General features: G+C 57.0%; 109 protein-coding genes and 1 riboswitch (1 of these 110 running past the window's edge). Of the genes, 54 read left to right on the top strand and 55 right to left on the bottom strand.

The annotated features are described in order from the left end of the window. The 12 genes from ACR0JE_RS10345 to ACR0JE_RS10290 all read right to left on the bottom strand — a co-directional run. A protein-coding gene (locus ACR0JE_RS10345) for a GMC family oxidoreductase (RefSeq protein WP_480864099.1) crosses the window boundary here: on the bottom strand, positions 1–224 show its start. Its footprint begins 1,369 nt before the window's first position; only the first 224 of its 1,593 coding nucleotides appear in the window; the start codon lies at positions 222–224; the stop codon falls past the left edge of the window. A 17-nt stretch (positions 225–241) separates the two neighbouring features. Then, the gene (locus tag ACR0JE_RS10340; protein ID WP_480864098.1) at positions 242–1,000 is read right to left on the bottom strand and encodes a 3-ketoacyl-ACP reductase; all 759 of its coding nucleotides are present in this window, start codon (positions 998–1,000) and stop codon (positions 242–244) included. Beyond that, positions 997–2,487 carry a GMC oxidoreductase gene (locus tag ACR0JE_RS10335; protein WP_480864097.1) on the bottom strand — a complete coding sequence of 497 codons (1,491 nt, stop codon included), beginning with the start codon at positions 2,485–2,487 and terminating at the stop codon, positions 997–999. Before ACR0JE_RS10335 ends, ACR0JE_RS10340 begins: the two co-directional genes overlap by 4 nt. Then, entirely contained in the window at positions 2,484–3,596 is a 1,113-nt protein-coding gene (locus ACR0JE_RS10330; RefSeq protein WP_480864096.1) for an ABC transporter ATP-binding protein, read from the bottom strand. Before ACR0JE_RS10330 ends, ACR0JE_RS10335 begins: the two co-directional genes overlap by 4 nt. Before the next feature lie 6 nt (positions 3,597–3,602). Then, the gene (locus ACR0JE_RS10325) at positions 3,603–4,484 is read right to left on the bottom strand and encodes a carbohydrate ABC transporter permease (RefSeq protein ID WP_480544723.1); all 882 of its coding nucleotides are present in this window, start codon (positions 4,482–4,484) and stop codon (positions 3,603–3,605) included. Beyond that, positions 4,484–5,377: a carbohydrate ABC transporter permease gene (locus tag ACR0JE_RS10320; RefSeq protein ID WP_480544722.1), complete on the bottom strand. Its 894-nt coding sequence runs from the start codon at positions 5,375–5,377 to the stop codon at positions 4,484–4,486. Before ACR0JE_RS10320 ends, ACR0JE_RS10325 begins: the two co-directional genes overlap by 1 nt. 98 nt (positions 5,378–5,475) lie before the next feature. Beyond that, positions 5,476–6,717, bottom strand: a complete 1,242-nt coding sequence (locus tag ACR0JE_RS10315; protein WP_353010272.1) for an ABC transporter substrate-binding protein — start codon at positions 6,715–6,717, stop codon at positions 5,476–5,478. A 65-nt stretch (positions 6,718–6,782) separates the two neighbouring features. Beyond that, positions 6,783–8,306 (bottom strand): aldehyde dehydrogenase family protein, encoded by a 1,524-nt coding sequence (locus ACR0JE_RS10310; RefSeq protein ID WP_480864095.1) that lies wholly within the window; start codon positions 8,304–8,306, stop codon positions 6,783–6,785. Between the two features lie 5 nt (positions 8,307–8,311). After that, positions 8,312–9,079 carry an enoyl-CoA hydratase/isomerase family protein gene (locus ACR0JE_RS10305; RefSeq protein WP_480864094.1) on the bottom strand — a complete coding sequence of 256 codons (768 nt, stop codon included), beginning with the start codon at positions 9,077–9,079 and terminating at the stop codon, positions 8,312–8,314. Then, a complete protein-coding gene (locus tag ACR0JE_RS10300; RefSeq protein ID WP_480864093.1) occupies positions 9,076–10,647 on the bottom strand; it encodes an acyl CoA:acetate/3-ketoacid CoA transferase in 1,572 nt (523 codons plus the stop codon). The genes ACR0JE_RS10305 and ACR0JE_RS10300 overlap by 4 nt, the downstream gene beginning before the upstream one ends. Further along, positions 10,647–11,648: a Gfo/Idh/MocA family protein gene (locus tag ACR0JE_RS10295; RefSeq protein ID WP_480864092.1), complete on the bottom strand. Its 1,002-nt coding sequence runs from the start codon at positions 11,646–11,648 to the stop codon at positions 10,647–10,649. Before ACR0JE_RS10295 ends, ACR0JE_RS10300 begins: the two co-directional genes overlap by 1 nt. 133 nt (positions 11,649–11,781) lie before the next feature. Further along, a complete protein-coding gene (locus ACR0JE_RS10290; protein WP_480864158.1) occupies positions 11,782–12,906 on the bottom strand; it encodes an ROK family transcriptional regulator in 1,125 nt (374 codons plus the stop codon). Between the two features lie 254 nt (positions 12,907–13,160). Here ACR0JE_RS10290 and ACR0JE_RS10285 point away from each other — a divergent pair, with 254 nt between their 5' ends. The 4 genes from ACR0JE_RS10285 to ACR0JE_RS10270 all read left to right on the top strand — a co-directional run bounded on the left by ACR0JE_RS10285 (position 13,161) and on the right by ACR0JE_RS10270 (position 16,774). Then, entirely contained in the window at positions 13,161–14,177 is a 1,017-nt protein-coding gene (locus ACR0JE_RS10285; protein ID WP_480864091.1) for a substrate-binding domain-containing protein, read from the top strand. 112 nt (positions 14,178–14,289) lie between these two features. Continuing rightward, positions 14,290–15,363 carry an ABC transporter permease gene (locus ACR0JE_RS10280; protein ID WP_480864090.1) on the top strand — a complete coding sequence of 358 codons (1,074 nt, stop codon included), beginning with the start codon at positions 14,290–14,292 and terminating at the stop codon, positions 15,361–15,363. Next, complete coding sequence (locus tag ACR0JE_RS10275; protein ID WP_480864157.1) at positions 15,363–16,139, top strand: ATP-binding cassette domain-containing protein; 777 nt, start codon at positions 15,363–15,365, stop codon at positions 16,137–16,139. The genes ACR0JE_RS10280 and ACR0JE_RS10275 overlap by 1 nt, the downstream gene beginning before the upstream one ends. Further along, a complete protein-coding gene (locus ACR0JE_RS10270; RefSeq protein WP_480864089.1) occupies positions 16,136–16,774 on the top strand; it encodes a nucleoside/nucleotide kinase family protein in 639 nt (212 codons plus the stop codon). The genes ACR0JE_RS10275 and ACR0JE_RS10270 overlap by 4 nt, the downstream gene beginning before the upstream one ends. A gap of 12 nt (positions 16,775–16,786) precedes the next feature. Here the strand turns inward: ACR0JE_RS10270 and ACR0JE_RS10265 are convergent, their stop codons facing one another. Continuing rightward, entirely contained in the window at positions 16,787–17,572 is a 786-nt protein-coding gene (locus ACR0JE_RS10265; protein WP_480864088.1) for an ABC transporter permease subunit, read from the bottom strand. A 143-nt stretch (positions 17,573–17,715) separates the two neighbouring features. Between ACR0JE_RS10265 and ACR0JE_RS10260 the strand changes: the two genes are divergently transcribed. The 3 genes from ACR0JE_RS10260 to ACR0JE_RS10250 all read left to right on the top strand — a co-directional run bounded on the left by ACR0JE_RS10260 (position 17,716) and on the right by ACR0JE_RS10250 (position 19,483). Next, positions 17,716–18,225 carry an antitoxin Xre/MbcA/ParS toxin-binding domain-containing protein gene (locus ACR0JE_RS10260; protein ID WP_480864087.1) on the top strand — a complete coding sequence of 170 codons (510 nt, stop codon included), beginning with the start codon at positions 17,716–17,718 and terminating at the stop codon, positions 18,223–18,225. Then, entirely contained in the window at positions 18,222–18,911 is a 690-nt protein-coding gene (locus ACR0JE_RS10255) for an RES family NAD+ phosphorylase (RefSeq protein ID WP_480864086.1), read from the top strand. Before ACR0JE_RS10260 ends, ACR0JE_RS10255 begins: the two co-directional genes overlap by 4 nt. Before the next feature lie 107 nt (positions 18,912–19,018). Then, positions 19,019–19,483 carry a hypothetical protein gene (locus ACR0JE_RS10250; protein WP_480549554.1) on the top strand — a complete coding sequence of 155 codons (465 nt, stop codon included), beginning with the start codon at positions 19,019–19,021 and terminating at the stop codon, positions 19,481–19,483. Positions 19,484–19,492: 9 nt separating this feature from the next. Here the strand turns inward: ACR0JE_RS10250 and ACR0JE_RS10245 are convergent, their stop codons facing one another. The 5 genes from ACR0JE_RS10245 to ACR0JE_RS10225 are packed head-to-tail and all read right to left on the bottom strand — an operon-like array spanning position 19,493 to position 27,662. Next, positions 19,493–20,563, bottom strand: coding sequence for a polyprenyl synthetase family protein (locus tag ACR0JE_RS10245; RefSeq protein WP_480549556.1), 1,071 nt, complete (start codon positions 20,561–20,563; stop codon positions 19,493–19,495). A 4-nt stretch (positions 20,564–20,567) separates the two neighbouring features. After that, positions 20,568–22,691, bottom strand: coding sequence for a hydroxysqualene dehydroxylase (locus tag ACR0JE_RS10240; RefSeq protein WP_480864085.1), 2,124 nt, complete (start codon positions 22,689–22,691; stop codon positions 20,568–20,570). Next, complete coding sequence (locus ACR0JE_RS10235) at positions 22,684–23,514, bottom strand: DUF3237 domain-containing protein (RefSeq protein ID WP_480864084.1); 831 nt, start codon at positions 23,512–23,514, stop codon at positions 22,684–22,686. The genes ACR0JE_RS10240 and ACR0JE_RS10235 overlap by 8 nt, the downstream gene beginning before the upstream one ends. Positions 23,515–23,527: 13 nt before the next feature. After that, on the bottom strand, positions 23,528–24,406 hold the full coding sequence (locus tag ACR0JE_RS10230) for an encapsulin (protein WP_480864083.1): 879 nt from the start codon (positions 24,404–24,406) through the stop codon (positions 23,528–23,530). A gap of 25 nt (positions 24,407–24,431) precedes the next feature. After that, on the bottom strand, positions 24,432–27,662 hold the full coding sequence (locus ACR0JE_RS10225) for an adenylate/guanylate cyclase domain-containing protein (protein WP_480864082.1): 3,231 nt from the start codon (positions 27,660–27,662) through the stop codon (positions 24,432–24,434). Between the two features lie 402 nt (positions 27,663–28,064). Here ACR0JE_RS10225 and ACR0JE_RS10220 point away from each other — a divergent pair, with 402 nt between their 5' ends. The 3 genes from ACR0JE_RS10220 to ACR0JE_RS10210 are packed head-to-tail and all read left to right on the top strand — an operon-like array spanning position 28,065 to position 31,811. Next, positions 28,065–29,588 (top strand): DUF4153 domain-containing protein, encoded by a 1,524-nt coding sequence (locus ACR0JE_RS10220; RefSeq protein ID WP_480544706.1) that lies wholly within the window; start codon positions 28,065–28,067, stop codon positions 29,586–29,588. Positions 29,589–29,601: 13 nt separating this feature from the next. Continuing rightward, a complete protein-coding gene (locus ACR0JE_RS10215; protein ID WP_480864081.1) occupies positions 29,602–30,294 on the top strand; it encodes a response regulator transcription factor in 693 nt (230 codons plus the stop codon). After that, the gene (locus ACR0JE_RS10210; RefSeq protein ID WP_480549570.1) at positions 30,279–31,811 is read left to right on the top strand and encodes a sensor histidine kinase; all 1,533 of its coding nucleotides are present in this window, start codon (positions 30,279–30,281) and stop codon (positions 31,809–31,811) included. Before ACR0JE_RS10215 ends, ACR0JE_RS10210 begins: the two co-directional genes overlap by 16 nt. 31 nt (positions 31,812–31,842) lie before the next feature. On the opposite strand, the gene ACR0JE_RS10205 is transcribed toward ACR0JE_RS10210, so the two are convergent. Genes ACR0JE_RS10205 through ACR0JE_RS10185 form a run of 5 tightly spaced genes read right to left on the bottom strand, consistent with a single transcriptional unit; the run spans position 31,843 to position 36,698 of the window. After that, the gene (locus ACR0JE_RS10205; protein ID WP_480864080.1) at positions 31,843–33,306 is read right to left on the bottom strand and encodes an aldehyde dehydrogenase; all 1,464 of its coding nucleotides are present in this window, start codon (positions 33,304–33,306) and stop codon (positions 31,843–31,845) included. A gap of 14 nt (positions 33,307–33,320) precedes the next feature. Then, on the bottom strand, positions 33,321–34,358 hold the full coding sequence (locus ACR0JE_RS10200; RefSeq protein WP_480864079.1) for an LLM class flavin-dependent oxidoreductase: 1,038 nt from the start codon (positions 34,356–34,358) through the stop codon (positions 33,321–33,323). A gap of 6 nt (positions 34,359–34,364) precedes the next feature. After that, the gene (locus tag ACR0JE_RS10195) at positions 34,365–35,300 is read right to left on the bottom strand and encodes a flavin reductase (RefSeq protein ID WP_480864078.1); all 936 of its coding nucleotides are present in this window, start codon (positions 35,298–35,300) and stop codon (positions 34,365–34,367) included. After that, a complete protein-coding gene (locus tag ACR0JE_RS10190) occupies positions 35,297–36,124 on the bottom strand; it encodes an alpha/beta fold hydrolase (protein ID WP_480544700.1) in 828 nt (275 codons plus the stop codon). Before ACR0JE_RS10190 ends, ACR0JE_RS10195 begins: the two co-directional genes overlap by 4 nt. Continuing rightward, on the bottom strand, positions 36,096–36,698 hold the full coding sequence (locus tag ACR0JE_RS10185; protein WP_480544699.1) for an amino acid synthesis family protein: 603 nt from the start codon (positions 36,696–36,698) through the stop codon (positions 36,096–36,098). Before ACR0JE_RS10185 ends, ACR0JE_RS10190 begins: the two co-directional genes overlap by 29 nt. Before the next feature lie 103 nt (positions 36,699–36,801). On the opposite strand from ACR0JE_RS10185, the gene ACR0JE_RS10180 reads away from it, so the two are divergent. Continuing rightward, complete coding sequence (locus tag ACR0JE_RS10180) at positions 36,802–37,479, top strand: GntR family transcriptional regulator (protein WP_480544698.1); 678 nt, start codon at positions 36,802–36,804, stop codon at positions 37,477–37,479. A 43-nt stretch (positions 37,480–37,522) separates the two neighbouring features. Here the strand turns inward: ACR0JE_RS10180 and glnT are convergent, their stop codons facing one another. The 5 genes from glnT to ACR0JE_RS10155 form a co-directional block, all read right to left on the bottom strand. After that, the gene (gene glnT / locus ACR0JE_RS10175; RefSeq protein ID WP_480864077.1) at positions 37,523–38,851 is read right to left on the bottom strand and encodes a type III glutamate--ammonia ligase; all 1,329 of its coding nucleotides are present in this window, start codon (positions 38,849–38,851) and stop codon (positions 37,523–37,525) included. Between the two features lie 77 nt (positions 38,852–38,928). After that, positions 38,929–40,266, bottom strand: coding sequence for an FMN-binding glutamate synthase family protein (locus ACR0JE_RS10170; protein ID WP_480864076.1), 1,338 nt, complete (start codon positions 40,264–40,266; stop codon positions 38,929–38,931). 10 nt (positions 40,267–40,276) lie between these two features. Then, entirely contained in the window at positions 40,277–40,954 is a 678-nt protein-coding gene (locus tag ACR0JE_RS10165) for a protein GlxC (RefSeq protein WP_480864075.1), read from the bottom strand. Between the two features lies 1 nt (position 40,955). Beyond that, complete coding sequence (locus tag ACR0JE_RS10160) at positions 40,956–41,852, bottom strand: class II glutamine amidotransferase (RefSeq protein WP_480544694.1); 897 nt, start codon at positions 41,850–41,852, stop codon at positions 40,956–40,958. Positions 41,853–42,001: 149 nt separating this feature from the next. Beyond that, positions 42,002–42,646 (bottom strand): helix-turn-helix domain-containing protein, encoded by a 645-nt coding sequence (locus tag ACR0JE_RS10155; protein WP_480864074.1) that lies wholly within the window; start codon positions 42,644–42,646, stop codon positions 42,002–42,004. Positions 42,647–42,811: 165 nt separating this feature from the next. Here ACR0JE_RS10155 and ACR0JE_RS10150 point away from each other — a divergent pair, with 165 nt between their 5' ends. Beyond that, entirely contained in the window at positions 42,812–43,846 is a 1,035-nt protein-coding gene (locus ACR0JE_RS10150; protein ID WP_480864073.1) for a GlxA family transcriptional regulator, read from the top strand. 7 nt (positions 43,847–43,853) lie between these two features. On the opposite strand, the gene ACR0JE_RS10145 is transcribed toward ACR0JE_RS10150, so the two are convergent. The 5 genes from ACR0JE_RS10145 to ACR0JE_RS10125 all read right to left on the bottom strand — a co-directional run bounded on the left by ACR0JE_RS10145 (position 43,854) and on the right by ACR0JE_RS10125 (position 49,915). Further along, positions 43,854–44,426: a sarcosine oxidase subunit gamma gene (locus tag ACR0JE_RS10145; RefSeq protein WP_480864072.1), complete on the bottom strand. Its 573-nt coding sequence runs from the start codon at positions 44,424–44,426 to the stop codon at positions 43,854–43,856. After that, positions 44,419–47,379 (bottom strand): sarcosine oxidase subunit alpha family protein, encoded by a 2,961-nt coding sequence (locus ACR0JE_RS10140; protein ID WP_480864071.1) that lies wholly within the window; start codon positions 47,377–47,379, stop codon positions 44,419–44,421. Before ACR0JE_RS10140 ends, ACR0JE_RS10145 begins: the two co-directional genes overlap by 8 nt. Further along, on the bottom strand, positions 47,376–47,663 hold the full coding sequence (locus tag ACR0JE_RS10135; protein ID WP_480827211.1) for a sarcosine oxidase subunit delta: 288 nt from the start codon (positions 47,661–47,663) through the stop codon (positions 47,376–47,378). Before ACR0JE_RS10135 ends, ACR0JE_RS10140 begins: the two co-directional genes overlap by 4 nt. Positions 47,664–47,675: 12 nt before the next feature. Continuing rightward, on the bottom strand, positions 47,676–48,926 hold the full coding sequence (locus ACR0JE_RS10130) for a sarcosine oxidase subunit beta family protein (protein ID WP_480864070.1): 1,251 nt from the start codon (positions 48,924–48,926) through the stop codon (positions 47,676–47,678). 116 nt (positions 48,927–49,042) lie between these two features. Continuing rightward, the gene (locus tag ACR0JE_RS10125) at positions 49,043–49,915 is read right to left on the bottom strand and encodes a LysR family transcriptional regulator (protein ID WP_480544687.1); all 873 of its coding nucleotides are present in this window, start codon (positions 49,913–49,915) and stop codon (positions 49,043–49,045) included. A gap of 99 nt (positions 49,916–50,014) precedes the next feature. Here ACR0JE_RS10125 and ACR0JE_RS10120 point away from each other — a divergent pair, with 99 nt between their 5' ends. From ACR0JE_RS10120 to ACR0JE_RS10100, 5 genes are read left to right on the top strand one after another with little or no spacing between them, the layout of a single operon-like run. After that, positions 50,015–51,460 (top strand): aldehyde dehydrogenase family protein, encoded by a 1,446-nt coding sequence (locus tag ACR0JE_RS10120; RefSeq protein WP_480864069.1) that lies wholly within the window; start codon positions 50,015–50,017, stop codon positions 51,458–51,460. Continuing rightward, positions 51,460–52,434: a membrane dipeptidase gene (locus ACR0JE_RS10115; RefSeq protein ID WP_480864156.1), complete on the top strand. Its 975-nt coding sequence runs from the start codon at positions 51,460–51,462 to the stop codon at positions 52,432–52,434. Before ACR0JE_RS10120 ends, ACR0JE_RS10115 begins: the two co-directional genes overlap by 1 nt. Before the next feature lie 4 nt (positions 52,435–52,438). Continuing rightward, a complete protein-coding gene (locus ACR0JE_RS10110) occupies positions 52,439–54,127 on the top strand; it encodes a hypothetical protein (RefSeq protein ID WP_480864068.1) in 1,689 nt (562 codons plus the stop codon). After that, positions 54,124–54,753, top strand: coding sequence for a DUF3726 domain-containing protein (locus ACR0JE_RS10105; protein WP_480827215.1), 630 nt, complete (start codon positions 54,124–54,126; stop codon positions 54,751–54,753). The genes ACR0JE_RS10110 and ACR0JE_RS10105 overlap by 4 nt, the downstream gene beginning before the upstream one ends. 12 nt (positions 54,754–54,765) lie before the next feature. Continuing rightward, positions 54,766–55,776 (top strand): Ldh family oxidoreductase, encoded by a 1,011-nt coding sequence (locus ACR0JE_RS10100; RefSeq protein WP_480864067.1) that lies wholly within the window; start codon positions 54,766–54,768, stop codon positions 55,774–55,776. A 42-nt stretch (positions 55,777–55,818) separates the two neighbouring features. On the opposite strand, the gene ACR0JE_RS10095 is transcribed toward ACR0JE_RS10100, so the two are convergent. Further along, entirely contained in the window at positions 55,819–56,430 is a 612-nt protein-coding gene (locus tag ACR0JE_RS10095; protein WP_480549610.1) for a TetR/AcrR family transcriptional regulator, read from the bottom strand. A 188-nt stretch (positions 56,431–56,618) separates the two neighbouring features. Here ACR0JE_RS10095 and ACR0JE_RS10090 point away from each other — a divergent pair, with 188 nt between their 5' ends. The 4 genes from ACR0JE_RS10090 to ACR0JE_RS10075 all read left to right on the top strand — a co-directional run bounded on the left by ACR0JE_RS10090 (position 56,619) and on the right by ACR0JE_RS10075 (position 59,958). Then, positions 56,619–57,563, top strand: a complete 945-nt coding sequence (locus ACR0JE_RS10090) for a homocysteine S-methyltransferase family protein (RefSeq protein ID WP_480864066.1) — start codon at positions 56,619–56,621, stop codon at positions 57,561–57,563. Between the two features lie 35 nt (positions 57,564–57,598). Continuing rightward, positions 57,599–58,264 carry a hypothetical protein gene (locus ACR0JE_RS10085; RefSeq protein WP_480864065.1) on the top strand — a complete coding sequence of 222 codons (666 nt, stop codon included), beginning with the start codon at positions 57,599–57,601 and terminating at the stop codon, positions 58,262–58,264. 70 nt (positions 58,265–58,334) lie between these two features. Beyond that, positions 58,335–58,928, top strand: coding sequence for a GNAT family N-acetyltransferase (locus ACR0JE_RS10080; RefSeq protein WP_480544679.1), 594 nt, complete (start codon positions 58,335–58,337; stop codon positions 58,926–58,928). A gap of 211 nt (positions 58,929–59,139) precedes the next feature. Further along, the gene (locus ACR0JE_RS10075) at positions 59,140–59,958 is read left to right on the top strand and encodes a sulfotransferase domain-containing protein (protein WP_480864064.1); all 819 of its coding nucleotides are present in this window, start codon (positions 59,140–59,142) and stop codon (positions 59,956–59,958) included. Here the strand turns inward: ACR0JE_RS10075 and ACR0JE_RS10070 are convergent. Then, on the bottom strand, positions 59,949–60,842 hold the full coding sequence (locus ACR0JE_RS10070; RefSeq protein ID WP_480864063.1) for a LysR family transcriptional regulator: 894 nt from the start codon (positions 60,840–60,842) through the stop codon (positions 59,949–59,951). The genes ACR0JE_RS10075 and ACR0JE_RS10070 overlap by 10 nt on opposite strands. Before the next feature lie 78 nt (positions 60,843–60,920). On the opposite strand from ACR0JE_RS10070, the gene ACR0JE_RS10065 reads away from it, so the two are divergent. From ACR0JE_RS10065 to ACR0JE_RS10045, 5 genes are all read left to right on the top strand, one after another. After that, a complete protein-coding gene (locus tag ACR0JE_RS10065) occupies positions 60,921–62,042 on the top strand; it encodes an ABC transporter ATP-binding protein (RefSeq protein ID WP_480549620.1) in 1,122 nt (373 codons plus the stop codon). Continuing rightward, on the top strand, positions 62,042–62,962 hold the full coding sequence (locus ACR0JE_RS10060) for a carbohydrate ABC transporter permease (protein WP_480864062.1): 921 nt from the start codon (positions 62,042–62,044) through the stop codon (positions 62,960–62,962). Before ACR0JE_RS10065 ends, ACR0JE_RS10060 begins: the two co-directional genes overlap by 1 nt. Next, positions 62,955–63,890 carry a carbohydrate ABC transporter permease gene (locus tag ACR0JE_RS10055; RefSeq protein WP_480864061.1) on the top strand — a complete coding sequence of 312 codons (936 nt, stop codon included), beginning with the start codon at positions 62,955–62,957 and terminating at the stop codon, positions 63,888–63,890. The genes ACR0JE_RS10060 and ACR0JE_RS10055 overlap by 8 nt, the downstream gene beginning before the upstream one ends. Before the next feature lie 102 nt (positions 63,891–63,992). Further along, the gene (locus ACR0JE_RS10050) at positions 63,993–65,252 is read left to right on the top strand and encodes an extracellular solute-binding protein (RefSeq protein ID WP_480864060.1); all 1,260 of its coding nucleotides are present in this window, start codon (positions 63,993–63,995) and stop codon (positions 65,250–65,252) included. Positions 65,253–65,322: 70 nt separating this feature from the next. Then, the gene (locus ACR0JE_RS10045; RefSeq protein WP_480864059.1) at positions 65,323–66,147 is read left to right on the top strand and encodes a metallophosphoesterase; all 825 of its coding nucleotides are present in this window, start codon (positions 65,323–65,325) and stop codon (positions 66,145–66,147) included. Between the two features lie 43 nt (positions 66,148–66,190). Here the strand turns inward: ACR0JE_RS10045 and nagA are convergent, their stop codons facing one another. The 4 genes from nagA to ACR0JE_RS10025 are packed head-to-tail and all read right to left on the bottom strand — an operon-like array spanning position 66,191 to position 69,988. Continuing rightward, a complete protein-coding gene (nagA, locus tag ACR0JE_RS10040; protein ID WP_480864058.1) occupies positions 66,191–67,321 on the bottom strand; it encodes an N-acetylglucosamine-6-phosphate deacetylase in 1,131 nt (376 codons plus the stop codon). Continuing rightward, positions 67,318–68,346 (bottom strand): SIS domain-containing protein, encoded by a 1,029-nt coding sequence (locus ACR0JE_RS10035; RefSeq protein WP_480864057.1) that lies wholly within the window; start codon positions 68,344–68,346, stop codon positions 67,318–67,320. The genes nagA and ACR0JE_RS10035 overlap by 4 nt, the downstream gene beginning before the upstream one ends. Before the next feature lie 12 nt (positions 68,347–68,358). Continuing rightward, on the bottom strand, positions 68,359–69,114 hold the full coding sequence (locus ACR0JE_RS10030; protein WP_170535234.1) for a GntR family transcriptional regulator: 756 nt from the start codon (positions 69,112–69,114) through the stop codon (positions 68,359–68,361). Further along, a complete protein-coding gene (locus ACR0JE_RS10025) occupies positions 69,101–69,988 on the bottom strand; it encodes a glucosamine kinase nucleotide-binding domain-containing protein (protein ID WP_480864056.1) in 888 nt (295 codons plus the stop codon). Before ACR0JE_RS10025 ends, ACR0JE_RS10030 begins: the two co-directional genes overlap by 14 nt. Positions 69,989–70,147: 159 nt before the next feature. On the opposite strand from ACR0JE_RS10025, the gene ACR0JE_RS10020 reads away from it, so the two are divergent. From ACR0JE_RS10020 to ACR0JE_RS09995, 6 genes are all read left to right on the top strand, one after another. After that, a complete protein-coding gene (locus ACR0JE_RS10020; protein ID WP_480864055.1) occupies positions 70,148–71,071 on the top strand; it encodes an N-acetylmuramic acid 6-phosphate etherase in 924 nt (307 codons plus the stop codon). Beyond that, positions 71,068–72,321: an ABC transporter substrate-binding protein gene (locus tag ACR0JE_RS10015; RefSeq protein ID WP_480864054.1), complete on the top strand. Its 1,254-nt coding sequence runs from the start codon at positions 71,068–71,070 to the stop codon at positions 72,319–72,321. Before ACR0JE_RS10020 ends, ACR0JE_RS10015 begins: the two co-directional genes overlap by 4 nt. A gap of 68 nt (positions 72,322–72,389) precedes the next feature. Then, positions 72,390–73,304: a carbohydrate ABC transporter permease gene (locus ACR0JE_RS10010; RefSeq protein WP_480827223.1), complete on the top strand. Its 915-nt coding sequence runs from the start codon at positions 72,390–72,392 to the stop codon at positions 73,302–73,304. 10 nt (positions 73,305–73,314) lie between these two features. After that, entirely contained in the window at positions 73,315–74,154 is an 840-nt protein-coding gene (locus tag ACR0JE_RS10005; protein ID WP_170393445.1) for a carbohydrate ABC transporter permease, read from the top strand. After that, complete coding sequence (locus tag ACR0JE_RS10000; protein WP_480549636.1) at positions 74,151–75,185, top strand: Gfo/Idh/MocA family protein; 1,035 nt, start codon at positions 74,151–74,153, stop codon at positions 75,183–75,185. The genes ACR0JE_RS10005 and ACR0JE_RS10000 overlap by 4 nt, the downstream gene beginning before the upstream one ends. Continuing rightward, positions 75,182–76,177, top strand: a complete 996-nt coding sequence (locus ACR0JE_RS09995) for an ABC transporter ATP-binding protein (protein ID WP_480864053.1) — start codon at positions 75,182–75,184, stop codon at positions 76,175–76,177. Before ACR0JE_RS10000 ends, ACR0JE_RS09995 begins: the two co-directional genes overlap by 4 nt. Before the next feature lie 17 nt (positions 76,178–76,194). Here ACR0JE_RS09995 and xylA read toward each other — a convergent pair whose 3' ends face one another. From xylA to xylF, 4 genes are all read right to left on the bottom strand, one after another. Further along, positions 76,195–77,502 (bottom strand): xylose isomerase, encoded by a 1,308-nt coding sequence (gene xylA, locus ACR0JE_RS09990; protein WP_480864052.1) that lies wholly within the window; start codon positions 77,500–77,502, stop codon positions 76,195–76,197. A 10-nt stretch (positions 77,503–77,512) separates the two neighbouring features. Then, the gene (locus ACR0JE_RS09985; RefSeq protein WP_480864051.1) at positions 77,513–78,316 is read right to left on the bottom strand and encodes an ATP-binding cassette domain-containing protein; all 804 of its coding nucleotides are present in this window, start codon (positions 78,314–78,316) and stop codon (positions 77,513–77,515) included. Continuing rightward, positions 78,316–79,614 (bottom strand): sugar ABC transporter permease, encoded by a 1,299-nt coding sequence (locus ACR0JE_RS09980; protein WP_480864050.1) that lies wholly within the window; start codon positions 79,612–79,614, stop codon positions 78,316–78,318. Before ACR0JE_RS09980 ends, ACR0JE_RS09985 begins: the two co-directional genes overlap by 1 nt. Before the next feature lie 62 nt (positions 79,615–79,676). Then, complete coding sequence (xylF, locus tag ACR0JE_RS09975; RefSeq protein ID WP_353009964.1) at positions 79,677–80,696, bottom strand: D-xylose ABC transporter substrate-binding protein; 1,020 nt, start codon at positions 80,694–80,696, stop codon at positions 79,677–79,679. A gap of 153 nt (positions 80,697–80,849) precedes the next feature. On the opposite strand from xylF, the gene ACR0JE_RS09970 reads away from it, so the two are divergent. Together ACR0JE_RS09970 and ACR0JE_RS09965 are read left to right on the top strand one after the other, a co-directional pair. Further along, entirely contained in the window at positions 80,850–82,067 is a 1,218-nt protein-coding gene (locus ACR0JE_RS09970) for an ROK family protein (protein ID WP_480864049.1), read from the top strand. Beyond that, the gene (locus tag ACR0JE_RS09965) at positions 82,057–83,568 is read left to right on the top strand and encodes a CRTAC1 family protein (protein ID WP_480864048.1); all 1,512 of its coding nucleotides are present in this window, start codon (positions 82,057–82,059) and stop codon (positions 83,566–83,568) included. Before ACR0JE_RS09970 ends, ACR0JE_RS09965 begins: the two co-directional genes overlap by 11 nt. On the opposite strand, the gene ACR0JE_RS09960 is transcribed toward ACR0JE_RS09965, so the two are convergent. Genes ACR0JE_RS09960 through xylB form a run of 3 tightly spaced genes read right to left on the bottom strand, consistent with a single transcriptional unit; the run spans position 83,569 to position 87,253 of the window. After that, positions 83,569–84,870 carry a cytochrome-c peroxidase gene (locus ACR0JE_RS09960; protein ID WP_480864047.1) on the bottom strand — a complete coding sequence of 434 codons (1,302 nt, stop codon included), beginning with the start codon at positions 84,868–84,870 and terminating at the stop codon, positions 83,569–83,571. Beyond that, positions 84,867–85,787 (bottom strand): aldose epimerase family protein, encoded by a 921-nt coding sequence (locus ACR0JE_RS09955; protein WP_480864046.1) that lies wholly within the window; start codon positions 85,785–85,787, stop codon positions 84,867–84,869. The genes ACR0JE_RS09960 and ACR0JE_RS09955 overlap by 4 nt, the downstream gene beginning before the upstream one ends. Before the next feature lie 8 nt (positions 85,788–85,795). Beyond that, positions 85,796–87,253 carry a xylulokinase gene (xylB, locus tag ACR0JE_RS09950; protein ID WP_480864045.1) on the bottom strand — a complete coding sequence of 486 codons (1,458 nt, stop codon included), beginning with the start codon at positions 87,251–87,253 and terminating at the stop codon, positions 85,796–85,798. Positions 87,254–87,482: 229 nt separating this feature from the next. Between xylB and ACR0JE_RS09945 the strand changes: the two genes are divergently transcribed. From ACR0JE_RS09945 to ACR0JE_RS09930, 4 genes are all read left to right on the top strand, one after another. Further along, positions 87,483–88,280 (top strand): IclR family transcriptional regulator, encoded by a 798-nt coding sequence (locus ACR0JE_RS09945; RefSeq protein ID WP_480544651.1) that lies wholly within the window; start codon positions 87,483–87,485, stop codon positions 88,278–88,280. Positions 88,281–88,347: 67 nt separating this feature from the next. Next, positions 88,348–89,748 (top strand): selenium-binding protein SBP56-related protein, encoded by a 1,401-nt coding sequence (locus ACR0JE_RS09940; protein ID WP_480499126.1) that lies wholly within the window; start codon positions 88,348–88,350, stop codon positions 89,746–89,748. A 6-nt stretch (positions 89,749–89,754) separates the two neighbouring features. Next, positions 89,755–90,432, top strand: coding sequence for a hypothetical protein (locus ACR0JE_RS09935; RefSeq protein ID WP_480544649.1), 678 nt, complete (start codon positions 89,755–89,757; stop codon positions 90,430–90,432). A gap of 157 nt (positions 90,433–90,589) precedes the next feature. Next, complete coding sequence (locus ACR0JE_RS09930) at positions 90,590–91,723, top strand: CobW family GTP-binding protein (protein ID WP_480864044.1); 1,134 nt, start codon at positions 90,590–90,592, stop codon at positions 91,721–91,723. 101 nt (positions 91,724–91,824) lie between these two features. Here the strand turns inward: ACR0JE_RS09930 and ACR0JE_RS09925 are convergent, their stop codons facing one another. After that, positions 91,825–92,238 (bottom strand): CHAP domain-containing protein, encoded by a 414-nt coding sequence (locus tag ACR0JE_RS09925; RefSeq protein WP_353009934.1) that lies wholly within the window; start codon positions 92,236–92,238, stop codon positions 91,825–91,827. Positions 92,239–92,563: 325 nt separating this feature from the next. After that, entirely contained in the window at positions 92,564–93,421 is an 858-nt protein-coding gene (locus tag ACR0JE_RS09920; protein ID WP_480864155.1) for a MurR/RpiR family transcriptional regulator, read from the bottom strand. Positions 93,422–93,576: 155 nt separating this feature from the next. Between ACR0JE_RS09920 and ACR0JE_RS09915 the strand changes: the two genes are divergently transcribed. From ACR0JE_RS09915 to ACR0JE_RS09885, 7 genes are read left to right on the top strand one after another with little or no spacing between them, the layout of a single operon-like run. After that, positions 93,577–94,347 (top strand): N-formylglutamate amidohydrolase, encoded by a 771-nt coding sequence (locus ACR0JE_RS09915; RefSeq protein ID WP_480864043.1) that lies wholly within the window; start codon positions 93,577–93,579, stop codon positions 94,345–94,347. Next, positions 94,344–94,913 (top strand): TRAP transporter small permease subunit, encoded by a 570-nt coding sequence (locus tag ACR0JE_RS09910; RefSeq protein ID WP_480864042.1) that lies wholly within the window; start codon positions 94,344–94,346, stop codon positions 94,911–94,913. Before ACR0JE_RS09915 ends, ACR0JE_RS09910 begins: the two co-directional genes overlap by 4 nt. After that, positions 94,910–96,235: a TRAP transporter large permease gene (locus tag ACR0JE_RS09905; protein WP_480864041.1), complete on the top strand. Its 1,326-nt coding sequence runs from the start codon at positions 94,910–94,912 to the stop codon at positions 96,233–96,235. Before ACR0JE_RS09910 ends, ACR0JE_RS09905 begins: the two co-directional genes overlap by 4 nt. A 53-nt stretch (positions 96,236–96,288) precedes the next feature. After that, on the top strand, positions 96,289–97,320 hold the full coding sequence (locus tag ACR0JE_RS09900; protein WP_480864040.1) for a TRAP transporter substrate-binding protein: 1,032 nt from the start codon (positions 96,289–96,291) through the stop codon (positions 97,318–97,320). A gap of 57 nt (positions 97,321–97,377) precedes the next feature. Continuing rightward, positions 97,378–98,739: a glutamine synthetase family protein gene (locus tag ACR0JE_RS09895; protein WP_480864039.1), complete on the top strand. Its 1,362-nt coding sequence runs from the start codon at positions 97,378–97,380 to the stop codon at positions 98,737–98,739. Positions 98,740–98,742: 3 nt separating this feature from the next. Then, entirely contained in the window at positions 98,743–100,122 is a 1,380-nt protein-coding gene (locus ACR0JE_RS09890) for an aldehyde dehydrogenase family protein (protein WP_480864038.1), read from the top strand. Next, positions 100,119–101,264, top strand: a complete 1,146-nt coding sequence (locus ACR0JE_RS09885; RefSeq protein ID WP_480864037.1) for an iron-containing alcohol dehydrogenase — start codon at positions 100,119–100,121, stop codon at positions 101,262–101,264. The genes ACR0JE_RS09890 and ACR0JE_RS09885 overlap by 4 nt, the downstream gene beginning before the upstream one ends. A 30-nt stretch (positions 101,265–101,294) precedes the next feature. Here ACR0JE_RS09885 and ACR0JE_RS09880 read toward each other — a convergent pair whose 3' ends face one another. Continuing rightward, positions 101,295–101,744 carry a MarR family winged helix-turn-helix transcriptional regulator gene (locus ACR0JE_RS09880; protein WP_480864154.1) on the bottom strand — a complete coding sequence of 150 codons (450 nt, stop codon included), beginning with the start codon at positions 101,742–101,744 and terminating at the stop codon, positions 101,295–101,297. Between the two features lie 62 nt (positions 101,745–101,806). Here ACR0JE_RS09880 and ACR0JE_RS09875 point away from each other — a divergent pair, with 62 nt between their 5' ends. After that, on the top strand, positions 101,807–103,276 hold the full coding sequence (locus ACR0JE_RS09875; protein ID WP_480864036.1) for a multicopper oxidase domain-containing protein: 1,470 nt from the start codon (positions 101,807–101,809) through the stop codon (positions 103,274–103,276). Between the two features lie 47 nt (positions 103,277–103,323). Here the strand turns inward: ACR0JE_RS09875 and ACR0JE_RS09870 are convergent, their stop codons facing one another. Together ACR0JE_RS09870 and ACR0JE_RS09865 are read right to left on the bottom strand one after the other, a co-directional pair. Next, positions 103,324–104,403, bottom strand: a complete 1,080-nt coding sequence (locus ACR0JE_RS09870; RefSeq protein ID WP_480864035.1) for an FAD-binding oxidoreductase — start codon at positions 104,401–104,403, stop codon at positions 103,324–103,326. Positions 104,404–104,408: 5 nt separating this feature from the next. Further along, positions 104,409–105,632, bottom strand: a complete 1,224-nt coding sequence (locus ACR0JE_RS09865) for an aromatic ring-hydroxylating oxygenase subunit alpha (protein WP_480864034.1) — start codon at positions 105,630–105,632, stop codon at positions 104,409–104,411. Between the two features lie 112 nt (positions 105,633–105,744). After that, positions 105,745–105,948, bottom strand: a riboswitch (cobalamin riboswitch). 221 nt (positions 105,949–106,169) lie between these two features. Between ACR0JE_RS09865 and ACR0JE_RS09860 the strand changes: the two genes are divergently transcribed. Both ACR0JE_RS09860 and ACR0JE_RS09855 read left to right on the top strand, forming a co-directional pair. Next, positions 106,170–107,297 (top strand): aminotransferase, encoded by a 1,128-nt coding sequence (locus ACR0JE_RS09860; protein ID WP_480864033.1) that lies wholly within the window; start codon positions 106,170–106,172, stop codon positions 107,295–107,297. Between the two features lie 183 nt (positions 107,298–107,480). Next, positions 107,481–108,644, top strand: coding sequence for a helix-turn-helix domain-containing protein (locus ACR0JE_RS09855; RefSeq protein WP_480864032.1), 1,164 nt, complete (start codon positions 107,481–107,483; stop codon positions 108,642–108,644). Between the two features lie 68 nt (positions 108,645–108,712). On the opposite strand, the gene ACR0JE_RS09850 is transcribed toward ACR0JE_RS09855, so the two are convergent. Continuing rightward, the gene (locus ACR0JE_RS09850) at positions 108,713–109,564 is read right to left on the bottom strand and encodes a MipA/OmpV family protein (protein WP_480864031.1); all 852 of its coding nucleotides are present in this window, start codon (positions 109,562–109,564) and stop codon (positions 108,713–108,715) included. A gap of 287 nt (positions 109,565–109,851) precedes the next feature. Between ACR0JE_RS09850 and ACR0JE_RS09845 the strand changes: the two genes are divergently transcribed. Continuing rightward, on the top strand, positions 109,852–110,424 hold the full coding sequence (locus ACR0JE_RS09845) for a hypothetical protein (RefSeq protein ID WP_480864030.1): 573 nt from the start codon (positions 109,852–109,854) through the stop codon (positions 110,422–110,424). A 37-nt stretch (positions 110,425–110,461) separates the two neighbouring features. Here ACR0JE_RS09845 and ACR0JE_RS09840 read toward each other — a convergent pair whose 3' ends face one another. Continuing rightward, positions 110,462–110,902, bottom strand: a complete 441-nt coding sequence (locus tag ACR0JE_RS09840) for a hypothetical protein (RefSeq protein ID WP_480864029.1) — start codon at positions 110,900–110,902, stop codon at positions 110,462–110,464. Positions 110,903–111,022: 120 nt separating this feature from the next. Between ACR0JE_RS09840 and ACR0JE_RS09835 the strand changes: the two genes are divergently transcribed. Further along, positions 111,023–111,793, top strand: a complete 771-nt coding sequence (locus ACR0JE_RS09835; protein ID WP_480864028.1) for a helix-turn-helix domain-containing protein — start codon at positions 111,023–111,025, stop codon at positions 111,791–111,793. A gap of 25 nt (positions 111,794–111,818) precedes the next feature. On the opposite strand, the gene ACR0JE_RS09830 is transcribed toward ACR0JE_RS09835, so the two are convergent. Further along, positions 111,819–112,487: a winged helix-turn-helix transcriptional regulator gene (locus ACR0JE_RS09830; RefSeq protein ID WP_480864027.1), complete on the bottom strand. Its 669-nt coding sequence runs from the start codon at positions 112,485–112,487 to the stop codon at positions 111,819–111,821. Between the two features lie 83 nt (positions 112,488–112,570). Between ACR0JE_RS09830 and ACR0JE_RS09825 the strand changes: the two genes are divergently transcribed. The 4 genes from ACR0JE_RS09825 to ACR0JE_RS09810 all read left to right on the top strand — a co-directional run bounded on the left by ACR0JE_RS09825 (position 112,571) and on the right by ACR0JE_RS09810 (position 114,916). Then, positions 112,571–113,677 (top strand): NmrA family NAD(P)-binding protein, encoded by a 1,107-nt coding sequence (locus ACR0JE_RS09825; RefSeq protein ID WP_480864026.1) that lies wholly within the window; start codon positions 112,571–112,573, stop codon positions 113,675–113,677. A gap of 1 nt (position 113,678) precedes the next feature. Continuing rightward, positions 113,679–113,972, top strand: a complete 294-nt coding sequence (locus ACR0JE_RS09820; RefSeq protein WP_480544627.1) for a DUF1330 domain-containing protein — start codon at positions 113,679–113,681, stop codon at positions 113,970–113,972. A 71-nt stretch (positions 113,973–114,043) separates the two neighbouring features. Beyond that, positions 114,044–114,415 (top strand): VOC family protein, encoded by a 372-nt coding sequence (locus tag ACR0JE_RS09815; RefSeq protein ID WP_480549688.1) that lies wholly within the window; start codon positions 114,044–114,046, stop codon positions 114,413–114,415. Positions 114,416–114,451: 36 nt separating this feature from the next. After that, positions 114,452–114,916 carry a GFA family protein gene (locus ACR0JE_RS09810; RefSeq protein WP_170535318.1) on the top strand — a complete coding sequence of 155 codons (465 nt, stop codon included), beginning with the start codon at positions 114,452–114,454 and terminating at the stop codon, positions 114,914–114,916. Here the strand turns inward: ACR0JE_RS09810 and ACR0JE_RS09805 are convergent. Continuing rightward, complete coding sequence (locus ACR0JE_RS09805; protein WP_480864025.1) at positions 114,913–115,233, bottom strand: helix-turn-helix transcriptional regulator; 321 nt, start codon at positions 115,231–115,233, stop codon at positions 114,913–114,915. The genes ACR0JE_RS09810 and ACR0JE_RS09805 overlap by 4 nt on opposite strands. Positions 115,234–115,343 lie beyond the last annotated feature (110 nt).

The raw sequence follows: 115,343 nt of genomic DNA, 5'->3' as shown, positions 1-115,343 counted from the left end.
ACCTTGTTTTGCATGTGCTTCTGCGGCACCGTCGACCAGCCCCAGCTGCCAATACCTTTGGTCATCTTGGCAAAGCCCGCAGGCAGGTGAAAAAACGGATGCCGGTCTGAAGACCCGGCCTCAAGCAGCAATACCTTGGCCTCGGGTTCCTCGGACAGGCGCGCCGCAATGACCGAACCTGCCGAGCCGCCGCCGATCACGATGAAATCATATCCTTCAGACATCTTGTCCTCTGAGTTCCTTAAAGGCGCGAGATCGAAAGCCCGCCATCTACGGGGATTGCGGCCCCGGTGGCGAATTGCATCTGGCCGTCCACGATTGGAACGATGACCGAGCCGATATCCTGCGGCTCACCCCACCGCGCGGCGGGCACCAACCCGCCTTCGATCCGGTCGGTGTATTTGTCGCGCACACCTGCGGTCATTTCGGTGGCGATGATGCCGGGGCGCAGTTCGAACACGCCAATCCCATGCCGGGCCATCCGCACCGCAAACAGCTGCGCCATCATTGCGGCGGCGGCTTTGGACACGCAGTATTCGGCCCGCTCAACGGACACCATCTCGGCGCTGACCGATGTAATGAATGTGATCGAGCGATAGCTGTCCTGAGGGTCGGCCAACATGCGCCGCGCGACCTCTTGCGTCAGAAAGAATGCGCCGCGTAGATTGATGTTTTGCACAAAATCCCAGTTCTCGGACGTCAGTTCCAGCATATCGCCGCGCACCGGCGCGCCGACGCCTGCATTGTTGATCAGCGCGGTGACCGGGCCCAGCTGGGCCTCGACCTGATCCAGAAGTGCGGGCACGTATTTGATGTCAGAGACATCATGCTGCAGGTAGATTGCATTCGGGCCCAGATCCGCCAGTGCCTTTTGCACGACCGGGTCTTCTGGGTTCACATCCGAGGCAAGCGCAACTCTGTGCCCGGCGGCGATCAATGCGCGTGCGATGCCGAGGCCAATGCCCTGCTGCCCTCCGGTGACCAAAGCGACTCGGCTCATGCCGCTAACTCCGTTTCAATAATGTGACGACCGGCGCGCAAGGCCAGCGCCGCGATAGTCAGGGCGGGATTGACGGCAGCCGAGGTCGGCAGGACCGAGGCGTCAACGATGAACAGGTTCCGGTGGTCATGGCTGCGGCAGAACGTGTCTACAACGCTACTGGTTCGGTCATCCCCCATCCGTGCCGTCCCGCATTGGTGCGAGGGGGTGCGGCGGTCGAAGGGTCGCGACAGAACAATCGGAAATCCGGCGCGGCGCAGGTGGTGTTTCAGCTTTGTCACCAGCGCCTCATGCGCTTGCCAGTTCGACCGTTTCCAGTCCAGCCGGATCTGATCACCTTCGACCGTTACCCGGCTGTCGGGGTTGGGCAGGTCCTCGGACATGGCGTAGAAATCGAAGCTGCGGTTTGCGATCAGCGCAGCTATTGAGCCGGGCAGCCCGGTCTGAGACGCCAGGATCGGACCAGTGATCTTGCCCAGCATTTGAATATTGCCCAAAGGCGCGCCGCCCTGCCCGTCAGTGTTGTAATAGTCGTTGAACATCAATGTCTTCTGATAGACCGAGCGGTTACGGCGCAGCGGATGCAAAGCCAGAACCGCCGAGCAATTGTGGTTCATGAAGTTGCGCCCAACCTGATCGGATCGGTTCGCCAATCCGGCGGGGCAATTGTCATTGGCGGATTTCAACAACAGCGCAGCGGACTGAACCGCCCCAGCAGATAACACGATCACCGGCGCGTGCAGGGTACCATGCCCCTTGACCTCAACGCCTGTGATTTGCCCGTCATTGTCGCTCAGCAGTTTTTCGGCAGGTGCGTTCGTCAATAGTTCGACATTCTCGTGCTTCAGGGCGTCCGCCAGAGCGCAGGTTTCGGCATCCATTTTGCCACCGCAGGTGTTCGGAAATGCATCCCACGTGGTTTGCCCGGCCAAGAGCCAGCGATCGATATCCACCCCCAAAGGGACCGATGCAGGCGACAGGCCGGCCCGACGCAAGACCGCGCGCAGATCCGCGATGTCAGGCTCATCGGCCACAGGAGGATGCGGGTAAGCGCCGCTATGCGGCGGCTCGGTTGGGTCCTCATCAGCAGTCCCACGCACCGTGTACAGCTGCTCGGCTGCCGTGTAGTCCGGTTCCAGATCGTCGTAACGGAGAGGCCAGCCGGGAGAGCGACCCCCCATGTGCTGTCGCGGTTCAAAATCCTCGGCCCGGTAACGGATCAGCGCAGCACCGTAGAATTTCGAGTTGCCGCCGACGCAGTAGTAGTTCCCCGGATTGAAGGGCTGCCCTTCGCCATCCAGCCATGTTTCATCGGGGCGGAAGTGCCCATCCGCAAAGATCGCCTTCGGGTCCCGATCCACGGGCGAAGGGCGCAGATGCTCACCGCGTTCAAGGATCAGAATGCGACGGCCCGAGGGGGCAAGTGCTGCGGCCAGCGTTGCCCCTCCGATCCCAGATCCGATGATTATGACATCCGGGTTTGTCACGGAACAATCCGCATCTCGCTCTCCGGGTCAAAGGCCACGGCCTTTTCCATATTGACGGCAAAGTCGAAATCCTGTCCCGCCGCAACTTCAGCGTCAGAGCGCATCCGGGCAATCACATCGCGGCCCCCCAATTGCATCGAGACAAACGTGTCCGAGCCTGCGGGTTCGGTAACAACAATCCGGTTGGTCATCTGCGCAATGTTCGAGGATTTCCGGTCTGCACCATCCATATCGGTGATGGTTTCCGGTCGGATGCCCAAAAGGATATCGCGCCCATCCCAAGCGGCCAGATTGTCCTGGCTGAAAGGCAGTTGCGCCATTGATCCGTCATGAGTGGCAACCTCGGCATGAGGACGACCGTTCAGCACGGTCACCTTCGCAGGCATCACGTTCATTGCGGGTGAGCCCATGAAGGTTGCCACAAAGATATTGGCCGGAGTGTCATAGATCTCCTGCGGGGTTCCCAATTGCTGCACGTAGCCTCCGTTCATCACGGCGATCCGGCTGGACAGGGTCATCGCCTCGATCTGGTCGTGGGTCACGTAGACGATGGTGGTGCCAAGGTTCTGATGCAGCTTCTTGATCTCGGTCCGCATATCGACGCGCAGTTTGGCGTCGAGGTTGGACAGAGGCTCGTCAAACAGGAACACATCCGGTTCCCGCACCAACGCGCGCCCCATGGCAACGCGCTGACGCTGACCACCGGAAAGCTGGCCGGGTTTGCGATCCAGCAACTGCTCAATCTGCAGCAACTTGGCGACCTCTTGCATCGCCTTGTCCCGCTCCGGCTTGGGCACACCGTGCATCTCAAGCCCGAAGGTGATGTTCTGACCGACCGTCATATTGGGGTACAAAGCATAGCTTTGGAAAACCATGGCGATGTTACGGTTCGATGGGTGCACCCCGTTCATCACCTGATCTTTGATACGAATCTCTCCGCTGGTGATCTCTTCCAGCCCGGCGATCATGTTCAGCAGAGTGGATTTGCCACAGCCCGAGGGGCCGACCAGCACCAGAAATTCCCCCTCCTGCACCGAGATATCGACCTTATGCAGAACCTCGACCGATCCGTAGGACTTGGTCGCGTTGTCTATGTCCAGAAAACCCATCAGGCCTTATCCTTTCACGGAACCCGCCATCAGGCCGCGGACGAAGTACCGTCCGGCCACGATGTAGACGAGCAGAGTTGGCATGGCGGCAAGAATGGCCGCTGCGAAATGAACGTTGTATTCTTTGACACCGTGCGATGACTGGACGAGGTTGTTGAGTGCCACGGTCATCGGCTGGCTGTTGGCGTCGGCAAACGAAGCACCAAACAGGAAGTCATTCCAGATGTTGGTGAATTGCCAGATGATCGACACCACCGCGATTGGCCCGGAACTTGGCAACAAGATGCGCCAGAAAATCTGGAAGAACCCGGCCCCATCGATCTGCGCGGCCCGGATCAATTCGGTCGGGAAGACGGCGTAGTAATTGCGGAAATAAAGCGTGGTGAAGCCGATCCCGTAGACCACATGCACCAGTGCCAGACCCCAGGTTGTGCCCGCTAGACCCATCAGACCCAGCATCCGCGCCATCGGGATCAGAACGATCTGAAACGGAATAAAGCAGGCAAACAGCATCAGGCCGAACAAAATGGTATCGTACTTGAAGCGCCACTTGGTCAGCACATAGCCGTTCAGCGCCCCCAGGATGGTCGAGACCATGACAGCCGGGACCACCATCTTGATCGAATTCCAAAAATACGGCCGCAGTCCCGTTGGATCGACGCCGATCTGTGCCGAGGACCATGCTTTGAACCATGGCTCCAGCGTGAAGACCTGTGGCAGGTTCATCATTCCGCCACCGGTGATCTCTGCCAATGGTTTGACCGAGTTCACCAACATCACATAAAGCGGCAACATGTAGAACAAGGCGAATAGAACCAGCACCAGATAAATCAGCGTGCGCGTGACCCGACCAGTACGAATTGCGGTATCCTGCGTTGCTTGGGACATCAGCGTTTCTCCCGCAATTCAGCGTACAGATAAGGGATCATGATCGCCGCGATTGTCATCAGCATGATCGTGGCCGAGGCCGCACCTATTCCCATTTGGTTCCGCGTGAAGGTGTAGGAATACATGAAAGTCGCCGGTAGTTCCGTTGCCCGACCCGGGCCCCCTCCGGTTAGGGCGATCACAAGGTCGAAGGTCTTGATCGCAAGGTGGCTGAGGATCACGAAGGCCGACAGGAAGGCGGGGCGCAACTGCGGGATGATGATCCGGCGATAGAGGTTCCAGTTCGAGGCCCCATCCATCTGCGCCGCGCGCAGGATTTCGTTGTCGATCCCACGCAGACCAGCCAGGAACATGGCCATGACAAATCCACTGGTTTGCCAGACGGCCGCCAGAACAACCGTATAGATCGCGTAGTCGCGGTTCTTGATCCAGTCAAATTCGAAACTGGTCCAACCCCATGAATGCATGACGTTTTCCAGCCCGATCCCGGGGTCGAGGAACCATTTCCACGCGGTGCCGGTAACAATGAAACTCAGCGCCATTGGGTAGAGGTAAATCGGGCGCAAAAGCCCCTCGCCCCTAATTTTCTGATCAAGGAAGATCGCCAGACCCAGCCCGATACAGGTGCAGATCACGATGTAGAGACCTGCGAAAATCCCCATATTGATCAGCGAGGTTTCCCAATGACTGAGCCGCCAGAGCTTGTCGTAATTCTCCCAACCGACCCAGCCAAAGCTTGGCAGGATGCGGCTGTCGGTAAAGGACAGGTACACCGAGAACAGGATGAACCCGTAAACAAAGACCAGCATCATCGCCAGCGATGGGGAAAGGACCAGCTTGGGGATCCAGTTCTGAAGGCGTGTTTTGAAATCCGCGTCGGCTGAGCCAGCCATGGCGCGCCCTCCTGCAAGTGGGGAAGTGTCTGAGGCGCGGGGTGTGCCCGCTGGAGACAGGGCGGCACGGTCGCCGCCCCGTCGGGAGGATCAGGTGATCACTTGGCGATGGACACGGCGTCGACCAGTTCGACTACAGCGGTTTCGCTGTCATATTCGCCGTTGAAATGCGCCGTCACAACGTCATAGACCGCGTTCTTGACCGAGGCAGGGGCTGCGTGACCATGGGCCATCGATCCGAACAGGTTGCCCGAGGATGCAGCCGCCGCCAGATCCTTCATTCCCTGTTTGCCGCAATCGTCAAAGTCGGCGTCGCTGACATCGGTCCGCGCGGGAACCGAGCCCTTCACAACGTTAAAGGCCGACTGGAACGACGGAGACAGGATCGCGCTTGCCAGAGCCGCCTGTTCTGCCGAAACCGAACCACCCTGATCAAACATCATGAACTGGTCCGCGTTGAAGGTGACCTGATCTGCCGTGCCGGGGAAGCGGAAGCACAGGAAGTCCTGACCGGGCACTTTTCCTGCGTTCAGAAACTCACCCTTGGCCCAGTCGCCCATCATCTGGAAACCGGCCTCGCCATTGATGACCATTGCAGTCGCCAGGTTCCAGTCGCGGCCCGAGAAGTTTTCATCAACATTGTCGCGGATAAAGGCCATGCGGTCGAACGCCTCTTTCATGGCATCGCCGCCCAGCGTTTCTTCATCCAGATCGATGAAAGCCGCCTTGTAGCCATCCGGGCCTAAGGTCGACATGGCAACGGCATCAAACACTGTCGCGTCCTGCCAGGCCTGACCGCCATGGGCAATTGGCGTCACACCCGCCGCTTTCAGCGCTTCAACAGCAGCCACGAACTCTTCCCAGTTGGTGGGCTGCGCGATGCCGTTTGCGTCCAGAACCGCCTTGTTGGCCCAGACCCAGTTGGTCGAATGCACATTCACAGGGGCCGAAACCCATTTGCCGTCATGCTTAGCGAAGGCCTTCAGCGCATCTGGTACGACCGCGTCCCAGCCTTCCTGCGCGGCCACTTCGTTCAGGTCGGCCAAGGCCCCCTGTGCGGCCCAGTCCTGAATGTCAAAACCCAGACCCTGAACGGCGGTTGGAGCGTTTCCAGCAGTCACACGGGCGCGCAGAACGGTCATCGCCTGCTCACCGCCACCACCGGCAACCGGCATGTCAGTCCAGCCAACGCCCTGACCGGACAGGTCATCCTTAAGGACGTTCAGCGCTGCGGCCTCGCCACCCGAGGTCCACCAATGCAGAACCTCAACCTCTTCCGCCTGTGCAAGACTGGATGTGCACAGAAGCCCGGCCACGATGACCGACTTTGTTTTCAGCATGTTACGCATTTTCGTTTCCTCCCTTAATGCGATCTTTGTTATTCCTGCGCCGCGTGGCGCGTATTTCAATCCTGTGGCACCCAGGGCGCCCGGCTGTCGCCGATGCGCATCACCACGGATTTGACCTCAAAAAACTCCTCGAACCCATATTGCCCGATCTCCCTGCCCTGGCCGGATTGTTTGTAGCCACCGAAGGCGACCTCGGGGAACCCATCCATCCAAGTATTGGTCCAGACCGTCCCCGCCTGGGCGCGACGGGCAAAGTCGAGGCAAGTATGGACATTCTCGCTCCAGATCCCTGCCGAAAGACCGAGAGCGCTATCATTCATGATCTCAATGGCTTCGTCCAGCGTTTTGAACGTCAGTACAGACAGCACGGGGCCAAAGACTTCGTCGCGTGCGATGGGCATATCAGGTTGAACATCGGTGATAATGGTCGGCTGATAGAATTGGTTGCCCAACCCCTCAACGTTCAATGGATCGCCGCCCAAGGCAATTGTTGCGCCTGCGGATCGAGCCTCTTTGACATAAGCATCGATCTTGGCGTTGTGTTCGGGCGTGACAATCGCCCCGACCTGCGTGCTCGGGTCCAGCGGGTCGCCAAATTTCACCTTCCGCGACAGCGCGATCACCTTGTCGGTAAAGGCTTGCGCGATATCCTCATGCACGATGATGCGACTGCTGGAGTTGCAGCACTGACCGACATTGAAATAGACGCCAAACACCACTGCATCCGCGGCTGCATCCAGTTTGGCATCGGGAAAGATCACCTGTGGGTTCTTGCCACCCAGCTCCAGCGCAACTTTCTTCAGAGTATCCGAGGCGGTCTTGCTGATGGTTTTGCCCACTGTGGTTGAACCAGTGAAGCTGACCATGTCTACGGCCTCATGGCTGGACAGTGTACTGCCGACCGGTTGGCCATAGCCCAGAACAATGTTGCAAACACCTGCTGGTAAGCCGGCTTCGATCAACAGTTCACCTAGCATCAAGGTGGTCGAGGGCGTCATCTCGGAGGGTTTCACCACCGCTGTGCACCCTGCCGCCAGCGCGAAGGGCAGTTTCTGGCTGAGAATCCAAAATGGGAAGTTCCACGGCGTGATGATAGACACGACACCGATGGGTTCTTTCAGTACAACGCCCATGATATCTGCGCCCAGCGTATTGTGGCTGTCACCATGGATGCTGCGGGCCAGCGACGCTGCATAGCGCCATAGATCGGCTGCACCTCCTACCTCACCCTTGGACTGGCTGATCGGCTTGCCGCTTTCCAGTGTCTCGATCAGGGCGATGCGGTCGACGTTTTGTTCGATCAGATCGGCCACTTTCAGCAGCACCTCGGCACGGTCTTTGCCCGAAGCGCGGCTCCAGACGCCGCTGTCAAACGCTGCGCGGGCGGACAGGATCGCCGCTTCTGCTTCGGCCTGACTGCCCAAGGCCGAGCGGCTGACCACATGTCTGTGCGACGGCGATATCCGCTCGAACGTTTCGCCCGACGCACTGTCCTGCCATTCACCATTGATCAGGTGACGACCCTCAAACAATTGGGGCAGATCAAAGGGTATCGCTGGGTTGATCGTGAGGTCTTTCATACGCGTCAGAGCCCTGAAAACTGAGGGTTACGTTTTTCCATGAAGGCCGCGACGCCTTCGTCACGGTCAGATGAGGCCGCAGCAGCAGCGCTGCCAAGGGCCTCGATTGCCGCATCGGTGTCTTCACCCACTGCTGCATGGATCATGTTCTTGGCAATCTCGGTGGCGCGCGGGGAAAGGGCCTGCGCTTCGGTTGCGATTTCAAGCGCTCGGGTCAAAACATCGTCGGCCAGTTCGGCGGCATAGCCCAAGGCAACCGCTCGGTCTGCGTTAATACGGCGACCGAACAAGGCCATTTCCTTGACCGCGCCTTCGGGGATCAGCCGCGCCAGACGCTGCGTCCCTGACCAACCCGGAACAATCCCGATCCGTGCTTCAGGTAAGGCCAGAGTAGCGCGAGGGGCCATCAGGCGCAGGTCGCAACAACTGGCCAGCTCCAGCCCACCACCAAAGGCATGGCCGTTGATCGCGGCAATTGTGGGTTTGCCAAGCCGCGCGAGGCGGTCAAAAATCCGATGCCCGTCCCGCACCCAGTGCCGTGCAAACTCTGCTGGGCTAAGACCCCCCCAGGCACCAATATCCGCGCCACAGCAAAACGCCTTTTCTCCGGTCCCGGTCAGAACCAGTGACCGGATCGCGTTGTCCCGTTCGACCTGCCGCACTTGCGCCTCAAGCGCGTCCAGCATGTCGATGGTCAACGCATTCAGCTTGGACGGGTTGTCCAAAGTCAGAATGGCGGTGCGCCCGTCGATATGAAAGCCAATCCCGCTCAAATCGTCATCCCCATTGGGCCTTCGGCGAACAGCGATGTTGGCATTAAGGTTGCGTTTTCAGCAACTTGCACGCGGCCTTCTGATGCTGCCACAATGTCCTGCTGCGCGTTGATGCCCGGCATGATCTCGGTCGCTACCAGACCCTGATCGGTCAGGCGGATGACACAGCGCTCGGTTACGTAGATCACATCCTGCCCAAGCTCGCGCGCCCGGCGGCCCGAGAAGGTGACGTGTTCCACCTGATCCACCATCTTGGTGAACTTGCCAGGGGCCGCGACGCTGATCCCGTCCGAACCCAGGTCGATCTTGGCGCCAGCCTCGAACCAGCCCGAAAACACGATTTTTTTCGCGCCTGCGGTGATATCGACAAACCCACCGCACCCGGCGGTCAAATAAGGCTTCTTGCCCAGTTTCGAGACATTCACATTGCCGTCGACGTCAACCTCAAGGAAGGACAGGAAGGACATGTCGAACCCGCCGCCCTGAAAGTAGATGAACTGCTGCGGCGAGGGTACATAGGCATGCGCATTGGATGCACAACCAAAGGCGAAACCGGTCAGCGGAACACCTCCGACGGCTCCTTGCTCGATGGCCCATGTGACGGCTTTGGGATGCCCTTCCTCCAGCAGAATGCGGGGCACCATGGCGCTGATGCCAAAGCCCAGATTTGCACTCATCCCTGCGCGTAGTTCCATCGCTGCGCGGCGGGCGATCACCTTCTCGACCCCGTGCTCGGCCAGCGAGAAACTGTCCCACGGGCGCATGACTTGCCCCGAGATGGCGGGGTCATAGGGCGTTTCAGTGGTCTGTTTCTGATCGGGGTCCTCGACGATCAAGTCGACCAGATGGCCCGGCACGCGTACATCATGCGGACGCAGGCTGCCCTCGGCAGTCACGCGCTGAACCTGAGCGATCACCAGACCGCCATGGTTGCGCACGCAGATGGCTTGCTCCAGCCCGCCCAGATAGGCCCCTTCATGTTCATAGGTCAGGTTGCCGAATTCATCTGCCGTGGTGGCGCGCAGAATGCAGACAGTCGGGATGATGTTGGGGAAGTGCAGCCAGGTCTGGCCGCCAAACTCGGCGCGCGCGACGATGGGTGCCGCGGCCCCGCGTGCATTCATCGCGCAACCCTCACGGGTCGGGTCCACGAACGTATCCAGCCCGACCTGAGTCAGAACGCCCGGTCGCCGGGCAGCGGCCTCGCGGTGCATGTCAAACATAATGCCCGAAGGTACGTTATAAGCGGCCACGCGGTCTTCAACGATCATCTTCCAGATTTCGGGCATTTCAAGGCTGGACGGTCCCGAAGGGTAAGACCCGGCCAGCACACGGGTCAGCAACCCGTCCTGAGCCAGATATTCCATGCCTTTCACGCCGTACATATCGCCTGCCGCAATCGGGTGCATCGTTGTGATGTTGCGCGGATGCCCTTCGGCCCGGAACCGCTCACCCATGGCCTTCAGAACCAGATCGGGGCACCCCAGCGCTGATGAGGATGAGACGGTGACAATCGCCTCATCCCGGATGCGGGATACGGCGTCGGATGCAGAAACAAGCTTGGTCATCAGAAGCCACCATAATTGACGTCAACGCGCTGACCGGTTGCCGCCGCTTCGCGCACGCTGAGCGCGACGGACAGGGATTTGACCCCGTCCGGACCATCGGCGGCGGGGCGTCCTTGCCCGGCAGCGGCGGCGACAAATTCGGAAACGCCCTGCACGTAAAGGTCATGGTTGGAGTATTGGATACCCTCGCTGCCTGCTTCCGTGACGAGGGTTATTTCACCAACCGGCTGCTGCGTCATGACACCTTTGGCAAAGATCGATCCTTCGGTGCCGTGTACCTCAAGCCCCGATCCCGCGAAGGGATGGGTAAAGCTCTCATGGCTCATTACCATAGCGCCGGAGGGCATGGTCCAGACCGACATGCAGGAATCCTCGACCCCCTGCCCCATGCCAGAACTGATCATTTGCGCCACAACGCTCGCCGGGTCTTCCTGTAGCAAGAACCGGGTTACGTCCGCGTCATGCACGACGATATCAGGAATTACTCCGCCGCCAGCACCTGCGTCGTTTATCCGCCAGCCCTGAAGATGACCCGGGAGGTGAACCGCGTGATGAATGCGCAGTGAAAGTACCTTACCAACCCGGCCATCTGCGATGAGATCACGGATGGCGCGGTGGGTGCCCGAGCAGCGCAGGTGGTGGTTGGTGCCAAAAGTGACACCAGCGGCTTCTGCCGCACAGACCATTTCGACAGCTTCAGCCTGTGTCATGCCAAGAGGTTTTTCACATAGAACATGCTTGCCGGCGGCAATCGCAGCCATAGCCTGGGCATGGTGCTTTTCATTGGTTGATGAGATGTAGACCGCCCGTATGTCCGGGTCATCGAGCGCTTCGGTCAGACTGGTCGTGGCGTTTGCAATGCTGTGATCATTGGCCCAGACCCTCACCCGATCAGGTGATGTGCTAACAACCCATGTGACATCATTGCCAGGCTGTTTTCGCACGGCGTTCAACATGTGCTGTGACGCAATCGTGCTTGCGCCCACAAAAGCCCAGTTCATTGCAATCCTCATCGCTGGAACGTTCCAGTAATATGTCTACTGGAACGTTCCATAATGATCAAGATGAATCTTGAAACCGGCTCTTTTGGTGTAAGTTTCGTGTCGCCTGCAGTCTGGTTTCTTGTTGGTAGGTCTATGCTTCTACCAAATACCGCTCGGACAAGGGCAGGCTGGCCGCACCGAGCGATCGCGCATTCGGACCCACGGTACCAGCTGCAATCACCGGCCGCTCTAAACCAGTAAGGTTAAGGCGCAGGATTTGTGATTCGACCTTGGCGATCAGCTGCTCTTTGACATCGGCGGGCATCCAGCCATCGATTTTGACACATTCAAAATCAATCAGGCTGCACGACGACACAATCGCATGGGCCAGCCCAATCGCCGCGTTGTGCAGCCAGCTGTTCAGCTCTTCCTTTGGGATGTCCCAGTGATCGGTTGTCTCCCAAATCAGTCCGGCTGCTTGACCTGCACCCGCAATGGTGCGTTCAAGGGTATAGAGGCTGGCAAGGTCTATCAAAGGCTTCACGTCACCGGCCCCGATTGAGACTGGCATCGGACCCAAAGCGCCCGCATTTCCACGGCCCGAATAGATCGCGCCATTCAAGACTATTCCGCCGCCAATGAAGTATCCGACGTAGAAATACAGAAAATCACGTGGGCCACCCGTTGGCCCAAATACAAGCTCGGCCCCGCAAGCGGCAGTGGCGTCGTTTTGTAGAAACACCGGAAAATCATAGATATCCGCCAGTTCCAACTGGATGTCGGCTGTGCGCCAAGGGTCCATTTCTTCTTGCGGCACCTGCAACGTCTGGGCCCAATCCCACAGATAAAACGGCATGGCGATTCCCAGCCCGGCGATGCGGTCTTGGGCTTCGCTTGTCAGCGCGGACATCATCTGGTCCAAGGCCTTTTTGGCAAAGCTCAACGTTGCATGTGGTTGTGGGTATTCATAGGTTTGCCGCTCATGCATGAGTACCCGGCCCAGAAAGTCGATCAATACCAGCTCAGTGCTGCGCCGCCCGATTTTCAGCCCGAAAAACAGAGCCCCCTCCGGGTTGAGCCGCATCGGGATTGATGGCTGGCCAACCTTGCCCCGCACAGGCTCACCCCGCAGCAAGAGCCCATCTTTTTCAAGCTGTCGCATGATCACCGAGACGGTTTGTGCAGATAAGCCCGTCATGCGCGCGATTTCAGCTTTGGCCAAGGCCTCATGCCTGCGCACCAGAGTCAGGACCAAACGCTCGTTGTGAGCTCGCATCCCGCTTTGGTTGGTCCCCCGCACTTCGGAAACCCGATCCAAAGGCGTGCTGCTTTGTGACACCTCGACTGACACGGCTATTCCTCCCCTGCCAAAGGATGAGAATAGGCGGTCATTCTGTCAATAATAAATAAGAGTGATTTATTTATTGACTCATTTTGAGATTCTTGTGATGGTTTTGGGGCACGATCAGGCCCGACCCGGCCGATTGCGCATATGCCAATACGGCATGGGAGAAACTGGGAGGATACTTCATGAAACTTGCGACTTTCGCAGGCGCGACAGCTTTGGCGTTGACCGTCACGGCGGGCGGTGCGTTTGCAGACACCACCGTATGTTTGATCACCAAGACCGATACCAACCCCTTCTTTGTGAAGATGAAAGAGGGTGCAACTGCCAAAGCGGAAGAACTTGGCATGACGCTCAAAGCCTTTGCCGGCAAGGTGGATGGCGACCACGAGACCCAGGTTCAGGCGATTGAGACCTGCATTCTGGACGGCGCCAAAGGCATTCTTCTGACGGCCTCTGATACCTCATCGATCGTTCCCGCCGTACAACAAGCGCGGGATGCGGGTGTTCTGGTAATTGCACTGGATACCCCGCTGGAGCCTATTGATTCAGCGGATGCGACCTTTGCTACTGATAACTTCCTGGCCGGGCTTCTGATTGGTCAATGGGCCAAAGCAACGCTGGGCGATGCCGCAAATGACGCCAAGATCGCCACATTGGATTTGGCTGTAAGCCAGCCTACTGTGGACGTGTTGCGCAATCAGGGTTTCCTGCAGGGGTTTGGTGTTGATCTGGCCGATCCCAATGTGATTGGCGATGAGGATGATCCGCGTCTGGTTGGCAGCGACGTGACAGCTGGTAACGAAGAAGGCGGTCGCCGCGCGATGGAGAACCTGTTGGCCAAAGATCCGACGATTAATGTGGTCCATACGATCAACGAGCCAGCTGCCGCGGGCGCGTATGAAGCGCTCAAAGCCATTGGACGTGAGAATGACGTGCTGATCGTTTCTGTCGATGGCGGTTGCCCTGGCGTTCAGAACGTGGCGGATGGCGTGATCGGCGCAACATCGCAGCAATACCCGCTGCTGATGGCCTCGCTTGGTGTCGAGGCTGTCAAGAAATGGGCCGATGAGGGCGTGAAACCTGAAAACACACCGGGCAAGGACTTTTTTGACACCGGCGTGGCGCTTGTCACCGGTACAGCTGCGGATGGGGTCGAGTCGATCTCGGTCGAAGAAGGCATGAACCTCTGCTGGGGTTAATCTGATCATGTAGGAGGCCGCGAAGTGGCCTCCTGCCATCTCATCACATTCTCACCCAAAAACTTGCTAAAGTGGTCCGCAGACGGGCTCTTGACGCTTGGGGGATCCATTTATGTCCGATACGCCACGACACTCCGATGATTTCGAAACTGCTGCACAGGGCAGCCCGGATCAGGTCGCTGAGTTTGAAGATCATCACCGGGGATTTGTCGGGACGGTTCAGCATTTCCTGCACGTGAATCCGTCACTTGTTCCGCTGATTGTCCTTGTGGTTGCCATTATCATATTCGGGTTGCTTTTGGGGTCGAAATTCTTCTCACCCTTCGCGCTGACACTGATCCTGCAACAAGTGCAGATTGTTGGCATAGTTGCCGCTGCGCAAAGCCTTGTCATCCTGACCGCCGGCATTGACCTGAGCGTGGGTGCGATCATGGTCATGTCATCGGTGGTGATGGGGCAATTCACCTTTCGCTACGGACTGCCACCCACAGTCGCGATTGTCTGTGGCCTGGCGGTTGGGACGATGATCGGCGCGATCAATGGCTATCTGGTCAGCCGGATCAAACTGCCGCCTTTCATAGTAACGCTGGGCATGTGGCAGATCGTATTGGCGGCAAATTTCCTGTATTCTCAAAACGAGACAATCCGCTCGCAAGAGATTGAGGCAAACGCGCCAATCCTTCAAATATTTGGCGAAAAGTTCAACATAGGCGGTGCCGTCTTTACGGTCGGCGTGGTCTTCATGTTGGTGCTTATATTGGTGCTGGCCTACGCGCTCAGGCATACGGCCTGGGGGCGACATGTTTACGCAGTGGGCGATGATCCTGAAGCGGCTGAACTGTCCGGTGTTAATGTGCATCGCACCCTGATGTCCGTCTATATGCTATCCGGTCTGATCTGCGCCTTTGCGGGCTGGGCCCTGATTGGTCGCATCGGTTCCGTATCGCCGACCTCGGGCCAACTGGCGAATATCGAAAGCATAACAGCGGTCGTAATCGGGGGCATCTCTCTGTTTGGTGGACGTGGCTCGATCTTAGGGTCGCTATTCGGGGCGCTCATCGTTGGGGTGTTCACGCTGGGTCTGCGCCTGCTTGGGGCGGATGCACAATGGACCTTCCTGTTGATTGGTATCCTCATCATTGCAGCGGTCGCGGTCGACCAATGGATCAGAAAGGTATCAGCCTGATGGAACCTATTCTCAAAGGACGCAACCTTGTAAAACGCTACGGCAAGGTCACAGCACTGGACCAGTGTGACTTTGACCTGATGCCGGGTGAGATCCTGGCGGTGATCGGGGATAACGGCGCAGGTAAGTCCACGCTGATCAAGGCGGTTTCGGGTGCGGTCACTCCAGATGAAGGCGATGTTTGGTTGGATGGGCAGAAGGTCCAGTTTCACTCGCCCATCGACGCGCGCGAAGCAGGGATTGAAACGGTTTATCAAACACTGGCCATGTCCCCCGCCCTGTCGATTGCTGACAACATGTTCATGGGGCGCGAAATTCGGCGCAAGGGCCCGATGGGGTCGCTCTTTCGCATGCTCGATCGGCCCGCGATGGAGAAATTCGCACGCGACAAGCTGAGCGAACTGGGTCTGATGACCATCCAGAACATCAATCAGGCGGTTGAGACACTGTCGGGCGGGCAGCGTCAGGGCGTCGCCGTGGCCCGGGCCGCAGCCTTTGGATCGAAGGTCATCATTCTGGACGAGCCGACGGCGGCGCTTGGCGTCAAAGAAAGTCGCAGGGTTCTGGAGCTGATCCAGGATGTGAAATCGCGCGGCATTCCGATCATTCTGATCAGCCACAATATGCCCCATGTCTTCGAGGTCGCCGACCGCATCCATGTTCATCGTCTGGGCAAACGGCTTTGTGTCATTGATCCCAAAGACTACACCATGTCGGACGCGGTGGCCTTCATGACCGGTGCCAAAGAACCCCCGCGTGAAGGCATGGCGGCGTGAGCAACGGCAGCTCTAGCGCGCTGACACTGGCGCATCGTATTGCCGAAGCGGTCCGGGCGCTACCACGGTCTCAGACACGAAATCTGGTGGCAATTGCAGGTCCGCCGGGGGCAGGGAAATCAACCGTTGCAGCGCTGTCGCGTGATCTTTTGCAGCAACAAGGGATCGCGACAGGCCTCGTGTCGATGGACGGGTTTCACTATGACAACGCCATTCTTTCCGCCCGCGATCTGCTTCCTCGCAAAGGGGCGCCTGAGACATTTGATGTTGCGGGGTTTAAAGCCTTGTTGCGGCGATTGCTGGCCGAGGGCGAGGTCGCCGTCCCGGAGTTCGACCGCGAGATCGACAAATCCATCGCCGCCCGTGCTTTGGTGACACCTGATCAGCAGCTTGTTCTGGTCGAAGGCAATTATTTGTTACTGCAAGAACCCGGCTGGTCCGATCTGTCCGAACACTGGGCGCTGAGTGTTTTCCTCGATATTGATCTCGAAACGCTCGAAATGCGACTGCAACAGCGTTGGCTGGATCATGGTCTACCCCCGGACGACGCCAGAGATCGAGCATTCGCCAATGACATCCCTAACGCAAAACGCATTCTATCAAACTCGTGCCGGGCTGACCTGGTTCTGAACTAAGCCGCTTCGTTGTTAGTGAATTCCTGCGGTCAGGGTCCGCACGAGCTGGCGCTGAACCAGTAGCAGGATAATGGCCGGTGGCCCCAAGGCCATCAAGGCCAGTGCCATTCCGGATGGGCTGCCCACCCCGGCATAGGTCATCCCGCTGACCAGAGTGCTATGTGTCAGGCTGGTGGTCGTGATTATGATTGGCCAGGCGTATTGGTTCCAGCCGAATACAAACAGGATCGCAAACAGGGCAGCAATCATCGGAAGCGACAAGGGCAGAACCGTATCGCGGAAAAAACGCATTGGCCCTGCACCGTCCATTCGAGCAGCCTCCATCAATTCCACAGGAATCTGCCGCAGAAACTGGTTCAGAACCAACACGCCCAGCCCGCTGGCGGTGATGGGCAGGATCATCCCGGCGTAGGAGTTAAGAAGTCCTAAATCGCTGGTCACCGCAAACGTAGGCAGCATACGGCTTTCGATTGGAAAGAACATAGCCAACAGGATTGCTCCGAAGATCAGGTTGCTCCACCTCAGGCGAAAAAACACCAAAGCATAGGCCGCCAGCATGGAAACAACGCATTTCAGAATGGCAACGCCAATGGCCACAACCAATGAGTTCCACAGCATTGCGCCGGCGCTGATCGCATTGCTACTGACGCCGTTGACCCACAGATTCGTGAATAACACGCCCAGCTGTTCCACACCGACGCTGGCCACCAGTTGCCAGCCCAAAACCACAATTGGACCAGTCATCACAACCGCGCCGATCATCAGGATTGCATGGTCCAGAAGGCTGATTTTGTTCAAGCGATCGCCCAATTTCGTTGTATTTGCGTCCTTCGGCCTAGACGGGATAGACAAACCGGCCTGCGTGGTCAACGCGCGCGATGATTGATTTCCAAACACTTTGTCCATATATAGACAATATATCCAAGATAGGACATTGAGCCATGGAAATCGCAACCCTACCGCAAGATATTGCAACAGCCCCGCTACTGATCCCGGTTGGCACGGCTGATCGCGCGCGTCTCAGCGGGCCAGGGCTGCGTACATTTCGTAACATCGCCAATGCTTGGGGGCTGAGCGAGGCACAAAGGATCGCGGCGCTGGGGCATCCTGGTCGGTCGACCTATCATGCCTGGATCAAGAAAGCTGTGGATCACAAACCGATTTCTTTGCCCTTTGACACTCTGGTGCGCGTTTCAGCTGTTCTGGGAATCTACAAGGCCCTGGCGATCCTGTTTCTGGATCAGGATCAGGCCGTGAAATGGCTGAGCAGCCCGCATCAGGGCACGATCTTTGCCGGGTCCTCGCCGCTGGACCTGATCGTCGGCGGCGGGCAGGACGGAATGATGAATGTGCGCCGGTATCTGGATGCCTGGCGCGGGGGTGAAATGGGTCATGGTGCGCCCGAGGGCAGTTTCGAGCCGGTTACCGAAGACGATGTGGTCTTTCTGTGAGTTGGGATTTGACCGCCTATCCCGGCGCGCAAGCCCCAACATCAACCCGTCGTATCATCCCAACCCGGTTTCCCCCTGTTCCAGCCTTCGAGGCCGTGACCAGCGAGGACGATCTATCAGATATCTTTGAGCTTGAAGGCTGGACCAATGACCGGATGGTGGCCACGCGACTATCGCGGCTGGATCGGTCACAATGGGTCTATGGTCGACCGAATGCCAGCATTGTCATGTCCTCGTTTCTGCACGGGTCGGTCACGGGCATGCGCTTTACCTCAGCGGTTTTGGGGGCATGGTATGCTGCAACTGATCTGATGACCGCGGTGCTCGAGGTTGCCAATGGTCTGCGCAAGGAAATCGCTTTGTCTGGTCTGACTCACAAGCGCGAAGCCTATCGGGAGTATGAGGCGCGATTGGTTGGAACCTTTGTCGATGTTTTCGGTCGACACCCCGAGTTTCATGACCCCGATGATGCGACCTATCCTACCCCTCAACGGTTTGGCGAATATGTCCGCCAGACAGGGCCCACAGTTGAGCGCGTGGGTATCCGATACGAAAGTGTACGCCGACCGGGTCATGAGAATTGGGTTTGTTTTATGCCCCCCGCCGTGCAGGATGTTGTGCAAGCCCGCCATTTTGAGATCGATGTGCGGCCAAGCGGTAAAGTCACCGTTGAAGAACTGCGGTAATTGTCACGTCAGACTGGACTGATCGAGTACGTTTGAAAACCGCAATTCCCATGTAAATTCAGCGAGAATCCTATTTACTGAGCGTCGCGACCGGTGCACATTTAGACATGCCTTATTTTGAGCGAAAACCTTATGCCAGCATGATTGACGCCGTCGCCCCGACTGCGCCTGTGTTGGATCAGACACCGATAACTGAACTGGCCCGGCGCGTATTGGATGCGGAAAGTGGTCAGAAACTGCCGCTGGACGGGCCGTTTCAATGCCGCACAGTTTGCACTCCCGGCAGCAAAGGAACAATTGTTTTATCGGTTGCCGCCCCTGCTGATGGTGAAACGGTGGAGTTGCGGTTTGAACCCGGTGACCTGACCAATGAGGAAGGAGCTGTGATCCCAGCAGATCGGCTGCGTGTCGACCCACCAGCGGTGCGGCTTGCACCGGGCGAAGTGGGTGAAGTGCGCGTCATACTGACGGTGCATGATCTGGCCGAACCGGGCCGTTATCACGGGCGGGTTCACAGCTTCGGGTCAGAGACATCTGCCATGGTGGTGATCTTCGAGATTGTGGACGGGTGATCTTGCCCGCTAGACCTGCCTTTCGACCAGATAATCCATGAACTGACCCAGGAAAGCACGCGGCCCGCCTTCGGCACCGGCAAAGACATGTTCGAATTCCTGACGGGCGGATTGCAACAGATCATCTGCGCCACGTTGCGCATATTCGACGCATCCATAGTGATGCATCCGATCCAGTACCCAGTCTACATCATGGGGTGACCTGTTTTGCCTGGGGTTGGACAGGAATTGAGTCAGCCGGTCTTTCTCGCGCGTTTCACCATGCTGGCTCAACTGGCTCAGCATCAAGGTCCGTTTGCCTTCGTAGATATCGCCTCCGATTTCCTTACCATATTTGTCCTGACTGCCGACAAGGTTCAGAACATCATCCTGTATCTGAAAGGCAGCACCCAGAAAGAAGCCAAACGCGTTGAAATCGTCCAGATTGAGCTTGCCCGAGGCGACATCTTCCGGTCGTGCGATCAGCGCCCCAATCCGCATCGGATGGATGAAGCTGTACCAGCAGGTCTTTTTCAGACACATGTTCAAATAGTCGGCTGGGGTCACATCCAGCCGGTTGTCCCGGATCCAGCCAAGTTCGATCGCCTGGCCCTCGATGGATTGCATCAGCAGGTGGTCAAACTCATCCAAAACACGGGCCGAGGTCTCCGGGCCAAGCGGATCAAGATTGTCGCGCAGCAGACGCAGCGCCATGGCTTGCATACCGTCGCCTGTATTGATGGCCATCGGAACGCCAAGGCGTTTATGCATGCACTCCCTGCCTCGGCGGAAATCGCTGACATCTTCGATGTCATCATGGATCAGAAAGGCATTGTGCAGCAGTTCGATCACTGCAGCCGAGACCATGGCGTCATCGGTTTTACCGCCGAACGCCTCGCACGTGGCCAGCAGCAACGCGGGGCGCAAGCCTTTGCCCGAGGTCTCGATATAGTCGCGCATCGGGCCGTAAAGATAGTCCTGCGGCTCGGTCATGGGCAACCGCGCCAGCAATGCCTGACGTGCCTGATCCCCATATTGGGTCAGCTGTTCCAGAAAGCCCTGCGTTGCTGCCGGATCCAATTGCGCGGTTGATGCGCCCACGGGTTCAACCCTTCTGCGTAATAGTGACTTTGCGACCTGAGGTGCCACCTGCGCGGCCGCCCTTCGGGTTAGACTTTGAGTTCAAAGACGTTCCCATAACGCGATTGACCCCGGGCAAAGACGAGGGTTCGGCACTATTTCCGACGACATCCAGGGCCGCTGTTTCAGCCTGTTCAGCACCGGGTATCGGAATGTCGACGCCGGGCACATAAGACGCCATCAGATCGTATAGTGCTTCTGGTGGGCAGACCATACGCAGCGCGTCTGCCACGGCAGGTTCTTCGACAATTCCACCAGGTTTCGAGTACTCACCGGCCGCTGGTCCCACCGCAGCCAACGGTCCCTCGCCACCGCCGGTCGTGCCGGTAGTATCCTGTGCAGACCGCAACGAGGCTTGAACTGCCTCTGAAAACCTCTCATCCCACGGTAAGCCGGCCTGATACCGCGCGTAGTCATAGGCACGCAACGGGCGCAGGATGTCAGGTTCATGCAGATCCCAAATTTTGCAGCGTTCGGCATCCGAACCGCTGCGCCGCAATATGCCGTTGACCGCCCGCCGAGCTGCCTCGTTCGCGCCTTCCATAGTGGCGAGATCGGTATAGGTACGCACATAGTCTGACGCCAAAAAGAAATTCTGGATCAGCGTGGCCGCGTTCGGGCGCAGGCGCCATGTATTGATACGGTTGACCAGCAATGGCTCGACATTGGTCATGCGAGACGGATGTTCCGGGTCGGCCACGATATCGGGATCGAGGAACCAATAGTGCATATCCTCGTCCCGCAGAATGGTCTGGCCATCCACATTGAGGCTGCGCTTGAGCTGTGCCCAGACTTCATCTGCAATTTCGTCGCGGGTGCAGTTGCGCGCGGTCTTGCCATTCATCCCGGGCTTATCCCACTCCGAGATATCGATAGACAGCAAGCCCTTTGTTTTACCCTCGGCCCAATTCTCGAAGTTGATATCGGGCCAGAACTGTTTTTGCGACACTGCGGTCAGGGCCCAAGGACTGTCGATAAAGATCACATGACCATGGGTCAGTTCGACCTCTTTTGTCAGGTAATACTGGATGCCATTCATCCACTGCACGTTTTCGGCCAGCAGTTTCAGCTTGGCCAAGGCGGGGTCAATGGCAGTCATGGCAGGGGTCACAAGTGGGGCGATCCGTTCGATCGGCAAGGCGCTGATGAACCAATCTCCGGTCACGGTTTCCTGCCGCCCGTCGCGTTCAACCGTCGCGCTGACAATGCGCCCGTCCTGACATTCGATCCCGGTTACTTTCGAGTCGAACTTGTAGACCACCCCTTGGCTTTCAAGGTAGTTGAGCCAGGGTTGTATCCAGACCAGATTGGTCGGCCCATTCAGCAGCCTATTACAATGAGGCTCGGGTGTGGCAATGCCCATCTGCAATTGGATGGCGATGTCACCAACGGTCTTTGTGCTGGCCGTATTCGCCTTGGCCGCCACCAGGGATCGCGTCAGGCCGATGGCCAGGAATTTCTGGTATGCTTCCGATCGGTCGTCGGCACCAATGAAATCCCACCAGCCCGTGCGTTCATATTCGTCATCGCGGCGCTCTTTGCACGAAGTGGCGATGCGCCACATGCAGCTGAGGAAATGTTCGACATCTTCAAAACCAATCTGGTCTCGAGGCGAGATCGTATAGGCAAAGGTCTTAAGTGCATCGGCGAATTCTTTCAAAGATCGTGGAAACCGCTCGGGTACGATGATGCCGGGCTTGTCAAACTGGCAGACAAGAACTTGGGTTGTCGGCATTAGATTGTCGTAACAGGTCCCCTTGTCGTAGTAGGGCGTGCGCGCCATCGTATCGGTGATATGCCGGTAGAAATTTGGAAAGAACCGGAACCCGTGCTCCCCAGGTAGCCATGGGCGTTTGACGCCGGGCGGGAAATCAGCGCCGTCCATATCAACCCATTGCTGCAATGCTTTGATATGCTTGGCCTTTGACCCGCGATCATCTTCGCTTTTCATCACGGGGATGCTGCGCGCCTTGCCGCCCGCAATCAGCTGGCGTTCGTGAACTTCAACTTCAAAGCCACGTTCGATCAGCTCATGCGCGGCGCTCATCCCGCCCACGCCTCCGCCCAGTATGACGACCTTCTTAGCCATCGGATGTTCCTTTCGCGGAATAGACGTCAAAACGTAGAGTCACATCAGACAGGCTGGCCTGCCCAATCCCAAATCCCTGCACCCGGTTCAACCAAGTATAGCGCGCGTTTGACGTCAGATAACGAGACGCGATGCGCACCGGGGCGGTGGCTGGCAACTGCCCCTTGCAAAGCGCAGTGAAACCAGATTGCCCAAAGTCACAGATACCGCTATCATCGAACATGATCGGCGCGCCACCATCTGAGGGTTTGATCATCGCTTTGGCATGCAGGCTCCCAACACCGTCCGGACGGACCTGCATCCAATCACCGCCAACGGGTTCTATTGTGCCGTTCAGCTTTGAGCCCGTGACGGTGCCGCCGTCGCGGATTGCAAAATGCAACCAAACGCCATCCGGGGTTTCGCCCGTTGCATGGAAATTCGCCTCAAAGGGCACAACGAAATGCGCAATATGTTCCAGAGACGGTGACGGTTGATCCGCCTTTGTAATCTTGGCAGGTTCAGGCTTCGCTGTCGGCTGTTGGCCCGGGTCGACCTCTCGTCCACTCGCGGTCAGAACCGGTCGCCATGCCAAAGGATGCCCTTTCATGGCCATTGGCAAAGCTGCTGCAAATTGCTGCATTCCAGTCTTTGGATCACAGCCTACAGGCCACCCCCGGACCGCGCGTTCCGGCCCGCCGTTTTCCGAGAAGATCAGACGCAGCGTGTCATGTGATGACACGGCGGGTCCTGCCTCAACCAGAACCCGTTGTACACCACTGGCCACCTGCGTGACCGCCTCGGACCAACGCAGAGTAACCCCTTTATCGGTGAACTCGCGCATGACCATGTCCAGATCAGAACGAGATTGTGGTGACGGCCTCGCCTTCTTTGACCCTCAGGCGGAACTTCTGCTGGACACGGAAGATATTGTCACCATCGGCCGAAGTTTGCAGATATTTCACCGAGATATCCGATGGCACGACGATCTCAATCGGTGCACCTTGCAGCGAGACCAGAATGGCCTTGTCCTCTGGAATAGCGCCCGAACGCAGCAGCGGACCATCCAGGAACGGCAGAATGCTGTCGCGCGGCAAAACCATCGAGTTTGGCAAAGGCGTCGTAATTGCCCGGAACAGAGTGTTACCCATCACACAAGCAAATGGCCCCAGATGCCCTTCGGTTTCCAGCTTGTTGATCCCGGCAACAACCGCCTGAAAGACTTCGTCCCCAGTCGGTGTAGCCCCGGCTTTGGTGCCTGTGGTCGGGTTTTTTGCCCCTTCTTGCAACAGGCCATCATACTTGCCGCCACCGCTGACCGTGTAAACTTCGGGCAGCTTTTCGGGGCCTGCTGGAGTCGGGCCTTTACCGGTGCCGGGTTGGCCGTTGAAAACGATTTGATCTTCGATGCGGGCAACTACTGCGGCTGCGCGGCGGAACATGATCTGAGCTGCTGACAATTCAGGATCCGACATCTGGGCGTTTTTAAGATAAACATTGACCGACACTGTCGACAATCGGGTTGTGTCGTAGTCATTCACGACAAAGCGCTTTGCGGCCCCGCCCGGCGATGCGGCAAGTTCAAGACTGTTCAAGGGAACGGCTTGGGTGTCGGCGGGCAGAGGCCCATAAAGCGGCAGGAAGCTGGCCGCAACACGCGCGCGCAACGCTTCATCGTGAACAACCTGACTTATGGTACTCCACTGCTCTTGACTCCAATCAAGTGCTTCGGTCATCAAAAATCCCTCCTGTTGGGACTGCTCAACTAATATTGGCAGCTTTATCAATTGTTGTTTCAGCGCTCAGCGTTTCCAACAGCCGCCGGGCACGATCTTCTAATACAATGGCACCCGTATCTTGGGCCAATTGTAGCGCAGTTTCCGCTTCGGACATAGCTTTGTCTATATCGCCCAGAGCGGCAAAGGCCTTAGCCCGGACGCGGTGATATTCAGGCTTGTTCAACAGCTCACCACGGGTCCATCCGGGCTGGCAAACACGTTCAAGCCGGTCCAGCGCCTGTTCGATATTGCCCTGATCGATTTGCAGTTCTGACAAAACGATCTGGTTTTGCGGGAAGGTAAAATTGCCACCCGCGTTCGAGACCATGTCCATATAGGTCTCAACCCGCGCTGCACCGCCGTCGACATCGCCCATTCCCGCCTGCGCAAGGCCCATATAGATGTCCTGCATCGCGTGCAGATACAGAAACCCTTCTTCATCCGCTATCTGACGGGCTTCTTTCATCGTTTTGTCCATCCGTTCCCATTCACCCGCATAAGGCAGGAACATCGAACAAGCGCCCATGATGTAAACCAGATTGGGCGCGTGTTTCAGGGATCGGCTAATCTCGATAGATTCCAGACGGGCGGCTTCGGCCTCGTCAAACTGGCCCAATTGCCACAACAGGCAGCCCCGGATCGCATGCAGGGACGCGGCGGTCGAGGACTGCGTCATTGGAAGCGTCGCAGCATCCAGTTCCGGCGAGATCAGATCAAGCCCCCGTGCGACCTGAGCCTGGCACGCTTCGAAATCACCTTGAAAGTAGTGTGTGAAACTCAGTGCGCGCGCCGCAAGAACGTTGGTAACGGGGTCCTTTGCCACGCTTGCCATCCCATCAAGCGCCTGCCCCATTTCCATCGCGCGATTCATTTCGCCAGCCACGAAGAAATGGGTCCAGCGGCAGAAGGTGGCCGCAAACAGCGTTTCGCCGTCGCCAAGCGCCTGCGCTAGTTCCATGGCGCGTGCGGCGGTTTGGGCAACCTGATCCGAGGACCAGCCGTAGATCGCCATATAGGCAGGCAGTACGTTCATCTGAACGCGCAATTCCAGCCCATCCCGTTCGGCGGCGCCGGGCAGCGTTTCGATGTTCCGCAGTGCGGCCCGGAAGGCCGATATGGCAGGTAGGTTCGCAAGCCGCGACAGCGCCTGTTCCCCGGCGGTGACCCAATGCGTCACCGCTTCATCATTCAGCCCGCCAAGATCGCAGTGGTGGGCAACCGTATCCGGGGCGGGTGTGCCAAAGGCCTTGTTACCGTCCAACAGAGCCCGAGCAATCTTCAGATGGATCTTCTCGCGGTCATCACGCAGCAACGAGCTATAGGCGGTATCCTGAACAAGCGCGTGATTAAATGTATATGTGGCGGTGCCTGCCTTGCTTGTGGCCAGCACCAGCCCGGCGGCCATCAACTGGATCAGAGCCGCATCCACATCGGTATCATCCGGTGCAACAGCACGGATCATCGGCGCGGTGAAGCTGCGGCCGATCACCGACCCAAGCTGCGCAATCGGTTTCGCATTTTCCATGCGGTCAAGACGTGACATCAGCGAGTCTTGCAGAGTCGTCGGGATGCTCAGGGCATCCAGAACAGCGGTATCGATCGGCGCGTCCTGTGGCAGCTGATCCAGAACGGCCTTGGTCATTTCCTCGATATAAAGCGGAACGCCATCCGCCTTTTCGATGATCTGCCTGATCAAGATCACTGGCAGGCTGCGCGGTTCCGCTACGCGACGCACCAGTTCAGATGCTTCGGTTTTGCCCAGAGGGGTCAAGTCAATGAACTCTGCCCGACCAGCAAAATGCTCGGGCGGTTGGTATTCTGGGCGGTGTGACATGACCACAAGGATCGGGAATTGTTCCAAAACGCCGAACAGCGCATCCAGCGCATCCAGTGTTGTCGCATCCGCCCAATGCACATCTTCCAATACCAGCAGCATCGAGCCGTTGTAGTCGCAGATGCTGGCCGTGCATCGGATCAACATGTCCAACGACATGCGCGCCTTTTTCATCGGGTCGGATTCTATTGGTGCTTCTGTGGCAAGGCCCGCAAGGTCCAACAACAGGGGAACATCTGCTTCGGTCAGCCGGGTCGAGCGTTCAGCAAACTTCGAGATCGCAGCGCGAACGTCTGTTTCGTCAGACCCATGGCGTGACAGGCTGCGCAGCTTTCCCTGAAGCGGATGTAGCGGCAAACTGGCCAGATGGGGCACACATTGCAGCGTAATGGGTTCAGTGCCCAGAGTTTCGGACAGTGATTTTATCAAACGCGACTTGCCAATTCCCGGCGCGCCGCCAACAAAGGCCAATTGACCTGTGCCAGCCTTCGCACGCTCCCACAGGTCCGTCAGCGTCGACAGATGGTTCTGTCGAGAAACAAGCGTCACAGCCGATGGCCCTGACCGCGCATCAAAGCGGCTGGATGACAGTGTCTCGGACACCACGCGATACACGGTGCGTTCGTTCTGAAACCCTTTGAGTTCGTGACTGCCGCGCGGCTCGAATTCGAACGTGCCTTTGGTCAGCTGCTGCGTTTCCGAAGAAACGATTACCTCGCCCGGATTGGCAAGCCCTTGTAGGCGTGAGGCCAGGTTTGCAGTTTCACCGACAAGAAAATCCTCTGTCCCCAGGCTTTTTGAGGTGACGACACCCACAACGACAAGGCCCGTGGCAATCCCGGCGCGCAGATTCAGGTTTTCACCAAACTTCGTATCCAGATTCTGCACAGCTTCGATGGTTTCCAGAACGGCCCGAACCGCACGTTCGGCATCATCTTCCATCGCTTTGGGGTAGCCGAAATACATCATGATCCCATCGCCCTGGCGATACGCCAGATGGCAACCATGCCGTTTCATCGTACCGATGGCCGTATCCAGATACAGCGTCATGATCTGCATCAGCTCTTCTGGATCATAACGCTGAGCCAGTTGGGTTGACCCCACCAGATCGCAAAATACCAGCGTCAACTGGCGCCGTTCCGCCACGCGAGAAACCTGCGGGTCATCCGCAATATCCAGTGTTTTCAATGCGATCTGAGCTTGGCGAAAGCGCTTTCGCTGACCTACCGTCAGGCCCAGATCGCGCAGATCAGGATCGGTCAGATCATCGAGAATGTCATCCGAGACTTCTTCTTCGGCAAATCGGGGCAAAAACTCTTCCAGCCCGGCCTGGGCAAGGACTTTGCCAAGACGGGTTGAATGGGTGACAAGTTTTGTCATGACCCCTCGCCCATGTTAGTGTCCCCCTGCTGACGCTCGCTCTTTGCGCCAGAATATCGGCAATACCCCACCGAATCCATATTTTTGGAAGAGCGTATTTCCAAACGTGTCGACGTATCTTGCAGAAGTTACAGGAAATTTCCAGACTTTAAGTTACGCGAACGTCAATTCACTAAATATTAGTGACTTATGCATCGACGTTATTCGATATTGCAGGATCGATGCCGATTCTTCTGCAAGTCCGGGTCTGGATGACGGGGTTTGTTTTTTGCCCAACCGTCTTTCCTAACCTGCACGAAACCTGCACGAAAGCCCCCCGATCCCTACGCGCACAGATCGGTAAAGCTGCATTTGGCATGGGCAGGTTTGCCAACAATCAGACTGGCAAACAAGGGGCAGAACATGAGGCAAGAGCTGATCATCCAAGGCGTTCCCGACCGCATCAAACGCGATGCGTGGTGGTTGGAAACGATCACCACACCGCAGCAAGATCACCCTCGCAGCACAAAACCAGACGGCGCATTGCTCAGCGCGGTTCGTATTCAGCACGCGATCCCGGTGTTGGCGGCGCTGATCACATTAGCGGATTGGTTGTTTTGGAAGCAGCCACTGGGCATTTCGATTGCGGTGTTTGCGGTGGTTCTGTCAGCTGCGATCATGTTTGCCAAACGCGAACGGCCCAGCAGATCGGAATGGATTTGGGCAATCGGATTTACTGCTTTATGCAATCTGCCGGTGGCGATTGATCTTCAATTCCTGTCGGTGCTGTTCAGTCTGGGCGGCGTTATCTGTCTGGCGGTTTGGGTTGTTTATGGTGGAAAGTCGAATGAAGGCGCAGCAGTGCGGTTGGCGTTCCGCTTGCCGACTATTGGCGCTGCTATGCTGATCCGAGACGTCCTGTCGGAAAAACACGATGTCAATTTGGGCACGGGTCTGCGAAGCCACGCAGCGTCATTGCTGTTGCCGCTGATCATGGGGGTGGTGTTTCTGGCCTTGTTGGCCATCGCAAACCCAGTGCTTGAAAACGTGATTGAGGCGCTTGATCCGGGGTATCTGCTTGCAAGCGAGTTCTGGTTTCGCGCCTTGTTCTGGGGCATATGTGCCTGTCTGATCTGGCCTTACCTGAACCTCAGCGACCCGTGGCTGGGTCCAAGGACCCGCCAACCTGTTGCTCCGATGGCCGGGCCTGCCCGATCCGCTTTCTTGATCAACCCGGCGTCTGTGCGCAATTCGTTGATGCTGTTCAATCTTCTGTTTCTTGTGCAGACGGTCATGGACCTTGGCATCCTGACCGGTGGCGTCGCGCTGCCCGAGGGAATGAGCTATGCGACCTATGCCCACCGGGGCGCCTATCCCTTGGTCGTGACCGCCTTGCTGGCAGGGTTGTTCACCTTGGCAACCCACTCCATGATCAGAACCGACGCAACGCTGCGGGCGCTGGTCTATTTGTGGCTTGCGCAGAACGTGTTTCTGGTGGTGACCGCAGCCTTTCGATTGCAATTCTATGTTGAGGCCTACGCACTGACCCATTTGCGGGTCGCCGCCTTCATCTGGATGGCGCTGGTGATGATTGGGCTGGTTCTGACCCTGTTGCAAATCCACCTGGGTCAAACCCGTGTCTGGCTACTGCGGCGGTGCTTTGTGGCGACGCTGGTCACATTATATGCCTGTTGCTTTGTAAATTTTGCTGAAATCATTGCCAACTACAACCTGCGTCACGGAGATGTTGCTTCACGCGATGGTTACTACATTTGCAACCTGGGCACTGACGCTTACCCCGTCATCCACGCCTACGAGCTTGAGACCAACCAACAGCTGTGTGGCAGATCTATGCGCTACGCCCTAAACCGAAACCGTATCGACACATGGCGCGAATGGGGCTTTCGGAGATGGCGAATCCAAGCCTATTATCAGCAACACATCTAAAGGACCGCGTTTGATGCCCTCTCGCATTCTTGTCGTCGATGACGACCCCAATATCCTGGACGTGACCGGGATCGCGGTTGAAAAAGCCGGTTATGAGACCCTGTTTGCCACTGATGGCGTCACAGCGCTTCAAAGCAGCCAAACAGAAAACCCTGACCTGATCGTTCTGGACATTGGTCTGCCTGAGAAAGACGGGTTAGAAGTGTGTCGCGAAATCCGCAAAACCTCGGATGTGCCGATCCTGTTCCTGACGGCGCGTGATGATGAGGTTGACCGGATTGTCGGCCTGGAAATTGGTGCTGATGACTATCTGACCAAACCATTCTCGCCGCGGGAGCTTGTGGCGCGCATCCGGGCCATCCTGAAGCGCACTGGATCGTCCAGCCCGCCGACGGAACAGGGGCTGGTGCACGGTGATCTGGCGCTTGATCCTGACCGGCATCTCTGTCGGTTTGGCGCGACTGACGTGGCGTTGACCGGGTCGGAATTCAGATTGCTGGCGACGTTGATGGCCCGTCCCGATCATGTTCTGTCGCGCGCGCAATTGGTGGACGCGCTTTATGGCTATAACATTCACGTCTCGGATCGGACCATCGACAGTCATATCCGCAACATCCGGGCCAAGTTGACTGCTGTCGGATGCGCCGAGGGGATCGTGACGGTGCATGGTGTCGGCCTCAGGATGGGTTCATGCACCTCCGGTTAGCGCGCAGATGGCGCCCCCGCCTTTGGACCGTGGTTCTGCTGGTGCTGGCAATAGTCCTGTGTTTACCGTTTGCCGGGTTGATCCTGTTCCGGTTCTACGACAGTCAGCTGGTACAACAAACCGAGGAAAGCCTGCTGTCCCAAGCGGCGGTGATGTCTGCCACCTTTGCCGAGCTTTATGCCGAGCAAACAGGGTCGCAAACGTCCGACACGGGGCCAGGCGCAAGCTATGACCCGGTCTTCCCGTCGCTGTCGGTCAATCGAGAGACGATCCTGCCGCCGCGCCCGGATGCGACGCAGGTTTCTGCGTCATCCGGACGGGTATATCAGGCGATCGCTGCGCCACTGACCCGTATCTCTGACGCGGCACAGGCGCGCACGCTGGTCGGGTATCGGTTTCTGGACACCGATGGCAATGTTTTTGCCGGTACCGCCGAGATCGACAAGGGACTGGGCCATGTGGCTGAGGTGCAGCTTGCCCTGTCTGGCGAAACGGCCTCGGTCGCGCGGACACGACTGCGCGAGGACCGGCCCCCTGCCCTTTATACTCTGAGCCGCGGCGCGCGTGTGCGGGTGTTTGTTGCCATGCCGGTATTCAACGGCGAAACGCTGATTGGTGCTGTCTATCTCAGCCGGACACCGAACCATATTTTCCGTTTCCTCTATGGTGAGCGGTTCAATCTGATCAAGGCGGCGGCCTTTGTCGCGCTGTCGACCGCGCTGATCGGCTATGTTTTCTGGCGCTTCATCACGCAGCCCATTCGGCTGTTGATTCAGCGCAGCCAATCCGCCGGGTACGGAGGCCAACCGTGGGAGCCGCCCGATCAACTGGGCACGCGTGAGCTTGAGGATCTGAGCCGCAGCTTTCAGTCTCTGACTGAGCGTCTGCAAAGTAAACAGGATGCGCTGAAAACCTATACGGCCCATGTGACCCATGAGCTGAAATCGCCGCTGACTGCGCTGAAAGGCGCGGCTGAGCTGTTGCGCGACGACGGTTTGCCCAAATCCCAAAAGCACAGGCTCTTGGATGCTGTGGACAAAAGCAGCACGCGGATGGAGGATTTGCTGTCAAACATGCGCGCCTTCAGCCTGGCCGATCAGAGCGCCCTGACCGGAACCTGTTGTCTGGAAGATATCGCCGCCGAGTTGAGGCAGGCCTTTCCGCAACTGACGCTGGAGATTGAAAACAACATCCAGCCTCTGCCGGTCGATAAAAGCACCCTGTCGATCATGCTGACCCACCTGTTGCAGAACGCGCATCAACATGGCGCAGGCCGTGTGCGCCTGAGTATCAATCAGGCGGGTCTTAGAATCGAGGATGATGGTCCGGGGATCAGCGAGGGGAATGTCGAGAAGGTGCTGCAACCCTTTTTCACAACGCGCCGGAACAGTGGCGGCACCGGCATGGGCCTGAATATCGTCAAAGCGACCGCCGAGGCGGTTGAGGCAGAGTTGAGCGTGGGTCCAAGCCAGGAAGGGGCCTGTTTCCTGATCACATTCGATCAGAAATCTGCCTGAAAGTGACAGAGGCATTCGGGCGCATTCGCCATCAGCGCATGACAAACGGGTCCGGGATCGGGTCGTCGCTGGTGCGCAGCCAGACGGATTTGATCTTGGTATAATCCAGCGCCGCTTGCAGGCCGCCCTCGCGCCCATGACCGGACAGGCCGTGGCCTCCGAACGGGGCGATGGGGCTGACGGCACGATAGGTATTGACCCAGACGATGCCCGAACGAATGGCGCGGATCATGCGATGCGCACGTGTCAGGTTCTGCGTGAACAGGCCCGAGGCCAGGCCGAACTGTGTATCGTTGGCAATGTTGATGGCTTCGGCCTCGGTCTCGAACGAAACAACCGACAAGACCGGGCCGAAGAATTCGTTTGTCAGGCTATCGGCGTCCGGCACGTCCGAACAATCCAGAATAGTGGGTGGAAAATAGAACCCATCCCGGTCAATCGGGTGCCCACCAGTGATCAGCCTGGCCCCCTGTGCGATTGAGCGCTGGATCAGGTCGACCGCGTGATCGCGCTGGCGCAAGGTGCAAAGCGGGCCAACCTCTGTGCTCATGTCATCGGGCGTGCCGATCACGACCGCATCGGCTTTGGCCTTGAGCCGCGACAGGAATTCGTCCTTGATCGAGGCCTGCACAACAAGGCGAGAACCCGCCACACAGCTCTGCCCTGTTGCCGCGAAAATCCCCGAAACCTGCGCGTTTACGGCGCTTTCGATTTCGGCATCCTCGAAAACGATGAACGGTGATTTTCCACCCAGCTCCAGAGAGGTCGAGGCCAGGTTTTCAGCCGAATTTCGCACGATATGGCGCGCAGTCTCTGGCCCGCCGGTAAAGGCCACATGCGCCACTTTCAGGTGGCTGGTCAGGGTGGCCCCCACGACCGGCCCGCCGGTGATGACGTTCAGCACGCCTTTCGGAAAGCCCGCCTGATCGAAGATGCGGGCAAATTCCAGCATCGGGGCTGGCCCCTCTTCCGAGGCTTTCAGAACAACGGTGCAGCCTGCCACCAAGGCAGGGCCGATCTTGACCGCCGACAGGAACAGTTGCGAGTTCCACGGCACCACCGCCGCCACCACGCCGATGGGTTCGCGGCGCAGCCAGACCTCCATATCCGGTTTGTCGATGGGCAGATGCGCCCCTTCGATCTTGTCGGCCAGTCCGGCATAATAGCGATAGTAGTCGGCGACATAGGCAATCTGGGCCGAGGTTTCGCGGATGATCTTGCCGGTATCGCGGGTCTCCAGTTCAGCCAGACGCGGGGCGTTTTCCGCGATCAGATCAGCCAGCCGATACAGCAATTTACCCCGAGCAGTGGCTGTTATCCCCGCCCATTCAGACGCGCAAAACGCACGATCTGCGGCTTCGACAGCCTGATTGACATCTTCCGCACTGGCCTCGGGCATTTTTGCCCAAACCGCGCCGGTTGCCGGGTCCAGACTGTCAAACTGCGCCGCACCGTCCGAGAACGCGCCGTCAATATACTGTTGAAACCGCTGCATCTTTCGGCACCTCTTTATTGAAACGCCGGCATGACGTCTTTGATAAACCGCTCAAGCGAGGCTTTCTTACGCTCGAACGGCATGCTGGAATCGATCCAGAACGAATATTCGTCATACCCCAACGCCTGGTAATTGCGCAGACGGTCGATCACGCTGTCAACCGTGCCGATGACCAGATCGCGTTCGATGTTTTCAGGGGAATAAAACGGATGCGCCTCGATCTCTTCCTCGCTCAGCGGATCGATCAGACCTTGCGTGATCTCACGTTTGTTCATGAACCATGCACCGAAGTAGTTGTAAAACCGGTTCAGCTCGACCGCCGCCTGTTTCACATCCGCCTCGTCGCTGGCCACATAGGTGTGCATCAGCAACATGATGCGCGGGCGCGGAATGTCGGGGAATTTGGCGCAGGCGTCGTTGAATTTGGACATCAGGCTTGTGACCTCTTCATCGCCGTTCCACAGCGGGGTCACCTGCACATTGCAGCCATTTGACACTGCGAACTCGTGGCTGTTCGGATCGCGTGCCGCAACCCAGATCGGGGGTCCATCCTGTTGCACCGGCTGCGGGGCTGAGGTTGTTTTGGGGAATTCAAAAAACTCGCCTTTATGTGCGTAATCCCCTTGCCAAAGGTTCTGAACGGCAGGGATCAACTCGCGCATCCGCTGCCCGGCTTCCCAGGCATCCATACCGGGCATCAGCCGTTCATATTCAAAGCTGTAAGCGCCCCGCGCGATACCCAGATCCAGACGGCCATCCGTGATGATGTCGGTCATTGCCGCCTCACCCGCCAGTCGGATCGGATGCCAGAACGGGGCGATGATCGTGCCGGTACCCAGACGCAGGTTTTTGGTGTGACGCGCCATATCGACCAGATTCAGGAACGGATTCGGCGCTATGGTGAAATTCATCCCGTGATGTTCACCGGTCCAGACTGCGTGCATGCCACCGTCGTCGGCGATTTTACACAGCTGGATGAACTCATCGTAAAGCTGCTTCTGGTCCTGATCTTCCGAGATCCGTTCCATATGCGCAAAGAGCGAGAATTTCATGCGCCTTTACCTCCTGCCGGACAGCGGCTTGACCTCACCGCTGACCTCATTGCCGTAATACACCCCAAAGTTCCCGAGCTGGCTTTCCGCTGCAAACCGCTCCAGCATTGTACAGAGTGCCGGATCAGAGACATCCATCAGCGTCGAGGCTGTGATCTCGGTGAACACACCGTTTGCCGGGTCGCCGCTGTCTGCCTGACACAAGAACGAGATATGTTGCTGTTTGCGCGCTTCATCCTGAAAAACCGAGTAAATGAACCCGGGCTCGGCGTGGATGCCGCTTTCCCGGATCAGCTGCGCGAGTGCAGCATTTGCACCGCCCGCCACATCATCGGTTTTGGGAATGGTCAGGTGACCGTTGCCATCATCCTGCAACAGGATTTTGCCATCCCTCTCGATCAAGGCGGAAACCACCATGTCAGACCGTTTGCTGAGTGCCCGCGCCTCGGCCGCTGGTGTGACATAGGCGCCGCGCGCATATCCCAGACCCGGCGCGATATCCTGATCAAATGCTTTGACCTGACCGATCAGGATCAGGTGATCCCCAGCATCAATGGTCTTGTGCATCTCGCAGTCAAACCAGGCAGAGACGCTGTCCAAAATGGGTGAGCCATGGGGGCCCGGTTGCCAGTCAACGGTTGCAAACCGATCCTCGACAGGGCGGGCAAAGGTGTTGGACACTTCGATTTGTGCCTCGGACAGGATGTTGATGGCAAATTGCTTCGTTGCGGCGAAGCTTTCGTAGTTGCTGGAGGTATTGGCCAGACAGACCAGAACCAAGGGCGGATCCAGCGAGACTGAAGTGAAAGAATTCGCGGTATAGCCCAACGGTTCCCCAGCATCGTCATGGGTGGTGACAACAGTCACCCCTGTCATGAAACTGCCAAAGGCGTTGCGTAGCGCGCGCGGGTCATCGAGTGTGCTTGGGTTAAATTCAATCATGTCAGCACGTCCTGTTCAGTTGGCATATGCAACCAGTCGGTCAGGGCTGCGTTGACCTCATCCGGTGCCGTGAGGTTTACCATATGCCTGTGGTTTTTGATGATCACGGCGCGGCCATTGGGGGCCGCACTGGCCATCGCATGCGACATTGCGGGGGTGGAGTTCGGGTCGCTCTCACCGGTCAAAGCCAGCAGAGGGCATGTGATCTTGTCAAACCGTTCCGCATAAAGCGCATCGCCACGGGCAAACGCATCGTAGGCTGTTGCGTAGCCGGCGATATCCACCTCCGACAGCCACCCTGCCACATCCTTTCGGGCCTGTTTTTCCATGGGGGTATCCCCAAACCAGCGTTGCAAGGGTGTTTCCAGATCGAACGATCCAGCCCTGATCTGTTCAGCCCGTGCGACGACTGAATCACTGGCCGCTGTGTCGCGACAGAATACGCCGTTCAGCAGTGCAACGCGCGCAACGCGATCGGGGTGGCAAACTGCAAAACCGCCTGCAATCAGGGCACCCATCGAGTGACCGGTCAGGTTCACCTGCTTTAGCTCAAGCGCATCGACAACGGCGCGCAGCCAACCAACAAAGACCGGAAGCTCCGAGCCTGCGGGGATCGGGTCGCTGCCCCCGTGTCCCGGCATATCCAGAGCGACCACATGGTGCGTCTTCGACAGCGCTTGGATCTGCGGGGTCCAGGCCGCCGACTGCATGCCAACCCCGTGGATCAGCACGACGGGTGCGCGAACCCGCGCATGGGTCTGTCCCGCCTCGCGGTATGAGACCTGCCCGAAGGGTTCAGACAGCTGCAGGGTTGTCGACGTCATGACCCAGTTCCTTCAGATCCTGATACCGGTCGCCAATGCGGTGATGCGGACGGCCCCCGATGGAGGCCCCTAATGCGATCATGATCTCATCAGGTGCGGGGGCATCCGCCACCTGCAGTTGAATGGTCAGATAGTGACTACGCCGCCCGCCATCGTTCTTGTCCATCAGCGGGATTTGCATCGCCGCATTGGCCGGACCGCGTGTGTTGGTGAACGCCAGATAGGATTTCGCGCCTACGGCCTCGCGGTAGAAATTGCCAAACCGCAGCGTGTGGATCAGGGCCGAGCCGTGCTCGACCTCGCCATTCACACCAACGATGGCGGCTTTGCCATAGCCTTCGACTTTGTCGCCACCGCCAGCAGCCTCCAGCACCATGTCGGTCAGCATCTTGCCTAGACCCGGCGCGCAATCGTGGATTTCGGGCTTTAGGTCGTCAACAAAACCGCGCCCGGCCCAGGGGTTTCTGATGACTGCAACGGCAGCAATCATCTTAAGCGGTGTTTCCGCCACCTTCCCCCCTTCGATCAGGGTGTTCTCAACATGCAGCAGGGTTTTGCGGATTTCGGCGGGCATTTGGCAGGTCCTTGCGATTCGATACAGAAGAAGATGGTATACCATCATACAAACTGTCAATCATACCTTGTGCAGAAATCACCAAACCGCTACTGCTTTGGCTATGGCAGCATCGAAACTGACGAAGATAGATCACCCTCCGGCTACCTTGCGCGACATGGTGCAGGAGAGGATGCGCGAGGCGATCATCGAAGGTGCGTTCGAGCCCGGCGAGCGGCTGGTGGAACGTCCGCTTTGTGACCAATTGGGCGTCAGCCGGACGGTGGTTCGCGAGACCATCCGATATCTCGAAGCGGAAGGTCTGGTAGAGATTCTGCCGGGACGCGGACCGATCGTCGCGATCATGACCTGGGAGGATGCGCGCCAAATCTATGATATCCGCCGCATGCTGGAAACCGCAGCCGCCGAGAACTGCGCACGCAACATGACCCCGGATCGTGAAAAGGCACTAAGGCATGCTCTGGACCGCCTTAGACGCGGGTTCAAGGGCAAAACCTCTGGCGCCGTGTTTCGCGCCACGGCGGATTTTTATTCCGAGATTTTTGACGGCGCGGGGCATCATATCGCCTGGGATATCGTCCAGCGCCTGAATGGGCGGATCAGCCGCCTACGCATGATGACCCTGTCGTCTAAAGACCGAGATCAGCCCGGTATCGCGCATATGGAACAGATTTGCGAGGCCATCATCTCGGGCAATCCTGCCGCCGCCCGCAAGGCGGTCGAGCGGCATCTGGATGACACCACGAGAATCGCGGAACGGCTTTTCGCGTCAGGTCCATGATCCACAGCCATTGGTTTGGATGATTGGTGCGGCACGCTTCTGGTCAGATATCCAGCGTATGCTCTTTCTCCCAGCGAGAGAAATGGCTGACGAATGAGGTCCATTCCTGATGTTTCATCTTCAGGTATGCTGCAGAAAACTCTTCGCCCATCGCGGTTTTCAAATCGGCGTCCCTGTCATACTCGCGCAGAGCATCCAGCATGTTCAGTGGCAATCTTGGTGCGTTCTCGACTGTGTGACCTTCGGCATACATGTCGATGTCATAGCGCGGTCCCGGATCGGCTTTGGAGCGGATGCCGGACAGACCCGCGGCGATGATAACCGCCTGCAGCAGATAGGGGTTCGTGGCCCCGTCGGCCAGGCGCAGTTCGAACCGGCCCGGGCCGGGCACTCGGACCATGTGGGTGCGGTTGTTGCCTGTCCAGGTCACGGTATTGGGGGCCCAGGTCGCACCCGACATGGTACGCGGTGCGTTGATGCGTTTGTACGAATTCACCGTCGGGTTGGTGATCGCCGCCAGAGCGCTGGCGTGCTTCATGATACCGCCGAGGAAGTGCTTGCCTTTCTCGCTGAGGCCAACCTCTCCCGTCGGACCGTCGCCCTCACCCGCAAACACGTTGGTTTTCGAACCTGCCCCCGGCGCGTCCCAGACCGAGATATGAGCATGGCAGCCATTACCGGTCAGCCCTTCGATAGGCTTGGGCATGAAAGTGGCGCGGAAGCCGTGCTTTTCAGCCACCGATTTGGTCATGAACTTGAAGAAGGAATGCTTGTCAGCGGTGCGCAGGACATCGTCGAATTCCCAGTTCATCTCGAACTGGCCATTGGCGTCCTCGTGGTCGTTCTGGTACGGGCCCCAACCGAGGTCGAGCATGTAGTCGCAGATCTCGCGCACCACGTCATAGCGGCGCATGACAGCTTGCTGATCGTAACAGGGTTTTTCGGCCGTATCGAACGGGTCACTGATTTGTTCGCCATCGGGGGTCAGCAGGAAGAACTCGGCCTCGATGCCGGTTTTGACATGCATACCTTCGGCGGCGGCCTCATTGATCAAGCGGCGCAGCACGTTGCGCGGGGCTTGGGCCACGTCCTCACCCTCCATCACGCAATTGCCTGCAACCCAGGCAACCTCGGGCTTCCAAGGCAGCTGGATCACCGAGGACGGGTCGGGCACGGCCAGCATGTCGGGATGCGCCGGGGTCATGTCGAGATAAGTGGCAAAGCCGGCAAAACCTGCGCCTTCCTCCTGCATGTCGGCAATGGCCTGTGCCGGAACCAGTTTGGCCCGCTGCCCACCGAACAGATCGGTGAATGAAATCATGAAGTATTTGACGCCTTTTTCTGCGGCGAAAGCAGCCAGATCTGTCGTCATGGTCGGCTTTCCTTTCCCTGTTGGATCAAAAGAAGAAAGGCGCCGCCCGTTGGGGCCGCGCCTTGGTGTTTGTTCAATCAGAACCCGGCCTTTCCGGGGTACCAGTCGGTGCCCGCCAGCGGCACCTTTGCCATGGCCGCTGCCTCCATCGTCAGGGCGCAGAGGTCCTCGGGCTCCAGATTATGCAGGCTGTTATGGCCACAGGCGCGGGCAATGGTCTGCGCCTCAAGGGTCATGACGTTCAGATAATTGCGCAGCCGTCGCCCAGCCTCGACGGGGTCCAGCCGCGCGGCGAGGTCCGGGTCCTGCGTGGTGATGCCCGCCGGGTCCTGCCCTTCATGCCAGTCATCATAGGCCCCGGTGGTAGTGCCGAGCTTCTGATACTCGGCCTCCCATTTGGGATCGTTGTCGCCCAAAGCGATCAGGGCCGCTGTGCCAATGGCCACCGCATCAGCGCCCAGAGCCATCGCCTTGGCCACATCTGCACCCGAGCGAATACCGCCCGAGATCACCAGCTGGACCTCACGATGCACGCCCAGATCCTGCAGCGCCTGAACGGCGGGGCGGATACAGGCCAGCGTCGGGATGCCGACATGTTCGATGAACACGTCCTGCGTGGCAGCGGTACCGCCCTGCATCCCGTCCATCACAACCACATCGGCCCCAGCCTTCACCGCCAGTGCGGTGTCATAGTAGGGACGTGTCGCGCCGACCTTGACGTAGATCGGCACCTGCCAGTTGGTGATTTCGCGCAGTTCAAGGATTTTGATCTCAAGATCATCCGGCCCGGTCCAGTCCGGGTGACGACAGGCTGAGCGCTGGTCGATCCCCTTGGGCAGTGTGCGCATCTCGGCGACGCGGTCGCTGATCTTCTGACCCAATAGCATGCCGCCGCCGCCGGGCTTTGCACCCTGCCCCACAACGATTTCAATCGCATCCGCCTTACGCAGGTCGTTGGGATTCATGCCGTAGCGCGAGGGCAGATACTGATAGACCAGTTTCGAGGAATGACCGCGTTCTTCGGGAGTCATACCCCCGTCGCCGGTCGTGGTGGACGTGCCTGCCATCGACGCGCCACGGCCCAAGGCTTCTTTCGCGGGGCCGGACAGCGCCCCAAAGCTCATACCCGCAATGGTGACGGGAATGTCCAGTTGAATGGGGGTCTTGGCAAAGCGCGTGCCCAAGGTGACCGAGGTATCGCAGTGTTCGCGATAGCCTTCCAACGGGTAACGGCTGACCGATGCGCCCAGAAACAGCAAATCGTCGAAATGCGGCACCTTGCGTTTGGCTCCACCGCCGCGAATGTCATAGATACCGGTGGCTGCCGCGCGTCGGATTTCGGCATTGACCTCATTGGAGAATGTCGCCGACTGGATCGGCATGGTACGCGGGATGTTTTGATCCGAGTCTTTCATTCCGATCTCCTTAGTAAGCGTTGTCGATGTCAAAGTTATAGAGCTTGCGGCCCGAGCCATAGCGCTTGAACTCTTCCGGTCTGGCGTCGCTGTCAGCCCGGCTTAGCAGGTCCCGCAAAAGCTCCAGATGCTCGGGCCGCATCTCTTTCTCGATGCAGTCTGCGCCCAGACTTTTGACCGAGCCACGCACGAACAGCTGTGCCTCATAGAGTGAATCACCAAGCGCATCGCCTGCATTCCCGCAAACCACCAGGTTCCCCGCCTGCGCCATGAAAGCCGACATATGGCCGATATTGCCATGCACCACGATATCGATCCCCTTCATCGAAATCCCGCAGCGTGAGCTCGCGTTGCCCTTGATCACCAGCAGCCCGCCATGCCCGGTCGCGCCTGCATATTGGCTGGCATCCCCTTCGATGATCACCGTGCCCGACATCATGTTCTCGGCCACGCCCGGACCCGCAGAGCCCTCGACCTTGATGGTTGCCTGCTGGTTCATGCCCGCACAGTAATATCCAGTGGACCCTTTGACCGTCACCTCAATCGGCGCATCCAGACCCACCGCAATGGCGTGGCTACCCTTGGGGTTCTGCACCTCCCAGCTGGTCTGGTTGGTCTCAGTGCTTTGTGCCTGCAAGGCCGCGTTCAAGCCGCGCAGACCGCTTTCTTCGACATCATAGACCTGCATGCTAGTGGCTCCAGAAATAGACGGTTGCGGGTTCGGGTTCCCAGACCTTGGCGGCTTGGATGCCCGGCAAGTTTACCAGCGCACGATATTCGCTGCCAAAGGCCACGTATTGATCGGTCTCGGCCATCACTGCAGGTTTGCACGCGATCGGATCGCGGACGACACCAAACCCGTCCTTGGTTCCAACAACAAAGGTGAAGAACCCATCGAGGTCGTCCAGACTGCTTTCCAGCGCCTCCCCCAGGGTCGCCCCGTTTTGCATGCGCCAAGTCAAATAGGCCGCGCCAACCTCGGTATCGTTCATCGATTCGACCCGCACGCCTTCACGCTTCAGCTTTCGGCGTAACGCGTTGTGGTTGGACAGTGAGCCGTTATGAACAAGGCACTGATCTGCGCCCGTGTTGAACGGATGGGCCCCTTCCGTGGTGACGGCGGATTCGGTGGCCATACGCGTATGCCCGATACCGTGGCTGCCGCCCATTGTTGCAAGCCCGAAGCGATCCGCGACATCCTGAGGCAACCCAACCTCTTTATAGATCTCAATCGCTTCGCCATCCGACATGACGCGCAGGCCCGGGCGCAGCGCGCGCACCGCATGACGGGCCCGCTCGACCTTAGCGCTATCCAGGTCCAGAACCGCATGAGTGTCATTCGCCCGTAACGAGATGTCGGCGCCGATTGCGGTGCCAAGTTCGTCGGCCAGGGTTGGGAAATCCTGATTAGGTACATCCGACTGAACCGTCAGCTTTGCGCGCCCATTGGCCTCGGCTCCGTATATTGCGATACCGGCGCTGTCCGGGCCGCGGTCGGTCATTGTGACCAGCATATCCGTCAGCATTGCCCCCAGCTCAGGTTCCAGCGTTTTGTCCTTGAGAAACAGACCGACAATTCCGCACATCCGCTTGATCCCCTGAAATTCTGTCGAACGGACGCTAGCAGTGCGCCTCGTCAAAAGCAACATTGAGAAACTAATTTTCCTGATAGGAAAAACTGGACTGCTAAAATCTCAGACGCTTTAACGCAATCGCCGAAAATTGAAGACCGGATTTAGCCGGTTTGAGGGTATGAGATGATCGACAGATATTTCGCGGGTAGTTTCACCAGAACCTCCGGCCCATGAGGTGCATCGGCATCAAAGAACAACGTATCGCCGGGTTTGAGTGGGTAGATTTCATCGCCATGGCGATAGTCGACCTCTCCTTCCAGCATGTACAGCATCTCGATCCCGTCATGCTGAAAGGTTGGGAAGCGGTCTGATTCCTCGGTCAGCGTGATCAGATAGGGTTCAACCACGACACCGCTGGAATTGGCGCCCAGATGGCCCAGCAGGTTATACTGATGCCCAGCCCGCGTTCCGGCGCGCTCGGTCTCGGCCCCCTCGCCTGCTTTAGTGTGTACGGCGTTTCTGGTTTCCTCATAGCGGCGAAAGAACGAGGTAATCGGGGCACTCAGCGCATCTGCCAGTGCTTGCAATGTGGTCAGAGAAGGCGACGTTGCCCCGTTTTCAATCTTCGACAGCATACTGATCGACAAGCCTGTCAGGGCAGATAACTCGGATATCGTAGTTCCCTGTTGCAATCGAAGCGCTTTGATTTCGCGGCCAATCGCGGTTTCGAGGTTCTTCTCACCGCTGTCGCGCAGCCGGTGCGGATTCTGCGAAAGGGTCGCGTTGTCTTCGCTTATCTTAGCCAAAGTTATTTCCGCTCCATTGATGTTATTTGTTAGCCACGCCCAACCATGTCACATAGTGGTCTACCTTGGGTAGATGGTCTTGAGGGGAATATTTTTTGCATCTAGGTATAAAGCCGACACAGTCTTGTGACGTTTAGGCCCAGACTACGAGTAACGGAGGCTCACATGCCCCAAACAGCGCCACCCCTGAAAGACCTGGGCCTGGAAGGGCGCGAAGAGATTTCCGTCGGCTTTCTTCTGCTGCCCAGCTTTCCGATGGCCTGTCTGTCATCAGTGATCGAACCGTTGCGCGCGGCCAATGAAATCGCACAGAGAAAACTGTTTGTTTGGACACTGTATTCCGAGGATGGCGCGTCGGTTGATTGTAGTGCAGGCATTCAGTTTCAAGCTGGCGGCGCGTTGAACGCTATAGAAAGCGTTGATTTTCTTGTTGTCTTGTCCGAACCCGACGGACAGTTTAATGCGCCAAATGACGTGTCCGCCAAGCTGCGCTACCTGTCGCGCCACGGTACCAGGCTATGCGCAATCAGCGGAGGAGTCTTTCCACTCGCCAAGTCCGGTGTCCTAGACGGGCAAACCTGTTCTGTCCATTGGCTATATCGTACCGCGTTCGAGCACGCTTTTCCTCAGATCGAGGTTAGCGATGATGTGATTGCCGTGAACCAGCGCAGCTTTACGGCCTCGGGCGCGGCAGCGGCCTTTGATCTCACGTTGCATATGATCGAAACAACCTTGGGTGATGCAATCATGACCGAGGTTGCGTGCTGGTTCCAGCATCCCGCGATCCGCAGCCCGAATATCCGCCAGAAAACCCCGACCTTTCAGACCGATGAAACCGCTGATCATCTACCAACCGTGGTCTCACATGCGGTTCGACTGTTTTCCGAGAACCTTGAGTTTCCGCTGACAACGCGCGAAATCGCGCAGCAGGTTGGCGTATCGGCCCGCCATCTTGAGCGCAGCTTTCGCCAAGCGGTGGGCCAAAGCCCTGGTGAATACTATCGGCAGCTGCGCCTGCGCGCGGCACGGCAACTGGTGATCTATACGCAGGATTCGCTCACATCCATCGCGCAGGCGGTTGGCTATACCAACCCGACCTCGATGTCGCGGCAATATGCCGAGCAATTTGGCGCCTCACCCCGCCAGGATCGTCAGGCGCGTAATCAGTTCCGGCATACGCGCGACAGCTTCCTGCACTGAATGCGGTTTAGCGCCCCCCGATCGACTGCGCCGCCTCTTCCAACGCATGATAGAGCGAACCCGCCGAGGACCTTGGCCCCAAAACTGCGAAGCGTGTTCCGGCTTCGATGCACCACAGGTAGCAGCCAATGTGATGAATGGCGCAACGGGTCGCTTTCTGGGCCTGCATAGCGCGAATATCTACGTTGCACAGCCGCTCGTACAGATCGCAGACAGAGGCGCCTGCTACATCAAACCGGCACCAGCCATCGGTTTGTTCAACCACCGAGGCCGTGTCCTGCAAGGCAGACTTGAGGTCTGCGGCAATGGCCTGATTTGAAGCATAGCTCGCGTCGATCATCCAACAGCCAGGACCAATCCAGAAGGCGGAGTACTGTGACCCAGCCTCTGCGCCCCCTGGGTCAGGGAGTTCGATCCCCAGCGTGTCTTTTGCCCGTTTGGCGAATTTGGCATCCTGACCCAATCGCATTGACACGGAAGCCAAAGCGCGGTCGGCAACCTCGCTCAGGGTGATATCGCCAATGGTCGACACCTTTGGTTCACGCGCACCCAGTGCGGTGATGGCTTTCAGTTTATGCACGAAGACGCTCCCCTTCCGGATCGACAAAATGGGCGCTGACGACCTCAACCTCAGTCTCGGACCCTTCCAGAGGATTAACCAGACGGATGACTTCTCCTATCCGGTCAGCTCCGTTTTTCAGGAAACCAAGCCCGATCGAGGAACCCAGGTTTGGCGAATACGCCGCCGAGGTGACATAGCCCTGATCATGAGCTGCATCGACCGGCCCATCCTTATTCATCAGATGCCCACCCGCAGTGACTGGTTGCGTGGCATTGACTGGCTTCAGACCCACCAATCGCAACGCGTCCGGTTCATTCAACCCGCCGCGTTCGCTGAGTGTATTGCCGATACAGTCTTTCTTTTTGCTGACCATTCGCCCAAGGCCGAGGTTCAGCGCAGTTGTCGTGCCATTGATCTCATTGCCTGTCGCATGACCTTTTTCGATCCGCATGACGCCCAAAGCTTCGGTGCCATAGGGGGTCACACCGAACTCTTCACCCGCCTCCATAAGCGCTCGGATCAGCGCGTCGCCATAGCGGGTCGACACAGCGATCTCATAGGCCAGCTCACCGCTGAACGAGATACGGAACAGCCGCGCGCGGCAGCCGCCGCAGACCGTGATTTCGCTGCAGGCCATGAACGGGAAGGCGTCGTTTGAGATGTCGAACTCGGCATCAACCAATTTTTGCAGCAGCTTGCGCGAATTTGGCCCGGCAACAGCATATTGCGCCCAGGCCTCGGTGGTTGAGATCAGTTGAACATCCAGATCGGGCCACAGACATTGCCGCGCAAATTCCATCTGGCGATAGACCAAAACTGCGTTTGCCGTGGTCGTGGTGACAACGAAATGATCCTCGGAAAACCGCGCGGCGGTGCCGTCGTCATAGGCGATACCATCCTCACGCAACATCAGACCATAACGCACCTTGCCGACAGGCAGTTTGGCGAAACCGTTCGAGTAGATCTTGTTCAGAAACTCCGCCGCATCCGCACCTTGCACGTCGATCTTGCCCAGCGTGGTCACATCGCAGATGCCGACCGAGTTGCGGGTCGCCAGCACTTCGCGATCCACTGATTGCCGCCAATGGGTCTCACCCTTGCGCGGGAACCACTGCGCGCGCAGCCAGTCGCCGACTTCGGTGAACACCGCGCCCTGCTCGACCGCCCATTTGTGGCTGGGCGTTTCGCGGGTCGGGTGGAAATGTTTGCCGACCGCACGGCCCGCCAATGTGCCCATCGCCACCGGCGTATAGGGCGGCCGGAATATGGTCGTGCCGGTTTCAGGGATCGACTTGCCGGTCATCTCGGCCATCACCGCCAGACCGCCCATGTTCGAGGTCTTACCCTGATCGGTTGCCATCCCAAGGGTCGTATAGCGTTTCAGATGCTCGACCGAGACAAAGTTCTCTTGATGCGCCAGTTTCACGTCCTTGACGGTCACATCGTTCTGCTGATCGATCCAGGCCCGGCCCTTGCCGTCTTTCACATACCAAAAGGGTTGCAGATTAATCGGGGCATCCTCGGCTTCCGGCAGATCGCCCGGCGTGGTCTGAATGCCCAGATCAGCCAGCGCCTCGACTGCACGGGCGGCCCCGGTTTCCAGCGCGCCGTGGGTTGACAGCGCGCCTGCTGCTGCACCAGCCACAGACAGGCCAACCGGAAGAGATTCACCCGGCACAAACGCAGCCAGAGCCTCGTTCCACTCAGGCCGCCCACGCTGATAGCACGTCAGATGAACATTCGGATTCCAGCCGCCCGAAACAGCAAGCGCACCGCAGATAACATCCGTGGTAAAGCCTTGCTGCGTTTGGATCGTAATGGTCTCAAGGCCGAGCCGCCCTTTGCTACCAATGACCTGAGCCCCGGCAAACAGCTCGGCACCCGCGACCGCTGGCGCATCGGCTCGCGTGTCGATCACCGCGGCAACACTGACGCCCTTTGCCATCAGGTCCGCAGCGGTGCGATGCCCGTCATCGTTATTGGTGAAGACCGCCACCCGTTCATGCGGCGTCACCGCCCAGCGATTGGCATACGAGCGCACGGCCCCCGCCATCATGATGCCTGGTCGATCATTGTTCGGGAAAGCGATGGGGCGCTCGGTAGCACCTGCACACAGAACCGCCCGTTTCGAATAGATCCGCCAGAAGATCTGACGCGGCTCGGCCGCTCCGGGCTGCGGTTTGTGGTCCGCGATCCGTTCAACTGCGCCGTAGATGCCGTGGTCGAATGCCCCGATCACCGTGGTGCGCGGCAACAAGCGGACATTGTCCATTGACATGAGTTCGGCCACGGTTTGAGCCGCCCAAGCAGACCCCGCTATGTCACTGATGGCAAAACTCTCGGAGTTCAGCCGTCCACCCAGGGCAAAATCTTCATCCGCCAGAATAACGCGCGCCCCGGCGCGGCCTGCCGTCAGGGCGGCTGACAGACCTGCTGGACCTGCGCCGATCACGAGCAGATCGCAATGAAGGAAGCCCTTGTCATATGGATCCGGATCATCTTCGCCCGACACACTGCCCAGTCCGGCGGCGCGGCGGATGATGGGCTCGTAGAGCTTTTCCCAAAACGCCTTGGGCCACATGAAGGTTTTGTAGTAGAAGCCCGCCGTCAGGAAGTTGCTGAACAGGTCATTCACCGCCATCACGTCGCGCTGAAGTGACGGCCAGCGGTTCTGAGACTGCGCCTCAAGCCCATCATACAGCTCAGCCACGGTTGCACGCGTGTTCGGTTCCTGCCGCCCACCTTGGCGAAGTTCGACCAACGCGTTGGGTTCTTCTGACCCGGCGGTCAGGACACCGCGCGGTCGATGGTATTTGAACGATCGGCCCATAAGGCGCACGCCATTGGCCAGCAAGGCCGAGGCCAGCGTATCGCCTGCAAGCCCCTGATAGTTTTTGCCATCAAAAGTGAAGCTCAGGCTCTGCCCGTGGTCGACCAGACCACCCTTCAATCGATTGATCTGTCTGCTCATCTGCCGCGCCCCTGTGCCCGGGCCACGTCGCGGGCCAGTTCAACTTTGGTAATTTCATGAGTTAGCGTGTTGCGCGTGACCACCAGCCACGACCGGTCACCTTGTTCATGATACCAGAGCTCCCGATGCTCACCCGCCGGGTTATCGCGCAAGTAGAGATAGTCATGAAACGCTTCGTCCGCGTTGTCGGCCTGCCAGTCGGGTCGGTTGATCAACGCCGCGTCGCCCAGATACACGAATTCCTGCGCATCGCGGGGGCCGAGAAGAGGATGTTCGATAATCATATGTCGGCTCCCTCAATGCAGGTTGGGCTGCGCGCCCGCCCCTCGTTCATCAATCATGTGCCCGGTGCGGAACCGATCCAGACGATAGGCTGTCGCCACCTCATGCGGGCGGTCTGTCGACAGCAAATGCGCAAAGCACCAGCCCGAGGCTGGCGTAGCCTTGAAGCCTCCATAGCACCAGCCGCCATTGAAATAGAGCCCGTCGATTCCGGTGCGATCAATGAATGGTGAACCATCCATCGACATGTCCATCACACCGCCCCAGGCCCGCAAAAGACGCACCCGGCCCAGGGCCGGGATCAGTGAGATGCCGCTTTCCACGACATGCTCGATCACCGGAAGGTTACCGCGTTGTGCATAGGTGTTGTACATGTCGATATCGCCGCCAAAGACCAGACCGCCCTTGTCGGATTGGCTCAGGTAGAAATGCCCGGCACCATAGGTGATCACACCCGGGATTATCGGTTTCAGCCCTTCGGACACAAACGCCTGCAGCACATGGCTTTCGATGGGCAAACGCATCCCCGCCTTCTGCATCACCCGACTGGACGAGCCCGCAACGGCCACGCCGACTTTCTTGGCCCCGATATACCCGCGTGAGGTCTCAACCCCCAATACCCGGCCATTTTCAATGCGAAAGCTCGTGACCTCGCAGTTCTGAATGATATCCACGCCGCGCATATCTGCGCCGCGCGCATAGCCCCAGGCCACCGCGTCGTGGCGCACTGTGCCGCCACGCCGATGCAGCAGGCCACCTTTGATTGGGAACCGCGCGTTGTTGAAGTTCAAGAACGGGTACATTGCGCGAACGCCTTCGGTGTCCAACAACTCGGCATCCGAGCCGTTCAGGATCATCGCATTGCCCCGCCGCCGCGCCGCATCGACCTGCGCATCGGTATGCACAAGGTTCAGAATACCGCGCTGGCTGACCATGGCATTGAAATTGAAATCCTGTTCCAACCCTTCCCACAGTTTCAGCGAGAATTCATAGAAAGGCTCATTCCCATCCAGCAGATAATTCGAGCGGATGATGGTTGTATTTCGCCCAACGTTGCCGCCGCCGATCCAGCCTTTTTCCAGCACGGCGATCCGCGCCTCGCCGAATTCCTTCGCCAGATAGTAAGCTGTGGCCAACCCGTGGCCGCCGCCACCCACGACGATGATGTCATATTCGCTTTTGGGCTCGGGATCGCGCCAGGCTGGTCGCCAGCCTTTGTGCCCTGTCAACGCTTCTTTAATGATCCGAAATCCGGAATATTGCATGGCTCACTCGTGTCAGTTTGAAAACAACATGCGCGATTCGAGGGAGGATGGCTTAGATGAAATGCGGTCTAGACTTGTCTTTTTGCGACCTGATGCCGGGTCTCGGTATTGGCGTCTTAACCCAGTTTTTGGCTTAGAATGAAAGCGCTGCATTCGTTAGTCAGCTGTTTGAACCGCGATTTTTCTTTTTTGTACAGATACACCTGTCGCTTGTCCGGCAGGTCAGACAGCAAGCGGAACGCTGTGGTTTCCGGGATGAAGCGCGCGACGGTTTGCGGCAATATGGTGACCCACTTGCCGGTTCGGACCATCGTGATCAGCGAATGTGTATTGTGAATTGTGACCTCGGCATCGGCAATGGCAGTCACAAACTTTGGCGTCTGGATCAGATCGCAGAGTGCATTGCGAACGAATGAGGCGGCAATCACATCCTCAACAGTCGGCAGTTCAGGTTGCGCCATCAAGGGATGGTCCGAGGCGCAGACCAAACCAAATTGATCTTCAAACAAGGGGATCGCGTTGATGCCTTTGAGCGGATGGAAGCCCGATGCGATGCCAATATCGGCCTTGCCTTCCGATAGCGCGTCCAGAACCTGTTGCGTGTCTGTATCCCGCAGCTCGACCTTCACGCCCGGAAACCTCTGCGTCATGTGTTCGAGCACCGAAGGGAAGATCAGCGCCGCAACGGAAGGGACCGAGGCGATGCGGATCAACCCGTGCGACGCATCCGCCGCGGCCTCGATCGACTGTACAGTCTGGTCGAACTGACGCACTTGTTTCTGGGAAATCTCAAAAACCTGCTCACCCAGTGCGGAGAGGTGGTTCTTGCGCTCACCGACAAACAGCTTTTTGCCCAGATGGCTTTCGAATTGCTTGAGGGTCATCGAAACAGCTGATTGCGTGCGCCCCAGCCTGTCCGCGGCCTCGGACAGGTTGCCCGTTTGCGCGACGGCACAGAAACAGCGCAGCATTTCAATTTTTATGGCCATAGTTCAGCTTTTCTGAAGTCAGGTTAACTTATTTGAGTTTGACTGATATCGCCTGACGAGTCCATTCTGCATCAAACTTTCTTTGACCTGGGGCCCATTGTGACCAATCTGAACCTGATCGCCGGCGAATGGCTGGCCGGCGAAAGCGAAATCGAAAACCGCAATCCTTCTGATCTGACCGATGTGATCGGACATTATGCGCAGGCCAGTGCTGATCAGCTGGAAGCGACGCTGGATCAGGCGCGTTTAGCGCAGGCCGAATGGGCCGCCTATGGGCTGGAGCGCAAGCAGACCGTTCTGATGAATATCGGCAATGAACTGATGGCCCGCGCCGAAGAATTGGGCACGCTTCTTAGCCGCGAGGAAGGAAAGCCGCTCGCCGAAGGCAAGGGCGAGGTATTCCGGGCCGGTCAGTTCTTTACCTACTATGCCGCCGAATGCCTGCGCCAGATTGGTGAGAACGCCGATTCCGTGCGCCCGGATATCGAAATTGATGTGCGCCGCGAGGCCGTTGGCGTCGTCGCCGTGATCAGCCCCTGGAACTTCCCGACCGCAACCGCGTCATGGAAGATCGCCCCGGCGCTGTGCTATGGTAACGCGGTGGTCTGGAAGCCTGCAAACATCACCCCGGCCTCGGCCGTCGCCCTGACCGAAATCATCAACCGTCAGGACATTCCCAACGGCCTGTTTAGCCTTGTGATGGGCTCGGGCCGGTCGATTGGGCAGAGACTGGTCGAAAGCCCCAAGGTCAATGCCATCTCGTTCACCGGGTCGGTTCCGGTGGGCAAAGGAATCGCCTCGGCAGCCATCCAAAACCTGACCAAGGTTCAGATGGAGATGGGGTCCAAGAACGCGCTGGCCGTGATGGATGACGCTGATCTCGACCTTGCCGTCTCGCTGGCTTTGGGTGGTGCCTTTGGTGGCACCGGCCAAAAATGCACTGCATCGTCGCGACTGATTGTGCATTCGGCCATTCACGATGCATTTGTCGAAAAACTGGTGGCTGGCGCGCAGGCGATGAAGGTTGGCCATGCGCTGGAAGACGGCACCCAGATGGGCCCTGTTGTCAGTGAACAGCAATTGTCGGAAAACCTGGCTTATGTGGATCTCGGCAAATCCGAAGGGGCTGAACTGGCCTGTGGCGGCCAACGTTTAGACATGCCCCATGACGGCTATTACATGTCGCCCGGCGTGTTCTTGAACACCACCAATGACATGCGCATCAACCGGGAAGAGATGTTTGCGCCGCTGACCTCGGTCATCAAGGTTGGCAGCTATGATGAGGCGCTGGCCACCGTCAACGACACCAATTTCGGACTGACTTCAGGCATCGTCACGCAGAACCTGGCGCGTGCCACCCATTTCCGCCGCAACGCGCGCACTGGCGTGGTGACCGTGAACCTGCCCACCGCAGGCACTGATTATCACGTGCCCTTTGGCGGTCGTGGTGATAGCTCGTATGGCCCCCGCGAGCAGGGCAAGGCCGCGGCCGAGTTCTACACCACGGTCAAAACCGCTTATATCAGCGCTGGAAAGCCGATGTGATGCGGATCGACGGGCTGCAATACGCCAATTGGTCGGAAAAGATCTTTCGGCAATTGCGCGAAGGTGGCGTGGACGCGATCCATGTCACCATCGCCTATCATGAGAATTTTCGCGAAACGGTTCTGAACTTTGAAAAATGGAACCGCTGGTTCGAACAATACCCGGACCTGATCATGAAAGGCCGCTGGGCCAGCGATATCGACATAGCGCGAGAAACTGGCAGGACGGCGGTTTTCTTTGGGTTCCAGAACCCCTCACCCATCGAAGATGATATCGGCCTGGTGGAAATCCTGCATGATCTAGGCGCGCGGTTCATGCAGCTGACCTATAACAACCAATCCCTGCTCGCGACGGGTTGCTATGAAGCCGAGGACACCGGCATTACCCGCATGGGCAAGCAGGTGATCAAAGAGATGAATCGTGTAGGTCTTGTTGTCGACATGAGCCATTCTGCGGATCGGTCGACCATCGAGGCTGCCGACCTGTCCGAGCGTCCCGTCGCCATCACTCACGCTAATCCGCACGAATGGTCACCCGCTTTGCGCAATAAGCGTGACGAGGTGATCCGTGCGGTGACAGAAAATGGTGGGATGCTCGGCTTTTCGGTCTATCCTCATCACCTGAAAGATAAGTCAGACTGCACGCTGGAAAGCTTTTGCGAAATGATCGCACGGACGGCTGAGAAGTTCGGCGCCGAACATTTGGGGATCGGCACGGACCTGTGCCAGGATCAGCCCGACAGCGTGGTCGAATGGATGCGCGTTGGACGTTGGACCAAAGAAATTGACTATGGCGAAGGGTCGGCAAGCAATGCAGGTTTCCCCCCGATGCCACACTGGTTCAACGACAACCGTGACTTTGGCAATATCGAGGACGGGTTGCGTGCAACCGGCTTGAATAGCGACGAAGTGGCCGGGATCATGGGAGGCAACTGGTACCGGTTCTTTGCCGAAAACTTCGTCGCTCAGGGGTGATGGGATGGAAACTCAGACCGAGACACAGATCGAAAGACGAGACCCAGCAACGGTCATGCGCCTGTCGCGGCTGGGGTCGCTGCATCAATGCCGATTAAGCTTCATGCGACAGCTGACGCGCCGTCTGGCGCAGGAGAATTGGTCTTTCACACGTCCGGTTTTTGACATTGACGCCAATGGGGTTGGCCGTGCTGTCTATACAGCGCAGGGGCCGGAACGGGCCTATTCTCTGGTGGCCTTTGCCCATGATCTGCCTCCGGAACAACGATCCGACCGCGTAATCGCCGAAGCCTGGGACGCCACCTTCACCCTGTTTGATGGCATCCCGACCCAGGCCGATATCGACCGTTTGTCTCGAAACGTGCCCTTGCAAGAGGCCGGACGCGTCAGCGAGAGCGAATTGTCCCTGTCCCGCGCCAACCGGTCTGTCCGGCTGTGGAAACATGTTGTGGATGCCCTGGCAGCTGGGCAGCAACCCGATTTGTCGCAGATACATCAGGTCGGTTACTTGATGCGTACAACTGCTGTCTACGGATCGGGCAAATTCGGCGCGGCTGATCGGGAAAGGATCGCCAATCGCCCCGAGGCGCAGGCACCGTTTCAGGTTGAGATGCTGTCCGTGTTTCTGACCCGTACCTTTGTGCGTGATCTGGTACAGCATATGGCCAATGCCAAAGGCGGCGATCAGGCCGCGCAACTGGACCCCGAGATCGCGCGTTGGCTGGGGATCGGGAACTCCACCGGGTTGGGCATGGCCCCCTTCATCGTCAACCACCCGGTTCTGTTCAACAACTGGATCATGGCACGGGAAGAGGCGATCGCTCGTGTCCGCTCGGTCGCTACAGCAACGCGGGACGAAGTAGATCAGTTCCGCAACCTGTTCCGTCGTAGCCAGCTGTCGATTTCATGGTGGCAGTCTGAACATCCGATACAGATCAAAAAACTCGCGCATTTGAACGCCGATCTTAAGGCGATTGCGGCCTATCTGGACGATGATGACCTGAGTGGCGTTAGTCCGTGGGATCGGCTCGTCAGTTGGTCTGAAACCGCGCTGAGTGAGGAAGGGCAGGAGTTTGTGGCTTCGCTTATCCTCGAACCCTATCCGGGTCTTGTTGACGGGTTGACATCCTGCATGGCGGACAGCCGGACCGAGGCTTTTGTGATCAATGGCAGAATGTCCATCGGCCAAGCCTGTGGTCTAATCCAAGAAACATATGGATGGGCGCTTGATCTGGATTGGACGGCTCGGGAACACTGTGCCCGCGCCTGGTACGTGTCCGAAGAAAAGCTGGAACCCCGACTGGGTGAACGGTTCGAAGAACCTATCGAGGCGTATGAACAACCCCTTGCCCCAGCGCGCGATGCCGCTGCGGCTTATGCAGCGCTGAACGATTGGGATGACAGCCAGACCATTGCCGAGTTTTTGCTGCGCCACCCCGAACACCGCCACACGATCCGTCGCGCGCAACTGGCGCGTTCTACACCGTATGGGGAAATCCGCGACAATACGATTAGCGACACAGTGTTGCCCATTGATATGTTGCGGGCAAAACTGTCTTTCTTTGGCGCGACGCATTTCGATCCGCGCTCGGATCGGTGGGTGCGCATCTGCATGTATTCCAGCGCGCCTTATCCCGAAGAGCTGACGGCTGAAAACGCTGATCTATGGGTTTATCCGCAGGAACCTGCATGAGCTTTTCACTGAACGAGATGGAGGCGACCGCCAAACGCGCCACCCGTGGCGCGGGCTATTCTTGGGGTCAGGCCGAGGAAGCGGCTAAGGCGACAAGATGGCTTTGTGAAAAAGGCCTGGATGGGGCCGGATCGCTCGCAACCTTGTTGTGTCTTGGTTACGCATTCAATCCCGATCTACACCGCCCTAAGCAAATCGAGGGTGTTTGGGCAGGCGACGCAGCCCTCTGTCCGCTTTCAGTCGGTCCCTTGCTTTCAGACTGTGTTCACATGTTGGACGAAGGCCCGATTGAGATTCATGATCTTGCAGCCCCTGCCTTGATATTGCCTTTTGCGTCTTATGCCGCACGAGCGCTGAATTGTGTGATCGCGGTTGAGATTGATCGGGTCCACTCCATCACAGATGGCGCTGCTCTATCGGCACTCGACATGCCTGCGGCCCCGGCACAACGCGTTATGGTTCAACGCAGCACAGAACCGGTTTCACACCGCGATCCGCATACGCGCGCTGTTCCGACCCAAAAGGATTGGGAGACGCTACTTACCTTCGCCCACCGCACTTATGCCCCAGCGACCGAGGAATCCCGTTTGCTGGGGGCCGGTGCCGGGCTTTCCGACAATGACTAAAGAGAGATACACGTGACCGAAACTCGCACCCTGACCCTCGCAGAAATCGAAGACCTGTCGTTCCGCGCCCTTGTGGCAGCCGGGACCTCCGAGGCAAATGCCCGCCCGCTGGCGCAAGCCACGGCAGCGACCGAAGCGGATGGCGTCGCCAGCCACGGGCTGGCCTATATCCCGATCTATTGCGAACATGTGCAATGTGGGAAGGTCGATGGGATGGCGAAGCCCGTATTGTCACGCCCGAAACCCAGTGTTGTGGCCGTAGACGCCGCCACCGGCTTTGCGCATTCCGCGATCGACACGGGGTTCGAGGCGCTGATCCCTGCTGCCCGCGAACAGGGCGTCGCGGTCTTGGCCATTCGAAACAGCTATAACTGCGGGGTTCTGGGCTATCATACGCTTCGTCTGGCTCAGGCTGGTCTAGTTGGTTTGGGCTTTACCAACGCCCCGGCATCAATCGCGCCATCAGGAGGCTCAAAACCCGTTGTCGGCACCAACCCGTTCTCAATCGCGGCACCGGGCCCAGATGGCCAGCCTGCATTATTGATCGACCAAAGCGCCAGCACCATCGCCAAAAGTGAGGTGATGAAACACGCACGCGAAGGCAAGCCGATCCCGGTCGGCTGGGCGCTGGATTCCGACGGCAATCCAACCACCGATCCAGAAGTCGGCCTCAAGGGGTCCATGGCGCCTTCGGGCGGCTACAAAGGCGTTGGCGTCGCGCTGATGGTCGAGCTTCTCGCCGCCGCAATGACAGGCGCCACACTGGGCATCAACGCCTCACCGTTTTCAGGAACCGCAGGCGGCCCGCCAAAAACCGGTCAGTTCTTTATAGCGATTGATCCTGTCGCAACCGCAGGTGGCGCGTTCGATGCCGGGATCTCAAATCTGATCGAGGCGATACGGTCGCAAGAAGGAGCGCATCTGCCAGGGGACGGTCGCGGTTCAAAACGTATCGTCGCTCAGACCGAGGGTGTTGCGGTGAACGCGGCAACACTGGCTAAGGTCGAAGCAATTCTGGGATGAGCAAATGGTGCTGAGCGAAGGTTGGACGCTCTAGCCTCTGCACTAATTGGGAGCAAACAGCAGCTTCAGATAAGTTCTGAACAGCATGATTTGTTCCGAGGCGTTGTTGTGTTCTCGCAAGGCCCGTTGCAGCACAAGCCCTCCCTCGACCACGCCAGAGACCATATCGCCAAGCGCATCCATGTTGACGGTTTCACGCGGCTCGTAAATCTCGGCAATCTCTTCGAACATTGCCCGAAACCGTTTGCGCCAGCCAAGGATGGCCTGACGGTTTAGCTCGCGCACGCCCTCATCGAACAGTCGATCCTGATAGGCGGTTGATGCAATAACGCATCCAGGGTGACCGGATGGCATTTCTTCCAGCATCTCCGCCAAGAGTTTCAGACCAATCAGCATGCAATGCAGCGGGTCGTCGTTCAACTCGCGCGCGCGGGCGAACAGATCATCATAAAGCTTGTTCTCGACTTCGATATAGCGCTCCAGCATGGCCCGCGCCAAAGCGTTCTTATCCTTGAAGTGATAGAAAAACCCACCGCGCGAGATCTCTGCACCGGCGACGATTTCTTCGATCGAGGTCGCCTCGAACCCCTTTTCCAGCACCGAAGCCTCAGCAATGTCGAGGATTCGGCTGCGTGTGTCCAGTTTTTGATCCATTGCGCCCCTCCCTACTGTACTGCGAGTCCAGTTCACTGGACCTTCAAGCTTGGCCTGGCGGTCACATTTTGGGTTACTGCCTGAAATGACAGCAAAAAATTAGCCACTGCAACCGAACCACGCGGCAACTATCGGCCCGGTCGGGTTCAAGAGTACCACTTTCGCATCAACGGACAAGGATTGCTTCGATGCGACTGAACGCTTTCAAAGACACGCAACGCTTCTTCCTTTCAGACGGAGGGTTGGAGACTTTTTTGATTTTCGACAAAGGCTATGACCTGCCCTGTTTTTCTGCTGCCGTATTGTTGGACACAGAACAGGGTCGTGCGGATCTGACCGCATATTTCACCCGTTTCATCGATATTGCGAAATCAACTGGGCGCGGATTCATTCTGGATGCGCCAACCTGGCGTGCAGGAACCGCTTGGGCCGGACCGCTGGGTCAGACGCTTAAAGAGGTGATGGATACAAATACCCGCGCGGTTTCCTTCGTATCCAACCTGCGCGCGCGGCACGAGACCGAGAGTTGCCCCATTCTGATCAACGGCTTAGTTGGGCCAGCAGGCGATGCTTATGCGCCAGATACCGAGATTTCGGCGCAAGAGGCGCTGCTGATCCACGCGCCTCAGATTCAGGTTTTGGGCAAGGCCGGGGTCGACATGATCAGCGCGATGACTTTGACCCACGCCGCTGAGGCCATCGGGATCGCGCAGGCTGCAAAGGAAATCGATCTACCTGTCGTCATCGCGTTTACGCTGGAAACGGATGGCCGGCTGCCATCCGGACAAAGGCTGCAAGACGCGATTGCCGAGGTGGATGCGGCCACCAACAAGGGTCCGCTTTACTACATGATCAATTGCGCGCATCCGGACCATTTTCGCGAGGTGCTCGATGCGGGCGCAGACTGGGCCCTTCGGATCGGCGGTGTTCGCGCCAATGCCTCTCGTCAAAGTCACGCGGAGCTCGACGCGGCAGTGGTTCTCGACGATGGCGATCCGGTCGAACTGGGCCAACTGAGCACGGATCTCTTGGCGCACCTTCCGAACATTCGGGTTTTGGGCGGCTGCTGTGGCACCGACCACCGGCATGTTGGTTGCATTGCGGGGCATGATCCATCGCGTCCTGCGGCCTGAGCTTTCTCAAATCTACATCTCTGAAAGGAAAACCAATGTTTAAGACATTTCTAACCTCGACCGCGCTGATGCTGTCGCTGGCCACCTATGCCAAGGCCGAAGCGCCCAAGGCCTTTGACGTGGCCGAGGATCACACACTTATCCATATGGCAACCGCGCCTTTGCACGAAAACGGCATGCCTGCACATGGCAATGCCTTTGTCAGCCAGGGCTATATCTATCCTGCGGGCACGCTTGCCGAAGGCACTGTTGGTGTTCTTGAAGATGGCAGCCCTGCCTTTCCAGATCTGGTTCTGGGCACTTGGACATGTGACGGGTATTTCGTTGGCGAAGGTGGCAATGCCACCACCGGAGTCTGGATCATAAGTCGCCAAACCTTTGCCTTCGACGACGGCGCAACGGTCGTGACCCAAGGCACCGAGATCGCGGATATAGGGCAGCCAAACCTGCGGCCTGTGACTGGCGCAACAGGTGAATTCGCCGACATCAATGGTGGGTTGATCCAGACAACGCTTGGTTTCAACGATTTTTGGGGGCTGAGTGCGACCTATGTGTTTGAAGACCGCACGCCTGATCCCACATCGGCGCCGGATCATGCCAGCTATGGCACTGACCAGATTGATAAAACGGATCATCTGGAATGGGACTCGGGCGTGCCCGTTGGCCCGATCTTTGACGACGGCCTGAGCCCATCGACCTAGTCCCGCCAAAAAGAACGATTGGGCCAAATGCCGGCCCGATTTAATCTATTGTTTCACAAAGAGCGCTAAGATGAATATTCAAAATCAAACCCTTATCCGCCAAGCGGATGTTTCTGATGCGGAACACCTCGCCAAGTTGATCAACCTTGCGGGCGAAGGTATCCCTAATTGGCTGTGGACCCGTTCCTGCATCGAAGGGCAAACACCGCTAGAAGTTGGTATTGAACGTGCAAAACGCAAAACCGGCGGCTTTTCCTATACAAATGCGCTGGTTGCGGAGCGTGGGGGACAGGCCCAAGGTATGGTTCTTAGCTACGCGATTGCCGAGGCGCCAACCGACAACCCAGACGACCTACCTGCCCCGATTGCGCCGTTTGTAGCGCTTGAAAAGCTATCGGTCGATACCTGGTTCATCAACGCGCTGGCGGTTTTCCCTCAAGGACGAAACCAGAGCATCGGGACGCAGCTGATGGCCGCAGCCGAAGACCAAGCGAAGATCCAAGGATTCAGCAAGATGAGCATTCAGGTATACGCCCAGAACACGGGCGCGGTTCGACTGTATGACAGGCTGGGATATACGCTGGTGGCGCGCGAACCCGTGCGTCTGCACCCCTGCCCGCCTTACTATACTGGTGATGTTCTGCTGTTGATGAAAAACATCTAGGTCATGACTTGTGTTTGGTTGCCTTGGCGGGTCCAAACCACGAACGTGTTGCCGGGACCTATCGGCGCTTCTAGATTTGGTGCACTTCATTTGATCGCACCGGTATGGGACGCAAGATCGGTTCTTTGAGCAAAGTCATTAGGCGGAGGTAGCAGTCTTGACGCATCGAAAGCTTTATCTTGGTCCCCTGACAGACAACAGGCGCTGGGATATGGTCAGTATTCGACCTGATGATGTGTTTGTTGTGACACCCCCGAAATGCGGCACAACCTGGATGCAGACCATCGTGGCCTTGTTGCTTTCGGGCGATCCCGAAGTCGAAACAGAGCTGTCGATCAAGATGCCCTGGGTCGATATTCGCCTGCGCGAAATGCCCGAGATTGCCGCACGGCTTGAGGCAATGACCTGCCGCCGCAGTATGAAAAGCCATACTCCGCTGGATGGCCTGCCACTGGATGATCACGCGCATTATATCTGCGTGTTCCGGCATCCGCTGGACGCGCATTTTTCATTCCGGAATCACATTCGGAACATTCCCATACCGTGGTTCGATCACTGGTATCCTGAACATGATGACGACGGCACCACATTCCGCCGGTTTCTGGATGGTGGTGCCGAAGGGTTTGATACAGACGCCATGCCGCTTGCGCATATCCTGCAACACTACAAAGCGGCAAAGGCCATGTCTGGTCGGCCAAATGTCTCTTTGTTTCACTATTCTGATATGAAACGAGATTTGGCAGGTGTGTTCGCGCGGCTTTCGGAACTTCTGAATACGCCGCATTCAAACTCGGTGATGCAACAGCTCATCGCGGCCGCGACATTCGACCATATGAAAGAGAATGCCGAACGGTATGCCCCCAGCGGGGGAAAAGGCTTCTTCAAGTCAGATACAGAGTTTTTTCACAGCGGTTCCAGCGGTAAATGGCATGGCCAACTATCGGATCAGGAACTTGCCGCTTACGACGCCATCATGGACGAACACCTGAACCGGGAAGACCGGTTTTGGCTTGAAAATGGTCAAGGCTGATCTTCGGAAACCTGACAGAAACTTCGCACCAGTTTCAAATCCATTCTATGACGTGGCACGACCAGACTGGTTTCGTAGTACTTCTCCAACTCTCGGATCGGGACCTGAGTCAGCCCGGCCTCGGACCCTGCGCTGTTTTCCAGAAAGATGCCAACGCCCAATCCGGCCATGATCGCCTCTTTCATCACCGGAAATGTGGTGGTTTTGACAATCCGGCGCGGTGCCAGTTGCAGTTTGTCCAACGCCCTGGTTACGACCCTTTGCGTTAGCGATCCGCTTTCTGGTAACAAAAGCGTTTCATCCACGATCTGGGTGAGGCTTAGCACTTTGCGCCGCGACCAGTCATGCGTTTCCCTTACATATAGCACAAAGCGAGATGTGCAGAGCGGTTGAAGATACCACTCCGTGCTGATTGTAGGTTCGGTGATGACGCCAAAATCCACCTTGCGTTTCTGTAGCAACTCAATGGCGCTGCTCCAATCGCATAGCGCAAAGTCGATATCGACATTGGGGTATGTGTCGGCGAAGCGGGCGATCAAACCCAATGCTGGTTGCGGAGCGTTTGCGATTATCTTCAGATGGCCGCGTTCCAGTTCCGAAAAGCCCTGAACCTTTTCTTCTATGATCGTGTGCAGCGTCGCAAACCTGTCGGCGAGATCAAAGAACTCTTGCCCTGTTGCGGTTAACTCGATCCCATCGCGAGCCCGCACCAGCAGACGTGCACCCACATGTGCCTCAAGCTTGGCAATATGCTGTGAAACAGCGGATTGCGACACACCCAGCGCGCGCGCCGCGTTGGTCAGGCTGCCTTCTCGCACGACATAGGCGAAGGCTTTGAACTGATACGGATTTATGTTCATGTCGCCGCGCAGTTTAGACTGCATAAGCAACACTTATATGTCGTCACAGAATCGAGACATGAACTTCTTAAGCTGCGCGCGGTCAGTTGGGGTAGCCGCGCTATGGGTCAAATTAGCCTTCAAGGTATTCAGAAAACATTCGGGCAAACACCTGTGCTTCAGGGTGTCGATCTCGAAATCGAAGAGGGTGAGTTCCTGACCCTTGTGGGACCGTCCGGCTGCGGTAAATCCACCTTGCTCCGCATTCTTGCGGGGCTCGAGGCTCCAACGGCGGGCCAGGTGATGATTGACGGGCAGGAGGTAACCCGGATGCGCCCGGCCAGCCGTAATCTGGCGATGGTGTTCCAATCTTATGCGCTCTATCCGCATTTGACGGTTGCGGAAAACATGATGACCCCGCTCAAACTGCGGGACATCGGGACAGCCGGGCGATTGCCTGTGCTGGGGCCCTTGATTGCCCGCTCGGCTTACCGCGGGCTTCGGGCCAAGGTCAATGAAACGGCTGAAACTTTGCAGATCCAAAACCTGTTGGATCGCAAACCGGGCCAGTTGTCGGGTGGTCAACGTCAGCGCGCGGCTTTGGGACGGGCCATGGTGCGCAATCCGGTTGCCTTTTTGATGGATGAACCACTGTCCAATCTGGACGCAGCCTTGCGGGTTCATATGCGGGCAGAACTGTCTGATCTGCACCGCCGTCTGAAAACAACCTTTGTCTATGTCACCCATGATCAGGCCGAGGCGCTGACCATGTCGGATCGGATGGCCGTCATGATGGATGGTCATATTCTGCAGCTTGGCAAACCAGATGATATCTACCGCAATCCACAATCCTTAGCCGTTGCCCGCTTTGTCGGATCACCCGCAATCAACACCATGCCTGCCGAGATCGACGGCGCCGGTGCATTGCGGGCACTTGATGTCAGTTTGTTGGGCACCAACGCCCAGGCAGGTCCAGTCACACTGGGTATCCGGCCTGAACACCTAAGCATTGATCCCGCAGGCGCGTTCTCTGGGGTCGTGACCCATCGGGAAAACTTAGGCTCTGATCTGTTCATCCATCTGGGTGTCAACGGGCTAGAGCAAAAGATCGTGGTACGGGCCGCTCCGGACACGCGCGCTGAGATTGGGCAAACCCTCCGGTTTTCTGCGATCCGGGACAAAATCATGATGTTTGACGGCAGCGGTGCACGACTGCCTGAGCAGACAATGCTCGAGGTCGCCTGATGCCCGGTTCGCGCGCTTATCTTTGGTTCATCGCCCCGGCATTGATCTTGATGATCGTGATCCTGATTGTACCAATCGGCATCGCGGGTGTGCTGAGCGTTACCAATTACTCGTTGGGCAATGCGGGCATGGACTATGTCGGATGGGAGAATTTCGAGAAAATCTTCACCCGGCGTAGCTATGAAAAGATGTTCGGGGCTACGTTCCGATACGTCTTTGTTGTTGTACCACTGACGGTCCTGCTGGGATTGGGTGCAGCTCTCCTGATCCATTCGCTCACCCTCTTTGGGAACCTCTATAAGACGATCTATTTTCTACCGGTCATGGCTGCGCTGATCGCTATGGCGATCGTGTGGGAATTTGCCCTGCACCCGACCATTGGCATTGTGAATGCAACGCTTGAAAAAGGATGCGGCACGTGGCTTGAGGCCTGGGGCTGGTACGCGCAAGGCTGCGCCAAGACCTTCCCGCTTTGGCTGACTGATCGGGATTATGCGATCTGGACGGTTGCGTTCATCGGTGTTTGGCAGGGGTTCGGCTTTAACATGGTTTTGTATCTGGCCGGCCTCAGCTCGATCCCGCCCTCACTTTATGATGCAGCCGAAATGGATGGCGCACCCACCGGGTGGGAGCGTTTCCGACTGGTGACCTGGCCGATGCTGGGCCCCACAACCGTGTTTGTCGTCACAATCTCATTCATCCGATCCTTTCAGGTCTTTGACACGGTCGAGGCGTTCTATCCGCAAGGCGGCGGACCGTCGAAATCGGTCTATGTGATGATGTTTGCAATCTACGAAAAGGCGATCCAGCAAAACCTGATGGGGATCGGTGCTGCCATCACCGTGGTGTTCCTGGCCTTTGTCATGTTTTTGACGCTGGTGCAGCGCTGGCTGGTGGACCGGAGGACCCATTATGTCTGATACAACTTCAACCCCCGCCACCGTATTACCCGAGATCGGGTTTCGGTTTTCCACCGCCGAAACGATCAAACATGTCATCCTGATCCTGGGTGCAATCGTTGTCTTGCTGCCCTTCTACGTGATGGTCAGCTACTCGTTCAAAGCGCCGCATGAGATCATGCAAAACCTGGGTGGTTTCTTCGGTAGCCAGCAACCGTTCCGGGATGATTTCTGCGTCAAGCTCGGCAATGCTGCGGCGGATTGCATGGTCAATCCCACCGTCTACAATTACACAACCGCTTTCGCCAAAGCGCCTTTGCTGCGTTATCTGGCCAATGGGGTCTTCGTGACCCTGTCGATCTTTCTGATCCAGGTGATCGTCGCCCTGCCCTGCGCTTATGCTTTGGCCAAGCTACGGTTCTGGGGGCGCGAGGCGGTGTTCGCGCTGGTGCTGTTCTGCCTTCTGATCCCAGTGCACGCAATCGCCTTGCCGCTGTACATCATGCTGGCCAAGGTGGGTCTGACAAACACCTATGCGGCGCTGATCGTGCCCTGGACCATCTCGGTCTTCGGGATTTTCCTGATGCGCCAGTTCTTTATGACCGTCCCCGACGATCTGATCGATGCCGCGCGGATGGACGGGATGAGCGAATATTCCATCGTCTGGAACGTCATGCTGCCCACGGCCATCCCGGCCCTGTTGGCCTTTGGTATCTTTTCAGTTGTTGCGCATTGGAATGATTATTTCTGGCCCCGCATCGTGATCACCGGCAATCGCGAGCTGTTCACGCCACCGCTGGGCCTACGAGAATTCAAGGGGGATGCGGATGGCGACAATTTCGGCCCGATGATGGCCACGGCCTGCATTATCGTAACCCCGCTGATCGTCGTTTTCCTGCTGGCGCAGCGCCGCTTTATTGAAGGGATAACACTATCCGGAATGAAGTAGGGCGGGAAATTCCCGCCCCACCACGACATCCCAAATCGGGATACCCACCAGGGGCTGCCAATCGCCAAACCGTCAGACCCCTCAGTTCAACTGGAGAGAGTAATGAAAACCCTCACAACTGCAATGTCTTTGGTACTTGCTGCAGGGGCAGCCACCGCCGAAGACAAGATCGTCGTCGAGTTCGCCTATCCCTATAGCCATCTCTTTGACGTTACTTACGAAAAAATCCTGCCAAAATTCTATGCTGAGAACCCGAATATCGAAATTAAGATGCGGGCTACCTATGAAAGCTATGAAGACGGCACTAACACGATCCTGCGCGAAGCCGTTGCCGGCACGCTGCCTGACGTCACCATGCAGGGCTTGAACCGTCAGGCGATCCTGGTGGAAAAAGGTATTGCAAAATCGCTGGAGCCTTTCATTGCGCAAGAGGCCGATTTTGCCAAAGACGGCTACCACAAGGCGATGCTGGACCTTGGCACTTTCAACCAAGATGTCTACGGCCTGCCTTTCTCGATCTCGCTGCCGGTTGGCTACTACAACATGGAGACCATGGCCAAGGCTGGCTATGATGAAACCAACCTGCCCACAACCTGGGCCGAAGTAATCGAAGCCTGCAGCCGTCTGAAAGAAGCCGGTGTCGAAAACCCCATGTTCTGGGGCTGGAACATCACCGGCAACTGGTTCCTGCAAGCCCTGATGTGGAGCCAGGACAAACCAACCGTCATGGGCACCGACTTCACTCTGGACGAGCCCGAAGGCCTGCAAGCATTGAACACGATGAAAGACCTGTTTCAGGGCTGCGAAATGCAGAACCTGGAATGGAAAGGCGCGTTGGCTTCGTTCTCGGCCGGAGAAATCGGCATGATGTACTGGTCCACATCCGCCGTTGGCGCCGTCGAGCGCGCGATGGGTGATTTCACCTTGGTGACGCACGAATATCCGGGCTTTACAGCAGAAGGACCGATGGGTCTGCCTGCGGGCGGAAACTCGGCGCTGCTGGTGTCAACGTCTGAGGACCCGGCAGAACTGGAAGCCGCCTGGAAATGGCTGAAGTTCATCACGTCGGGTGAAGGCGCTGCCGACGTGGCCCGGACCACGGGTTACATGCCACCGAACCAGGCCGCCAATGAGATCATTCTGGCCGATTTCTACGCCGAGAACCCGGCCAAGGCGACAGCTGTACGTCAGCTGCCCCTGCTGCGTGAATGGCAGGCCTATCCGGGCGACAATGGTTTGGCCGCGACGCAGGTCATCTATGACGGGATCGAAGGCATCGTGACCGGCGAATATGATGACATGGAAGAGTTGCAGCAAGACCTGACTGAAGAAGTGCAGGATCTGTTGCCCTCCGGTTCCTAAAACTCAAGGCCCGCGCCATAGGCTGGCGCGGGCCACTTCTTCTTACAATATCACCTAAAAGGCGCCGTCTATGAAGCTGCTTCAATTCACCGATATCCACCTGACAACGCCGGGCGATACCATCAGCGGCCGCGATCCATTGGCCAATCTGAACAAAGCGCTGGATCACGCGATGCAAAGCCACAGCGATGCAGAGGCGCTGTTTATCACGGGTGATCTGTCCGATTGGGGCGAAGCCGCTGATTATGCCTTACTGAAGGAACGGATGGAAAGCATTCCGGTTCCGGTTGAGCTGTTGATCGGCAACCACGATGACCGTTCGACCTTTCTACGCTGTTTCCCTGAACTGGAAGGGGAAGGCGGGTTTGTGCATCGCACTGTCCCGCTGAGCCTGGGTCACGCGGTGCTTTTGGACACCTGGGGCCCGAACACGCATGCAGGTCATTTCTGCGCGAAACGAGCGGATTGGCTCTCTCGTCAGTTGGCAACCTTGCCAGGTCCGATCTGGATTTTCATGCATCATAACCCGGTTCCGATCGAAGTTGCGCCGATGGATGAGATCATGTTGCTGGATGCAGATTTGTTTGCTGAAACGATCGCGCCGCATAAGGCTAAAATCCGGCACATATTCCATGGGCATTGCCATTTGCCGCTGACGGGGTCCCTGCTGGGAGTGCCTTTCTCGGCCCCCCGAGGCACCAATCACGCCGGATGGGCTGATTTCTCGGCGACGCGTTTTCTGTCGTCTTCGGACCTGCCGGAAAGCTACGCGGTGATCTTTGCAACCGAAACCACAACCATGACCCACATGGTTGAGTTCGGATACGCGGGTGAGATCAAGGGCGAAGGCACCCCCGATTATGCTGATTGGAATAAGCTCACGATGGTGCGGTAACAGGCCGATAGTCAGTCGGTGATCGACCCCTGAAAAGGGTCGATCAGGCCAGAACTGGCTGGGTCGCCGACAAATCCGGCGCGATCAAGATCATGTGTGATAGGTCCATCGGCATCCCGTCGCCCTGTTTTGAAATGAACTGATGCGGCACGCTGGTGGCTGCAGCCAAAGCTTTCGGCAATGCGACGCCGACTTGCTCCGTCAGAACCTTCACCGCTTGCGTCAGGCAAAGGTCGGCCCCGGCCAAAGTTCCATCTTCTAAGGTCAGCCTGCCTTCTCTGCGCTGGATCGGGCGGCCTTCCAATTGGAATTCTGTCAGATCTGTCCCTGCAACAGCCATCGCGTCGCTGACAAGAAAAATACAGCCCGGCCCCTGCTTAGCAGCCCAGGCGGCGCGCATGGTTTCGGGATGAACATGCACACCATCCGCAATCAGCCCCGCTGACATCGTCCCGCAGGCCAGGGCGGCACCGACCAGGCCCGGCTCTCGGTTGCCAAGTTGGCTCATGGCGTTGAACAGATGCGTGGCACAGCGGGCACCTGCTTCGGCATAAGCCAAACAGGTGTCAAAGGTTGCATCGCTATGGCCAAGCGAGACAATCACGCCAGCCTGTGTCAGCGCCTTGACCTGTTCAAGCGTTGTCGTTTCGGGGGCCGCTGTAACCATCAAAGAGGGCAGATGTCCTGCCGCATAAACGATGGCTTCAAGATCGGCCTGCTCCATCGGGCGGATCAGGGCTGCGTCATGCGCCCCTTTGCGCCGTTCCGACAGGTGTGGGCCTTCCAAATGCAGGCCAGCAATACCCAGCACACCCGCCTGAACGGCCTTGATCGCCGCATCAATCGCAGCTCGGGTTTTCTGGGGCGTATCCGTGATCAGGGTGGGCAGTATGCGGGTCGCGCCCAATCCACGATGCGCCTTTGCGATCCTGCTGAGTGTGTCAACGGATGGGTCATCATTGAACATGACACCGTCACCGCCATTGACCTGCAAATCCACATAACCGGGGCTGAGGATGCGCCCAGCCAAATCCTCGACCTGGTCGTCAGTGGCGTGCGCCTCGGGGATCAATACGTCCAACACACCGTTGCGGAACCGCGCAGCGTAACCGACATGCAGGTCGCTTCCGTCGAAGATCGGGCCGCCTGAAAAGGTGATCGAAGCGTCGGTCATACCGTTTCCGTAACTTTCTTCAGGTGGCGTGGCATATCGGGGTCGACCCCACGCCGGGTGGCCACGCTTTCGACCATTCCATAGAAAGACGCGATTGTGGGGATCGGGTCAGTCATCCAATGCGAAGTTCTGACATGCGGAAGCACCGTTGCTTGCTTTACGCGGCTGGTGGTGGCGAAAACTTCCGCCCCTTTAGCGGCAAGCTTATCCGCAACCTCTGCCAGATTGGATTCAGCCGCATCCCCTGAGGACAAGGCCAGCACCGGAAAGCCCTGATCGACAATGGAAACAGGGCCATGCAGTACTTCGGCTGCCGAATAGCTTTCAGCGTGAATCTGGCAGGTCTCTTTGAATTTCAAAGCGGCTTCGTTTGAGATCGCCAGCGACAGGCCGCGCCCTAGGGTAAACAGCGAACGGCCATCCACCGCATCAGCTACCGCGCTCCAATCACATGCAATCGCCGCTGACAGGCTGTCCGGCAGGCCATGAATGGCGCGCAACAATGGCTCGTCGCGTTTCACCTGCGCGATCAGCCACAGGCCTGCGACCAAAGAAGTGACGAATGTCTTGGTTGCAGCCACACTCAGCTCGGGACCCGCATGGATCGGTAGCGTCGCGGTGGACGCTTCGGCCAGAGCGGAGGCCGTGTTGTTGGTGATCGCAACCGAATAGGCCCCGCCAGATGTCACAGATTGCGTAAGTTGCACGATGTCCGGGCTTTGCCCCGACTGTGAGACCGAAATGCAAACCGCATCCTCGCACCGCATGTCGATGCCGTAGATCGATTTGACCGACGGCCCGACCGAGGCCATCGGCAAACCCAGCAGCAGCTCGGATGCGTATTTAAGGAAGCTACAAGCGTGATCCGAAGACCCCCGCGCGACTGAGATCAGGAACCGCGGATCGCGCGCCCTGATTTCATCAGCCATTTGCGCAATCAGGCTTGCGCCTTCGGTCAGCAGGCGATCAACAGCGTTGGGTATCTCGTTGATTTCCCGCCGCATTTGAGTGGTTTTGTCAGACATGGTCCCAGGCTTTCAATTAGACAGGCGCAGTTCGGCCACAAAATCGTAGGCATCGCCGCGATAAATTGAGCGGGTTAGTTCAGCGACCCGCCCGCTTTCCAGATAAGAGGTGCGTTGAATCCGAAGCCCGGCGGTGCCTTCGGCAACATCGAGAAGTTCAGCCTCGGGCGCTTCGAGGTTGATAGCCGAGATTTTCTGGATCGCGCGCACCGGTCGAAACCCGGTTTGTTCGAGAACTGCATACAGCGACCCGGTCACTTCGGTTGGGTTCGGCAGGATATCCAGCGGCAGCGCTGCCCGTTCCAGAGCCATCGGTCGCCCCCCTGCAGCACGCAGACGGTGGATGCGGGCAACCTGTTCATTGGTTGATAGACCCAGAGCCATCATCTCCTCCGGCGATGGCAGGAAAATCCCGCGCTCTAGCCAGGTCGAGGTGGTCTTGAGGCCGCGCCTTTCCATGTCTTCGGTGAAAGAAGTCAGATGAGACAGGGACTGTTCGACCCGCGCAACGGGTTCGCGCACGAATGAGCCCGAACCTTGCCGCTGTTCAACCGCACCTTTACGCACCAGCTCCTGAATGGCCTTGCGCACGGTCACGCGTGACAGGTCGGTCAGTTCAGCAATCTCTCGTTCGGGCGGAAGTGAACTGTTAGGCGCAAGGATACCGTCCTGAATCCCTTGTTCCAACCGTTGGCGTAGCTGCACATAGCGCGGGCCTGCGTTTTGGCCCAGCCATCCTTCGGGTCTTAGGAAATCAGCTACATTCATGTTCGATCTCCTCCTGAAAGGCACGCGCCAAAGCCAATGCGCCAGACAATGGATCGCCCAAAGGCTGGGTCAACGCGGCTTGCATGTCCTGAGGCAGATAAGATGCATAGTGCGGGCCGATGCCCCCGGTCAAACAAACTGGCAGACCCGGGCGCCAGCCCATCTTTTTCATCATGCCTACCAGATAGTCGGCGCCGTCCTGCAAAAGCGCGACCCCAAGCGCATCCTTGTGGCTGGCCAGTTCCGTCACCTGAGGGGCAATTGCGCCGAATTCGGTTGGCGTCATCTGAGCCGCTGCTTTGACCAACCCGGGAGCGCCCCCGTGGTGAGATAGTAATTCCTGCGCCAACTGCGAAGATGCGACTACCCCATCGACATGATCCAAAGCCTTGGACAGCGCGCGTTTGCCGATCCATTGCGCCGAGGCCTGATCACCCAGCACCGGCCCCCAACCTCCGGCCAATCGGACTGTGCCAGCCTGTTGAGTCGCGATGAACGACCCCGTTCCGCAATGCGCAACAAACCCGTCTGCCGGACCTAGTGCCCCGCGCAAGGCGGCCCCGCGGTCATCTTCGATACGCACGTGGCGGCATGGCAAATCCGACGCCAGTTTTTGCGCGATTGCATCCCCCGTGATCCCGGCCAGGCCCAGATAGGTTGGCGCGTGCATGATGTCATCAACGGAGCGGCCGGACTGAGATATCAGGGCCTCTAGTCCCCGCCGCAATTCACGGCATGCAGCGTCGAAATCAGTAGACACATTAGCCGCGCCAACCTCGACCTTGTGGCGCGTTTCCCCGTCGCAAAGGGCAAGGCGACAGCGTGTTCCACCCCCGTCAGCAGCCAGAATCAGTGATTTTGAAGATCGAGTCATATAGAGACCTATATAATACCTATTTGTAAAAACAAAGTCCCAATTATAACCAAACGCGTAATTGGAGCCGAATAATGCTCGAACATAGGGCGGAAAAATAAATGGTAGACTAATGGTATCTAAAAGGTATGATCATGGGAACTCTTGGGGGAGAATCACGTGAACACGCCAGTAACGGAACAACTGCATCAGGATGCACGCGGGCTGGATACCCGTCCGCTGATCGAGGTGGCAAATCTGCTGGCAACTTCGCAGGCATCGGCGGCGAAGGCTCCGCTGGAAGCCTTGACCCCATTGTGTGGTGGTGCACAGGCGATGGCTAATTCCATCCGGTCGGGCGGTAAGCTTCGCTATCTGGCAGCGGGGTCTTCCGGCCTGATGGCCGCGTCAGATGCGTTGGAACTGGGGGGCACATTCTCAATCCCAGCATCACAAATCACCATCCATATGGCCGGCGGCCTGCCGACAACGGCTGAAATGCCCGGTGACGTCGAGGATGCGGTTGATGCGCTTGAAGATGAATTGGCCGACCTACACGAAAATGACACTCTGATAGCGGTGTCGGCCAGCGGAACGACACCCTATACGATTGCCGCGGCCAAGATGGCGCTGGCCAAAGACGTGCCAGTCATCGGGATTGCCAATAATGCGGGATCACTATTGCTGCAACTGGCGGATCATGCCGTGTTGCTGTCTACGCCGCCCGAATTGATCTCCGGCTCAACCCGAATGGGTGCGGGAACCGCGCAGAAAATCGCGCTGAACATGTTGTCGACACTGATGGCTGTGGAGCTTGGACATATTCAGGACGGCATGATGATCAACCTGCGTGCAGACAATGACAAGCTGCGTGCTCGTGCCAATGGGATCGTCTGCCAGTTGACGGGCGTGACATCTGAACGCGCCGGTGCGGCCCTCAGATCCACCGATGGCGCGCTGAAAAGCGCCGCACTTGTTGCTGCCGGAGCCGGATCGATCGAGGCCGCAGAGGCGTTGTTGGAGGAAACAGGGGGCCATTTGCGCCCTGCCATGAACCGACTGAAGCAAAATGATGAAACTATCAACCTGGGAGAATCCAAATGAAACGTAATGCCCTAAGCCTTGCCCTGATGAGCACCGCGCTTGTCGCAAGTGGCGCTTTCGCGCAGGATGCAACAATCACGATTGAAAGCTGGCGCAACGATGACCTTGCCCTGTGGCAGGAAAAGATCATCCCAGCTTTTGAAGCCGCCAATCCCGGCATCAAAGTCGTGTTTTCCCCGTCGGCCCCCGCGGAATACAACGCTGTTCTGAACTCGAAGCTCGAAGCCGGCTCTGCCGGTGATCTGATCACCTGTCGCCCGTTCGATGCATCGCTGGCGCTGTACGAAGCGGGCCATTTGACTGATCTGTCCGACCTGGACGCGATGAGCAATTTCTCGGACGTGGCAAAATCCGCGTGGCAGACCGATGATGCATCAGCCAGCTTCTGCGTTCCGATGGCGTCGGTGATCCACGGCTTCATCTATAACAAAGATGCGTTCAATGAGCTGGGCATCGAAGTCCCGACCACCGAGGCCGAGTTCTTTGCTGCCCTCGACAAGATCAAGGAAGACGGCACCTACATCCCAATGGCGATGGGCACCAACGACCAGTGGGAAGCCGCCACCATGGGCTATAACAACATCGGCCCGAACTACTGGAAAGGTGAAGAAGGTCGTCTGGCCCTGATCAAAGGTGATCAGAAACTGACCGATACTCAGTGGGTTGCCCCCTATGCGACGCTGGCCAAGTGGGCCGACTATCTGGGAGACGGATACGAAGCACAAACCTATCCCGACAGCCAGAACCTGTTCACGCTGGGCCGCGCTGCGGTTTATCCTGCGGGCAGCTGGGAAATTTCGGGCTTCAACACGCAGGCCGACTTCGAAATGGGTGCATTTAAGCCGCCGGTCCAGAATGCAGGCGACACCTGCTATATTTCGGACCACACCGATATCGGCATCGGTATGAACGCGGCCAGCGAAAACCAGGAAGCGGCACGCACATTCCTGGCCTGGGTCGCAAGCCCTGAGTTTGCCAGCATCTTCGGAAACGCCCTGCCCGGTTTCTTCCCGCTCTCCAGCACTCCGGTTGAGTTGGAAGACCCGCTGGCCAAGGAAATTGTCGGTTGGCGCGAGGAATGTGAAAGCACCATCCGTTCAACTTACCAGATCCTGTCGCGCGGCACGCCGAACCTGGAAAACGAGACCTGGGGCGCATCCGTGGCCGCCATTAAAGGTGCTGAAACACCAGAAGCACTTGGTCAGAAACTGCAGGACGGCTTGGCCAGCTGGTACGCACCACACCAGTAAGCTCTAAGCCACTCACTCTAACCGGACGCGGCCCGCGTCGCGTCCGGACATTTTCCCCGGAGAGTCTCATGCAAACCCGCCGCATACGCTGGCACATCGCCGTTTTCCTCGCCCCTGCGGTGTTGGTCTACACGGCGGTGATGATCTTCCCCTTGTTCAATACATTGCGCCTTGCACTGTTCACCGAGGTTGATCAGACACGCGTCTACGTAGGCCTGCAGAATTTCCGCACGTTGTTCTTCGATCCGATCTGGTCCGAGCAGTTCTGGAATGCGTTGGGCAACAACTTCTGGTTCTTCCTGATCCACATGCTGGTTCAGAACCCCATCGGTATCGCTCTGGCAGCACTACTTTCGCATCCCCGCCTGCGGTTTGCGGCGCTCTACCGGTCTGCGATTTTCATCCCGACGATCCTCAGCTTTGTGATCGTGGGCTTTGCCTGGAAACTGATCCTGTCGCCACTGTGGGGTATCGCGCCTTCGATGCTGGACGCTATTGGCCTTAAGTCGTTGTTTGCGCCATGGTTGGGCAAGGAAGAATACGCCCTGACCACGTTGGCGCTGGTCTCAGTCTGGCAATTCGTTGGCATCCCGATGATGCTGATCTATGCCGCCTTGCTGTCGATCCCCGAAGAGATCCTTGAAGCCGGAGAGATCGACGGCATTACCGGAGCCTCAGCCTTCTGGAAAATCAAGCTACCGCTGATCATCCCTTCGATCGGGATCATCTCGATCCTCACTTTCGTGGGCAACTTCAATGCATTCGACCTGATATACGTCTCGCAAGGCGCGCTGGCGGGGCCGGATTTCTCAACCGACATCCTTGGTACCTTCATGTACCGCACCTTCTTTGGCTTCCAGCTGCAACTGGGCGACCCGCATATGGGTTCCGCCATCGCCGGGGCCATGTTCGCGATCATCCTTGTGGGGGTCTGTATCTACCTCTTCGGCATCCAGACCCGGATGCGCCGGTATCAGTTGTGAGGGCGAACGGATGAACAAAGCACGCCATAACCCGCTGAACACGGCCGCCATGCACGGGGCGCTGATCCTCTACACGTTGATCGCCCTGTTCCCGGTCTTTGTGATCATCATCAACAGCTTCAAAACCCGCCGCTCGATCTTTCGCGAGCCTCTCGCCCTGCCCGACGCCGAGAGTTTCTCGCTGATCGGTTATCAGACCGTGATGAAACAGGGGGATTTCTTCCTCTACTTTCAGAACTCGCTGATCGTCACCGTTGTATCGCTTGCCTTTGTCCTGCTGTTTGGGGCCATGGCCGCCTTTGCGCTGAGCGAGTACAAGTTCAAGGGCAACACCCTGATGGGCCTATACCTAGCGCTAGGGATCATGATCCCGATCCGCATTGGCACCGTTGCTATCCTCGAGATGATGGTGGCGACTGGGCTGGTGAACACGCTTTGGGCGCTGATCTTGGTCTACACCGCACAAGGCCTGCCGCTGGCCGTGTTCATCTTATCCGAGTTCATGCGGCAGGTCTCGGACGACCTGAAAAACGCGGGCCGTGTCGACGGACTGTCGGAATACACGATCTTCTTCCGGCTGGTCCTGCCGCTTGTCCGCCCCGCCATGGCGACGGTCGCCGTGTTCAACATGATCCCGATCTGGAATGACCTGTGGTTCCCGTTGATCCTTGCCCCGGCTGAGGAGACCAAGACCCTGACACTGGGCAGCCAAGTCTTCATTGGCCAATTCGTCACCGACTGGAACGCGGTTTTGTCGGCACTATCCATGGCGATCCTGCCGGTGCTGGTGCTCTACGTTATCTTCTCGCGCCAGCTGATCCGGGGCATCACGTCAGGAGCTGTAAAATGACCCGGGTTCTGGTCGCCGGTCTCGGCAATATGGGCCTGAGCCACGCCCTGGCCCATCACCACCACCCGGACCCGCAGATCGTAGGTCTGGTGAACCGTTCCGGTCACGTGGACCATCCCGATCTTGCGAGTTATCCCGCGTATTCGGATTTTCAGGCTGCTCTGGCCGATACAAACCCGGATCTGGTGGTTGTCGCCACCTATTCCGACAGCCATGCCGATTTTGCTTGCGCCGCAATGGAAGCCGGCGCACATGTCTTTGTTGAAAAACCACTGGCGACCACGGTGGCTGATGCCAAACGCGTCGTCGCGAAAGCCATTGAAACCAAACGTAAACTGGTCGTCGGCTACATCCTGCGTCACCACCCGTCGTGGATGCGCCTGATCTCCGAGGCGCGCGACCTTGGCGGACCATATGTGTTCCGCCTGAACCTGAACCAACAATCGTCAGGCGCTGAGTGGGAGACACACAAGGCGCTCATGGAGACAACCTCACCCATCGTCGATTGCGGTGTGCACTATGTCGACGTGATGTGCCAGATCACCGACTCCGATCCCGTGCGCGTGCATGGCATGGGCCTGCGCCTTAGCGATGAGATCGCCGAAGACATGTATAACTACGGCCAGTTTCAGGTGGTCTTCGAGGACGGCTCAGTCGGCTGGTACGAAGCAGGCTGGGGTCCAATGATGTCGGAAACGGCGTTCTTCGTGAAAGACATAGTGTCGCCCAACGGATCGGTCTCGATCACCGATGGCAATAAGGGCGCATCGGCCGATATAGACGGTCACACCAAGGTGGGCGGCCTTCTGGTCCACCGCCCCGAGGGCGACCAGACAATCAACATGCCCGATGAACCCGGCCATCAGGAACTCTGCGATGCGGAACAAGCCTATATGCTGCGCGCCATTGCTGAAGACATCGACCTGACCCGCCACATGAACGACGCCGTGCAATCGCTGGCCATCTGCCTCGCTGCAGATGAAAGCATCCGCACCGGCCAACCTATTTCGCTGAAAGAGGCACGCCCATGACCGCCCTGACGCTTACAAACGTGAACAAGTCCTTCGGCACTGTTGAGGTCTTGAAGGACATCAATATCGAGGTGGAAGACGGCGAATTTGTCGTTTTCGTCGGCCCATCGGGCTGCGGCAAATCCACCCTGCTGCGCGTGATCGCAGGGTTGGAGGATGTGACCTCGGGCGAAGTGCGCATCGGCGGAGAGCTGATGAACCTAACCCCACCTTCAAAACGCGGCATCGCGATGGTGTTCCAAAGCTACGCGCTCTACCCCCACCTGAATGTGCGCAAGAACATGTCTTTGGCTTTGAAACAGGAAGGTCAGAGCAAGCAGGTCATCGAAGAGCGTGTCACCAAAGCCAGCAAGATGCTCAACCTTGAACCCTATATCGACCGCTACCCGTCCGAGCTGTCTGGCGGTCAACGCCAACGGGTGGCCATCGGTCGCGCCATCGTTCGCGAACCCAAACTGTTCCTGTTTGACGAGCCGCTATCCAATCTGGATGCCGCCCTGCGCATGAACACAAGGTTGGAAATCGCCAACCTGCACCAACAGCTTGATGCCTCGATGATCTATGTCACCCATGACCAGACCGAGGCGATGACGCTGGCTGACAAAATCGTAGTCTTACGCGATGGGCGCGTTGAGCAGGTCGGCAGCCCGATGGAGCTGTATAACAACCCTGCGAACCAATTTGTGGCTGGTTTTCTCGGCGCGCCTTCGATGAATTTCTTTCCCGCCAGCCTGATCGGCGAGGGCGCGGATGTGACAACGGGTATCCGGCCTGAGGATCTTTTCTTGTCAGATGACGGCTCGGTTACCGCAGATGTCACCCATGTCGAGCATTTGGGCGGCGACACCAATGTCATCGCGATGATGCAAGACCACCAGATCACCGCGCGCCTGTTCGGCCAGCACCAGGTTGGTGCAGGTCAAACGATCCGCTTCGGATATGAACCCGGTCGAGTTTATCGCTTTGATGCCGATGGTGCGCGCCTTATGTGACGCGCACTGTTTCGGTTTCAAACGAACCGATTGACGTAGTTTTCCAACTTCTCCTGACGCCCGGACCTTGGGGCCGGATTAACGCCATCAGACAAAACACGCGCGGTGATGTCGTCCAGAGTACTGGTCAGCATGGCTTGGGCTTCGGGTGCGTCCCAACCCGCATATCTTTCGGACAAGGCCGCCTCCAGCCCGCCATCTTCGAGCATCGCAGTTGCGGCCTTCAGGCCGCGGGCACAGATGTCCATCCCCCCTACATGTGCGGCAATCAGGTCATCGGCATCGATAGATTGACGACGAATTTTAGCGTCGAAATTCGTACCACCTGAAGTGAACCCACCTGATTTCAGGATGTAGTAATAGGCCAACGCGACTTCGGGCGTGTTGTTGGGGAACTGATCCGTGTCCCAGCCTGACTGATAATCATTCCGGTTCATATCGATGGACCCCAACATCCCTTCTGCCGTCGCAACTGCGATCTCGTGCTCAAAGCTGTGACCGGCCAGAATGGCATGACCCTGTTCAAGGTTAAGCTTCACCTCATCTTCGAGACCATACTTCCTTAGGAACCCGATACAGGTGGCCGCATCATAATCATACTGATGTTTTGAAGGTTCCTGAGGTTTGGGCTCGACAAGGATCGCACCTTTGAACCCGATCTTGTGCTTATACTCGACCACCATGTTCAGGAACCGGCCCATATGGTCCAGCTCGGTGCCCATGTCGGTGTTCAGCAGGGTTTCATACCCTTCGCGTCCCCCCCACAGCACATAGTTTTCTCCGCCCAGTTTGTGAGTTGCATCGATGCAGGATTTCACTGTCGCTGCGGCAAAGGCAAACACCTCAGGATCAGGGTTCGTGCTTGCCCCCGACATCCAGCGCCGGTGACTGAACATATTGGCCGTACCCCAAAGGAGCTTGGTACCCGACGCCTGCATCTTTTCACCGATATAGTCCGTGATCTCTTCAAGCGTTCTCAGATTATCGGCGAAATTCCCCTGCTCGGGCCTGACATCTGCATCGTGCCAGCAGAAATAGGGCTGACCAAGGATATCAAACATCTCAAATGCGATATCCGCTTTCATGCGGGCTCGGCCCATATCGTCCTGCGGGTGCCAGGGTCGTGTGAAGGTAGCGCTTCCGAAAGGGTCACCGCCTTCCCAAGCAAAGGAATGCCACCAGGCAATGGCAAAACGAAGGTGATCTTCCATCCGCTTGCCCAGGACAATTTCGTCTGGATTGTAATGACGGAAGGCCAGCGGGTTTGTGCTGTCCGGACCACCAAACTCAACCGGCCCGATCCCGTCGAAGAATCCGCTTGTCATATCCTTCACCTCATTCTGCCTTTTCGCCGGGTTTCTTGCCCAGAATGATCATCGACAGCAGATCGTCATCGGTGACATCCGCAATATCCACGGTTCCGACCAGCTTGCCGTTCTTCATAACCGATGCGCGGTCGCACAGGTCCATGACTGCGTGCACATCATGGTCGATCAGGAAAATCCCGATCCCCTGCGCCTTGAGCTGGTGGATCAGGTCGGCCACCATCTGTGTCTCATGCGGACCCAGTGCGGCGGTCGGTTCGTCCATAATCAAAATACGAGCGTTGAAGTATACAGCACGCGCGATAGCCACGGATTGACGCTGCCCCCCGGACAGAGCCGAAACCGGATCGTTGAACTTCTGAAAGTTCGGATTGAGCTGCGCCATGATCTTGCGGCACTCCGCCTCCATCGCCGCGTCATTGACCAGACCAAAAGGCGTTACCATTTCACGCCCAAGGAACAGGTTTGAGGTGGCATCCAGGTTGTCGGCCAAAGCCAGCGTCTGGTAGATCGTCTCGATATTGTTCGCCCGCGCGTCCCGTGGATTGCCGATCTCGACGGAATTGCCGTCAATCAAAATCTCACCGTGGTCCATCTGGTAAGCACCAGACAAAACCTTGATCAGAGTCGATTTTCCGGCCCCGTTATGGCCCAACAGTCCAACAACTTCTCCGGGATAAAGATCGACCGAGACCTGATCGACAGCCTTGATCCCACCGAACGAGATGGAGATATCCCGCATCTCGACCAAGGGTGCGGCACCGGATCCACGACCGGTATTCGGGGTCGTTTTTTGCGTTTCCTGAGCTTGCATCACTTAGCCTCCAATCGCTTGCGATAGACGATGTCGATATAGACCGCCAGCACCAACACGCTGCCGACAACGATGTTTTGGAAAGGCGCATCGACGCCCACCATGGCCATGCCAGACTGAAGCGCCTGCATGATCACAGCCCCAAGAATGGCGCCATAGATGGTACCGATCCCACCAGACAATGCCGTACCTCCGATCACGGCGGCGGCAATGACGCGCAGTTCATCCAACGTGCCGATATCATTTGAGTGGTTGGCCAGCCGGGCCGAGGCGACGACCGCCGAGACGGCGCACAGAAACCCCATTAGGGCAAAGATTTTGACAGTCAGCAACCGGGTGTTGATACCGGAAAGCTCGGCCGCGTCCGGGTTGCCTCCGGTGGCGAAGATGTACCGCCCGAACCGTGTTTTGCGCGCCACCACGGTCAGGCTGACCGCGACGATGATCAGAATGAGAACCGAGATCGGGATGCCATATCCAACTACCAGCCCCTCTGGCATGATCTCTCCGCGTGCTTCGAACATACGCTCCAGTCTGCGGGTCGGGATGGCATAGCTGTTTACGATGAACACATATCCCAAAATGGCGATGGCAATGACCGCAGCGAGGGTTGATTCCGCCCAGACTGGTTTGACAGGGAACCCATGCGCTGCTTTGGCGCGACGCCCGCTCCACAAGGCCCAGATTGCGATGACAGTTGCAAACAGTCCGAACAGCCAACTAACAGTCGTGCCCAAGGTCCCATTGGTTCCGCCAAACATCAGGAAGGTGCTGTCCAGCGGTCCGATGGTCTGGCCACTAGTCATATACCAGGCCACGTTTCGCCAAACCAGAAAGCCGCCCAATGTCACGATAAACGCCGGTATGGTCAGATAGCCAACCATCCATCCGTGAAAAGCACCGATCAGCGTACCGACAAGAAGCCCAACAACGATTGTAATCGCCCATGTCAGCGGGTTGTTCAGCCCCAACCCCAGCATATGCGGCAACAGCTCCGTCTGGGTCATTGCCATTACAGCCGAAGTTGTCGCCAGCAGCGCACCGACAGATAGATCGATATGGCGGGTCACGATGATGAATACCATGCCGCAGGCCATGATGGCGACCGAGACGGTCTGAATCGACAGGTTGAACAGGTTTCGGGGTGTCAGAAATCGCCCATCCGTGACGATGTTGAACCCGATACACAGGATGACAAAGGCGCCGATCATACCCAAAAGCCGCATATCCAGTTCCAGTTGCTGGAACAGGTTGGGCTTGTTTTTTTGGGGTACCGGCTGAGACGAAGTTTCGGTCATTTCCGATCTTTCAATATCAGCAAAGGTCCCTGGCCCAAGCAAAAGGGCCAGGGAATTTAGGTTTAGTTACAAGGTGCAGGTCCGTTCTCGACACCCTGGCATAGGGCGTCCTGCGAGATCCAACCGGCGTCCACAACAACACTCAGATTGTCTTTGGTGATCGGAACCGGGGCCAAAAAGACAGATGTCATTTCGGTGCCACCGGGCGAGGTCCAGCTAACTGCGCCGTCGACATCCCCAGCGCTAGTTCCGCTGCTGAGCGCAACAGCGATTTCACCGGCTGCTTTACCCAGCTCACGGGCGTCTTTCCAAACTGATACAGTTTGTGTGCCCAAGGCAACGCGGTTTAGCGCAGCGTGGTCGCCATCTTGACCTGAGACAGGGATACCTTCCATCCCTTGCGCTGTCAGTGCCGCGACAACACCACCAGCAGTACCGTCATTCGAGGCGACGACCGCGTCAACGTTGTTCTCGTTGGCGGTCAGGATTTGCTCCATGTTCCGCTGCGCGTTTGCGGGCAGCCAGCCATCTGTATAGGCCTCACCCACGATCACAATGTCACCGCTGTCGACAGCCGCGCCAATGATTTCTTGCTGACCGCCACGCAGGAAGTCTGCGTTTGGATCGGTCGGCGAGCCTTTGATCATGACATAGTTGCCCTTGGGCATTGCCTCGAAAACCGCGCGTGCTTGCATCCGACCCACTTCGACATTGTCAAAGGTTAGATAAAAGGCGCGATCATCTTCGATCAGTCGGTCATAGGCGATCACAGGAATACCTTCATCGGCGGCGGCCTGAACGGCGGGGCCGATGGCCTGTGCGTCCTGCGCCAGAATGATCAGAGCGTCTACACCCTGAGCGATCAGGCTTTCGATATCAGACAACTGTTTTGCCGAAGACGATTGTGCATCAGCCGAGATGTATTCAGCACCACCGGCTTCCAACGCCGACTTGATCGCAGCTTCGTCGGTCTTCCAACGTTCTTCTTGAAAGTTGGACCAGCTTACGCCGACAACCGGTTCAGCGAAGGCCGCCGATCCCATCAATGCAACCGCAGCCGAAAGGCTGAGAAGTTTTTTCATGATTTCCTCCCGTTTTTCCAAGCCATCTCGAAGTCGATTCGTGGCTTCCAGAATCGGGAGTAGCATATTTATTTCAGTCAGTAAAATATTTAGTCTGTTCGAAACTCAAAAATGCCCATAAATTGATAGGAAGATCAGATTCGGATGGGCAAGATGCTGAAAAGCAAAGCTTCTCAAACTTCGATAGAACAGCGAAACACGACCCGCATGCGGGTTCTCGACCATATCCGAAGCCGGGATTCAGTCTCGCGCATCGATATTGCCAGTGCGCTTCAGACCAGCCCTGCCACGGTTACATCAGCCACTGCAGACTTGATTTCAGCCGGTTTGATCAAAGAGGTTCCAGGCGATCCACCCTTGAAATCGTCCAAGCGGGGCCGCCCGCGGGTTTTGCTGCAACTGGATGGAGGATCTTACCTTGTGGCGGGGCTCAAGGTTGCGCGTCATGCGATGTCGGTGATCCTGGTTGATTTTCAGGGCACGCCTTTGGCTTCGTACAACCATCCGCTGGCCGACGCACAGATGGCGCCCGAGGTTTTTGTCAGGACTATTCGCGACGCACTGCAAGAAGCCAGCGCACAAATTGGCAAAACGCTAGAGGATTTGTCCGGGGTCTCAATTGGCGTTGCTGGGCTTGTTGATGCAGAAAACAACTTTGTCCATTGGTCGTCATCCCTGACGGAAAGAAACATCGATTTCGGTCAGATCCTCCCAAAGGAGATCCCCTGCCCAGCCTTTATCGAAAACGACGCCAATCTTGTCGCCAAGGCCGAACAGCATTTTGGCTACGGCAAAGGCTTAAGGAACTTCCTTGTCGTAACCATCGAACATGGTGTGGGTCTTGGCATCGTTCTAGATGGCAAGCTCTATCGCGGAGAAAGGGGCTGCGGGGCGGAATTCGGGCATGCCAAAGTGCAGCTAGACGGTGCGCTATGCCAATGCGGCCAGCGCGGGTGCCTTGAGGCCTATGTAGGCGACTACGCACTGATCCGCGAGATGACAGTTGTGGATCAAAACCAAAGCCCAAAGACTGTTGCCGATATCTACGACAAAGCGCGAAGCGGTGATGTAATGGCCGCTTCGGTTCTTGGACGTGCGGGCCAGATGTTTGGCCTGGGGATTTCCAATCTGATCAATCTGTTTGATCCCGAATGCATCATTCTGTCTGGCGGTCAAAAAGGGCTGGAGCATCTCTATTCGGATGAGGTAATGGCCCGTATCCGCAGCGGCGTTGTGAATGTGGATACCCCTCTGCCCGAGATCAAAGTACACCATTGGGGTGATCAAATGTGGGCCAAGGGCGCAGCGGCTTATGCGATCGAACAGGTCTCGATCCTCAAGGTAAAGGACATCCCAGCACATGCGTCCTGAGCTGTTTGTCCTTCTGATGTTGCCCTCGGCACTAGGGGCGGAGGTGCAAACCCCGCATTTCACACCGGTTGAGATTGCAAGCCATATCTACGATGGCGGGTGGGAGCATTTTGTAGGTGGCGGAGTCGCTGTCTTCGACTGCGATGGGGATCGCCTGCCTGAGCTGTTCGCAGCAGGTGGCGAGAACCCGTCGCAGCTGTTTCGAAATATTTCATCAGGCAGCATATCATACGATGCCAATACGCCCGAAGAACTGAAACTCACGGGTGTAACTGGCGCCTATCCGCTGGATATCGACAGCGATGGCATTCTGGACCTCGCCATACTGCGGGTCGGCCCCGATCTGCTTTTGAAGGGCGCGGCGGATTGTCGGTTCAGCCCTTTCACCACGCTTGGGTTCCAATCAGACGATCATTGGACAACCGGGTTTTCAGCGACTTGGGAGGATGGGCAAAGCCTACCAACCCTTGCCTTTGGCACATATGTCGACCGCAGCAATCCAGATGGTCCGTTCGAAGCCTGCGGCCCAACGGTTTTGTACCGACCACAGGGCGACAGCTATCTGCCACCGGCGCATCTGGAGCCGGGCTATTGTTCTCTATCAGTTCTGTTCTCCGACTGGTCTCGGTCCGGACGCGCGGACCTGCGTGTCAGCAATGATCGCCACTACTATGTAAAGGGAGGTCAGGAGCAGCTATGGGCAATGGAACCAGACCCCACACTCTACTCTGCCGAGGATGGGTGGTTGCCCTATTCAATCTGGGGCATGGGCATCGCGTCGCGTGATCTGACCGGAGATGGCTTCCCAGAAGTCTATCTCACCTCAATGGGTGATCAGAAATTGCAGATGTTCGACCCCGAAGCCAAGGGGCCGACCTGGAGCGACGCGACCTATGATCGAGGCACAACGGCCCATCGGCCCCATACGGGTGGGGATGGTCGCCCTTCAACCGGATGGCACGCACAATTCGGGGACGTCAACAACGACGGACGGGATGATATTTTCGTGGCCAAAGGCAATGTGGAACAGATGCCCGATGCGGCTCTGAACGACCCAAACAACCTGCTTCTGCAGGAACCGCAGGGTCAGTTCGCAGAAGCGTCGGTGGCGGCAGGCATCGCCTCGATGGCAAAGTCGCGCGGTGCGGCTTTGGCGGATCTCAACATGGACGGCTGGCTAGATCTGGTGGTTGTCAATCGAGGCTCGGCGCTTGAGCTGTATGAGAGCCAAACCCAGAACGGAAATTGGCTATTGGTCGAGGTTTCTCAGGACCGTTCAAACCGGTTTGCTGTGGGGGGGGTTATCGAGATAAAGACGCCTGCAGGCCTACAGACCCGTGAAATTACCGTCGGCGGCGGGCATGCCAGCGGTATCGCCGGACCGCATCACTTTGGTCTGGGCGCGACCAACACAGTCAAAGCGCGAGTTATCTGGCCAGATGGGCTGATCGGAGACTGGCAAGCGTTTGAAGCCAACCAGAGCATTCGGATCGAACGTTAGTCAGCGGTCGACTGGCAACCCGCTGGGTACCTGATCCGGGATACCGAGCCGCACCGCAGGGTCCTCAAGACTGGTCAGGAAGGCCAGAATTGCATTGAGCTCCTCATCCGTCAGGCTGACCTCTGCCAATTCATTTGCGTTGGCTATCGCGTCTACGTGGTCCGGGTCCAGCAAAGCCTTTTGATCAGACGCCCCGGGAAACGTCGGCAGCAGAGCCATATCAGCCGAGTAACTGCGCAAGGCTCTTTCCGGATCAAGGTGGTGACGCACCACATCTTCGAGTCGCGCATAGGCACCGCTATGACCATAAGGTGCCGTCAGTGTCACATTGCGCAGCGACGGCGTGCGAAAGGCGAAGGCATCACTTTCGCCCCCTGTGACACGTAACCGACCGTCATCGCGGACATGGCTTTCAAATCGCGCGCTTTTTCCAGGCCCGATCTGAGGCATGGCAATAGCATGAAAGCTGTGATCCGTTTGAAACCAGCCCGCGTGGCAGGTGCTGCATCCTGCCTGACCGTAGAAAAGATCGGCCCCCAGTTGCGCATCTGGTGTCAGAGGTTCCTCACCACGCATGGCCCGGTCAAAGGGGCTGTTGTCAGCGCGCCATTCGAAGGCGATGAAATTCGCGATCACATTGGCGATGGCGGTGAAGGTGATTTCCTCTCCGGGCGACACCCGATCAAACCGCGCCTGATATTCTGGTATCGCCGCAACGCGGGCTGCGATCAGGTCCCACGCCCCGCCTTCCTGAGTTATCAGGCCAAGACGCACAGCCTGACTGACATCATTCTCAGAATAGTGACCTGCCATCTCATCCGGTGACAGCACAGGAAACATCGCCTGCGCAGCCAATGCCGATTGGAACCCGGGTCGCATATTCGTGCCCAGTGGAGTGCGGATGCCGTTTGGCTGAGTCAGATCAGCCTCAAGCCGACCATCATGAAAGAACGTCTTGAATTCGGCCGCGCCGAGGTTCCAAAGCGCGGGCGAATTTCGTGGAATGCGCTGTTCGGGTAAGTTGTTCGGATCAAGCGCGCGTTCGGGCCCTAGACCCACACCCCCTTCGCCGATCCCCAGCGACAAACCATCGGATGTTCCGAGGTCAGGATGATGACAGGTCGCACAGCTTATGTTTCTATTGCCCGAAAGGATCGGGTCGTAGAACAGCAGTTGGCCCAATTCGACAGCTTCGAGATCGGGTTCCACAAATACTGGGCGCGGACCCAAATCGAGCGATGTTGCGTTTGCGGCTGATGCGAAGACAAAACCCCCGACAGTCAGTGTTGCGATCAATCTCATGCTGCACCCTCAGTGATTTCTAAGGTCAGGGTCTGTCGATAGGGGCGTTCTGGAGTACATAGGATTGACGGAAAGGCCGTAACGTTCGGCGCATTGGGGTATCCCGATGGCTCGATACACAGGCCCGCTCTGGGAGCGAAAGGGTCAGACAGACCTCCACCGGTGTAAATCTGCGCACCGGGCTGATCGGACCAGAGCTTCAGTTTCAAACCATTCGGCGCGGTGACTTCGGCGACAGGTTGTTTGGCGCCCGTTCCGAACACAAAGAAATGATCCAAATCTGCCCCCGCTTCCTTGATAGGTTTGGCAGAGCTGAAATCCATCGCTCCCCCCACGATCTTAGACACCGGACCAAACGCTATTCCCTGATCGTCGGTGTCCAGATACTGATCTGAGGCCAATTTTAGAAGGTGATCGGAAACGCCAGTTGTGCTGCCCAACGAATAGTAATTGTGCTGCGCGATACTGATCGGTGTTGGACGATCCGTCTGAGCGGTTACCGAATAGGTCAGACGTGGATATTCGAGTGTGACGCGCAGTTCGAATTGCACCTGCCCCGGAAAGCCGCAATCTCCATCAGGTGAGTTTAGGCACAACACTGCCTCATTCTCGGCAACCTGAGTGAGGGTCCAATGTTGGTGCGAAAGGGCCAAGCGCCCGCCATGCAGAGTGTTCCGGCCTTCATTCGCATCCAGCGCGAACAGCGCCTTGTCTAATGCAAATGACGCACCTGCGATGCGGTTGGCAACGCGTCCGACGATGGCGCCCAGATAGTTACGATCCGACAGGTAGTCCATCGGATCATCATAGCCCAGGATCATGGGAATGCCCTTGTACCACCAGCCTTGGGTTATCGCCCCATAGCTCAGCAGGCATGCGCGCATTTCACCACTTTCGAGAGTGGCTTGCTGGATCATTTGTGCGGTCATTTTTGCGCAATCGGAGCCAGCGCCGCATAATATTGGCGATAGCTTTGATACGCCTGCTCATATGCGGCAAACAGATCGGCGCGTGGTTCGATAATGCTGCCCACCTCGGGCGGCGACATAACGTCGGCGGGTTCAGCACCACTGGCTGCACAAATTGCAAGGCGTGCAGCCCCGGTTGCCGCACCGAATTCGCCGCCACATGGCAGAGCCAGGGGTATTTGCAATACCGTCGCCAGTGTTTCCAGCCAATACGGGGATTGCGCCCCGCCGCCAACGGCCATCAGGCTGCTGGGTTCGGTTCCCGTGCTTCTGAGCGCCTCAAGGCAATCCCGCATGGCAAAACCGACGCCTTCCATAACCGCTTGTGTCAGATCAACGGGTCCCGAGGAGACATCAAGGCCCAGAAAAGCGCCTCGGATGACGCTATCATTATGCGGTGTTCGTTCTCCGGACAGATAGGGCAAGAAGCGAGTTACGGATGGCCCTTTGGGGGATCTGGGCAACGCGTCGGCCAAGTCACCGACGGATTGCCCAAGATTTCGAGATAACCAGTTCATGCAGTTGGTCGCAGACAGAATGACCCCCATCTGAATCCACCGGCCGGGCACTGCGTGGCAGAAGCAATGGACCGCCGTCTCGGGCTTGGGTGCGTATCTGTCGCGGGCCACCAACAAAACGCCCGAAGTGCCAAGCGACAGAAAACCTCCCCCATCTTCAACACTGCCAATCCCGCAGGCCGCGGCTGCATTGTCCCCTGCCCCACCAGCAATAACCACCTGCCCCGAAAGATCCCAGTCTTGCCTCAGCTCTGACCTGAGTTCTCCGCCCGCTTCGCTGCCTTCAACCAGCCGGGGCATCTGGTCCAAACGCATATGGCTTAGCCGCAGTGCGGTTTCTGACCAGGTGCGGGTGCTGACATCTAGCCATGACGTGCCGGCGCTATCAGACATGTCACTGATGCACTCACCAGTCAGCCAAAGCCTTAGATAGTCTTTGGGCAGGAGCACCTTAGCTACTCTGGCATAGACATCCGGCTCATGCGTCCGCACCCAGTCCAGCTTGGGCGCTGTAAAGCCCGGAAAGACAATGTTGCCGGATATGGCCCGCATGTCTGCGATCTGGTCCAACTTGGCTGCTTCCTGCGCGGCACGCGTGTCGTTCCACATAATACAGGGGCGCAACACATTCAGATCGTTATCCAACAAGGTTGCCCCATGCATATGACCGCTTAGGCCAATCCCGCGCAGCTTGGAAAACTCAGTTTCATGCTCTGCCCTGATCTGGGCAATCACCGCTCTGCAGGCATCGATCCAATCCTCAGGCGCCTGCTCGGACCATCCGGATTGCGGATAGGAGGTAGCAATCTCGTGTTCGGCACTGCCGATGACGGTGCCAGCCTCCTCAATAAGAACACCCCTGAGCCCTGAGGTGCCCAAGTCCAGACCGAGATACACGGCGATCTCCCCCTTATTATTTTATTAACTAAAATTATTACCTATGCGCGCGTTGTCAACATCGGTCTTTGACAGATGCTATATCGCATGCCGACTACGACAAGCCTAAGCTTTTGTTGCGTATCAACTAGCATCAACCGGTTTCAGGGTGTTCGGTTCGAACATTCACAAACCGGTTTTTGATCATATGGCAAACAAAGCTTGATCTCGGTGGGTGATGTCTCGTTAAATGAGAACGAGTCTCACCATTCGATGGTATCCCGACTATATGCACCTAGAGCGTTTGATCAGCTTGCTAGAAACTATCGCCGTCATCGGTCGGCCTGTTTCGGTTGCTGAGGTGCAGATGGCCAGCGGCCTTCCCAAACCAACATGCTACCGGCAGGTACAATCGCTTTTAGACCAGGGCCTGATTGAGGATCCAATCGGAGATGGGCGCTATGTGATTGGTGATCGCCTGATCCGCATCGCGTTGCTCGGCAAGTCCGATATCGATGTGCGCCGCGTGTCCGCCCCGGCATTGCGCGCGGCGGCTACGACCTTCAACGAAACGGTTTTTCTGGCCCGATTTCGAGACAGCAAGATCGAAATCATCCATGTCGAAACCCCCGAAGACCCGGCCCGTGCATTTGTGCATCCTGGCCTCGGGGAACGCCCTTTGCATGCGTGTTCCTGCTCGATGGCGATAGCGGCCTTTGCCGAGCCGGGTTTTCAGGACACCATCCTGAACGGCGCGCTCAGGGCCTTTACAGATCATACCAAAACGACGCGCGAAGAACTGATTGAGGCGTTCAAGGTGATCCAGCAACAGGGTTTTGCCGATTGCGACCAGGAAATTGATATTGGCATCGCCAGCGTTGCGGCCCCAGTGGCTGTTGGCCGGATCGGGGTCACATTCAGCGTCGGCGCCGTTGGGCCGGTACGACGATTTGGAACTGACTACAGACAAGAAATTGGGGAGCAACTCAAAGACCTAGCCACAAAGGTCAGCGGCGCGATCCAACTGTGCAATGTTGGAGGTGTCTAGAGCAGAGATTCATCAAGACCTACAGGCGAACCCCAGTGAGGTGGGGTAAACAAAAGGGAGGACTACCATGAACTTACGACCAGATCCGACGTTTCACGCGTCACCCAAACTGGCGATGGAAGCGCCGGTCGAAAATTTTGCCTTCACCATTATGCTGGGCAAAGACGCCAGCCATCACGATGGGCTGGCCGTGATCGATCTTCGAAATGGCTCGGACACTTATGGACAAATTGTGCATACGGTCATGACGCCCACGACCGGAGACGAGTTTCATCATTTCGGCTGGAACGCCTGTTCTTCGTCCTTGTCCCCGCTCTCAGGTCATGCCTTTCTGGAGCGGCGCTATCTGATCGTGCCAGGTATCAGATCAAGCCGCATCTACATCTTCGACGTCAAAGAGCCGCTGAAGGCCAAAATTCACAAAATCATAGAGCCCGAGGAAGTCTTTGCCAAAACCGGCTACTCGCGGCCCCACACGATCCATTGTGGTCCTGAGGGGATTTATGTCTCAACCTTGGGTGGCGCTGGCCCCGATGGCATAGATGGACCTCCGGGCATTTTCATCATGGACTGCGAAACCTTCGATATCATCGGGCGCTACGAGATGGATCGTGGCAAGCAAGATAAGCACTATGATTTCTGGTGGAACCTGCCGCAAGACTACATGGTCAGTTCAGAATGGGGCTTGCCGCCACAGTTTGAAGGCGGCGTTGTACCCGAGGATTTGCTGAGTAACAAATACGGGCATTCGATCCATTTCTGGGACCTGCGGGCACGCAAGAACATCCAGACCATCGACTTTGGCGAGAACTACCAGATGGCTCTGGAAATCCGCCCGGCCCATGATCCGACAAAATCCTACGGGTTCTGCGGTGTTGTGGTGGATACCACCAATCTGCAAGGGGCGATCTTTACATGGTGGCGCGAAGATGACGGGACCTGGAACTCGAAGAAGGTGATCACCATTGATCCCCGCCCCGAAGACCCGGACAATCTGCCCGAACTACTGAAAGGGTTCAGTGCTGTGCCGCCTCTGGTCACCGATATCGACCTCAGCCTGGATGACAAATACCTGTACGTTGCGTGCTGGGGCTTGGGTGAGATGCACCAATACGATGTCTCTGATCCGTTCAATCCAGTTCTAAACGGCAAGGTCGAACTGGGTGGGATCGCGCGCGAGACCAAGCATCCCAATGGCAAAGACTTTATCTACGGCCCGCAAATGGTTGAGATCAGCCGGGACGGCAAACGTGTGTATTGGACCAACTCGCTCTATTCAACTTGGGATAACCAGTTCTATCCGCATCAGGAAGGCGGCCAGATGGTGATGGCCAACGTGGGAGACGATGGCAGCTTTGCGTTGGATCCAGATTTCTACATCAACTTCCCCGAGAACACGCGCGCGCACCAGATTCGACTGGAAGGCGGCGACTGCTCGACTGACAGCTTCTGCTATCCTTCCGTGTAAGTTCGGATGGAAGATCTGACTTTGACGGCCCTTTGGTGGGCCGTCATTTTCTCTGGCTTATATCATGGAATAAACCCCGGCATGGGCTGGCCCTTAGCAGTGTCCGCTGCGTTGATGGAGCGTAAGCCCACGGCCATGGCCAAGGCGCTTTTGATGCTAGCGCTGGGGCATTTCCTGGCGATGATCGGTATTCTGCTGCCGTTCTCGCTGATGATCATTCTCGTCGAGCGCGAAACCGAAATCCGCCTGGGTGCCGGCGTGATCGTGATTGCTATGGGTATTTACCTGTTGATCAATCGAAAACACCCCAAGATATTGGCCCGTGTTCATCCGGCGCGTTTGGCGCTTTGGTCATTTCTGGCCGCGATGGCACACGGCGCAGGGCTGATGCTGGTTCCGATATATCTGGGAATTTGTGGTTTGCTTGAGCCGGGCAATGTGGCCACGACGGGCCATGCTGCAGCGCAAACCCTGATGAGCAATGATGTCTTTACGGCCTTCACAGTGGCTGCGGTTCATACCCTTGCCATGACGTCAGCCGGAGCGTTGATCGCTGTGTTCGTCTATCATTGGCTCGGCCTCAAATTCATCTCGAAAAGCTGGTTTAATCTGGATGTTGCCTGGGCGATCAGCCTGATCATAGTGGGCGCATTCGGCATCTGGTCGGCCTATGCAGGACATTGAGATGATATGTATGCACCCCTGTTTAGCCACCCGTTTTCTAGCCTCTTGAGCCGCATGTGACCGGCGCGTTTTATGATAACGCCGCTTGTCGAACGTTATAATATTTCATATCTGTCAATTGCAAAATCCGCATCCGTTGACAATTGGAACATCTCAGATGGCGACCCCTGACAATCGCATACCAGTCACCTTGCTCACCGGCTTTCTGGGCGCGGGCAAAACGACAGTGTTGAACCATCTTATACGCGACCCAGAAGCCGGTCGCATAGCGGTGATCATGAATGAGTTTGGCGATGCGGGACTGGACCATGATCTAATCGAGGAATCGACCGAGGACGTGGTGTTGATGCAATCCGGTTGCCTGTGTTGTTCGATCCGGGGCGATTTGGCGAATACGTTCGCCCGCCTGTTCGTCCGCCGAGAACGGGGCGAACTCAGCTTTGATCGCGTGGTCATCGAAACCACCGGGATCGCTGATCCGGGTCCGATTTTGCATACAATGGTTATCGACGACTTAATCGCACCAAACTTCCGCTTGGATGGCGTCGTCTCATTAGCTGACTCAGCAACCGGCCCTCGCACCCTTGATGCGCAGTTTGAAGCGGTCAGCCAGATCGCGATGGCCGATCTGATCGTCCTGACCAAAACCGATCTTGTAACCCCGACCGACCTCAAACGGTTCACAGCTAGGTTGAGAGGGATCAACGGAACCGCCCAACGCATAACCGCCCGGCATGGGCAGGTTCCGATCGGCGCGCTGTTCGGCTTATCTGCGATGCGCGGCAGCGCCACACCGGATGATCTTTCGGATTGGCTTGGGTCAAAAAAACCAAAGCCCGACCCGTTGGCTGGGTTGTCAGGGTTTGCACCAAAGGTGATCACATCTGAGCCCATACCCCTGCCCCCCTCGGGCACTCATTTCCACCATGACAGTCGTATAGGTTCAGCTTCAATCGAGGTCGCCGATCCTATACCCGCACGTGTTTTTGATCTTTGGCTGGAAACGCTGGTCGAACTCAAAGGCCCAGACATTCTGCGCATGAAAGGCATCATTCATGTTCAAGGCATGGAATGGCCCTTTGTTTTTCATGGGGTGCAGCACATTTTCGACGCTCCGGTGCCGCTAAAATCATGGACCGGAGGCGACACGACAAGCCGCATTGTCGTGATCGCACGTGATATCGAAAAGGGCGATCTAAAAGCCAGCCTGGAAATGCTGCGATTGCATTCTCAGAGCCTTGATACGCGCCTAGACGGCATGATGACCCACGTCACCGAGATGTCGGATTGATTGATTTCAACGTCTCAGATTTTCGACTGGCTATGAGCGACTGACGCCCAGGGCAAATACATTGCAGGCTGCCTGCAGTTTCAAAACTAGTGTAGGCTAAATTACTCGTCAGCTTTCGGATATATGAATCCGTTCACCGGATATGGTTTGCCGTAGCGACCGGGCTGGCTTTCGACCCGAACCAATGTCCAGTCGTTATTCTTTGACACGTCCCGCACACCCATTTTCAACGACACTTTGTTGCGGTGCCAATTGGCGTGATTTATGACAACTTGCCGATCATCAACGATCTCTGACACAACCGCGACATGGCCCAAAGACATTCCGCGCGTCGCCCGAAATGACATCACCGCGCCCACAGTCGGGTCTGCACCCCGATCGTAAGTCTTGTGCGCCTTACCCCACCAGTCCTTGGCGTTGCCGCGAATCTGGATACCACTCAGGTTTCGTGCATAGGGAACGCACCAAACTCTGTGCCCCAGAGCCTGTTTTCGTTCGACTTCTTGGAGTGCCATGAACTGACGTTCAGGATTGAGACCGCTATAAGGTGAGTTTTGAGAACAGGCTGAGACCAGGACAACAAGCCCGAGCGCTGCAATTGCCCGAGTGGGAACGGAAATATACTGCCAGATCGCATTCATTTTCCGGGCGCTTTCCTGCACGAAACTTCATCACCTGTTTAGAATCCCTTAAGATTTCTGGGCGATCCGAGCTGTAAAGAAAAGAGCTCTGCAAACCCTCTGGCGAAAATCTGCCAATGGCTTGCACAAAAGACGCACATAAAGCCCGTTTGATACGCGTGATGTGGCCTGTAAGTGGCCCAACACAATGCTCTGGCCTTCAAAACTTACGGAAGAACTTTGTTCGATCGAACATTTCCTCGAGCTCTTCCATACGGGCGCGGGTGGTGTCCCAGTTACGCTCCTGCACTTCGGCGATCACGATCTCGGATATCAACATGGTTGTCAGGTTGCTATCCCAGGCTGACGGCGCTGCAATCTGATTGCTAAACGCAACATGTGCCAAGTCCGAAATTGGTGACATCCATTGGTCCGTGAACAGGATAATCTGTGCCCCCCGCTCACGGGCCAGCTCGGCCAGTTTCAGCGTGCTGTTTTCGTATCGCCGCACATCAAAGATGACGACCACATCATTTTCATTAAAGTCCAGCGCGTAGTGCGGCCAGGCATTTGAGTTTGACGCAATCAGAGTCACATCGGGCCGGATGACCTGAAAATGCAGAAAGAAGTAGTCCGCCAAGGTGCGCGTGATCCGACCACCTACGATAAAGACCTTGCGCTTTGTGTCGCTCAGCATATCACAAGCGGTGTCAAATGCAGCGGGGTCAATCTTGGCCATGGATTGGCCGATATTGTCGATGATGGCCTTGGTAAATCGGTTCAGCAAATGCGCGTCAGGCGCGTCATCAACCCACTTTTCGCGTTTGGTAAGTGGGCTGGAAATCTTTTCGTTCAGCTCATCCCGCAACCCGCGCTGAAACTCGGGAAAGCCTGCGAAACCAAGCTTCTGAACCAGGCGCGCCACTGTGGGGGTGGAAACCTTGGCCTCCTCCGCCAATGAGGTGATGGTCCCAAGCCCGGACGCTGGATAGTTTCTGAGGATGACATCCCTCAGTTGAAGCTCCGACCGGGTCAGGTCACCGGTTTTATCCTGCAATCGTTCAGCGATGGTCTGCATGGTCACCCAGACTGTTTCTTGCACTGATGGTATCTTCCGCATCTGAGATAGTCAAAATATTACCACGCAATACCGCTCTGTACGAATATTTACATAAATTTGTTGACAGGTGAAATGCTGTTGAAGAAAACTTTACACTGAACGGGGGATTCTAATTGGAACATTGCACGACAGATGCAGAGTTTGCACCGCGGGTTGAAAATCCCGAAGGGTCGTCATCTGTCCTATTGGTGTGTGAACATGCCAGCGCTCATATGCCATCCGAGTTTAATTCACTCGGGCTGGATGAAGACGCGTTGCAAAGCCACATCGCCTGGGACCCCGGTGCCTTGCAGAGCGCACGATCAATATCACAGCGTCTGGACGCGTCTTTGGTTTACAGCACTGTCTCGCGGCTGATTTACGATTGTAATCGACCACCCGAGGCCGCAAGCGCTATGCCTGAACGCAGCGAAGATACGCAGGTGCCCGGCAACGCAAGGCTAACCAACGCGCAAAGACATGCGCGTACCGCGCAATTCTACCGCCCGTTTGAGTCGCTGTTGACCAGAACCTTGAATGCCCGTGATCATCGCACAGCGATTGTGACCATCCACAGTTTCACACCCGTCTACAGGGGCCAGAACCGATCGGTTGAAATTGGAATCTTGCACGATGCCGACAGCCGATTGGCAGATGCGATGCTCGATGTTGCAGCAGGGTACGATGTTCAGCGCAATGCGCCCTACGGACCGGCGGATGGCGTCACACATACGCTGCGGCACCATGCTTTGCCCCGGGGTCTGCTGAACGTGATGATCGAAATCAGAAATGATCTGATTGCAACACCCGAACAATGCGAACAGATGGGTAATGTGTTGGCGGATTGGCTACGCGAAGCGATGAAAATCTGCTCGGAATCCTCAGTCGAGGACGCCATTCGATGAAGCTTCTAAAAACATACATCGCAGTGATCGACCGGCTAAACTACGGTATTGGTCGGGTGATCATGTTTGGCATCTTTGCGATGATGGTCGTCCTGTTGTGGTCGACCATAAGCAAGTTTTCTGACCAGCCATCACTCTGGACCCTCGAAGTCGCTCAATTCGCCATGATTGCCTATTTCTTTCTGGGCGGGCCTTACGCCATACAGATGGGCAGCCATGTGCGGATGGATTTGTTTTATGACAACTGGTCGCTTCGCCGAAAGGCCGCGACAGATGCGATCATGGTACTTTGCCTGATCGCGTATCTGCTGGTTCTGCTGTGGGGCGGGATCAGCTCAACCGCGTATTCTCTGGGCTACTGGGGCACTGAGCCCCTGTCCTTTTTTGCAGGCCTTGTGACGGGATCAGAAGAGGTGGGCACGCTTGAGCGCAGCCGCACGATCTGGCGCCCGTATCTTTGGCCCATCAAGGCAGTGATGTGTGTCGGGATCATCCTGATGCTGCTGCAGGCCCTGTCGGAACTGGCCAAGGATATCTTGCGACTTAAGGGCGACGAAACAGCATGAGTTACGAGTTCATTGCCCTGATGATGTTTGCCTCGATGATGGTGCTGCTGTTCAGCGGTCAGCGTGTCTTTGGCGCCATTGGGTTTGTCGCGGTGATTGCCGCGCTGATGCTGTGGGGAGATCGCGGCGGGTTCGATATCGCCTTTTCTCAATCCATCAAACTGATGCGCTGGTACCCGCTTTTGACCGTGCCGATGTTTGTGTTCATGGGCTATATCCTGTCGGAAAGCCGCATCGCCGACGATCTGTATCGGATGTTCCATGTCTGGATGGGCGGTCTGCGCGGTGGTCTGGCCATCGGAACCATCGGGCTGATGGTTTTGATTTCGGCGATGAACGGGCTGTCGGTTGCGGGCATGGCCATCGGAGCCACCATCGCCCTGCCCGAGCTTTTGCGTCGCGGGTATGACAAACGTATGGTCACGGGCGTTGTTCAGGCTGGTTCGAGCCTCGGGATTCTGGTACCGCCTTCGGTCGTTTTGGTCCTTTATGCGATGATCGCACGGCAGCCGGTTGGCCAGCTTTGGCTGGCAGGTGTGATCCCCGGCCTGATGATGGCCGCAATGTTTGTGATCTACATCGCCGTGCGGTGCCGCATGAACCCTGATCTTGGACCGGTCCTATCGGAAGAAGAGCGTGCGATGCCGCGGGCCGAGAAGTATCGCTTGTTGCTATCCGGTCTTCTACCGTTCGGGATTTTCTTCGCCATGATGATCCCCTTTGTGAATGGCTGGACTTCTCTGGTCGAAAGCTCTGCCATTGGGGCAATCACTGCCTTTGTCGCTGCGGTTCTGAAAGGGCGTATGAACTGGACGGTGTTTGAAACCTCGGTGCGTAGCACGCTTGGGATCACCTGCATGTTCATGTGGATCATCCTTGCCGCCCTGGCCTTCGGGGCCGTGTTCGACGGGTTGGGCGCAGTCAAGGCCATCGAAAGCCTGTTTACCGAACGACTGGGCTTGTCCCCGTGGATGATCCTGATCCTGATGCAGCTCAGCTTTGTTCTGATGGGCACGTTTCTGGACGACACAGCGATGTTGGTGATCGTAGCGCCACTGTATATCCCGCTGGTGGGTGCGCTTGGGTTCGATCTGATATGGTACGGCGTGCTGTATACGATCACCACGCAGATCGCCTATATGACACCGCCCTTTGGCTATAACCTGTTCCTGATGCGGGCGATGTCGCCCCCGGGCATCACGCTGAATGATATCTATCGATCCATCATACCTTTTGTGGCGGTGATGGTGGGGGCGCTGACGATCATCATGATCTTCCCCCAGATCGCCCTTTGGCTGCCACAAACAGTTTACGGAAATTAAGCGCCGACAAGAGCGCACTGCAAGATCGAGTGCAACTGAACAAGGAGGTTCACATGACCACAAGACGCAAGTTTATCAAAGGTGCCGCCGTTGCCGCACCTGCCGCGCTGGCTGCTCCGGCTCTGGCGCAATCGACGATCACATGGCGGATGCAGACCTATGCGGGCGCTGCACTGGCGGCCGAGGTGGTGGTTCCGGCAATCGAGACCTTTAACAAAATCGCAGGCGACCGCATGCAGATCGAGCTGTTCTTTGCAGATCAGCTGGTCCCTACAGGTGAGCTGTTCCAGGCGATGCAGCGCGGAACAATCGATGCTGTGCAGTCCGATGATGACTCGATGGCGTCACCCACCGAAGTGACCGTGTTTGGCGGCTATTTCCCGTTTGGCTCGCGCTATTCACTGGATGTGCCGGTTCTGTTCAACCAATATGGCTTGAAAGAGATCTGGGACGAGGAATATTCCAAAGTCGGGGTCAAACATATCTCGGCTGGGGCTTGGGATCCGTGCCACTTTGCCACAAAAGACCCGATCCGCTCGCTCGAAGATCTCAAGGGCAAGCGGGTCTTTACCTTCCCAACCGCGGGCCGGTTCCTTAGCCAGTTTGGCGTGGTACCCGTGACCTTGCCATGGGAAGATATCGAAGTCGCAGTGCAAACCGGCGAACTTGACGGCATCGCATGGTCCGGCATTACCGAGGACTACACTGTGGGTTGGGCTGATGTGACCAACTACTTCCTGACCAACAATATCTCGGGCGCGTGGATCGGGCACTTCTTCGCCAATATGGATCGCTGGAACGAGTTGCCCGAAGACCTGCAAGCCCTGCTTGCGGTCTGCATGGAGCAAAGCCACTATTACCGTCAGTGGTGGTATTGGGGGGGCGAAGCCAACCTGCGGGTCAACGGCACCAAGATGGAGCTGACCTCGATCCCTGATGAGGAATGGGCGCAGGTCGAAAACGCAGCCGTCGAGTTCTGGGATGAGATTGCCGCAGAAAGCCCGACCAAGGCCAAGATCGTTGACATTTTCCGCAAGTATAACGCGGATATGCAAAAAGCCGGACGCCCCTATCGCTACGGCTAAACCAACCGGCGCCCCGACAGGTTCGGGGCGCTGCCTGCCCTATTCAAGGATTGCCAAATGACCTCTCCGCTCACCTTTGATGCACTGAAAGAACAGGCCGCTTCTGGCGCGATTGACACTGTTCTGGTGTGCTTTGTCGACATGCAAGGCCGGCTTATGGGCAAACGGTTCCATGTGTCGAACTTCCTTGAAAGCGGCCATGAGGAAACACATTGCTGCAACTACCTTCTGGCCACTGATCTTGAGATGGCGACACCGGATGGCTACGCCTCGACCAGTTGGAGCCAGGGGTATGGCGACTATGTGATGAAGCCGGACCTGTCGACACTGCGGCCTGTGCCGTGGCTGGAGGGAACGGCAATGGTTCTGTGTGATATTCTGGATCACCACAGCCACGCACCGGTGTCACACGCACCCCGACAGGTTTTGAAACAACAAATCGCCCGCGCGGAAAGTATGGGCCTGACCCCCAAAATGGCCACCGAGCTGGAGTTTTTTATCTTCAAAAAACCGCTTGATGAGATGCGCGCCGAAGGCTACCGCGACCTGACCACTCTGGGGCCGTATAACGAAGACTACCATATCCTTCAGACCACCAAGGAAGAACATGTGATGCGCCCCCTTCGCAATCACTTGTATGCCGCCGGAATTCCCATTGAGAATTCCAAAGGTGAGGCCGAAGTTGGTCAGGAAGAGCTGAACATCAAATATGCTGAGGCGCTGCTCTGCGCTGATCACCACACGATTGCGAAACACGCCACGAAAGAGATCGCCTGGCAACAGGGTCATTCTGCCAGTTTCCTACCCAAATGGCATCAAGATCGAGTCGGCAGTGCCTCGCATGTGCATATGTCGTTTTGGAAGGGCTCAGCCAATGCGTTCCAAGGCGATAGTGCTCATGGGATGTCAGACCTGATGCGGCATTTCATGGCCGGGCTGATCGCCTATGCGCCAGACTGTACCTATTTCTTCGCGCCTTACATCAATTCATACAAGCGCTTCGCAAAGGGTACCTTTGCGCCAACCAAAACTGCGTGGTCCGTGGACAATCGCACTGCCGGTTTCCGGCTCTGTGGGGCAGATACCAAGGCCGTTCGGGTTGAATGTCGCATCCCAGGATCGGACATTAACCCCTATCTGACCCAAGCCGCATTGCTGGCCGCCGGGCTGAAAGGGGTCGAGGACAAGCTGACCCTAGCCGATGCCGCGACAGGTGACATGTACGAGGATGACAGCGTTCCGGAAATTCCACGCACCTTGCGAGCAGCCACCGAAACTCTGCGCAACTCATCCATGCTACGCGCGTCAATGGGGGATGATGTGATCGATCACTACACCCGCGCGGCCGAATGGGAGCAGGAAGAATTTGACCGTATTGTCACCGACTGGGAAATCGCCCGTGGTTTTGAGAAGGCCTGACAGATGAGCAAGATCACTTGTACTTCTCCCATCGACGGCTCGGTCTATGCTGAACGGGAATGCTTATCCGCAGACGCCGCACGGGATGCCATTGCGCGCGCGAAGGCGGCGCAGCGGGATTGGGCCGCGTTGCCTTTGCAGGATCGCATCGCCTTTGTGAACAAAGCCGTTGCTTACATCGGTGAAACCACCGATCGCATGGTGACTGAGCTTGCGCATCAAATGGGCCGCCCGGTACGCTATGGTGGTGAGTTCGGCGGGTTCGAAGAACGCGCCTATTACATGGCGTCGATTGCCACAGATGCGCTGGCCCCAGTTGTGATCGAAGACTCGGATGAGTTCCTGCGCAAGATCGAGCGGGAACCGCAGGGTGTTGTCTTCGTCGTGGCCCCTTGGAACTATCCCTACATGACCGCAATCAACACGATTGCACCCGCTCTGATCGCGGGCAATGCCGTGGTTCTGAAACACGCGTCGCAAACCATTCTGGTTGGGGAACATCTGGCCGAGGCCTTCGCGGCCGCTGGTCTGCCCGAACGCGTGTTCACGAATGTGGTTTTAGATCATGACACAACCTCGACGCTGATTACTGAGGGCCATTTTGGATTGGTCAACTTCACCGGTTCAGTCGGCGGGGGTCGCGCGATGGAACGCGCCGCTGCGGGAACGTTCACGGCAGTTGCAACTGAACTCGGCGGTAAGGACCCCGGATATGTGCGTGCCGATGCGGACCTCGATGCAGCGGTTGAGACGCTGATCGACGGGGCGATGTTCAACTCGGGCCAGTGCTGTTGTGGGATTGAGCGGATTTACGTGCATCACAGCCTGTTTGATGCTTTCGTCGAAAAGGCGGTTGCGTTGGTGAAAACCTATGTGCTGGGCGATCCGTGCAACCCGGAAACCACACTGGGCCCAATGGCCAACATACGGTTCGCCCAGGAGGCGCGCGCCCAAATTGATGAGGCGATTGCAGCAGGTGCAACGGCCCACATCCCAACCATGCCCGCTGATGATGGCGGCGCCTATCTGACCCCGCAAATCCTCACAGAGGTGACCCACGACATGCGGATCATGCGGGATGAAACCTTTGGACCTGCAGTAGGCATCATGCCCGTGCGAAATGACGCTGAAGCCATTGAGTTGATGAATGACAGCCAGTTTGGCCTGACTTGCTCGCTCTGGACCCGCGATGCCGACGCAGCAGAGGCGATTGGTCGCCAATTGGAAACCGGCACCGTGTTCATGAACCGTTGCGATTATCTGGACCCTGCTTTGTGCTGGACCGGATGCAAAGACACCGGGCGCGGTGCCGGCCTGTCAGCTCTCGGCTTTCACGCTGTCACCCGCCCAAAATCCTACCATCTGAAGAAGCTGAAATCATGACCCTAACTGCCAATTGGAGCTATCCCAACCCCATCCGCTTTGGTGCTGGCCGCATCGCCGAGATTGGCGAGGCCTGCGCGGCGGCTGGCATTATGAAACCCCTGCTGATCACAGATCGGGGCCTGGCCGAGAATGAGATCACCAAGCGAACCCTGACGCTGATGGAAAGCGCCGGTTTGGGCACTGGGCTTTTCGCCGAAGTTGACGCCAACCCCACGGATCTAAATGCCGAAGCCGGTGTGGCAGCCTATAATGCGGGCGGCTATGACGGGGTGATCGCTTTTGGCGGTGGATCCGGCCTTGATCTGGCCAAAACCGTTGCCTTCATGGCAGGTCAGACACGACCCATCTGGGATTTCGAAGATATCGGCGATTGGTGGACTCGCGCGGATGCAGATGCGATCGCGCCCGTTGTGGCTGTGCCCACCACGGCAGGAACCGGATCAGAGGTTGGGCGTGCCAGCGTGATCACCAATTCAGAAAGCCATGAAAAGAAGATCATCTTCCACCCCAAGATGCTGCCTGCTCAGGTCATCATGGACCCGGAATTGACCGTTGGCATGCCAAAATTCATCACCGCCGGGACGGGGCTGGATGCCTTCGCCCATTGTGTCGAGGCCTATTCCAGCCCGCACTATCATCCCATGAGCCAAGGCATCGCGCTGGAGGGGATGCGTCTGGTCAAAGAGTATCTGCCCCGTGCCTATGCAGACGGTAGCGATCTGGAAGCACGCGGCCAGATGATGAGCGCGGCGGCTATGGGCGCGACGGCGTTTCAGAAAGGCTTGGGAGCGATCCACGCGCTCAGCCATCCCGTTGGCGCAGTTCATCATACTCACCACGGCACGACCAATGCCGTGTTTATGCCCGCTGTTTTGAAGTTCAACGCCGACGCCATCCGCACGAGGTTTGATCAGGCGGCCGCCTATCTGGGGATTGACGGCGGGTTTGACGGGTTCTGTGCTTTTGTCGACGACTTCAATGCGTCATTCAACATTCCGCTTACGCTGACCGAACTGGGTGTCAAAGACCCGGATTTCGATGCGCTGACCGAGGCCGCTTTGCGCGACCCAAGCGTAGGCGGCAATCCAGTCCCGCTCACGGCACAAAATATCCGAGGCTTGTTCGAAGCGACCAGATAAGGCGCTAGCTATTGCCCGGAATGGCCGCCCCTAAGCTTGGGTGGTTGCAACAAGCTCCTTTAGCAAAGTGCGCAAATGCTCTTTGCTATCGTCCCCCAAGGTCTCGGCGATTTCCGCCTCAATCCCTCTGATCTGATCTGCGGCGCATTTGCGCCAGCGGTGACCTTTTTCTGTTATTGTCACCACCTTATCGCGCTTACTGTCGGGCCCCGCATCAACCCTAACCATGCCCTGTGCGACCAATCGGTCAACCGCCTGCTGCGCGGCCTGACGGGAAAACCCCATCTCTCGATGAATGACAGAGAGTTTAACCGTGCGCCCGCGCAGCTGGGCAAAGACCTGCATATCTGCGGGCCGTATCGCGGCAAACTCTGTCTGTGCCCGCGCATCATCCATACGCGCGTTCCAATGGGCGATCAAAGTCATCATCATGCCTTTGATATTCTGACCCAGAAAGTCATTGTCGCGTTTATCAATCACGGTTGACAATTTGCCTTCATACCTATTTCATCAATCTTAGTTGATATTTATTGGTGACTTCAATGGATCGCAGAACATTTCTGAAAACGTCTGGGGCAACTGCCTTGGCTGCAGGCGGTGGCATGGCCTGGGCCCAATCTGCCCCGCGCGCCCTGCCGCTAATTCCAATGACGGACCTAACAAACGGGATCGAAGAACGCATTTCGCTGACGCTGAACCCATCGACGCACGACTTTGGCACTGGCGCGCAAAGCGCGACTTTCGGGATAAATAACAGCTACCTCGGTCCGGTTCTTAAGGTTAGACAAGGCCAAACCCTGCCCTTTGACGTAGTTAACAACATAGGTGACACCTCGACCCTTCATTGGCACGGGCTGCATATTCCGGGAGAAGTGGATGGCGGGCCGCATCAAGAGATCACACATGGCAGCGTCTGGTCGCCGGATGTGCCGATTGTTCAGCACGCTTCGATGAACTGGTTTCATTCGCATATGCATGGCAAAACCGCACGCCAGACTTATCAAGGGCTTGCCGGTGTCCTGTTGGTCGAAGATGACGACAGCCTTTCAGCCGATTTGCCACAGACCTATGGCGTCGATGACTTCACGCTGATCCTGCAGGATAAGATGTTCGATGCAGAAGGGCGCATGAGCTACAAGGTATCTGCTGCCGTTTTTGAGGATGGCTTTGAAGGCGAAACCCTTATCGTCAACGGCGCCGTCGCACCCGTTGCGCAAGCGGTTCCGACCGGCCTTGTACGGCTTCGCATTCTGAATGCCTGTAACGCGCGTTTCCTTGGATTGTCGATGGAAACCGGGCCAATCACGGTGATCGCATCGGACGGAGGGTTTCTGCCCGCACCAGTCGAGGCGGAGAGCATCCTGATGTCGCCTGGTGAAAGGTATGAGGTGCTCGTGGATATGAGCGCGCTTGAGGCGAACGCCTTGAATGTCAATCTGAACGGGAACGGTGGTGGGTTCTTTGCCAACCTTTTTGGAGGGAGCCAAACAGTGACTGCTTTGCGGTTGGCGAGAACCGCAAAGACCGGTTTCACCGGGTCAATGCCGACCAGACTTGCCAATCTCTCCCCTGCCCAACCCTCTGAGGCGACAGTCACGCGATCTTTTGAGTTGAACATGAATGTCGGGGCCGATCTTGCCGCACTTGCGCTGGCTTGGGACAATTTCTGCGGCGATGCCGGAGCGATGGCCATAAACGGGCTACCAATGAAAATGGACCGGATTGATGAGACGGTCAGAAAAGGCGATACCGAAATCTGGCGTATCTCAGTTGATGATCAACTGCACCCCTTTCACATCCATGGTTGTTCCTTCCGCATTCTCTCACAAAACGGAGGCCCCGCCCCCGCCTATGCGCAAGGCTGGAAAGATATGGTCCATGTCGAGGATGGCTGGTCCGAAGTTCTGGTGCGGTTCGACCATGATGCGCCTTCTGACGCGCCCTATATGTATCACTGCCACATCCTGGAACATGAAGATTGCGGCATGATGGGGCAGTTCACCGTGTCATAGTAAGATCAAACCAACCGCCCCGGGCGCATTCCGGGGCGGTTTTGAGACTAAACCTCCACCTCAACCCTACCGATCGGATTGGAACAACAGGCAAGAATGTAACCGGCTTCGATATCGTCTTCGGATATCCCGCCATTGTGGACCATATGCACCTCACCTGCTGTTTTTCTAACCTTGCAGGTCCCGCAAACGCCGAACGTACAGCCCGAGGGGATGTTCAACCCAACCGACCGTGCAGCGACCAGAACCGTGTCGGTTTCGGCAACTTTGGCAGTCACGCCGGAGCTTGCAAACACAATCTCAGCCTTGCTGTCATCATCTGGGATAACATCATCCAGCTCTGGCTGATCGGCCTCGGTTTCAACCGGGGCACCAAAGCTTTCCTGATGATAGTTGTCCATATCATAGCCCAGCCCGACCAGAGCATCGCGTACCGCCTGCATGAAAGGTTCCGGGCCGCAGCAATAGACTTCACGCTCCAAATAGTCAGGCGCCATCAGGCCCAGCATCAACTGGTTGAACTGCCCCTGATACCCCGTCCAAGGGCGATAGCGGTCGGGCTCTTCAACAACGAATTTCAGATCTAGGCCAGGGGTTCGGCTGGCCATGTGTTCCAGCCGCTGGCGAAAGATGATCTCGGACGGTCGCTTTGCGCAGTTGATAAAGACAATATCCAGATCACGCCCCTCGTCCCACATGCAGGTGGTCATCGACATCATCGGGGTGATCCCGGACCCAGCAGAGATGAATAGATATTTGCCAGCCGTGCTTTCAACATTCGAAAACAGCCCGGCTGGTCCGATGGCTTTGATCCGCATGCCGGGTTGCAGGTTGTCCAGCATCCAGCGCGTTCCAATACTGTCGGGCTGGGCCTTGGCAGTGATGGTGATCGACCGTGGCCGCGAGGGAGAAGAAGAAATCGTATAGGTGCGATGCACAACCCCACCCGGCTGTCCAGGAGCCGGGATTTCCAAAGTCAGAAACTGCCCTGGATGGTACGCAAACATCGACCCAGACGGAGCGCGAAAGGTGAAACTGGCCGTATTTGCCATCTCGGGCACGACCGAGACGCATTCCAGTGTTTCGCTGTCCTGCCAGATATTCACAACCGCGTTGAGATCTTTCATCACCGTTACTCCGCCGCCATTGTTTCGGGGGCCAACCGACCGGCCAACGTGTTGCAATACCAATCCACGAATTGCAGCACACCGGATTCCTGCGTCGGCGAATACGGGCCAGGCAGATAGGCCGGGCTGTTGATACCCAGCTGATTATCCTCGACCACCTGACGGTCTTCGTCATTGGTGGCAATCCAGACCTCGGTCAGACGTTTCAGATCGTAATCGACCCCTTCAACGGCATCCTTGTGAACCAGCCATTTGGTTGTGACCTCGGTTTCAGTCGGGCTGATTGGTGTTACGCGGAACACGATGGAATGATCAGCCAGAAAGTGGTTCCAGGTAGTTGGATAGTGAAATTTCAACAACGCACCTGCATCCGCAAAAGGCGATCGGCCAAGCCAGCGCCGCACGGCGGATTTTCCATCCATCGTATAGCTTTGCGCTCCTTCTTTCAGAGGCATCCGAGCCATACGGAATTGTCCGTCATCATGCAGGTAGAATTGCGAGGGCATCCCGGCGGCTTCGCACCTGTCAAAATGCGCTTGCATATGCAGCGGCGTCTCACCCCCTTCGATCCCTGTGACTGCAGGATCATCAGGGAATGTGCGGCATAGCGCGGGATGGTTGCCACCGCAGTGGTAACACTCGCGGTTATTTTCCCAAACCAGCTTCCAGTTGCCTTTCTCAACAATCGAACTTTCAAAAGCCACTTTGGCGTTGCCCAGATCATGCGGCTCCAGATAAGGGCGCGCGGTACTGGCGAACATGTCGAAATCTGGGGCGTTGTCCGCAAGACAGATGTAAACCAACCCGGCAAGCTCACGGCAATGGACGGTCTTCAACCCATGCTGTTTCGGATCGAAATCCGGCCCCATATCGCGCGCCCACAGCAATGAACCATCAAGCTCGTAGGTCCATTGGTGATAGGGGCAAACCAGCTTAGGCGCATTGCCTTTTGCAGCCTTGCAAATGATCGAGCCACGGTGGCGGCAAGTATTGTGAAACGCCCTGATTTGGTTGTCAGCACCACGCACAATGATAATGCGATAGGCACCAACGGTATAGGTTACGTAATCCCCTGCTTTCACCAGTTCACAAGCCGGAATGGCAAACAGCCAGTCGCGGTAGTGGATGGCTTCAAGATCGGCCTGAAAAACCTGAGGGTCTGTATAAAAGGCCTGCTCGAGCGCGTGACCAGGGATGCGACGTGCCAACAGGCTTTGAATGCTGTTCATTTCTGGCTCTCCTGCCGCGCCCCGCGGCATTGCTTGGGCAGATGACAAGGAGGAACCGTCCGGAGGCGCGCGAGGATCACGTCCGAAACATGTGCCCCCACCGCCACCCGCGGTTTGACATATCTGCAAGGCTGGTTTCCGGACTTGAAAGGGGCTTGCGCCCGGTTGCGACACCTTCCCGGGATCCTCGTCCCAGTGGTTGATTGCCGAACCTGACCTTCCTTACCGTTGCGGGGGCAGTGCCGGAATTTCACCGGCTTCCCAATTCTCCGCTGTCTGAGACTCAAACAACGGCACCTCACATGCACAGGATAGAGTCGCGCGGTTCTTATGCTGAGAGACTTGCGACATTTTCAGTTTCAAAACAGACATCTCGATGTTCGGGTCGGATCCGGGTTTGTGCAGTAAAACCCCTGGATACATTTCAGGCACAAACCCGCAATCTTCCGCTTGGCTGGTTTGGCGGTATAAGACATCTTCATAACCGTGCGTCCGTTACGTGCCATCGCCCCAAATGCTGAAAGTAGGAGAGCCCCAATGGAAATCAGACCCTTTGGTGTTGAGATGTGGATGAATGAGTTCGAGACGACCTGCGAGCTCAATCTGGCTGAGACCTGCGTTCAGTCCATCACGCTGGGCGAACTGTTCGACATGGCGGGCCAGCACAATAGCATTCTGAACGATCTGTCATCCATGAAGATGACCTATGGCGCAATTGAAGGGTCAGAACGCCTGCGCGATGCGATCTGTGGCCTTTATGACAGTCAGGGCCGGGATAACATCCTAACAACGCACGGGACCATCGGCGCGAACTCTCTGGTGCATCAGACGCTGGTTTCGCGTGGTGATCACGTGATCTCTGTAATCCCGACCTATCAGCAACACTATTCCATCCCCGAAAGCATCGGTGCCGAAATCGAACTGCTGCACTTACGGCCTGAAAACGCCTTTTTGCCCGATCTGGACGAGTTGCGGGCGATGGTGCGATCCGATACGCGCCTGATTGCGATCAACAATCCCAACAACCCGACAGGGGCGCTGATGGATCGCACATTGCTGGAACAAATCGTCGAAATCGCACGTGGTGTCGATGCCTGGTTGCTTTGTGACGAGGTCTATCGCGGAACAGATCAGACAGGCGACGGCTTCACCGCCGCAGTCGCAGACCTGTACGAAAAAGGGATCAGCACGGCGGGCATGTCCAAGGCCTATTCGCTGGCCGGGTTACGGGTTGGCTGGATCGCCGGACCCAAAGAAATGCTGCATGACGTGATGATCCACCGGGACTACAACACGATATCGGTTGGCAAGATCGACGAAATGCTAGCCGCCATGGCGCTGGAACATCGCGACAAGATACTGGCGCGGGCGCACCGGATCACTCGCGAAAACTTGCGGATCGTTCAGGATTGGATCGTAAACGAACCGCTGCTTAGCTGGGTGCCGCCAAAATCCGGCACTACGGCCTTGTTGAAATACGAACTACCAATGTCTTCGCGCGATCTATGCGTGACGCTGTTGCAAGAAGAAGGTGTGATGCTGACGCCGGGCAGCGCAATGGACGTGGAGGGCTGGCTGCGGCTTGGATACACCAACCCAACCGAAGATTTGAAAGCCGGGCTGGCCCGGTTCTCGCAGTTTCTGGCACGCCACGCCAAGTCGTAGCGCGCCGAACGGCCGCGCAAGAATATAGATTAAACCTGTCTAACGCAGTCTCAAACGTCCTGTCCGATCAAAAGAGACGACAAATCCCATGAAATTGGTAGATGTCAGATCGCATGCTGTAGAGGGCATGAAGAGGCTGCAGCGCAAGACCATCCGTGGTCGATTTTCAGAGAGTAAGTAATTTTGGAATCCGCCACCCAATTCGTTGATACCGCCTTTATCGGGCTCTGCCTGTTTTGTGCTAACCTGCTGTTTCTACGAAAGCGTGATACCGGTGTGTTCATGCCCCTGGCCGCGCTGTTTCTTATACAGGGCCTGTCCTCTCTTGGCGCTTTGATCGCCGACGCGTCAGGAAGTGAGGACGAGTTCAATCTTGTGATGCGCGTTAGCGTGCTTGTCGTTCTGTTTGATTTCGCAAGCCCCTTTCTTTTCTGGCTTTATGTCCGCGCCTTGACCAGCGAAGCGGATGAAGCGCCCAAGCCTAGGCTGCGGTATCACCTACCCCCGATCATCATATCCGGGCTGCTCATGTCATCGCTGATGTTTCTGCCAACGGATCTGAGCGATGTTGACCTACCTGAGGACGATCCCCGGTTGTTGCGGTTTGTGTTGATCGCCTTGGCGGTTTTGACCGCTGACGTACTGTTTCGGATCATAATGGCCGTTTACCTGATCCTGATCATCCGCATGTTGATGACCTACCGAAAACGGTTGCGCGAAGTGTTTGCAAGCACCGAAAACCGAGAGCTGACTTGGGTTTGGGTGATCACTTTGGCAGCGATGTCATTTTGGTTTCTGTCGGCTGCTGTCAGCATACTTACAGTGTCCGAGGCCGTCGGGTTCGAGGTGCAAGACGAGCTGCTTGATTTCCTAGAAAGCCTTGCCCTGCTGTTTCTATTCTGGGTCATTGGCATATGGGGCCTACGCCAACGTCCCGGCCTGACCCGAACACCTGTCTCAGACCCGCCGGACCCGGATGAGCCATCCGAGCGCAAGTACAAGAAATCTGCCCTTGACGAAGAACGCGCCGCACGGATTGCGAAGAAAATCGAAACGGCGATGAGCCAGGACCTGCTCTATCGCGAACCGAACCTTAGCCTGTGGGATTTGGCCAAGCATATCGGTGTCACATCGCACTATGTTTCGCAAACGTTGAATGCCAAACTGAACAGTACGTTCTTCGACTATATCAACCGATGGCGGATCAATGACGCAATCGAGCAATTGACCTCGACCGACGAGACCATTCTGAACATCGCGTATGATGTTGGCTTCAATTCACGCTCAGCCTTTTACAAGGCTTTTAAGCGCGAGACTGGGAAAACGCCTTCTGACGTACGCAACTAGTCTGGGAAGCAACTGAACCAGCACGATCACCGTGCTGGCCCAGTCGACGAGGTATCGTTTGTCAGGTCTTAGAACTGGTAGGCGACTGACACGACGGCTGCATAGTTTCCTTTGGATTTCACAATCGGGCTGTCCGCCGCGTCTCCCAACAGGCGCGAATAGGCCAATAGGCCGGTGACACCCCAGCTTCTGCCGATCTGTTTGCTGACCCCAAGTTCGACATTCAGCGCATTTACACCGGACTCCGCACGGTATTGGCGCAGACCTGAACGAGCAGATTGCGCTGAGGTCACACCAAAGAAACTCTGGTTGTAGTCCTCATCCGCCCAATCGACAGAGACCCCGCCGATTAGGACAACGCCGCTTTGGCTGGTTTCGTCGCTGTAAGGCCGACCTGTGGGGGCCAGCGCACCACGGATCACGCCAAACGGCACCTGCGTTTGCAGACCCAGCGACACAACGGTGCCTTCCGAGCCACCCAGGAACTTTCTGACATCCGCCGTCGCGGTCAGGCTTTGCCCTATATCGAACTGAGTACCCAGCGACAGCACGGCACTATTGTCGATATCGCCCAGTCCTTTCAGATCGTCGCTATCGTCTTCGTCCCGTCCGCCGCCATAGCCAACAGCCGCAGACACACGAAACCCATTCTGATCGTAAAGAAAGGCGCCCAGCCCCTGATCCGAGATAACAAACCTGTCTCGCCAGACGCCTTCAAAGGTGACCAGCGGTGCCAGTTCGTATTCATCCGATCCTTGATATTCGGGGACCAATCCACCGCCTGCGCCGATGTAAAATGCCCAGTCTTTGTCCGAAGCCGATAAGGTATTGGCAACCTGGGCGGATAGTGGGGTGCTGCTCAGCACAACGCCAAATCCAATTGCGGCAAACCTTCCGCAACTACGAGAATTCAATGTCATGAATTTCCTCAATCTTCTTACTGTTTTGATGACGGTCAGGCACCGTCGGGCGTGTGACTGACAAGGCGTTTCGACATGCACCCCATCACGGGCGCATCGGCAAAACGCCCAGATCAGATGCAGCACCAAACTATCCTTCATCCGATTAAATTCCGTCCCATCCGGTCAAGAAGGACACCTCGAACTGTTCTCGCCGATGGGTCGAGACGCTTAAAACATGTTGTTCGGCTTAGCTTTTCCCTACCACCGCGTGATTACGCAGGGGCATGAAACAAAGGAGTAGAAACGTGCAACATAAGCACAGAAAACGCATTTTCATTCAAAGACGTTGCAAATCCGGTCGTGTTCTGGATACGGACACCAAAAAAGCCCTGCTGCTGTTGCTTGCAATGCTGCTGGCTTTTGGCATCGCCTCGGCGCAAAAGGCCTTGGCTGCTGATATCCGGCCCAAAGATGGTGTCTGGCAAGGCGCAACAACCGTTCGTCAGGTCAACGGCTGCACACCTGAGATTCAGCAAGAGATCAAAAGCGGGCCCCAGACCGAAATCCTGTATCACGACTCGATGACCTTTAAGGCCCCGTTCGATTTCAAACAGTTTAACCGCGTGCTGGATGCAGATGTGCGCTGGACCAAACAAGGCCCAAATCAGTGGCACGGCACAGTGGTCGAAACCGAGCGTACTATGTTCGGTGCAGTAACCAGCACCACTGAGCTGAAGACCCTTGTCGCCAGTGACACACGGATCAATCAAACCGCCGTCATGACCGTTTCATTTTCGCGCCGGCTGGCAGAAAAACTTGGGGTTTCTGCGCCGTGCGTCGTTGATATCGACATCACCCACCGGCATCTGGGCCCATGAAACAGAACGTTCATGAGGCCCTCGGCTGGAAACGCCCTTAGCTGGCTTTTGCTGTCGATGCACCCTTTGAGGCGAAACGGTCCAGAAACGGAATGGTGAACATCCCCAGGAACACCAGGTTGCCGATCAGATTGAACGGCGCGCCCGCCAGCACAGACCCCAGGCTGTCGACGCAGAACCATGTCCAGATCGATAGAAGGATGACCCGTTTTGAGAATCCAGGCGCAATGCGCATCCCCTCGCCCGCGAGCGCCCAGAGCAGGATACCCCAACCGACCATGATCCCCCCGCCGATCGCGCTGAGCAGTCTTGCCCCCTCGGACGTAAGTCTCTGCGCGCCATCGAGCGGCCAAAAGATCAGATCGCCCAAAAAGGTTGGCACCGCAGCCATGGCGGGATGGGCCCCCATCCAGATGACGCCGCCGAACAAAATCACCAACCCGGCCCCGGTCTTCAAAAGCTTCTCTTGCAGGTCCATGGCATGTCCTTTCTTTTTAATCGATGATTGAGATCTAAGTCTGCACAGGTAATGTAAGCAATTACCTGCCAGGTAAGGATTGTGATTTAGGTGGCGCACAGTCGTGAAGGAGGACAGTTTTTGGCACAGTTCGGTTCGCTGCTGAAAGGCTGGCGCAGCACCCGTGGGCTAAGCCAGCTGCAACTGGCAGGTCTCGCGGATGTTTCAGCGCGTCATATTTCGTTTCTGGAAACCGGTCGCGCCCGACCCAGCCGCGATATGGTTCTGCACCTGTCCGAGGTTCTGGATGTCCCTAGACCCGAGCGAAATCGCCTGTTGTACGGGGCCGGGTTTGCCGCCCTCTATAGGCAGGAAGCCCCCGACAGCGCCTTGCTGAAACCCATCAATGATGCAATCACACATCTTCTGTCCAGACACGATCCCTACCCCGCGATTGTTCTGGACGGGCTTTGGCGATTGCGGCATCTCAATACAGCGGCAAGAGCGTTGTTGAAGGTTGCTGGACTGTCCGAGGGCGATAGCTTGCTTAAAGCAATTTGCGACCCGGATTGGGGGCCCAGCATTATCGAAAACTGGGGAGAGGTTGGCCATCATACGATGGTCCGCCTGCGTTCCGAGAGTTTACAGGCCGGCGGAGTATCCGAACTGGACGAAGCCGTCGCGCGGTTGGCCGCCGATCCGGCCATTGCAGCCTGGCGACCTACCGGACCGTTGCCACCTGTGATCCCCACAATATATCGAGCTGGTGGCTTGCGCCTCAGCCTGTTTTCCACCTTTTCCCAGTTTCGCACCGCAGAAGACATTGTGGTCGCCGATCTGAATATCGAGCTGATGTTTCCAGTAGATGAAGAAACGCGCGGCACCTTGAATGCATTCGCTTCTGTCAGCTGACTGCGGGGTACGATCTACTAGCGGACTAAGCATGTTGCTGAAACACGCCCAGAATCAAACTCATAAGCTCTAGCAAAGCCTGGTCCTTTCCGGTTGTGTTTACTTCAATCGCGGAATGGTCGGTTAGAAAGGATTGCCGGGTCATTTCACCTTCTGACAGCGCCAGCAAAGAGGCATAGTTGGTACGCAGCTCGACATCAGGGTTTGTTGCTTCTGCATAAGATACACTTGCAGATCCGTCTGAGGCCTTCAGTTCAAACGCTTCGCCATCCACGACAAGGCTTGCCACCACACTCAAATCCCCAGTGTGAACACGTTGTGCGGCAGCGTTGAGCGTTACCGCGACTGTACGCAGGTTTCCGGGTCGGACAATTTCGCCCGTATTGGGAAACAGTGCACCAAACATTGCCAGCTCAAAAATCAGGTTGCCTGTCCGGCGCCCTAAATCTGTCAGTTCATACAGCATCGCACCATGGGGGCCATCGCGTCTGACAACCAGCCCATCTGCGACCAGCTTGGCAAGCCGATCGGTCAGCAGGTTTGCAGCGATCCCGCTGAGCCCGCTTTGCAGGTCGGTAAATCGCGCTGGACCGGCATGCAGGTCACGCAAGATCAACAACGTCCATCTGTCACCTACGCGATCCAATCCGCGTGCGATTGGACAGAGCAGTTTATACGAGCGTGGCTTAGCCATTGCCTTCCTCACGATTTCGTCACTTTATTTTTTAAAGTGTTCGCTTTATTCCCTTAACTATCGAATGGAATGGAGTCGATGCAATGTCAACACTGCCCAGGATTTTGGTGACAAGTGCTGCTGGAAAAACCGGCCTGCCCGTAGCCCTTCAATTGCTTACCAAAGGTGTCCGCGTCCGCGCCTTTGTGCGTTCCAGAGATCATCGTTCAGATCGCCTGAAAGCGGCTGGCGCTGAGGTTTTCGTTGGTAATCAGTATGATATGAGCGATTTGCGCACAGCCATGCAAGGTGTGCAACGCGCCTATCAATGTGCCCCGACCGCTCCTAACGGATTACACTTCAATGCTGCCTTCACTGCGGCAGCCTTTGAAGCCAAGATCGAGCATGTGGTCACACTTGGGCAATGGCTTTCAAGCGTTGATCATCCATCTCTGTTCACGCGCGAGGTGTATATCAGCGACATACTGATTGGCATGCGCCCAGAAATGAGCGTGACCACGATCAATCCGGGCTGGTTTGCGGACAACTATCTTATGGGTGTTGGGCTGGCAGCCCATCTCGGGATACTCGCGATGCCGTTGGGCGACGGAGAGACCTGCAAAAAAAACGCCCCACCCTCGAACGAGGATATTGCGCGTGTCGCTGTTGCTGCCTTGTTGGATCCAGAAACACATAGTGGTCAAACCTATCGACCCACGGGGCCCGAGCTGATCTCTCCAAACCAGATTGCTAATGACATTGGTGAAGCACTTGGGCGTCGCGTGCGGTACATGGATATCTCGGAACGAATGATGCTGAAAGCGCTCAAAGCGATGCCCCCGTCAAATTACTCCGAAGCCGCGGCCTCGCAGCTCGCTCTTTATTGCGAAGAATACAGGCGAGGAACTTTTGCTGTGAACGCGCCAACGGACGCTGTCGCACGGTTAGGTGGACGAGAGCCTGAGAGTTTTTTGACCATCGCAAAGCGAACAGTCGCTGCACGCCCGGATTTGCTCCGCAGCACATCACGTACAATCGCGGCAATGGGCGGCTTTGTCAGAATGTTGCTCACCCAGCCACCCGATCTGGACCAGGTTGCGAATGACCGTGATTTTGTTTCGATCGCAATCCCTAAATTCAGTCAGGACGACCCCGCCTGGCGCCGCACCCATGCCGTTTCCAATGTTCTAAGCTCCAGAGAGGTCGCCTGACATGACTGCACTAATGATATCGACCATCAAAGTAACCGATCCTGCCGGATTTCGGGACTATATGGCCAAGACTCAAGAGATCGCCCGCCCATACGGCGCCAAAGCCCTGTTCAAAGGGATGCGGAGTGCCACACTCAACGGTACGGATACCGAGGGTGACATGGTCGTTGTTGTTAGCTTCCCTGACATCGAAACCTTGGAACGGTGGAATACCTCGGACGAGTACAAGAAGATCGTAGCCCTGCGAGATACCAGTTCCAGTCAGGTGATGACGGCCTATAGTGCTTTTGAATGATACACGGTCCCACCCTTTAATGGGTGGGATCAAATCCATTTAGATTGAACTATTTGCATAAGGTCCTTTTGATGAAACGAGCTTTTACCAACATCCTGACCCATGATGTCGCTGCGACGGCCGCGTTCTACGAAGATCTGCTTGGCCTGACACGCAGCGGTGATTTTGGATGGTTCATCATTTTGTCCGATGATGGTCTGCCCGGATTCGAGCTGGGCATTCTTGACAAAGATCACGAGTCGGTTCCAGATATTCTGGCGTGGCCGCCCGCTGGTGCGATCCTCACCTTCGTCGTCGACGACGTCGAGGAGTTGTATCGCAAAGCCATTGCAAACGGGGCCGAGATTATCCAGCCCCCGACCGATCTGTTCTACGGCCAGCGACGCCTGATGTTGCGCGACCCCACCGGAACAGCCGTGGATATCAGCTCTCCCATTCGCTAGCGGGCACCCTCACCCTAGAAAAAGGAACCGTTTGATATGGGCATTCCAAAACCCCCATATACTGGCCAGTGTCTTTGCGGCGCAGTGCGTGTAAACATCACGGCCCCGCCCCTGCTGACAGTGGCTTGCCATTGCGCCGACTGCCAGAAACTCACCGCCAGCGCATTTTCGTTGACCACGATGTTTCCGCGCGACAGCTTTGAATGCACCGGCGCGCTGGTAACAGGCGGGCGACACTCGGCTGAGCGACGGCATTTCTACTGCCGTTCCTGCCTTTGCTTTGTCTATTCCGAGGTCGGCCAAACAGACCGGATCAACCTGCGCACATCCGTGTTGGACGAGGCAGACAAGTTTGAACCTTTTCTTGAGGTTATGCGCGAAGACAAGTTGGAATGGTCCAACACTCCCTCTGTCCATCGCTACGACAGGTATCCGACCAGCCCCGAAGAGTTGCAGGCATTGATGTCAGCATACTCGACCTGGTGCGCACCCGGTGGCTAACTGCGTGATCCCAGGGTGTACCGCTTGCGCTCAGCCTCCATCGCTGCGCGCCATTCGGCCCGCAAGAGGTCCATCCGACGCGGGATTTTGCCCGGCAGAATCTGTCCTTGAACGATCAGTTCGGTTCTGAAATATCGAAACCCCTCACGAAGCTCGCACCAAGCTGCAATGATCCGGCCCGCGTCTCGATAGCCCAGTAGGATCGGCCAGATCACCCGGTCCGTCAGAGTATTCTTGCTGTCACGATAGGTCAGCGAAATCTTCGCTCGTTGCCGAATGGCCTTGCGAATGTCAGCCGCTGACAAGACCTCTGACACAGGATCAACGGGCGCGACGCTTAGGCTCCAGACTCATTGATTTACAGCCAGAACAGTACGGTAGCTGCTAGAGCGATGGCCGAAAGGAATACCTTTGGGCATCTGTCATA

The sequence above is a fragment of the Ruegeria sp. H3 genome, from assembly GCF_056533095.1.
This window is presented reverse-complemented; position numbering and strand designations above follow the sequence as displayed.

Coding starts and splice junctions, on each gene's coding strand:
- ACR0JE_RS10340 (WP_480864098.1), bottom strand. CDS start 1,000: ATGAGCCGAGTCGCTTTGGTCACCGGAGGGCAGCAGGGCATTGGCCTC.
- ACR0JE_RS10330 (WP_480864096.1), bottom strand. CDS start 3,596: ATGGGTTTTCTGGACATAGACAACGCGACCAAGTCCTACGGATCGGTC.
- ACR0JE_RS10325 (WP_480544723.1), bottom strand. CDS start 4,484: ATGTCCCAAGCAACGCAGGATACCGCAATTCGTACTGGTCGGGTCACG.
- ACR0JE_RS10320 (WP_480544722.1), bottom strand. CDS start 5,377: ATGGCTGGCTCAGCCGACGCGGATTTCAAAACACGCCTTCAGAACTGG.
- ACR0JE_RS10315 (WP_353010272.1), bottom strand. CDS start 6,717: ATGCTGAAAACAAAGTCGGTCATCGTGGCCGGGCTTCTGTGCACATCC.
- ACR0JE_RS10310 (WP_480864095.1), bottom strand. CDS start 8,306: ATGAAAGACCTCACGATCAACCCAGCGATACCCTTTGATCTGCCCCAA.
- ACR0JE_RS10300 (WP_480864093.1), bottom strand. CDS start 10,647: ATGACCAAGCTTGTTTCTGCATCCGACGCCGTATCCCGCATCCGGGAT.
- ACR0JE_RS10295 (WP_480864092.1), bottom strand. CDS start 11,648: ATGAACTGGGCTTTTGTGGGCGCAAGCACGATTGCGTCACAGCACATG.
- ACR0JE_RS10290 (WP_480864158.1), bottom strand. CDS start 12,906: ATGCGAGCTCACAACGAGCGTTTGGTCCTGACTCTGGTGCGCAGGCAT.
- ACR0JE_RS10285 (WP_480864091.1), top strand. CDS start 13,161: ATGAAACTTGCGACTTTCGCAGGCGCGACAGCTTTGGCGTTGACCGTC.
- ACR0JE_RS10280 (WP_480864090.1), top strand. CDS start 14,290: ATGTCCGATACGCCACGACACTCCGATGATTTCGAAACTGCTGCACAG.
- ACR0JE_RS10275 (WP_480864157.1), top strand. CDS start 15,363: ATGGAACCTATTCTCAAAGGACGCAACCTTGTAAAACGCTACGGCAAG.
- ACR0JE_RS10260 (WP_480864087.1), top strand. CDS start 17,716: ATGGAAATCGCAACCCTACCGCAAGATATTGCAACAGCCCCGCTACTG.
- ACR0JE_RS10250 (WP_480549554.1), top strand. CDS start 19,019: ATGCCTTATTTTGAGCGAAAACCTTATGCCAGCATGATTGACGCCGTC.
- ACR0JE_RS10240 (WP_480864085.1), bottom strand. CDS start 22,691: ATGGCTAAGAAGGTCGTCATACTGGGCGGAGGCGTGGGCGGGATGAGC.
- ACR0JE_RS10235 (WP_480864084.1), bottom strand. CDS start 23,514: ATGCGCGAGTTCACCGATAAAGGGGTTACTCTGCGTTGGTCCGAGGCG.
- ACR0JE_RS10230 (WP_480864083.1), bottom strand. CDS start 24,406: ATGACCGAAGCACTTGATTGGAGTCAAGAGCAGTGGAGTACCATAAGT.
- ACR0JE_RS10225 (WP_480864082.1), bottom strand. CDS start 27,662: ATGACAAAACTTGTCACCCATTCAACCCGTCTTGGCAAAGTCCTTGCC.
- ACR0JE_RS10220 (WP_480544706.1), top strand. CDS start 28,065: ATGAGGCAAGAGCTGATCATCCAAGGCGTTCCCGACCGCATCAAACGC.
- ACR0JE_RS10215 (WP_480864081.1), top strand. CDS start 29,602: ATGCCCTCTCGCATTCTTGTCGTCGATGACGACCCCAATATCCTGGAC.
- ACR0JE_RS10210 (WP_480549570.1), top strand. CDS start 30,279: ATGCACCTCCGGTTAGCGCGCAGATGGCGCCCCCGCCTTTGGACCGTG.
- ACR0JE_RS10205 (WP_480864080.1), bottom strand. CDS start 33,306: ATGCAGCGGTTTCAACAGTATATTGACGGCGCGTTCTCGGACGGTGCG.
- ACR0JE_RS10200 (WP_480864079.1), bottom strand. CDS start 34,358: ATGAAATTCTCGCTCTTTGCGCATATGGAACGGATCTCGGAAGATCAG.
- ACR0JE_RS10195 (WP_480864078.1), bottom strand. CDS start 35,300: ATGATTGAATTTAACCCAAGCACACTCGATGACCCGCGCGCGCTACGC.
- ACR0JE_RS10190 (WP_480544700.1), bottom strand. CDS start 36,124: ATGACGTCGACAACCCTGCAGCTGTCTGAACCCTTCGGGCAGGTCTCA.
- ACR0JE_RS10185 (WP_480544699.1), bottom strand. CDS start 36,698: ATGCCCGCCGAAATCCGCAAAACCCTGCTGCATGTTGAGAACACCCTG.
- ACR0JE_RS10180 (WP_480544698.1), top strand. CDS start 36,802: ATGGCAGCATCGAAACTGACGAAGATAGATCACCCTCCGGCTACCTTG.
- glnT (WP_480864077.1), bottom strand. CDS start 38,851: ATGACGACAGATCTGGCTGCTTTCGCCGCAGAAAAAGGCGTCAAATAC.
- ACR0JE_RS10170 (WP_480864076.1), bottom strand. CDS start 40,266: ATGAAAGACTCGGATCAAAACATCCCGCGTACCATGCCGATCCAGTCG.
- ACR0JE_RS10165 (WP_480864075.1), bottom strand. CDS start 40,954: ATGCAGGTCTATGATGTCGAAGAAAGCGGTCTGCGCGGCTTGAACGCG.
- ACR0JE_RS10160 (WP_480544694.1), bottom strand. CDS start 41,852: ATGTGCGGAATTGTCGGTCTGTTTCTCAAGGACAAAACGCTGGAACCT.
- ACR0JE_RS10150 (WP_480864073.1), top strand. CDS start 42,812: ATGCCCCAAACAGCGCCACCCCTGAAAGACCTGGGCCTGGAAGGGCGC.
- ACR0JE_RS10140 (WP_480864071.1), bottom strand. CDS start 47,379: ATGAGCAGACAGATCAATCGATTGAAGGGTGGTCTGGTCGACCACGGG.
- ACR0JE_RS10135 (WP_480827211.1), bottom strand. CDS start 47,663: ATGATTATCGAACATCCTCTTCTCGGCCCCCGCGATGCGCAGGAATTC.
- ACR0JE_RS10130 (WP_480864070.1), bottom strand. CDS start 48,926: ATGCAATATTCCGGATTTCGGATCATTAAAGAAGCGTTGACAGGGCAC.
- ACR0JE_RS10125 (WP_480544687.1), bottom strand. CDS start 49,915: ATGGCCATAAAAATTGAAATGCTGCGCTGTTTCTGTGCCGTCGCGCAA.
- ACR0JE_RS10115 (WP_480864156.1), top strand. CDS start 51,460: ATGCGGATCGACGGGCTGCAATACGCCAATTGGTCGGAAAAGATCTTT.
- ACR0JE_RS10110 (WP_480864068.1), top strand. CDS start 52,439: ATGGAAACTCAGACCGAGACACAGATCGAAAGACGAGACCCAGCAACG.
- ACR0JE_RS10105 (WP_480827215.1), top strand. CDS start 54,124: ATGAGCTTTTCACTGAACGAGATGGAGGCGACCGCCAAACGCGCCACC.
- ACR0JE_RS10095 (WP_480549610.1), bottom strand. CDS start 56,430: ATGGATCAAAAACTGGACACACGCAGCCGAATCCTCGACATTGCTGAG.
- ACR0JE_RS10090 (WP_480864066.1), top strand. CDS start 56,619: ATGCGACTGAACGCTTTCAAAGACACGCAACGCTTCTTCCTTTCAGAC.
- ACR0JE_RS10085 (WP_480864065.1), top strand. CDS start 57,599: ATGTTTAAGACATTTCTAACCTCGACCGCGCTGATGCTGTCGCTGGCC.
- ACR0JE_RS10080 (WP_480544679.1), top strand. CDS start 58,335: ATGAATATTCAAAATCAAACCCTTATCCGCCAAGCGGATGTTTCTGAT.
- ACR0JE_RS10075 (WP_480864064.1), top strand. CDS start 59,140: ATGGTCAGTATTCGACCTGATGATGTGTTTGTTGTGACACCCCCGAAA.
- ACR0JE_RS10070 (WP_480864063.1), bottom strand. CDS start 60,842: ATGCAGTCTAAACTGCGCGGCGACATGAACATAAATCCGTATCAGTTC.
- ACR0JE_RS10065 (WP_480549620.1), top strand. CDS start 60,921: ATGGGTCAAATTAGCCTTCAAGGTATTCAGAAAACATTCGGGCAAACA.
- ACR0JE_RS10060 (WP_480864062.1), top strand. CDS start 62,042: ATGCCCGGTTCGCGCGCTTATCTTTGGTTCATCGCCCCGGCATTGATC.
- ACR0JE_RS10055 (WP_480864061.1), top strand. CDS start 62,955: ATGTCTGATACAACTTCAACCCCCGCCACCGTATTACCCGAGATCGGG.
- ACR0JE_RS10050 (WP_480864060.1), top strand. CDS start 63,993: ATGAAAACCCTCACAACTGCAATGTCTTTGGTACTTGCTGCAGGGGCA.
- ACR0JE_RS10045 (WP_480864059.1), top strand. CDS start 65,323: ATGAAGCTGCTTCAATTCACCGATATCCACCTGACAACGCCGGGCGAT.
- nagA (WP_480864058.1), bottom strand. CDS start 67,321: ATGACCGACGCTTCGATCACCTTTTCAGGCGGCCCGATCTTCGACGGA.
- ACR0JE_RS10035 (WP_480864057.1), bottom strand. CDS start 68,346: ATGTCTGACAAAACCACTCAAATGCGGCGGGAAATCAACGAGATACCC.
- ACR0JE_RS10030 (WP_170535234.1), bottom strand. CDS start 69,114: ATGAATGTAGCTGATTTCCTAAGACCCGAAGGATGGCTGGGCCAAAAC.
- ACR0JE_RS10025 (WP_480864056.1), bottom strand. CDS start 69,988: ATGACTCGATCTTCAAAATCACTGATTCTGGCTGCTGACGGGGGTGGA.
- ACR0JE_RS10015 (WP_480864054.1), top strand. CDS start 71,068: ATGAAACGTAATGCCCTAAGCCTTGCCCTGATGAGCACCGCGCTTGTC.
- ACR0JE_RS10010 (WP_480827223.1), top strand. CDS start 72,390: ATGCAAACCCGCCGCATACGCTGGCACATCGCCGTTTTCCTCGCCCCT.
- ACR0JE_RS10005 (WP_170393445.1), top strand. CDS start 73,315: ATGAACAAAGCACGCCATAACCCGCTGAACACGGCCGCCATGCACGGG.
- ACR0JE_RS10000 (WP_480549636.1), top strand. CDS start 74,151: ATGACCCGGGTTCTGGTCGCCGGTCTCGGCAATATGGGCCTGAGCCAC.
- ACR0JE_RS09995 (WP_480864053.1), top strand. CDS start 75,182: ATGACCGCCCTGACGCTTACAAACGTGAACAAGTCCTTCGGCACTGTT.
- xylA (WP_480864052.1), bottom strand. CDS start 77,502: ATGACAAGCGGATTCTTCGACGGGATCGGGCCGGTTGAGTTTGGTGGT.
- ACR0JE_RS09985 (WP_480864051.1), bottom strand. CDS start 78,316: ATGCAAGCTCAGGAAACGCAAAAAACGACCCCGAATACCGGTCGTGGA.
- ACR0JE_RS09980 (WP_480864050.1), bottom strand. CDS start 79,614: ATGACCGAAACTTCGTCTCAGCCGGTACCCCAAAAAAACAAGCCCAAC.
- xylF (WP_353009964.1), bottom strand. CDS start 80,696: ATGAAAAAACTTCTCAGCCTTTCGGCTGCGGTTGCATTGATGGGATCG.
- ACR0JE_RS09970 (WP_480864049.1), top strand. CDS start 80,850: ATGCTGAAAAGCAAAGCTTCTCAAACTTCGATAGAACAGCGAAACACG.
- ACR0JE_RS09965 (WP_480864048.1), top strand. CDS start 82,057: ATGCGTCCTGAGCTGTTTGTCCTTCTGATGTTGCCCTCGGCACTAGGG.
- ACR0JE_RS09960 (WP_480864047.1), bottom strand. CDS start 84,870: ATGAGATTGATCGCAACACTGACTGTCGGGGGTTTTGTCTTCGCATCA.
- ACR0JE_RS09955 (WP_480864046.1), bottom strand. CDS start 85,787: ATGATCCAGCAAGCCACTCTCGAAAGTGGTGAAATGCGCGCATGCCTG.
- ACR0JE_RS09945 (WP_480544651.1), top strand. CDS start 87,483: ATGAGAACGAGTCTCACCATTCGATGGTATCCCGACTATATGCACCTA.
- ACR0JE_RS09940 (WP_480499126.1), top strand. CDS start 88,348: ATGAACTTACGACCAGATCCGACGTTTCACGCGTCACCCAAACTGGCG.
- ACR0JE_RS09935 (WP_480544649.1), top strand. CDS start 89,755: ATGGAAGATCTGACTTTGACGGCCCTTTGGTGGGCCGTCATTTTCTCT.
- ACR0JE_RS09930 (WP_480864044.1), top strand. CDS start 90,590: ATGGCGACCCCTGACAATCGCATACCAGTCACCTTGCTCACCGGCTTT.
- ACR0JE_RS09925 (WP_353009934.1), bottom strand. CDS start 92,238: ATGGCACTCCAAGAAGTCGAACGAAAACAGGCTCTGGGGCACAGAGTT.
- ACR0JE_RS09920 (WP_480864155.1), bottom strand. CDS start 93,421: ATGCAGACCATCGCTGAACGATTGCAGGATAAAACCGGTGACCTGACC.
- ACR0JE_RS09910 (WP_480864042.1), top strand. CDS start 94,344: ATGAAGCTTCTAAAAACATACATCGCAGTGATCGACCGGCTAAACTAC.
- ACR0JE_RS09905 (WP_480864041.1), top strand. CDS start 94,910: ATGAGTTACGAGTTCATTGCCCTGATGATGTTTGCCTCGATGATGGTG.
- ACR0JE_RS09900 (WP_480864040.1), top strand. CDS start 96,289: ATGACCACAAGACGCAAGTTTATCAAAGGTGCCGCCGTTGCCGCACCT.
- ACR0JE_RS09895 (WP_480864039.1), top strand. CDS start 97,378: ATGACCTCTCCGCTCACCTTTGATGCACTGAAAGAACAGGCCGCTTCT.
- ACR0JE_RS09890 (WP_480864038.1), top strand. CDS start 98,743: ATGAGCAAGATCACTTGTACTTCTCCCATCGACGGCTCGGTCTATGCT.
- ACR0JE_RS09885 (WP_480864037.1), top strand. CDS start 100,119: ATGACCCTAACTGCCAATTGGAGCTATCCCAACCCCATCCGCTTTGGT.
- ACR0JE_RS09875 (WP_480864036.1), top strand. CDS start 101,807: ATGGATCGCAGAACATTTCTGAAAACGTCTGGGGCAACTGCCTTGGCT.
- ACR0JE_RS09870 (WP_480864035.1), bottom strand. CDS start 104,403: ATGAAAGATCTCAACGCGGTTGTGAATATCTGGCAGGACAGCGAAACA.
- ACR0JE_RS09865 (WP_480864034.1), bottom strand. CDS start 105,632: ATGAACAGCATTCAAAGCCTGTTGGCACGTCGCATCCCTGGTCACGCG.
- ACR0JE_RS09860 (WP_480864033.1), top strand. CDS start 106,170: ATGGAAATCAGACCCTTTGGTGTTGAGATGTGGATGAATGAGTTCGAG.
- ACR0JE_RS09850 (WP_480864031.1), bottom strand. CDS start 109,564: ATGACATTGAATTCTCGTAGTTGCGGAAGGTTTGCCGCAATTGGATTT.
- ACR0JE_RS09840 (WP_480864029.1), bottom strand. CDS start 110,902: ATGGACCTGCAAGAGAAGCTTTTGAAGACCGGGGCCGGGTTGGTGATT.
- ACR0JE_RS09830 (WP_480864027.1), bottom strand. CDS start 112,487: ATGGCTAAGCCACGCTCGTATAAACTGCTCTGTCCAATCGCACGCGGA.
- ACR0JE_RS09825 (WP_480864026.1), top strand. CDS start 112,571: ATGTCAACACTGCCCAGGATTTTGGTGACAAGTGCTGCTGGAAAAACC.
- ACR0JE_RS09820 (WP_480544627.1), top strand. CDS start 113,679: ATGACTGCACTAATGATATCGACCATCAAAGTAACCGATCCTGCCGGA.
- ACR0JE_RS09815 (WP_480549688.1), top strand. CDS start 114,044: ATGAAACGAGCTTTTACCAACATCCTGACCCATGATGTCGCTGCGACG.
- ACR0JE_RS09810 (WP_170535318.1), top strand. CDS start 114,452: ATGGGCATTCCAAAACCCCCATATACTGGCCAGTGTCTTTGCGGCGCA.